Here is a 91618-nt window from a genome sequence, read left to right on the forward strand (position 1 = left end):
CGTCGACGCCAGCGAGCCCTCGGCAAGCTCACCCCCGTCGAGTACGAGCTCGCCTTCACCGCCCAGAACGCCGCGCTTGCGGCATGATCACCACTAACCCCGTGTCAACGGATCCGGCAGCAGTCCCTGCCCGAGCACAAGTCAACTCCCGGCGCAAGGAGACCCGCAAGTGTCTCGTGCGCTCAGCAGGTCGTCCGTCCGTCCGGCCGTGTCGCACCACGCTGGCGTCCCGTCCCCGCCTCGAGCCCGCTCCCTCTGGCGTCGCGTCGCCGTAGCGACGACTCCGCGCGTTGCGCGACCTCTCAGATCACGTCGTTCGACCTACCTCCGAGATCGCCTCCGCTGGCCACACCCCGCCGGCGACCGATCCCCCCACTGCCCGCTCTGCTCCACCGGCCGCTCCGCTCCACCGGCCGCTCCCTTCCATCGGCCGCTCCCCTCCACGGGCCGTCCCGCCACAGACAGCACTCGAGGAGCACGGCACCACGTCACCGGCGCCGTCCCGACGGTGGCGCCGTCAATCCTCGGGATCAGTGCCGTCCCGCGCGTGCTGGCCCCACGCGACCACATCCATGCGGACCAATTGCCCACATCTGTTCACGCGGAGCCGGTGCTCTCCGGCCCGCCACTCTTGACATCCGTTGTGACCATGTCGGCGACATCGCCGAGCTCTCTGTCAGCCGTTCGCGTTCACCCGCTCGGGCTGCCTGTCGTGGTCGGACCGCTGGGTACCGCCATGGACGATCGCGTCGCAGCTCTGTTCGATGCCATCCTCATCGTTCGCACTGACCGTGGCGGTCTCGGTCCGTGCACGGCAGGTCACTGCGGATCGCTGTGCTCCCGTAGGAGTGTCGCCTTCGTCAGCACCGCAGCTCGCCACGGAAGTCCAGCGCCGGGCTGTCGACTGAATCGCCCCGGGTTCCATGGAGGCTCTCAACCGACGGAGGATGAGGGTCATGGCTGCACCGAGGAAGTACCCAGACGAGTTGCGTGAGCGCGCCGTCCGGCTCGTGTTGGACGCGAAGAGGGATCCTGTGAGTCGTCCCGCGGCGTGCCGGCGGATCGGTGAGCAGCTCGGGATCAACCCCGAGACGCTGCGCGGATGGGTCAACCAGGCCGAGACCGACGCGGGCGAGCGTCCCGGGACCACGACGAGCGACGCGCAGAGGCTGGCGGAACTGGAGCGTGAGAACCGGGAGCTTCGGCGTGCGAACGCGATCTTGCGCAGCGCGTCGGCTTTCTTCGCGGCGGAGCTCGACCGCCCGTCGCCCAGGTAGTGGCGTTCATCGACGCCCACCGTGCCGAGTTCGGGGTCGAGCCGATCTGTCGCCAGCTGCAGATCGCCCCGAGCACGTACTACGCCACCAAGGCCCGCTCGCCCTCGGCTCGTGCCGTCAGCGACGCGCAGCTGACCGAGGTGATCCGGGTCGAGCACGCCGCAAACTACGGCGTCTACGGCGCCCGGAAGATGTGGCGGCACCTGCACCGGCTCGGGCACCCGGTCGGACGCTGCACCGTCGAACGCCTGATGCGTGCGGCTGACCTGCGCGGCGTGGTTCGCGGGCGCACCAAGCGCACCACGATCCCTGGCAAGGACGGCATCCGCGCCGGGGACCTGGTGAACCGGGCGTTCCGCGCGGACGCGCCGAACCAGCTGTGGGTCGCGGACTTCACCTACGTGCGCACCTGGTCCGGGTTCGCCTACGTCGCGTTCGTCATCGACGTGTTCTCCCGGATGATCGTGGGCTGGAAGGCTGACACGAACATGCGCGCCGACTTGGTCACCGACACCCTCGAGATGGCCGCGTGGACCCGCGGGCGGACAGGCGTCACGGATCTGACCGGACTGATCCACCACAGCGACGCCGGGTCTCAGTACGTCTCGCTGGCGCTGACCGAGCGCCTCGCGGCCTTGGGGATGCGTGCGTCGATCGGGACCGTCGCCGACGCCTATGACAACGCCCTCGCGGAGTCCACGATCGGGCTGTTCAACACCGAACTCATCCGTCTCCGCGGTCCCTGGCGCACGCTGGACGACGTCGAGATCGCGACCCTGGAGTGGGTCGACTGGTTCAACAACCGACGCCTGCACACCGAGCTCGGCGACATCCCACCGGCCGAGCACGAGGCCACCTACTACCGTCAGATCACAACGTCGACGAAGCTGGAAACCAGAGAACCGAGCCTCCACTGAACCCGGGGCGGTTCAGACCGAGGAATGAACCACGCCCACGCCCCTTCAAGAGACGATGATGCTCGATCACGTTTCACGTGAAACAGCCCCGGCGTTTCACGTGAAACGGCATCGGCACAGACGCTCCCCGCCCTGCGCCGTAACAGCGGGCGCAACGCCGGACCGTCACGGACCGCATGCCGCGGATCCTGTGGTGGACACGATCCTGCGACGGACACCCTCGACCTCCGCCATGAGCGGCGCCGCGACCTCGGTGATGTCCAGTTCTGCGACGCCGGCAACCGCGCACGCCGTTCCATACCTGGGGCCCGCGACCAATGAACCGACTCGTTCCCGCCAGGGGAATCGGCTGCGGTGGCCGCTTCAGTTCTGTGTCAATGCGCTGAGGGCGACCGGGGCGCGTCGACGACTCATGTCAGAGCGGCGACTTCGCGCTCGTGGCGCCGACAGAATCTGTCGCCACCATGCCTTGCTCGCCGCTTCCCAATTCTCCCCGCAGGCCGGTCCCTGCGATGCCCAGCGCGCGCCGCCCCCGCGCCCGGACGTCCAGGGCCCAGTCGCACGTCTCAGTACGTCGCGCTTTCGTCGTCCGCCAGCGTCCGCGCTTCACGCTCGCGCGCACGCGTGGTTGGCTCCGACGGACACCTTGTGCCCGTCGCCCGCCCTGTCGAGCGCGTTCGCGGTGAACACAGCTCTGACGCCCGGATTCACGCGCACTGATCTGCACGCCCACCCCCGCGGCGACCCCCACCGCCGCGCTCACGCCCACGGCCGCGCTCGTGCCACGGCCCACGCCCACGCCCACGCCCACGCCCACGCCCACGCCCACGGCGAATCGTCACCACTCCGATCTATCCGCCATTCGCGCAAACTTCGTCTCCTGGCGGCATGCAGGGGGCGCCGCTGGCGGGACGGCGGCGTCGGTGGCCCTTGTCTGAACGGCGGCTGCGTCGCCACGGCGTGGCCGAGCGCGAGGACGGACTCGCGGCAAGCACACCTCGACAGCTGGGAATCGCGGCTGACGCGTCGCGCTGCGGCACGGATGCGCCGCGGAACGTCGCCATCGCGCATCAAGGGACCGACGACGACAGAAGGGCTCGGACGCCTTGGCCGTCCGAGCCCTCCTGCAAGTTCAGCCCGCGATGGGCGACCCCGGTACGCCGATCGTCACGCGCGCAGCAGCCCGGGATCGTCCGGCGCCATGAGGTCGAGGATCCGATTCAGGTCTTCCACCGACGCGAACTCGACGGTCAGACGGCCCTTGTTCTTGCCGAGATCCACCTTCACACGCGTCTCGAAGCGGTCCGACAGGCGAGTCGCGAGGCCGTCGAGTGCCTCGGACCGTTGACCCGCGCGGGGCGTCCGTGCCTGGCGCCGTTCCTCGTCGAGCCCGCCCATCGCGACGATCTCTTCTGTCGCTCGCACGGACAGCCCTTCGGCGACGATGCGCTGCGCGAGCCGCTCGATCTCCGCCCCGTCCGTCAGACCCAGCAGCGCTCGCGCGTGGCCGGCCGAGAGCACACCAGCCGCGACCCGCCGCTGGACGAGCGGCGGAAGGCGCAGCAAGCGCAGAGTATTCGAGATTTGGGGCCGGCTGCGCGAGATGCGTTCCGCCAGCTCCTCGTGCGTGCAACCGAAGTCGTCCAACAGCTGCCGATACGCTGCCGCCTCTTCGAGCGGGTTCAGCGCGCTCCGGTGCAAGTTCTCCAGCAGCGCGTCGCGCAGGAGGTCCCCGTCGTCCGTCTCGCGGATGATCGCGGGAATCGCTGCCAGCCCCGCCGCCTGCGTCGCGCGCCAGCGCCGCTCCCCCATGATGAGCTCGTACGATGCGTCGTCACCGCTGACGGGCCGGACGACCACGGGCTGCAGGACGCCGATCTCACGAATGGAGCCGACCAGCTCGTCCAGCTCTCCCTCGTCGAACACGGACCGCGGCTGGCGCGGGTTCGGACGGATCGCGGTGACCGGGATCTCGGCGAATCGCGCACCAGGAACCGGGACCAGGTCGTCCGCGGCCCCTCCTGCCCAGTCATCGACGCCGGATGCGCCCGACGCGGACATGTCGCGCTGTCCCGCACCCTTTCCCTGCTCGGAAGTGGCTGTTTCACGTGAAACACCCTCGTCATCAGGCTGCCGAGTCTCCGCCGCTGCGGGCACCGCGACAGCCGTCGACGACTCCTCCGATGCTCCGCCCTGGACATCCGCGGGCGCGGTCGAGGAGATCGACTCGAGCGTCGCGATGTCAGCCTCGGACAGTGCAGCGATCGCGTCGACATCCGCCGGCCCGCTGCCCGCCTCGAGCGTGACGACCGCCGTGCCGACGGGCATGATCTCGCCCGACGCCGTGCCCGACTCGGTTGCCGGCGACGTCTCGGTCGGCGCGTCCGTGTCCGTCCTCGGCGCGCTCGGGAAGAAGACGTCGACCGGCCGGGTGCCCTCCGAGCTCGTCGGAATCAAGGCACCCAGGCCACGCCCGAGGCCACGCCTCTTCTCGCTCATCGCTGTTCCTCCAGGTGGACGACCGATCCTCCGATGGATCCGGCCAACTCGTGATCCCTATGCGTGGCCGAATCCTCGCGGGCCGCTTCGGGCTCGTCGTCCGGCTGCTCGGGTGGCGACAGTACGGCGACGGGCGCCGTGCCGTAGGCACCCTGCTCGGTGAGCTCCCGTGCCGCTTCCAGGTACGCCAGCGCTCCGGTGGACCCACCGTCGTACGTCATGACCGTCTGGCCGTGGCTCGGCGCCTCGGAGATTCGCACCGAACGCGGAACGGTCGTGCGCAGCGTCTGCTCGGGAAAGTGCTCACGCACCTCAGCGGCGACCTGCTGCGCGAGATTGGTGCGGCCGTCGTACATCGTCAGCAGGATCGTCGAGACGTGCAGGCCGGGGTTGAGGTGAGCACGGATGAGCTCGATCGTCTTGAGGAGCTGGCTGAGACCCTCGAGCGCGTAGTACTCGCACTGGATCGGGATGAGCACCTCACGCCCGACCACGAAGGCATTGATCGTCAGCAGCCCCAGGCTCGGAGGGCAGTCGACGAGGACATAGTCGATCGGGGGTTGACCCTCCCGTACGCGCTCGTCGAGGTAGTCGTCGAGGGCGCGGCGCAGTCGCGTTTCACGTGAAACCATCGAGACGAGCTCGATCTCCGCACCTGACAGGTCGATCGTGGCCGGGACACACCAGAGGGTCGGGATCTCCGGGCACTGCTGGACGGCGCTGCTCAGAGGGTCGCCCTCGACCAGCACGTCGTACACCGACGGAGTGCCCGCGCGGTGCTCCACCCCGAGGGCGGTCGACGCGTTCCCCTGCGGGTCGTTGTCGATGACGAGCACGTTGAGGCCGGAGAGCGCGAGACCGGCGGCGAGGTTGACCGTCGTGGTGGTCTTGCCCACGCCACCCTTCTGGTTCGCGACCGTGATGATGCGCGTGGACTGCGGCCGGGAGAACCGGCGTCCCTGGAGGTCGATGCGGCGACGTGCGTCGATGGCGAGCTGCGCGGCGAGGGGCGTGGACTCGTCCGTCTCGGGAAGGCTCGCCATCAGCGCCGCCCGACGGTCGTCGTCAGTGTGGGAGCCGCTGGGACTCACCGTCATCCCTTCCCAGCGCGTGGCTTCCCCGCCACCCTCATGGGTACTTTCCGTCACGCGCTTCTCCCTCTCCGACTCCGCGACTCCACGAGTCATGCCACGATGCCCCGCTCGCTCGGGTACGGATACCGCGCGAGTCCGCGGCGTCCGCGATCAGCGTGCTCCAGTCTGCCGTACGATCCGCACGACCGTGGTGCTCTCCACACCGGGAACCGTCGATGCGTCGATAACTTCCGGCTGCGAACCCTTGAGGCGGCGGAGCACCTTGCGAGCCGGGTCGATCTCCTTGGACACGTTCCTGCCCTTGAGGACGATCATCTCCCCGCCCGGGCGCAGCAGCGGGAGCGAGATGCGCGCGAGCTTGTCCAGAGCCGCGACGGCACGCGATGTCACGATGTCGCACTCGAAGGCGTCGTGGTACTCCTCGGCGCGCCCACGCTTGATCTCCACGTTGGTCAGGCCCAGATCGGCCACGATCTCGGCGAGCCAGGCGCACCGTCGCTCCATCGGCTCGATCAGGTAGACCGTCGCCCGCGGCCGCATCGCCGCGACGACGACACCGGGCAGACCCGCACCCGAGCCGACATCGGCGATCAGACCGGACTCGGGCAGGAACGGGACCACCGCTGCCGAGTTGAGGATGTGCCGGTCCCAGATGCGGTCGAGCTCCCTGGGACCGATGAGGCCCCGGACCTCACCCTCGTCGCGCAGCCGGGCAGCGAAGCTCTCCACTGCTGGATACGCCTCACCGAAATAGGTACGCACGGCTTGTCGATCGAGCGACTCGCTGGTCGAGGCCGTGCTCTCGGTTCCCGAACTCATCGTGGGTCCTTCCTCAGGTCGAAGCCCGCCTATCGTGTCACGGCGCGAGAGCGCCCCACGTCACGCGCGCTGCTCGGGGTGAACACGCCGGACATGCGCGCGACCCGAGGCAGTCGGATCACCGATCGAGTGTTTCCGGCACGCATGACGACGCCCCGCGCCCCAGGTGACGTTTCACGTGGAACGCGGGGCGCAGGATCGTCGACCCCGTGACGCTGGATCAGTTGTCCGGGTGGATCACCACGTAGCGGTGCGGTTCGACGCCCTCCGAGTCGCTCCTCATGCCGGCCGCCGCGACGACGTCGTGCACGACCTTGCGCTCGAACGCGTTGAGCGGTTCGAGAGACACCGTCGCGCCCTCGGAACGAGCGCGGGCGATCGACTCCTCCGCCAGCGTGGTGAGCTCACGACGACGTCGAGCGCGAAAACCTGCGACGTCGAGCATGAGCCGGCTCCGCTCGCCCGTGCGTGCCTGCACGGCAAGACGCGTCAGCTCCTGCAGAGCCTCCAGGACCTCGCCGTCCTCCCCGACGAGCGCGTCGAGAGAGCTCTGCTCGTCAGCGACGATCTCGACCGCAGCACGGTCGTGCTCCACGTCGATGTCGATGTCGCCGTCGAGGTCGGCGATGTCGAGCAGCTCCTCGAGGTAGTCGGCGGCGATCTCGCCTTCCTCCTCGAGACGACCGGTGGACGTCCCGACGGACTCGGTCTCGTCAGGCAGGGGGATCTCGGTGGACGGCATTCATGTGCTCCTCACGGCGACGGGACGCGCAGACGCGACGGCTACGGCTTCTTCTTCGGCTTCTTCGACGTGCCGGAGGGCGGCGCGTCGGTCGGCTCGTCCTCCACCGGTGCGTCCTCGACGGGCTTGCTCTGCCGGTTCACCGCAGCACCCGGGGCGCTCCCCTCCTGGGGGCGCTGGCCGCGCTGGCGGTCCTTGCGCTTGGGCTGCTGACGCTGCCCCCGAGGCTGCTCGATCACCGGCGTCGTGGGCTCGTCGACGATCCCCTTGGCCGCCTTCTTCCGCGCCTGACGCTCCTTGAGCTGTCGTTCCGCCTCGGAGCCGGGGGCCGGCATGCGTCGGATGGTGTAGAACTGCTGGCCCATCGACCACAGGTTCGTCGTCGTCCAGTAGACCAGGACGCCGACGGGGAAGTTCACGCCGGACACCGCGAAGATGAACGGGAACAGGTACAGCATCATCTTCTGCGTCTGCGCCATCGGGCCCTCGAGCGCGGCCTTGGGCATGTTCTTCATCGTGAGCTGGCGCTGCGTGAAGAACGTCGTGGCGCTCATCGCGATGATGAGGACGGCGATGACGATCCGCGACTGGAGGTCGTCGGTGCGCAGGAAGATGTCCGAGAGCTGAGCGCCGAAGACGGTCGAGCTCTCGATGTCGCTCGCGACGGAGGCGTCGATCGGGCCGATCGGATCGCTGTCCCCCTGGGAGATCGGGACCAGTCCGTTCAGCACCCGGAACAGCGCGAAGAAGATCGGCGACTGGAGCAGGATCGGCAGGCACGACGCGAACGGGTTCGTCCCGTGCTTGCGGTAGAGGTCCATCGTCTCGCGGCTCATGGCCTCGCGGGACGCGGGATCGGTCTTCCCCTTGTACTTCTTCTGGATCGCCTGCATCTCCGGCTGCAGCAGCTGCATCCCGCGCGAAGCCTTGATCTGCTTGAAGAAGAGCGGGATGAGCAGGATGCGGATGATGATGACGAGGCCGACGATCGACAGGACCCATGCCGTCCCCGGACCGTCGGAGAACCCCAGCAACGTGAGGCCCTGGTGGCACAGATACATGATCCACGCCACGACCCACTCGATGGGGTAGAGGAACGCGAAGAAGTCCATCGGTGACTGCTCCCTAACCTTCTGCCAAAGCTCGCGATTCGCCCGTGACCGGGCTCAGGACTGGTGCGTGTGGGCGTCTCGTGCCGGCGGGACGTCGTCGACGCCGCCGAGGCTCCAGGGGTTGCACCGGAGCAGTCTCCAGAGCGCGAGGCCGGTCCCCCGCAGCGCACCGTGCCGCTGCACGGCCGTCAGGGCGTAGTGGGAGCAGGACGGGTAGTACTTGCACGTGGGCCCGGTCATCGGGGAGATGACCGCCTGGTAGGCGCGCAGCATGCCGATCAGCGTCAGCGCCGGGAGCCGGCGGATGACGTCAAGCGCCCGACGGGCGTGCCCGCCGACCACGTGAGGTGGCACGTCGGGGTGCGCGAGCGTGCGCGTCGACGACGGCGGTCGGTCGCGGACCGTCGTGCCGGCGGGAGAGTGCGTGCTCATGTGGAGCCGTCCCGACGCTGGTTCCACCGCACGACGGCGCGCTCCAGTCCGCGCTCGAGGTCGCGGCTCAGCTCGTCGTACGTCGCGTCGGCCGAGGCCGGGAGTGCGCGGACCACGACTCGCCCGTTGGCGGGGAGACTGCTCAGCCGGGGCGCGGTCGCCGCACGCAGCCGGCGCTTCACGAGGTTCCTGTGCACAGCGTTACCCACAGCCTTGGATACGACAAAGCCGACCTGTGGCACCCCGTCCCGCTGAGCATCGTCCTCAGCGAGATGGACCACCACGGTCGACCTGCCGGCGCGCGCGCCCCGGCGCACCGCCCGCTCGAAATCCACGGAACGGCGCAGTCGGTGCGCCGCGGGAAGCACGTGCGATCAGGCAGAGAGCTCGGTGCGGCCCTTGCGGCGGCGGGCAGCCAGGATGGCGCGGCCGGCGCGGGTGCGCATGCGCAGCCGGAAGCCGTGGGTCTTCGCACGGCGCCGGGTGTTCGGCTGGAAGGTCCGCTTGCTCACGAGGTACTCCAAGAACGTCGGGGAGGAACACCGTCTGTGTCCTCGACGATGCAGTGACAGGCTCCGGTGGACCCTGCCGGTGGTTCGGTACTGCTGCACAGGCGGTCTCCCGCCCGGCCGCCCGGGCATCGGCTCCACGGCGACCGTGGTGTCCGGCGCTCGTCTCGCACGCTGGTGCTCGCACGAGGACATCGTGGCGATGTCCCCCGTGTGGGCGCGCCAAGAGCGCCTGGAACGGCTGTCTGACGTTACGCTGCCCGGTCCTGCTCGGTCAAACCCGGCCCGGGCGCTCCTCGTGCCGGCGCGGCTCACCGCGCGACGGGTGGTGCGGATCACCTCTTCGTCCTTGACCGCAGGCCGAGTTCGCGCTAGCTGCGCACAGGCTGTGGACAACTATGTGGACGAGTCGATCCGTGGCACGATCGTGCGAGCACCGTCTCATCCCGAGACATCACGTCGAACCGTGCCGCACGCCGCGCCGACCTGCGCGCCGACCTGAGCGACCCACGGGGCGACGCACGCCCGCGACCCCGTGAGGACCCCACCCGTGCCGAACCCGGACGAGAACATCGGCGACGTCTGGGCACAGACGCTGAGCATCCTCGAGGCGAGCCCGGACATCACCCCGCGGCAGATCGCGTTCATCCGCCTCGCCAAGCCGCTCGCCATCCTCGACGACACGGTGTTCATCGCGGTCCCCCACGAGCAGACCCGCACGTACCTCGAGACGCGCGTCCGTGACGAGCTCGTCACCGCCATGTCCTCCTGCCTCGGCCGTGACGTGCGCTTCGGCATCACGGTCGACCCGGAGCTCAGCTCCGAGCCCGTCTCGGCGCCCGCCTCGCGACCCGCCGTCGAACGGCCCTACGTCGACCCGGACGACGACCTCCCGGACCTGCCGCCACCGCCACCGCCCCGGCCGCAGGCGGAGCCGAGCCGGCTGAACCCCAAGTACGTCTTCGAGACGTTCGTCATCGGATCGTCCAACCGGTTCGCCCACGCCGCGGCCGTCGCGGTCGCCGAGGCTCCGGCGAAGGCGTACAACCCGCTGTTCATCTACGGCGACTCCGGGCTCGGCAAGACGCACCTGCTGCACGCGATCGGCCACTACGCGCACAACCTCTACCCGAACGTGCGCGTGCGCTACGTGAACTCCGAGGAGTTCACGAACGACTTCATCAATTCCATCGGCGAGGGCAAGGCCGGTGCGTTCCAGCGCCGGTACCGCGACGTCGACGTGCTCCTCATCGACGACATCCAGTTCCTGCAGGGCAAGGAGCAGACGATGGAGGAGTTCTTCCACACGTTCAACGCCCTGCACAACGCGAACAAGCAGGTCGTCATCACGTCCGACCTGCCGCCGAAGCAGCTCAACGGCTTCGAGGACCGGCTGCGCTCCCGCTTCGAGTGGGGGCTCATCACGGACGTGCAGCCGCCGGACCTCGAGACCCGTATCGCCATCCTCCGCAAGAAGGCCAGCAGCGAACGGCTCAACGCGCCGGACGACGTGCTGTCGTACATCGGGTCGCGGATCTCGACCAACATCCGCGAGCTCGAGGGTGCGCTGATCCGCGTCACGGCGTTCGCCAACCTCAACCGCCAGCAGGTCGACCTGCCCCTCGCGGAGATCGTCCTCAAGGACCTCATCACCGACGAGGACTCGGCGGAGATCACGCCGGCGGCGATCATCGCGCAGACCGCCGCCTACTTCGGGCTCACCATCGAGGACCTCTGCGGCGGATCTCGCTCCCGCGTGCTCGTCACCGCGCGGCAGATCGCCATGTACCTGTGCCGCGAGCTCACGGACCTCTCGCTCCCGAAGATCGGCCAGCAGTTCGGCGGCCGGGACCACACGACGGTCATGCACGCGAACCGCAAGATCACCGAGCAGATGGCCGAGCGCCGCTCGACGTACAACCAGGTCACGGAGCTCACGAGCCGCATCAAGCAGCAGCACCGCGGCTGACGATCTCACCTCCCCGCAGGATGGCCGGCCCGGCACGCGTGCGTGCCGGGCTTCGTCGTGCGCCCGTCGAGCACCACGTCGTGCGCCCCGTCGCGCGCCTCCTGCTCCGGGCCGCACGTGCTCCGGCCGTGCCCGGCACGCGGCCGTTCACATCCTGTGCGCCGAGTTGTCCACAGCATCCACAGGGTCGTTGTGGGCAACCCGAACCGCAGCATGACGCCCCCGCGCGGCACCGCCACCGGCGACCGAACGCCTGCGAGCGAGGCGACACTCGTACTTGTCCACCACCCGTGTGTGGACGCTGACGCCATGGGACAACGGTGAGGTGACCGCATGTACACACCTGTGCACGTTGCTGTGGATAACTGTGGACGACGGGCGTTCTCGTGTGGACACGAGCCCTGCCGTCGGTGGACACCGTGTGGGGACGAGAGGGCTGCCCACAGGGCGTGCGACTTTCCCACATGCTCCCCACCACGCCGTCCACATCGAAAAACGAGCCCTGACCTGCGCCGACGTCCGATATCCCCGGAGTGCACAACACCGATGACGATGACGAAGGAGTTCTCTAGAGGGGAAATCCACACGCCTTCATCAGGCTCCGGCCGACCGAGCGGCATCCTGCCCTCAGGACGCGTGCCGGCCACGGGGACAGCCGGTTCCTCCGGACCTCCTCCTCGCGTAGGGTGCATGCACGACAGGACGCGCAGCGTGGCCGCTGCCTCGACCTCCGGAGTGCGTGCCCGGCTCGCACCCGTGCACTCCCCGCTCGCGCGGGTCGCGGCGCGGGTGAGACGGCACGACACGGGCAGGCACGAGCGGGCACGGACGTCCCGGACATGTGAAGATCGAGTCCGATCCTGGACGATGGGACGAGAGGGTGTGGGATGAAGTTCCGGGTTGAGCGTGATGTCCTGGCCGACGCGGTGACCTGGACGGCGCGGACCCTGCCGACGCGGCCCCCGGCCCCCGTCCTCGCCGGCGTCCGGCTCGAGGCGGACGCGTCGGGGACGATCGGTCTGTCGAGCTTCGACTACGAGGTCTCCGCGCGGTCCGAGATCCCTGCCGAGGTGAGCGACCCGGGCACGGTCCTCGTCTCCGGCCGCCTCCTGGCCGAGATCTCCCGAGCGCTGCCCGCGAAGCCGGTCGACGTCGCGCTCGAGGGGAACAAGGTCATCGTCACGTGCGGCGCGAGCCGGTTCACGCTGCTCACGATGCCGGTCGAGGAGTACCCCGCACTGCCGTCCATGCCGGAGCTCACGGGCACCGTGTCCGGCGACGAGCTCACGCACGCGGTCGCCCAGGTGACCGTCGCCGCGAGCCGGGACGACACCCTCCCCCTCCTGACGGGCGTGCGCGTCGAGATCGAGGGCGAGCGCATCACGCTCCTCGCGACCGACCGGTACCGCCTCGCCCTGCGCGAGCTCACCTGGACGCCCGTCACGCCCAGCTACTCCGCCGTCGCGCTCGTGCGCGCGCGCACGCTCAACGACGTGGCGAAGTCCCTGGGCGGCTCGGGCCTCGTCAACGTGGGCCTCAGCACCGGCTCCGGCGTCGACCTCATCGGGTTCGAGGCGGGCGGCCGCCACACCACGTCCCAGCTCGTCGACGGCGACTACCCCGCCGTCCGCCGGCTCTTCCCGGACGAGACGCCGATCCACGCCGTCGTACCCACCGCCGCGCTCATCGACGCCGCCAAGCGCGTCTCGCTCGTGGCGGAGCGCAACACGCCGATCCGGCTGTCGTTCAGCGACGGGCAGGTCGTCCTCGACGCCGGCCAGGGCGACGACGCGCAGGCGTCCGAGGCCCTCGAGGCGGTCCTGGTCGGCGAGGAGATCTCGGTCGCCTTCAACCCCCAGTTCCTCCTCGACGGGCTCGGGGCCCTCGGCACCGACTTCGTCCGGCTGAGCTTCACGCACCCGAACAAGCCCGTCGAGTTCACGGGTCAGGAGTCCCTGGACGGCGAGGACTCGTCCACCTACCGCTACCTGCTCGTCCCGATCCGCTTCGCCGGCTGACCGGGTCACCGGCGCCGGCGCACCCGCGAGGACCGCACCGCCGTCGGACCGCCCCTGGCACCGTCCCGGACACCACGGCACCGCACTCTCGCACCCGGAGGACGTCTCATGGTCACCCGCATCGGACTCGTCGGTCTCGGCAAGATGGGCAACAACATGCGCGAGCGCATCCGCGCCGCGGGCATCGAGGTCACGGGGTACGACCCGCGTCCCGAGGTGTCGGACGTCGCGTCCCTCGCCGACCTCGTCGCCGCGCTGCCCGAGGACGAGCCGCGGATCGTGTGGGTGATGGTCCCCGCGGGCGAGCCGACCCGCGGCGTCGTCACCGAGCTCGGCGGGCTCCTCGGCGAGGGCGACGTCGTCATCGAGGGCGGCAACTCCCACTACCAGGAGGACCAGGCGCGCGCCACCGAGCTCGCGGAGAAGGGCGTCGGCTACCTCGACTGCGGTGTCTCGGGCGGCGTGTGGGGGCTGGACAACGGGTACGGGCTCATGGTCGGCGGCGCGAGGGAGCTCGTCGAGGCCGCCATGCCGGTCTTCGACGCGCTGCGGCCCGAGGGCCCGCGCGAGGAGGCTTCGTGCACGCGGGCGAGGTCGGCGCGGGGCACTTCGCCAAGATGGTCCACAACGGCATCGAGTACGGGCTCATGCAGGCCTACGCCGAGGGGTACGAGCTGCTCGCCGCGAAGGACGTCGTCACGGACGTGCACGGCACCATGAAGGCGTGGACGCGCGGCACCGTCGTGCGCTCGTGGCTGCTCGACCTCTTCGTGCGCGCGCTCGAGGAGGACCCGCGCCTCGCGCAGATCGACGACTGGGTCGACGACTCGGGCGAGGGCCGGTGGACCGTCGACGAGGCGATCGACAACGCCGTCCCGCTGCCGGTCATCTCCGCGGCGCTCTTCGCCCGCTTCGCCTCCCGTCAGGAGCAGTCCCCGGCGATGAAGGCGGTCGCGGCGCTGCGCCAGCAGTTCGGTGGCCACGCGGTCAAGGCAGCCGGCCCGACGTCGCCCGGCGCCGGTCCGCTCGAGCCGCCCGCCTGACCGCCGACCCACCCACGGACCTGTCCCCGACGCACCACCGGGCACCCATGTACGTCTCCCACCTGTCCCTCGTCGACTTCCGCTCGTACGAGACGGTCGACGTCGAGCTCGTGCCGGGCGTCAACGCGCTCGTGGGCCCGAACGGGCAGGGCAAGACGAACCTCGTCGAGGCCGTCGGATACGTCGCGACGCTCTCGAGCCACCGGGTCGCGGGCGACGTCGCGCTGGTCCGGGCCGGCGCGCCCCGCGCCGTCGTGCGCACGCGCGTCGTCCGCGGGGACCGGGCCAGCACAGTGGAGCTCGAGCTCAACCCCGGCAAGGCGAACCGGGCACGCATCAACCGCTCCCCCGCGTCGAGGCCGCGCGACGTCCTCGGGATCGTGCGCACCGTCCTGTTCGCCCCCGAGGACCTCGCCCTCGTCAAGGGTGACCCCGACGGACGCAGGCGCTTCCTCGACCAGCTCGCCGTCCTCCTCGTGCCCCGGGTCGCCGCGCTCGTCGCGGACTACGACCGGGTGCTCAAGCAGCGTGGTGCGCTGCTCAAGTCGGCCTCCGCGCTGCGCGGCCGGGGCCGTGGGCGCGCACGCAGCGCCGCCCCGCCTCCTGCGGCCGACGACGCCCCGGGCGCCGGGGAGGACGGCGGCACGGAGGCCGCGCTCGCCACGCTGGACGTGTGGGACGCGCGCCTGGCCGCCCTCGGCGCCGAGATCACCGCGCTGCGTCTCCAGCTCGTCGCGGCCCTCACCCCCTACGTGGCGCACGCCTACGAGCAGGTCAGCTCGGGCCAGGGCGACGCCCGCGTCGCGTACCGGTCGTCCGTCGACGAGGCGCTCGGCGAGGACGCCGCGGCCGAGGAGGCCAGCGGTGACGAGGCCTCGGACGGTCCGGCGGCGCCCGGCATCCCGGACGTGGCGACGCTCGAGAAGCGCATGCTCGGCGCGCTGCGGGCTGTCCGTGCGAAGGAGGTCGAGCGCGCCGTCACCCTCGTCGGGCCCCACCGGGACGACCTGGTGCTCACGCTCGGCGGGCTGCCCGCGAAGGGCTACGCGAGCCACGGGGAGTCGTGGTCCTTCGCGCTCGCGCTGCGCCTCGCGTCGTACCGGCTCCTCAAGGACGGGGCCCCCGCGGGCCTCGAGTCGCTGCTGTGGGCGGACCAGTGGGGCCGGACGGCGAGCCGATCCTCGTGCTCGACGACGTCTTCGCCGAGCTCGACGCGCGCCGCCGCGACCGTCTCGCGGAGCTCGTCGCGGACGCCGGCCAGGTCATCATCACCGCTGCCGTGGCCGAGGACGTCCCGGCACTGCTCGACGGCGCCCGGTTCGCGGTGCAGGGCGGGTCGTGACCCGTGCCGACTGACGACGGGGACGTCGACCCGACGACGAGGACGCCGGCCGAGGACCGCGCCGCCCCGGGCGCGACGCGGGGCCGCACGAGGACGGGGCTCGCCGGGACGACGAGCCGCGCTCGACGGGGCTGCCCGTCGGGGACGTCGTCGAGCTGACCCCGCCCGCCGAGGTCGCGCGGCAGGCGCTGAACCGTGCGAAGGCGGCGGCGCGCGCCAAGGGACTGCGTCCCGGCCAGGAGCCCCGCCGGCGTGTGCTGGCGGACCCGCCGGCGTCCGGGGCGCGCCCGGGAGGCCGGGACCCGCAGCTGCTGGGGGACGTGCTCGCCCACCTGCTGCGTGAACGGGACTGGGTGGCCGACGTCTCGGTCGGCGGCGTCGTCGGCCGCTGGCGCGAGGTCGTCGGCGACCAGGTCGCGGACCACTGCGAGCCCGAGACGTTCGAGGACAAGGTCCTCGTCGTGCGCGCCGACTCGACCGCGTGGGCCACGCAGGTGCAGCTGCTCGCGCCCCGGCTCCTGGAGCGGCTCGCGCAGGAGGTCGGCGAGGGCGTCGTCGAGACCGTGACGGTGCTCGGTCCTGCCGGGCCCAGCTTCCGCCGCGGCAAGCGGGCGGTGCGTGGCCGTGGGCCGCGCGACACCTGGGGCTGAGGCCGGGACGCACCGCGCGCACGGCTGACCGGGACCGGCGCGAGGACGAGGGGCCCGTCACGGACGTCCGTGACGGGCCCCTCTGTCCCGGGTGTCGGCGTCGACGTCCCGGGGACGTCGTCAGGCCTGGACGCGTCGGCGCAGCCAGAGGACGAGCGCGCCGCCGCCCACGAGCAGGACGGCGAACGCCGCCGCACCGGCGACGGTCGCACCGGTCGAGGCGAGCTGCGAGCCCTCGTCGTCGCTCACCAGCGTGACGTCCTCCGCGGCGATCGGCTCGACCGGCGGGTTGGCGCACTCGCTCGACGCCGGCGGGTAGTCCACGACGGTCGAGTACGACGGGTTCACCTCGAACCGCACCTGCACGCCCTCACGCGTCCACGCGTAGTTCCCCTCGGTCTGCGTGTAGGAGCCGTCCTCGTTGCGCACGTAGCCCGGCCACTGCTTCGGCTCGCTCGCCGACGCGCCGGGCCACAGCACGCGACCGCCGAGCGGCTGGTCCGTCACCACGTGGTCCTCGCCGCCGCGCGGGTGGAGGAACGTGATCGTCAGCGGGGTGTCGCCGTCGGCCTCGACGCCCTCGGGCAGGGTGACCTCGTAGCCCAGGTACGGGACGTCGGCCTCGCACACGGCCGCGATCTCGCCGGGCACCAGCGCGCAGTCCTCGGCGGCGGGCAGGACCGCCTCGGCCGGGAGGACGGCGCGGCTGCCGTCCTCCTCGACGACGTAGCCGTCCGGCACGTCGGCGAGCGTGACGCCGTCCGCGGCCTCGGCGACGACGCCCTCCTCGGTCGCGGTGTAGCGGATCAGCGTGGTGTCCTCGGGCAGCACGACGTCCTGGATCCCGGCGCCGCAGACCGCCGCGGCGGCGGGCGCCACCGGCGCGGCCTCGACCACCGGCGCGGGCGGCGCGGCGATCGGGCGCCCGGGCGCGAACCCGGGCCCGCAGGTGCCCGCGGGGAGCAGCTCCGAGAGGTCCTGGTGGTCCCAGGCGACGAGGCTGCCGGCGGGGAAGTCGCCGGTGTGGTTGCCGTCCGCCGAGTACTCGATGTCGGTCGGGAGGTCGTACTCGCGGGAGGGGAGCCGGATGAGGTCCTGCTGCACGCCCCACGCGGTGCACAGGGCCTCGTCCGTCACGTCCTCGCCGACGACGTCGCGGACGGCGTCGAGATCGAGCGGCTCGACCGTCCAGGTCAGCGCCCACGGGTCCGCCGGGACCGCGGTGTCGTGGCCCGTGACGAGCTCCTGCGGGCCGGAGTTCTCCCAGGCGGCGGCCTTCTCGGCGTCGAGCTTCGGGTAGACGTACACGCCCACCTGCCCGAGGTCCTCGCCGCTCGGGCACGCGGTGGTGGTGCCCTCGTCGCTCCAGTCCCACCGGGGGTCGTCCGCCGCCTCGACCTCGACCTCCCACTCGTGGTCGGTCGTCGGGTCGAGGTCCACGGACGTCCGGAAGTCGCGGCCGAACCGCTCCTTCTCCACGACCTCGCCGTCGACCGTGACGGTGACCTCGTTGGCCCTGCCCCGCTCCGCGTAGGCCCAGAGCGCGACGTCCACCGAGGAGCAGTCGGCGTCGACGACGGGGGTGTGCGCGGAAGCCGGCGCGGCGGTCGCGACCAGTGCGGCGCCCAGTGCGAGCGCTGTGGTCGCGGCGCCCGCGAGAAGTCTCTTCACGGGGGAGGTGTCCCTTCGAGGCATGGGCCGGCCGCTGCCCCCTGACAGCCGGCTGAAAAGTGATTGACCGGGCCATCCAACCATCATCGTCGCGAAATTCCGATACCCGGCCAAGGTATATCCGGAGCGCCGAAAGCGGACTTATATCGCATCAGCACGCCGTGGACAACCCTGTGGACAACGGTGTGGAGAAGTCCGCGCAACTCCTCGGCGCGCGGACGACCGGCCGTCCTCAGGGACGCGCAGATCCGCGGTTCCGGGCTCTCGGCAGGTAGACTGGGACGGTCATTCCGGGTCGTGCCACCGCCCTTCCCGCAGCTCTCGCGCCCCGCGCGACCGGCCACCGGCCGGCCACGCTCCTCGGGTTCCCGGGAGACCTGCGTCCTCGACGGTGCAGGCCCGGAACCTATGAGCCGTCGACGACCGTCCTGCGCGGGAGGAACGGCCGGATCCGGGGCGGAACCCGGCCGGATCCGGGCCCGCGCCTGCAGCGGCAGCCGTCGGGTGCACGACGACGAGGAGCAGTCCTGCCCGTGGCAGACCACATCGACACCGCCCAGTCCCCCATCGCGGCCGCGGCCGACGGCACACCCCCTGCGGGCGGTGGCTACGACGCCAGCAACATCACCGTCCTCGAGGGGCTCGAGGCGGTCCGCAAGCGTCCGGGCATGTACATCGGATCGACGGGCGAGCGAGGGCTCCACCACCTTGTGTACGAGGTTGTGGACAACTCGGTGGACGAGGCGCTCGCCGGCCACGCCGACACCATCGACGTGACACTCCTCGCCGACGGCGGTGTACGAGTCGTCGACAACGGTCGCGGCATCCCCGTGGCGATGCACCCGACGGAGGGCAAGCCGACCGTCGAGGTCGTCATGACGATCCTCCACGCGGGCGGGAAGTTCGGCGGCGGCGGCTACGCCGTGTCCGGCGCCTCCACGGCGTGGGCATCTCCGTCGTCAACGCGCTGTCGACGCGCGTCGTCACCGAGGTGCGGCGTGACGGCTACGCGTGGCGGCAGGAGTTCGCCGACGGCGGCAAGCCCGTCGGCGGGCTCGAGCGGGGCGACGCGACGTCCGAGACGGGGACGTCGCAGACGTTCTGGGCCGACCCGGCGATCTTCGAGACGACCGACTTCGACTTCGAGACGCTCCGCGCGCGCTTCCAGCAGATGGCCTTCCTCAACAAGGGCCTGAGGATCACCCTGACGGACGAGCGCCCCGCCCACCTCGACACGGGCGACGAGGTCACGGGCGGGGACGGCGCCACCGCCGCCACGGCCGACGACGTCGCGGAGGTCCCCGACGGCACGGACGACGACGCGGCGGCGACCGCACCGAAGGCGCGCACCGTGACGTACAAGTACGACGGTGGTCTCGTCGACTACGTCAAGCACCTCAACTCGGCGAAGAAGGTCGAGCTGGTCCACCCGGACGTCATCGACTTCGAGTCGGAGGACACCGAGCGCAAGATCTCCGTCGAGATCGCGCTGCAGTGGACGAGCGCGTACTCCGAGTCGGTGCACACCTACGCCAACACCATCTCCACCACCGAGGGCGGCACGCACGAGGAGGGCTTCCGCGCGGCCATGACGTCCCTCGTCAACCGCTACGCCCGCGACAAGGGCATCCTCAAGGAGAAGGACGACAACCTCACGGGCGACGACATCCGCGAGGGCTCACCGCCGTCGTCTCCGTCAAGCTCGGCGAGCCGCAGTTCGAGGGCCAGACCAAGACGAAGCTCGGCAACACCGAGGCCAAGACCTTCGTCCAGCGCGTGGTCAACGAGCGCCTCGTCGACTGGTTCGACTCGCACCCCACGGAGGGCCGCGACGTCATCCGCAAGGCGATCCAGGCGTCGCAGGCCCGCATCGCCGCCCGCAAGGCCCGCGAGGCCACGCGGCGCAAGGGGCTGCTCGAGTCCGGCGGCATGCCCGGCAAGCTCAAGGACTGCCAGTCCAACCGTCCCGACGAGTGCGAGATCTTCATCGTCGAGGGCGACTCGGCGGGCGGTTCCGCGGTGCGCGGGCGCAACCCGCACACCCAGGCGATCCTGCCGCTGCGCGGCAAGATCCTCAACGTCGAGCGCGCACGCCTCGACCGCGCCCTGTCGAACGCCGAGGTCCAGGCGATCATCACCGCGTTCGGCACCGGCATCGGCGAGGACTTCGAGCTCGCCAAGCTCCGGTACCACAAGATCGTGCTCATGGCCGACGCGACGTCGACGGCCAGCACATCTCGACGCTCCTGCTCACGCTCCTGTTCCGCTACATGCGGCCGCTCATCGAGAACGGGCACGTGTACCTCGCGCAGCCGCCGCTCTACCGCCTCAAGTGGTCCAACGCGCCGCACGACTACGTCTACTCCGACCGGGAGCGCGACGCCTTCCTCGCGGCGGGCCAGGCGGCGGGCAAGCGGATCCCCAAGGACAACGGCATCCAGCGCTACAAGGGCCTCGGCGAGATGGACTACTCCGAGCTCTGGGACACGACGATGGACCCCGAGCACCGCACGCTCAACCAGGTGACGCTCGACGACGCCGCCGCCGCGGACGAGATCTTCTCCGTCCTCATGGGCGAGGACGTCGAGTCGCGCCGCAGCTTCATCCAGCGCAACGCCAAGGACGTGCGGTTCCTTGACATCTGACCCGCGCGCCCTCCGGCGCGCCCCGGGCGTCGGTGGTGGGACGCCGGGACGGGGCGCTCCGGGGCGGCCGTGCCGGGTCTACCATCCGCGCCGCTCGTCCCTCGCGGCGCTCCCGCCAGACCCGCCACGACCCGGCACGGCCGCCCCTCCGACCCCGTCCTGGCGCGGCTGCGCCCGACCTGACGGCGCGGCCAGCCCGAGCACCGACGGCGCACCGAACGCGGTGGCGACCACGAGCAGCGAGCACGAGACGAACGAACGAGGTAGACCGTGACCGACGAGCAGAACCCCGAGACGGAGCCCGACGTGCCGGGCGACGGCGCGAGCGACGAGATCGTGCACGCCGACGGGACGGCCGTCGCGGTGCACCACGGGCGCATCGAGCAGGTCGACCTGCAGCTGGAGATGCAGCGGTCGTACCTCGACTACGCGATGAGCGTCATCGTCGGTCGTGCGCTGCCCGACGTGCGCGACGGCCTCAAGCCCGTGCACCGCCGCGTGCTGTACGCGATGTACGACGGCGGGTACCGGCCGGACCGCGCGTACTCCAAGTGCTCGCGCGTCGTCGGCGACGTCATGGGCAAGTTCCACCCGCACGGCGACAGCGCGATCTACGACGCGCTCGTGCGCCTCGTGCAGGACTGGTCGATGCGCTACCCGCTCGTCGCGGGGCAGGGCAACTTCGGCTCCCCGGGCGACGACCCGGCCGCGGCACCGCGGTACACCGAGTGCCGGATGGCCCCGCTGGCCATGGAGATGGTCCGGGACATCGACAAGGACACGGTCGACTTCCAGGACAACTACGACGGCCGGACGCAGGAGCCCGCCGTGCTGCCGGCGCGGTTCCCGAACCTGCTGGTCAACGGCTCGGCGGGCATCGCCGTCGGCATGGCGACGAACATCCCGCCGCACAACCTGCGCGAGGTCGCCTCGGGCGTGCAGTGGCACCTCGAGCACCCGGACGCGTCGCGCGAGGAGCTGCTCGCGGCGCTCCTGCAGCGCGTCAAGGGCCCCGACTTCCCGACGGGCGCGACGATCCTCGGCCACAAGGGGATCGAGGAGGCGTACCGGACGGGACGCGGGTCGATCACGATGCGCGCCGTCGTCAACGTCGAGGAGATCCAGGGCCGGATCTGCCTCGTCGTCACCGAGCTGCCCTACCAGGTCAACCCCGACCGCCTCGCGGCGAAGATCGCCGACCTGGTCAAGGAAGGGCGCATCCAGGGCATCGCCGACATCCGCGACGAGACGTCGGGCCGCACGGGCCAGCGCCTCGTCGTCGTGCTCAAGCGCGACGCGGTCGCGAAGGTCGTGCTGAACAACCTGTACAAGCACACCCCGCTGCAGGACTCCTTCGGCGCCAACATGCTGGCGCTCGTGGACGGCGTGCCGCGCACGCTGTCCCTCGACGCGTTCGTCCGGCACTGGACGACGCACCAGCTCGACGTGATCCAGCGCCGCACGCGCTACCTGCTGTCCGAGGCCGAGCGCAGCATCCACATCCTGCGCGGGTACCTCAAGGCGCTCGACGCGCTGGACGAGGTCATCGCGCTGATCCGTCGCTCGCCCGACGTGGAGGTCGCCCGCTCCGGCCTCATGGAGCTCCTCGGGGTGGACGAGGTCCAGGCGACCGCGATCCTCAACCTGCAGCTGCGTCGCCTGGCCGCCCTGGAGCGGCAGCGGATCATCGACGAGCACGACGAGCTCGAGCGCCGGATCGTCGACTACCGCGACATCCTCGCGAAGCCGGAGCGCCAGCGCCGGATCGTCGGCGACGAGCTGCGCGAGGTCGTGGACCGCTACGGGGACGAGCGCCGGACGACGATCCTGCCGTTCGACGGCGAGGTCTCCGTCGAGGACCTCATCGCCGAGGAGGAGATGGTCGTCACCATCACGCGCGGCGGGTACGCCAAGCGCACGCGCAGCGACAGCTACCGGGCCCAGAAGCGCGGCGGCAAGGGCGTGCGCGGGGCGCAGCTGCGCGAGGACGACATCGTCGACCACTTCTTCGTCACGACGACGCACCACTGGCTGCTGTTCTTCACCAACCTCGGGCGCGTGTACCGCGCGAAGGCGTACGAGCTGCCCGAGGGCGGCCGGGACGCCAAGGGTCAGCACGTGGCGAACCTGCTGGCGTTCCAGCCGGGCGAGAAGATCGCGCAGGTGCTCGACCTGCGCGACTACGACGCCGCGGACTACCTGGTGCTCGCCACGCGCCGCGGGCTCGTGAAGAAGACGCGCCTGACGGAGTACGACTCCCCCCGCTCGGGCGGCCTCATCGCGATCAACCTGCGCGAGGACGAGCACGGCATCCCGGACGAGCTGGTCTCGGCGCGCCTCGTCGACGGTGACGACGACCTCATCCTCGTCTCGCGCAAGGGGCAGTCGATCCGGTTCCAGGCGAACGACGAGTCGATCCGTCCGCTGGGCCGCGCGACGTCGGGCGTGACGGGCATGAAGTTCCGGGAGGACGACGAGCTGCTCGCGGCCGACGTCGTCCGCCCCGGTGCCGACCTGTTCGTCGTCACCGAGGGAGGGTTCGCGAAGCGCACGCGCGTGGACGAGTACCGCGTCCAGGGACGTGGTGGCCTCGGCATCAAGGTCGCGAACCTCGTGGAGGCGCGTGGAGATCTCGTGGGGGCTCTGGTGACGGAGGCCGACGACGAGGTTCTCGTCATCATGGAGCGGGGCAAGATCGTCCGGTCCGCCGTCGGCGAGGTGAACCTCACGGGTCGCAACACCCAGGGGGTGACGTTCGCGAAGCCGGACAAGGGGGACCGCATCATCGCGGTCGCCCGGAACGTCGAACGTCGTCTCGCTGAGGATCGGGATACCGTGGGCGACGAGAGCACGCCGAGCACTGCCCCGGACTCCGACCAGAGCGCCACGGCCGAGGAGGCCGGTGGGACCGAGACGACCCCCGGAACCACCGAGGAAACCAGATGAGCAGCGAGAAGAACGCACCGCCGAGCGTGACGCCGGAGTCCGCCGTGCCGCGCCCCGACACGAGCACGCGGACGGCGTCCCGCCCCGCGCGCGACGGGTCGGCCGGCGGGTCGGGCAACGGGCGCAGCCAGGGTGCGGCGACCGCTCCCCCGCCGCCCCCGCCGCCGCCCGTGGTCGAGCAGGACCAGGCGTTGTCCGCCGGGGCGGACGCCTCGACGTCGGACCCGGACGACCGCATGGAGACGGCGTCGGGCGAGAGCCGTGTGTCGGTGGCCCGGGCCGGTGCGGTCAAGGCCGCCGCGGCCGCGCTCGCCGCGGCGCGCTCGGCGGCGAAGAAGGTCTCGGCGTCCGCGCCGCAGGAGCGCGCGGAGCACGACCTCGACCACCGGACGGAGACGGGAATGGCCACGACGGCGGAGACCGAGGCCGGGCCCGCGCCCGACACCTCCTCGATGCACTACTCGGCGGCCGGTGTGACCGGTACGGCGAGCGCGCTGACCGGCTCGACGCCGGCGGTGTCGACGGCCACGGGGGCGACCCCGGTCGTCCGTGGGGACGGGCCGCGACGCGTGCGGCTGTCGGTCTCGCGCATCGACCCGTGGTCGGCGATGAAGCTGGGCTTCCTCCTCGCGGTCGCGATCGGCATCATGACGGTCGTCGCCACGGCCGTGGTCTGGTACGTGCTCGACGGGATGATGGTCTTCGACAAGGTCCAGGACTTCGTCACGCAGATCGCCGGCGAGGAGAGCGACGTCGACATCAAGCAGTTCGTCGAGTTCGGGCGCGTCGTGTCGCTCGCGACGCTGCTCGGTGTCGTGAACGTCGTGATCATCACCGCGCTGTCGACGATCATGGCGTTCCTGTACAACATCGTCGCCGCCCTCGTGGGCGGTGTGCACCTCACGCTGACCGACGACTGACGCACGGTGGCCGTCCGCGCCGTCGGGCAGTGGCGGGACCCGCTCCGGTTTGGGCGAGCGGGCCCGCGTGGGGTAACCTCAAGCGCTGCCTGCGTGCGGCACGACTCCCTCCGCGGCCCTCGTGGCCAGGCAGGGAACGGCTACGCAGAGCGCGGACGGGCCTATAGCTCAGACGGTTAGAGCGCTTCCCTGATAAGGAAGAGGTCAGAGGTTCAAGTCCTCTTAGGCCCACTGTCGAACCCACCGAGGGGGAACGTGATGAAGAAGCTCGTGGTCCTGATCCTCGCCGCCGGCGCCGGATACCTCGTGTGGCGCAAGTACTCCGAGGACTCGGCCGAGCGCGACCTGTGGGCCGAGGTCACCGACACCTTCGAGTGAGCCGCACGGCTCGCACCTCCGGCTCCCGGCCGGAGCTCCAGGGGCCATGGCGCAATTGGTAGCGCACCTGCTTTGCAAGCAGGGGGTTGGGGGTTCGAGTCCCCCTGGCTCCACGTCCTGGACCAGCACGACGCCCCGCACCGAACGGTGCGGGGCCGTCGTCGTCCGCCGGGCCGGCCGGACGCGCCGGCCGGCCCGGACCGTCACGCGCCGGGCTTGGTCTCGCCCGAGCCCTCGGTACCCGTCTCCGACGGCTCGCCGGCGGCACCCGACTCCTCGGCGCGCTTCGCCGCGTCGTCGGCGGACCCGCTGGTCGACGTCTCGGTGGCGTCCTGCGGCACGGCCGAGGCCTGCCCCGCGGCGTTCTTCGCGGAGCCGCCGCTGCGGGAGCGGGTGGTGGCCTTCTTCGCCGTGCCGCGGGCGTCGGACACGGCCTCGTTCACGCGGCCGGAGACGTCGTCGCGCACACCGGCGGCCCGCTCGGCGAGCTTGTCGGTGGCCTCGCGCCCGCGCGCGACGGCCGATCCGGCCGCCTCGCCGAGCTGCTCGGCGGCGTCCCCGACCGCGTGCCGCGCGTCGCCGACGACGTCGTCGAAGCGGGTCTGCTGCTGCTCCTGCTCCCACGGCTCGGCCCACGGGTCGGTCTGGGGCTGCGCGCGCCGGTACAGCACGTAGCCGACGCCCGCGGCGGTCACGCCGCCGACGACCCACCACACGGCCTTGCCGCCGCCGGAGGACTCCTTCTTCGCGGCCTTCTTCGCCGCCTTGTCCGCGGCCTCCGCGAGCTTCCGCGCGGCCTTGTCGGCAGCCTTGCCCGCCTTCTTCCCGGCGCGGCCCGAGCCCTTCTGCGCCTTCTTGGCGGCGGCCTTGGAGGCCTTCTTCGCCTGCTTGGACAGCTTGTGCGCCTTCTTGCCGCCCGCGGCCACCGTGCCCGCGGTGACGGCGGCCGTGGCACCCGCGGCGCCGACCGCGTGCTCGGACGCACGCTGGGCGGCCTCGTTGAAGCTCGCGACGATCTTCGGCAGCACCTCGTCGACGAGCTTGTCGTGGGCGGTGTCGATGGCGGGCCCGGCCTTGTCCGCGGCCTTCTCGACACGCGGGGCGGCGGCCTGGATGCTGTCCTGCCACGCCTTCTCGACGCGCGGCTGCAGCCACTCGAGGAACGCCTCCGCCTTGGGCGTGCCCCACTCCTTGGCGTGGACCGCGGCGTCCTTGGCCTGCCCGGCCAGGTGCCCGGCCGCGGTCTGTGCCGTCGCGACGGCGCCTGCCGCCTGGTCCTTCATCTTGTCGGTGTCCAGCGAGCCGATCGTGTCCTTGACCGTGCTGGTCCCTGAGCGAGAACGAGTCATGCGCGCTCCTCGGTTCGTCGTCCGACGCGGACGGTGGTGGAAGGTGACGTTCCGCCCACTCTGCCACCACCGCGCGCGGGCCGCGAGACGTCCGCGCCGTCGTCCCCGGACGGGCCGTGCGCGGTGATCGTGGGAGGATGGTGCGCATGTTCGCAACCCTCCACACGACCGCTGGTGACATCCGGATCGAGCTGCTGCCGAACCACGCCCGAAGACGGTGGCGAACTTCGTCGGCCTCGCGCAGGGCACCAAGGCGTGGTCCGACCCCCGCACGGGCGAGGAGCGCACCGACCCGTTCTACGACGGCCTGATCTTCCACCGCGTCATCAAGGACTTCATGATCCAGGGTGGCTGCCCGCTCGGCACCGGCACGGGCGGCCCCGGCTACACCTTCGACGACGAGATCCACCCCGAGCTGTCGTTCGACCAGCCCTACCTGCTCGCGATGGCGAACGCCGGCGTGCGGCGCAACCCGGTCACGGCGCGACCGAGGGCACGAACGGGTCGCAGTTCTTCGTCTCGACCGTCGCCACGCCCTGGCTCACCGGCAAGCACACGATCTTCGGGCGTGTCGCGGACAACGCGTCGAAGAAGGTCGTCGACGCCATCGAGGCGACCCCCACGCGCCCGGGCGACCGGCCGCAGGAGGACGTGGTCATCACCTCCGTCACGATCGAGGACTGACCATCTCCCAGCCGCCGGTCCCCCCAGGGCCACCTGGGCACCCCCCGTACGGGACGGCGGGTCCGCACGACGGGCCCGCCGTCCCGCCGGTGTGCCCGCGGCACCCCGACCGCGTGTCGTACGTGCGCTGCCAGCGGTGCGGACGACCGGTGTGCCCCGAGTGCCAACGGCCCGCGGCGGTCGGCGTGCAGTGCGTGGACTGCGTGCGGGACGCGGCGCGCACGGCCCCGACCGCGCGCACGGAGCTCGGCGCCCGGGTCCGGGGCGGTCCCCCGGTCGTCACGCTGACGATCATCGGCCTGTGCGTCGTGAGCTGGGTCCTGCAGCTCGTGACGGGCGGGGACTGGACGCGGCTCTTCGCGTTCGCCCCGGTCGTCGGCGACCAGGACCCCTACCGCTTCCTCACCGCGGCGTTCCTGCACGCCACGAGCCCTGTCCACATCCTGTTCAACATGTACGCGCTGTGGATCACCGGCCCGTTCCTCGAGCAGATGCTGGGCCGCTGGCGCTTCGCCGCGCTCTACCTGCTCTCCGCGCTCGGCGGGTCGGTCGGCTACCTCGTGCTCGCCGGCGGCCCGCTCTCGGACGCCTGGTACCAGCCCGTCGTCGGCGCCTCCGGGGCCGTCTTCGGGCTCTTCGGCGCCATCCTGCTCGTCCTGCGGCGGACCGGCCGCAACGCGATGCAGATCGTCGTCCTCATCGGGATCAACTTCGCGATCGGGTTCTTCTTCCCGGGCATCGCGTGGCAGGCGCACCTCGGCGGGCTGGTGGTCGGGGCGCTCCTCGGGCTGGCGTACGCGTACGCGCCGCGGGACCGCCGCACCCTCGTCTCGGTCGGCGCGACCGTGGTCGTCGGCGTCGGGCTGGTCGTGGTGTCCTGGCTCACGTACCAGGTCGCCTACCAGGGCGTGGGACTGGCGGCGGGTCTCCCCGGCTGAGCCCTGTTGGACGCCGGTCCACGACCGTCCCCAGGGTTGTCCACAGGTGTGGAACGAACTACACCGCTGCCATTCCGCCCTATGCGCGCACGGGAACGGTCAGTGTGCGCCGATCCGCCCGTGCGCCCCGGGTGCCTACTTCCAGCGGGTCGTGAGCGCGAACCCCGCGATGACGAACGCGAAGCCCACGGCGAGGTTCCAGGCGCCGAGCGCGGGGATGGGCAGCTGGGCCGAGCCGCTGAGGTAGAACAGCACGATCCAGGCGAGCCCGACGAGCATGAGCCCCAGCATCGCGGGGACGAGCCAGCGCGGGTTGCCCGCCTCGGCTTTCGGCTGGCGGGGCTCGCGGGCGGGCTTCGCCGGCTTCTTGCGGGACTTCGACTCGGGCACGAGGGTGGCTCCTGTCCTGGGGGTCCCCGACCGACGACGCGGTACCCGCGGGTGCGGGCGGCTGCCGTCGTCGAGCAGGGACCGTGCGTGGCTCGGGCGGACGTCGTCGACGACCGGTCAGGGGCCTGCGGAGATCTCTCGCTCCCGGCACCCGTCCCGTCCGTGGACGGCGTTCGTCGTCTAGCGTAGTGGTCGCGCACAATAGACCGTGTCACCCGGTCACCACGGCCCGGCCGTCCGGGCGTAGGAAGGGAGGGCGCGTGAGTACCGAGGCGACCCCGGCGGCGTCGCGCGGGCGACGCCTGCGCGCGTCCCTGTCGGTCGCGTTCGTGCTGGTCCTCGCGGGTCTGCTCTTCACCGCGAACGCGCGTCTGGCCCAGGGCGAGGAGAGCCGCGACCCCGAGAACCTCGCGCAGCTCGTCGACCGTGAGTCGCAGCGCAACGCCGAGCTCGCGAGCCAGGTGGACGCCCTGGACGACGAGATCGCGCGCCTGTCCGCCACCGCCCCGGCGGTCCCCGGGGTCGACGAGGACCTCGAGCGGCGCTCGGCGGTCGCCGCCGGGACCGTGGCCGTGACCGGGCCAGGCGTGTCCGTGATGCTCGACGACGCCCCCCAGGACGGCACCTACCCGGCGTCGATCCGGCCCGACGACCTGGTCGTGCACCAGCAGGACATCCAGGCCGTGGTCAACGCCCTGTGGGCCGGCGGCGCCGAGGCGATGACCCTCCAGGGCCAGCGCGTCACCGCGACGTCCGCGTTCCGCTGCGCCGGCAACATCCTCCTGCTCCACGGCCGCGTGTACTCCCCGCCCTACGTCATCGAGGCGGTCGGCGACCAGGACCGCCTCCAGGCCGCGCTGGACCGCTCGGAGCGGGTCGACGTCTACCAGCAGTACGTCGACGCGGTGAACCTCGGCTGGGCCGTCGAGGAGCACGACCGCCTCGAGATGCCGCGCTACGAGGGCTCGCTCGAGCTCGAGTACGCGCGCACCGCCACGGTGGCCTCGTGACCACCGCGCCGCCGGTCCCGGTGCGCCACCGCGCCGCGCGCGCCGGCGGACGCGGCGGCCCGGTCGCCACAGCTGTCGGCGTGGTCGGCGAGCTGCTCATCACGCTGGGGGTGCTGCTCGGGCTCTACGTGGTGTGGCAGCTGTGGTGGACCGACGTCATCGCCGAACGCGACCAGGCGCAGGTGCTCGAGCAGCTCGACGCGCCGGCCCCCGACCCGGCGGACGTCGCGGTCGAGGTCCGCCGAGACGCGCCCCCGGTCGTGGCGCCCCCCGCGGCACAGGAGGTCTTCGGCACGCTCCACGTGCCGCGCTGGGACGACGCCGTGATCCCGCTCGCCGAGGGCACGGACAAGCGTGCGGTCCTCGACCGGGCGATGGCGGGCCACTACCCCGAGACGGTCATGCCGGGCGACGTCGGCAACTTCTCCGTGGCCGGCCACCGCATGACCTACGGCGCGGTGTTCCACCGCGCGGAGGAGCTGCAGACGGGCGACCCGCTCGTCGTCGAGGCGGCCGGCACGTGGTACGTCTACCGGGTCACCGAGGCACGGGTCGTCCAGCCCGACGCGGTCGAGGCCGTCGCGCCCGTGCCGTGGCAGCCGGGCGTCGAGCCGACCGAGCGGTCCCTCACGCTCACCACGTGCCACCCCATCGGGCTCAACTCGCTCCGGGAGCGGTACATCGTCAACGCCGTGCTGGACTACTGGCTCCCCGTCGAGGAGGGCACGCCGCCCGACCTCGTGGGCCAGGCCGCACCGGAGCAGGGAGGCGCGTGATGTACGGAGCCCTGTGGCGGGCGCTGCCCGGGCCGGCGTGGGTCCGCGCGCTCATGCTCGTCGTGCTCGCGGCGGCCGTGGTGCTCGCGTGCTTCGAGTGGTTGTTCCCGGTCGTCGCGGAGCACATGCCGTTCAACGACCCCAACGTCCAGACGGGTACACGGGTGCCCTGTCCACCGTCCCTGCCGCCCACGGCGCAGCCGAGCTCCCGGAGGTGCTGGCATGACGCGCATCCTCGTCGTCGACAACTACGACTCCTTCGTCTACACGATCGTCGGGTACCTCGACCAGCTCGGGGCCGAGACCGTCGTCGTGCGCAACGACGCCGTCCCCGAGCCCGGCGCGGACGGCGTGTACCGCGACGCCGACGGCGTGGCGTTCGACGGCGTCCTCGTCTCCCCCGGGCCGGGTACCCCGCAGGAGGCCGGGCAGAGCGAGCACGTGATCCGCACGTGCGCGACGTCGAGCACCCCGCTGCTCGGGGTGTGCCTCGGCCACCAGGCGCTCGCCGAGGTGTTCGGCGCGACGGTGACGCACGCGCCGGAGCTCATGCACGGCAAGACGAGCCTCGTCGAGCACCACGGCGCCGGTGTCATGGCGGGTCTCGGCGCGCCGTTCACGGCGACGCGCTACCACTCGCTCGCTGTGGTGCGCGACACCGTGCCCGCCGAGCTCGTCGTCACCGCCGAGACCGCCGGGGGTGTCGTGATGGGTCTGCAGCACCGTGAGCTGCCGCTGCACGGGGTCCAGTTCCACCCCGAGTCCGTGCTCACCGAGGGCGGGCACCGGCTCCTCGCGAACTGGCTCGAGGCGTGCGGGCTCGAGGGCGCCGTCGAGCGCTCGGCGGGCATGGCGCCGCTCGTGCGGCAGTAGCACCCGCCACGGCGAGCCTGCGCGGCGCGGAATCTCACGTCCCTGGACGACGACGGCCGCTCACCCTTCCGGGTGAGCGGCGTCGTGCGTGGTGCAGTCGTGCGTGGTGCAGGGGGGCGGGACGTCAGCCGTCGTTCCCGCCTCCGTTGTCGCCGCCCGGACCGCCGCCGTTGTTGTTCCCGCCGCCATCGTCCTGGCCGTTGCCGTTGCTCGGTCCAGGACCGGTGGAGACGATGAGGGAGACGTTCGTCCCGACCTCGACCTCCGTGCCGCCGCCCGGGTCGGAGCCGATGACGGTGCCGGCGGGCCACTGGTCGGACGCCTGCGTCTGCCGCTGGCCCCGGTTCAGCTGGGCGCCGTTGAGCGCTTCCACGGCCTGGTCCTCGGTCATCCCCGCGAGGTTGGTCGGGACCCGCGTCGTCTCCGTCGCGGGCGGGATCGCGACCACGATTGTCACGTCGGAGCCCTGCTGGACACTGCCCGGGTTGGGACGCTGCGAGAGCACGGTGCCCTCGGCCTCGTCCGACTCGGTCTCCTCGATGACCGGGTTGAGCCCGAGGTCGCGGACGGTCTGCTCGGCCTCCTGACGGTTCATCGACGTGAGGTCGGGCAGCTCGACGCGGCCGCTCGAGATGAACAGCGTGACGGCGGAGCCGGCGGCCACGCTCTGGTTCGCGGCGGGCTCCGTGCGGGTCACGACGTCCTGCTCGACCGTCGCGGAGTCCTCGGGCGTGACGTTGCCGACCTCGAGACCGGCATCGGCCAGCGCCTGGCGGGCCTCGTCCTGCGTCAGGCCGGCGAGCTCGGGCACCTGCACGCTGTCCGGTCCGGTGGAGAACCACACGTCGACGGTCTCGCCGGGCTTGACCTCCTCGCCGCCGGCCGGGCTCTGGCGGACGAACTGGCCCTCGGGGACCGCGTCGCTCTGCTCGAGCAGCGGGTTGAACTCGAGGTCCACGCCCTCGAAGAGCGCGCGCGCCTCGTCCTCGGTCATGCCCTCCTGGACGGTCGGCACCTCGACGGTCTCGGGCTCCGCCGGAGGGCGGTTGAGCAGCAGGATCGTGGCGATCGCGGCGAGGGCGAGCACGCCGACCGCGATGAGCGTCCACATGAGGCCCTTGCGGCTCTTCTTCTCCTCCTCCGGGTCGCCGGGTCCCTCGCCGTTCGGCGGGACGGCGGGCGCCGCGGTGGTCGCCCAGGGCGACGGCGGTCCGGCGGGGCTCATGACCTGCGTCGCGGACTCGACCATCGTCGGCCGCATGTCCGCGGCCGCGACGCCTGCGCCGAGCCCGGCGGCCGCCGCGGCGACGCCGAGCGCCGGCGCGGTGATGGAGCCGCCGCGCACGGCGTTCTCGAGGTCGGAGCGGAACTCGGCGGCGCTCGAGTAGCGCTCGTCGCGGTCCTTCGCGAGGGCCTTGAGCGTGATGCGGTCGAGCACCTCGGGGACGTCCGGCGCGACCGCGCTCGGGGTCGCGGGCGCCTCACGCACGTGCTGGTACGCGACGGCGACGGGCGAGTCGCCGATGAACGGCGGCCGGCCGGTGAGGAGCTCGTACAGCAGGCAGCCGGTCGAGTACAGGTCGCTGCGGGCGTCGACGGTCTCCCCGCGCGCCTGCTCGGGCGAGAGGTACTGCGCGGTCCCGATGACGGCCTGGGTCTGCGTCATGGTCGCCGCGGAGTCCGCGACGGCGCGCGCGATGCCGAAGTCCATGACCTTGACCGCGCCCGTGGGCGTGATCATGACGTTCGCGGGCTTGATGTCGCGGTGCACGATGCCCGCGTGGTGGGAGTACTCGAGCGCCGCGAGCACGCCCGCGGTGATCTCGACGGCCTCGTCGATCGGCACGGCCTGCCCGTCGCGCAGGATGTCGCGGACGGTGTGGCCCTCGACGTACTCCATGACGATGAACGGGACGTGCACGGACGCGCCTGCGTGTCGGTGTGCACGTCCTCGCCCGTGTCGTAGACGGCGACGATGGCGGGGTGGTTCAGCGAGGCGGCCGCCTGGGCCTCACGACGGAAGCGGGCGAGGAACGACGGGTCGCGGGCGAGGTCGGAGCGCAGGATCTTGATCGCCACGGTGCGACCCAGGCGGGTGTCGTGCCCGATGTGCACCTCGGCCATGCCGCCGCGGCCGATGAGCTCACCGACCTCGTAGCGTCCGGCAAGCACTCGGGGAGCGTTGTCCACCACTCATTCGTCCTTCGGTGTCGTCGGAGCCGCGGGCGCGTCCGCACGCGGCACATCTGGCGCAATCATCCCACCCACGGGGGTCCCCACGGGCGGTCCAGGCAACGATGTCGTCACGATGTCACCCCGGTCACCCCACCACCGCGGTCGCGGTCGCGGCCCTCTCGGCCAGCACGGGGGCGAGCGACCCCGCGGAGTCGTCCGTACCGCCCCCGCCGGTGACGATGGTGGTGACGAGGACGACGAGCAGCAGCCCCAGCAGGGCGACGAGCGGCCACGTCATGCCGCGGGGGATCCCGCCGAGCCGCTGACCGGTGGTGGTCGACGTGCGGCGGGCGTTCGCGGAGCGCCCGGGCGTCTCCTGCGCCTGGCGCCGCATCTCGGCCCGCGTCGCCGGCGCCCTGGACGCTGTGCCCGACGACGCCCGCTCCCCCGCGCCCGGCCGGTCCTGGCGCGCGTGGTCCGCGGGATCACCGCCACGCGCGGAGGTCGTCGTGCGACCCGCCACGCGCTGGCCCGACGACGGTCGGTGCCCGCGCGTCGCACCGTGCATCTCGCGGCGCGGCGGGTAGGCGCGCGGCAGCGACCCGTCGCTCGACGCCGCGTCCTCCGCTCGCGCGGCGCCCGCGGCACCGGACGGGCGCTCCCACGGCAGGGCCGGTCCTGCGGACGGGCGTGGCGTCGCCGGGGTGGACCGTGCGGCGGTGCCGTCGCCACCACGGTCGCCGTCGTCGGCGTCGCGGACCGTCGTCGGGATGACGATCGGGGTGATGACCGGGGCGACGTCCTCGTACGGGCCGTGCTGCGGCGTCGCGGGAGCGGGCACGTCGTCGGACGGCGTCGCGTCGGGCTCTGCCTCGGCGCGCGCGCGACGGGCACGGCGCGTGGGCGCCGCGACGCGCGCCGACCAGGGGTCGGTCGCGAGCCGCCCGGCGATCTCGTCGAGCGCCTGGGCGAGGGCGGCGGCGTCCGCGGTCGGGCGGAGGGCTCCTTGGCGAGCATCGCCATGATGAGGTCGGCCAGCTCGGAGTCCACGGACGGCGGCAGGGGCGGCACGGGCTCGTTGACGTGCGCGACGGCGATGTCCACCGGTGTCGACCCGGTGAAGGGCCGGTTCCCGACGACGGACTCGTACGCGACGATGCCGAGCGCGTAGACGTCGGACGCGCCCGTCGCGGCCTGGCCGACGGCCTGCTCGGGCGACAGGTACTGCGCGGTGCCCATGACCATCCCGGTCGCCGTCATCGGCACCTGGTTGGCCGCGAGAGATACGCCGAAGTCGGTGATCTTCACGACGCCCGCGCGGTCGATGAGGATGTTGCCCGGCTTGACGTCGCGGTGCACCACCCCGGCGACGTGCGCCGCGTGCAGGGCGCGCGCCGTCTGGGACAGGATCGGCAGGAGCCGCAGCGGCGGGAGCACGGGCTCGCGCTCGAGCAGGTCGGCCATCGGCTCGCCGACGACGAGCTCCATGACGAGGTAGCCGGACCGCTCCTGCTCGCCGTAGTCGTACATCTGCGCGATGTTCGGGTGCGACAGCGCCGCGCTGTTGCGCGCCTCGGTGCGCAGGCGGTTGAGGAAGTCCTCGTTGCCCGCGTACTCCGAGCGCAGCACCTTGACCGCGACCTCGCGGCCCAGCGCGTCGTCGGCCGCGACCCACACCTCCCCCATCCCGCCGACGGCGATGCGCCGCACGAGGTGGTACCGGTTGCCGAGGCGCAGCCCTCGTGCGGGCTTCATCGGTCGATCACCGCCTCCATCACGGCGCGCGCGATGGGCGCGGCGACCGCGCCGCCGGTGGCCTCGCTGCCGCTGGAGCCGCCGTTCTCCACGATGACGGCGACGGCGACCTGCGGGTCGTCGGCCGGTGCGAAGCTCGTGAACCAGGCGTGCGGTGCCTTGGCGGGGTCGTTCTCCGCGGTGCCCGTCTTGCCCGCGACCTGGATGCCGGGCATCTGGGCCGCGGTCCCGGAGCCGTTCTGCACGACGCCGACCATCATCTGGGTGAGCTGCTCGGCGGTGGACGGCGACACGGCGGTGCTGAGGCGCTGCGGGTCGCGCTGCTGGACCACGTCGAGGTCGGGGTCGCGGATCGTGTCGACCGTGTACGGCTCCATGAGCACGCCGTCGTTCGCGATCGCCGCGGAGACCATCGCCATCTGCAGCGGCGTGACGCGCACGTCGCCCTGGCCGATCCCGGCGCGGGCGAGCCCGTCGGGCGTCGCCTCCTCCGAGGTCGGGAAGTGGCTCGCGGTGACGTCCATGGGGATGGCGAGCGAGTCGTCGTCGAAGCCGAAGGCCTCCGCCTGGTCGCGCATCGCGTCGGCACCGAGCGTCACGGCGAGGTCCGCGAACGCGGTGTTGCACGAGATGCGCAGCGCGTCGGCGAGCGTCATCTCGCCCGTCGGTGAGCAGCGGATGCCGCCGAAGTTGCTCATGGTCTCGGTGGACTGCGGGTACTGGTAGACGTCCGGTGCCGGCACGACGGACTCCGCCGTGTACTGCCCGCTCTCGATCGCGGCGGCCGCCGTGACGAGCTTGAACGTCGACCCCGGCGGGTACGTGTTCCCGCGGATCGCCCGGTTGCTCATCGGGTTGCCCTCGGCGTTCGTCAGCTCCTGGAACGCCGCGCTGGCCGCGGCCGTGTCGTGCGAGGCCAGCGCGTTCGGGTCGAAGCTCGGCTTGGACACGAGGGCGAGCACGCGCCCGGTGCCCGGCTCGAGCGCGACGACGGCGCCGCGCTGGTCGCCCAGCGCGTCCCACGCCGCCTGCTGCGCCGCCGGGTCGATCGTGAGCTCGACGGAGGCGCCCTGGGGCTGCTCGCCGGTGAACAGCGCGCTGAGGCGCTCCATCCACAGCGAGCTCGCCTCGCCGTTGAGGAACTCGTTCTCGGCGCGCTCGATCTCCGACGTCCCGTTGACCACGGAGAAGTAGCCCGTCACGGGGGCGTAGAGCGGGCCGTTGGCGTAGGCGCGCTGGAACCCGAACGGGTCGTCGACCGGGGACGACGACGCGACCGCCTCGCCGGCGACGACGATCGGCCCGCGGTAGTTGCCGTACTCGCGGTAGATCGTGCGCACGTTGCGCGGGTCGTTGTTGAGCTGGTCGGCCTGGAACACCTGGATGTAGGTGGTCGAGACCATGAGCGCGAGGAACATGACGAGCACGACGCTCGCAACACGGCGCAGGGGGACGTTCACCGGGCACCTCCCCACTGCTCGTCGTCGCGGGGGCGGCGCACGACCTCGGTGCGCGACTCGTCGGGCACGGGGTGCGGGTCGTCGGGACCCGGAGCACCGGGCGACCCGACCGCGGGCTGGACTCCCGTCGTCGCGCGCACGGGACCCGTGCCCGGGTGGGCGGTGCCGACCGTGGTGGGGGCGTCGTCGGGCGCCGCGCCGACGGGGATCGCGCCGGTGCCCCCGACGACCGGGACGGGGTCGCTGTCGGTGCGCGTGCGGACGCCGCCCGCGGCGACCTGGCCGCGGACGGGCAGCGACGAGGGCCGGCGCGCGTTATCGCTGATGCGCAGGAGCAGGCCGACGACGATCCAGTTCGCGAGCAGCGACGACCCGCCCTGCGCGACGAAGGGCATGGTCAGGCCGGTGAGCGGGATGATGCGGGTGATGCCGCCGACGACGACGAAGAGCTGCCACGCCATGACGAACGCGAGGCCGCCCGCGAGGAGCTTGCCGAAGCCGTCGCGCACGCCGACGGCGGTGCGCAGGCCGCGCTCCACGAGCACGAGGTAGCACAGCAGGATGCCGAGGAGACCGGTGAGCCCGAGCTCCTCGCCGAGCGAGGCGTAGATGAAGTCGGAGAACGCGTAGGGCACGAGGCGCGGGTAGCCCTCGCCCAGACCGGTGCCGAACAGGCCGCCGTTCGCCATGCCGTACAGGCCGCGCACGAGCTGGCCGGAGCCGCCCGGGTCGCGGTCGAAGATCTCCGGCGCGAACGGGGTGAGCCACACGTCGACGCGCGCCTGGACGTGGCCGAACGTCGTGGCGGCCAGCACGGCCCCCGCCGCGAACAGCAGGAGGCCGATGACGACCCAGCTCACGCGCTCCGTCGCGATGTACAGCATCGCGACGAACAGGCCGAAGAACAGCAGCGACGTGCCGAGGTCGCGCTCGAAGACGAGGATCGCGAGCGACACGAGCCAGACGATGATGATCGGCCCGAGGTCGCGCAGACGCGGCAGCTGCAGCCCGAGCACCTTCGGCCCGGCGAGCGCGAGCGTGTCGCGGTTGGTCACGAGGTAGCCCGCGAAGAACACGGCGAACGCGATCTTGGCGAACTCGGCGGGCTGCAGCGACAGCCCGCCGACGCTGACCCAGATCTGCGCGCCGTTGATCCGCGTGCCGAGCCCCGGCACGAGCGGCAGCGCGACGAGCACGATGCCGGTGATCATCGCCGTGTACGTGTAGCGGCGCAGGGTGCGGTGGTCACGCAGGAACCACACGACGAGGAACGCGCACACCATCCCGAGCGCCGTCCACTGGAGCTGTCGGGGCGCGAGGTCCTGTTCCCCGCCCGTGAGCTGCGACCCGAGGTCGAGCCGGAAGATCATCGCGAGGCCGATGCCGTTGAGCGCGACGGCGACGGGCAGGATCACCGGGTCCGCGAACGGCGCACGCAGGCGCAGCAGCACGTGGGCGGCGCCGGCGAGGACGATCATGCCGCCGGAGTAGAGGTAGAAGCGGCCGGGGAGCTCGCCGGTCATCTGCAGGCCGACGACCGCGTACGCCCCGATGCCGAGCGCGAGCGCGACGACGAGCAGGCCGAGCTCGACGCCGCGGCCGCGGCGCACGTCGGTGGTCTCCACCGTCGCCATCAGGCCCCCGTGTCGGTGGTCGTGACGGTGGGGGTGGGCTGCGGCGTGCCGTCCGAGGACCCGTCCGTCGTCCCGTCGGTCACGGTCTCGCCGGGCGTGCCCGTCCCCGTCGTCGCGTCCTCGCCCTGCTCCTGGGTCGCCTCGGCGACGAGCCGGTCGGCGCGGTCCCGCGCGTCGGCGAGGGACTGGGCGGGGATCGTCGTCTCGAGCCGGTCGACGACGTACCCGGGCAGGTCGTCGACGCGCGTACCGGTCAGCTCCACGGCGGTCGAGAGCGTGAGCGGGCCGGCGCTCTCGGGGATGCCCCGGAAGACGGCGACCTGCCCGTCGGCGACCCCGACGTAGTACTGCGTCTGCGTCCAGCGGTAGCCGGCCCAGCCCGCGACGCCGAGGCCCACGACGACCAGCGCGACCGCGACGACCGTGACCCACCGGCGGGGCGCACGGCCCGGCCGGACGTCGTCGTCACCGTCGCCACCGGAGCTGTCGCCGCCCGTGGCGTCGTGCGGGGCGTCGTCGTCCGTGGTGCTGTCGCCCGCCGTCGTCGCGCCGAGGGCGGCGGCGCGCGCCGCCGGGGAGTCCGACGCGGCGCTGGGCGCGTCGCGGTCGACGGCGGCCGAGCCCACGACCTGCGCGCGCGTGTCGGGTGCGCCGCCGTCGGGCAGCGCGTCGACGTCGACGACGTCCGCGACGACGACCGTGACGTTGTCCGTGCTGCCGGCGCGCAGGGCGAGCTGCAGCAGGCGTCGGCGCACTCGTCGACGTCGGGCGTGTCGAGCAACGTCTGCTCGAGGGTGTCCTGGGAGACGAAGCCCGACAGCCCGTCGGAGCACAGCAGCCACCGGTCACCCGGCTTGGCCTCGCGCACCGACATGTCCGGCGTGAGGTCGATGTCGAAGTCGCCGAGCACCCGCATGACGACGTTGCGCTGCGGGTGCGTCTCGGCCTCGTCCGCCGAGATGCGCCCCGTGTCGACGAGGTGCTGGACGAACGTGTGGTCGGTCGTGGCCTGGCTGAGCTCGCCGTCGCGCAGCAGGTACGCGCGCGAGTCGCCGAGGTGCGCCATCGCGAGCTTGTTGCCGGCGCGCAGGATCGCGGTCACGGTCGTGCCCATGCCGACGAGGTCGGGGTCGGAGACGCTGCGCTCGACGAGGTCCTGGCGGGCGTGGTCGATGGACTGCTCGAGCTCGGCGAGGGCGTCGTCCGGGCCGTGCGACTCGCCGTCGAGCGGGGCGAGCGCGGCGACGGCGATCGAGGACGCGACGTCGCCCCCCGCGTGGCCGCCCATGCCGTCGGCGACGACGAGCAGGTGCGGGCCGGCGTACCCGGAGTCCTGGTTGTTGGACCGCACGAGCCCGACGTCGGAGCGCGCGGCGTAGCGCAGGGCGATGTTCACGACCGGCTACCTCTGCAGCTCGACGACGGACTGGCCGATGCGCACGCGCGTGCCCGGGCCGAGCGGGGTGATCTGCGAGATGCGCTGGTCGTCGACGTACGTGCCGTTGGTCGACCCGAGGTCCTCGACGAACCAGCCCCCGTTCTGCGGGAAGATCCGCGCGTGCCGCGACGAGGAGTAGTCGTCGTCGAGCACGAGGGTGCAGCTCGGCGCGCGGCCGAGGAGGATCGACGACGTCGTCAGCGGGACGGTCGTGCCGCGCAGCGGCCCCGTGGTGACGGCGAGACGCCCGGCACCGGACGACGGCGGGCGGCTCTGCTCGGGTGGGGCCGCGCCGGAGGTGGCGGCGGGAGCCTTGCTGCTCTCGGACCGCTTGCCGCGCCGCGGCGTGATCTTCGTGCCGTACAGGTCGCGACGCAGGACCCCGATCGCGGAGAGCACGAACACCCAGAGCAGCACCAGGTAGCCCAGCCGCAGCAGGGTGAACGTGAGATCGGTCATCGCGGCCGGATCACCACTCCTCGTCGTCGGACGCGCCGGTCCAGAACATGATGCGGGTGCGGCCGATGGTCAGGGAGTTCCCGTCCAGGAGCGTCGCCGCGGGCACCTGGTGCCCCTCGACGAACAGGCCGTTGGTGGAGCCGAGGTCGGACGCGACGACGCCGTCCGGGGTCACGCGGATCTCCAGGTGCCGGCGCGAGACCCCCGGGTCGTCGACGACGATGTCGGCCTCCGAACCGCGGCCGATCACCGTGACCGGGCCCGTCAGCAGGTACCGCTGACCGTCGATGTCGACGAGCGGGTGGCGCGTGCTCGGTGACGCCGACGTCGCGGGCGCCACGTTGCCGCGCACGCTCGCGGAGCGGAGGTGGAAGCGGCCGGTGTCGAGGGAGTCGTCCTGCTCGAAGCTGACGCTCACCGGACCGACGAACGCGTAGTGCTGGGACGCGGCGTACTGCGTGACGTTCGAGGCCAGCTCGTCGGCGAGCGTCTCCGCACCCCACCCCTCGACCTGGGCGAAGTCGTCGGCCGACAGCTCGATCGTGAACTCGTTCGGGACGACCGTGCGCTCGCGGTCCACGACGGCGGCGCGGTCGTCCACCTCGCGTCGCAGCGCGCTCGCGAGCTCCACGGGCTTGACCTCGCTGCGCCCGACCCGGGCGAACGCGTTGTTGACGACGCGCTCGACACCCTTCTCGAAGCGGTCCAGGACTCCCATGCCACCTCCTCCCGGTGCGTGCTGGTCGTGCGCCGCGCTCCGCGGCACGACTGCCCACGCGGATCGACGACCCACGCCCCGGCAGACTACCTAGATCGTATCGACCGCGTCTGCGGCACCGGCCCGAAACGTCGCGAGAATCCGGGACGGATGTGGCGCTTTCGTGGCGGAGCGTGTGAACGTCGGGCACGCGCCCTGGCGGCGGTCGCTGGTTCCAGGAGGGGGCGCCGCGCGTGCTAGTCTTCTGCGGCACGCGCGAGTGGCGGAATAGGCAGACGCGCACGGTTCAGGTCCGTGTGCCCGAAAGGGCGTGGGGGTTCAACTCCCCCCTCGCGCACGTGAGACGACGTCCCGGTCAGGTGATCCTGGCCGGGACGTCGTGCTTCTGGTCCCACGTCGAGCCGGCGGTGCTCCGTGCCGACCAGTCGCCCGGACCGCGGCGCCGCCGTGCGCGGCGCTCAGGCGAGCAGCCGCACGCCCGCGCCGTCGACCGTGAGGCCCGCACGGAGACCGCCGGGGCGGTGCCGCGCGGCGTACGCCTTGAGGTCGCCGCGGAACACGACCTCGCCGGGGAGCTCGGTGAGCATCTGCGGTCGCACCTGCCAGCGCTCGACGCCGAGGTCGCACACGCCGGCGCCTGGAGCACGTGGTAGACGAACTCGGAGCAGAAGAACCGCGTGTCGTCCGGCGAGCCACGCCCGATGAGCACGTTCACCAGGCCCGACGCGTTGTAGGAGTAGGCGTGCGAGTCGAGCAGGAACTCGCTGATCCGCGTGCACACCGCCTCGTGCTGCTCCAGGGTCACGGGGATCTCCACCACCACGCCGGGCACCGTGTCCATGCCGCGGTAGAGGCCGTCGTCGAACCGCTCGCGCCGGAAGCACCCGACGAACGGGTTGCCCGCACGGCGCCGGCCGAAGCTGAACATCAGCTCGAGCCCCGGGTCGAGCGCCAGGGACGCGTGGGTGAACTCGTCGCGCGTCGCGAGGGCGATCGTCCGGGACAGCACGGTCCGGCTGCGCGACAGCACGACGTAGACGTTCACGACGCAGACCTTACGACGACCTGCGACGATTCGGTAAGCCTCGACGTGCGTGGAGTGCTTGACCGCGGTATAAGGGCGCGGCTCAGCCGACGAGCCGCGCTCCGGGCACGGTCAGGCGCACGACGTCGCCCTCCACCGCGGCGATCTCGTCCGCGGCCGCGTACCGGTTGCCGCTCAGGAAGCCGACGGCGTCGATCCGGAGGTATCCGGCGCGCTCGAGCCGCGCCCGCTCGGCCTCGGGGATCCCGTCGCCCGTCGTGACGGCGTCGCGGACGGCGCCGATGAGCTCGTCGACGGCGCCGCGGTCGTGCGGCTCGTCGTTGGCGGTGACCCCGCCGTCGCCCATGCGCACGTCCTCGACGGTGCCGACCTCCTCGCCGTCGGCGTCCACGACCTTCATCCCCGCGTGGACGGTGGCGATGGGACCCTGGTCGTCGTTCACCGGCACGGTCATCGTGTCTCCTCTCGACGTCGGACGCGTTCGCCCGGGTGGCGTCGTGCCCCACTCTCGCCGCCGCCGCGGCACACGCAACCGGCACGGGGACGTCGGGGACGGGGGCTTGCGCACGGGAAACCGGTTCCCTACGATCGGGAAACCGGTTACCCGTCGTGCTGGGACGCAAGGCAGCGGCCCAGCGTGGCGGGGGAGCTCCACGCCCGCGGGCGTACCCCGACCGTGCGTCGTCGCGGCACGCACCGCAAGCACTGCCCCGATTTCAACGACGAAGTGAGGCACGATGAGACGACCAGTCGCACGACGGCTCGTCGCGGCGGGGGCCGCGATCTCCCTGGCAGCTGCGATGGGCGTGACCGCCCTGACGGCCACGACGGCCCAGGCCGTGACCGGCAGCCCGACGGCTACGCCACCCAGAACGGCGGCACCACCGGCGGCGCCGGCGGCCAGACCGTGCGGGCCACGACGGGCACGCAGATCCACGCGGCCCTGTGCAACCGGGCCGGCGACGACACCCCGATCACCATCCAGGTCGAGGGCACCATCAACCACGGCAACACGAGCAAGGTCTCGGGCGACAGCTGCAACACCGCGGCCGGGGTCATCGAGATCAAGCAGGTCAGCAACGTGACGATCGTCGGCGTCGGCAGCGGCGCGACGTTCGACCAGCTCGGCATCCACATCCGCGAGGCCGAGAACATCATCATCCAGAACGTCACCGTCCGGAACGTCAAGAAGTCCGGCTCCCCCACGTCCAACGGCGGCGACGCCATCGGCATGGAGAGCGACGTCCGCAACGTCTGGGTCGACCACGTGACGCTCGAGGCGTCCGGCGGCGAGTCCGCGGGCTACGACGGCCTGTTCGACATGAAGGCCGGCGTCCAGTACGTGACCCTCTCCTACAGCGTGCTGCGCAACTCCGGCCGCGGTGGCCTCATCGGGTCGAGCGAGAGCGATCGGTCGAACGGGTTCGTGACGTTCCACCACAACCTGTACGAGAACATCGACTCGCGCGCGCCCCTGCTCCGCGGAGGCATCGCGCACATCTACAACAACCACTACGTGAGCCTCAACGAGTCGGGCATCAACTCGCGCGCCGGCGCCCGGGCGAAAGTGGAGAACAACTACTTCGAGGACTCCAAGGATGTGCTCGGCACGTTCTACACCGACCAGGCGGGCTACTGGCAGGTCGCCGGGAACGTCTTCGACAACGTGACGTGGTCGAGCCCGAGCGGCGACGACCGGCCCGCAGGCCCGAACCCGACGTCGACCACGTCGGTGAGCATCCCGTACGCCTACACGCTCGACGGCGCGAGCTGTGTGCCGGCGCTCGTGAACCAGACCGCGGGCGCGAACAAGGGTCTGCGCGTCTCGGACGGCTCGTGCACGCCCCAGAACCCCGACCCGGGGCCTGACCCGGAGCCCGAGCCCGACCCCGAGCCGGAGCCCGAGCCGGAGCCTGAGCCGGAGCCGAGCGGGACGAACCTGAGCCTCGCGGCGGGCAGCGACGGTTCGAGCAAGGCGAGCGGGACGAGCTACGGGGACGTGCGCGACGGGGACACGAGCACGTACTGGTCGCCGGCCGGCTCCACGGGCCGGATCTCGGTCAAGTGGGGATCCGACACGACGGTGTCGCGGGTCGTCGTCCGGCAGGCCCCCGGCGGCGGCAGCATCGGGTCCTGGCGCGTGGTGGACAACGACACCGGCGCCGTGCTGCGCAGCGGCAGCGGGTCGCCCGGCACGGTGACCTTCCCCGCGACGTCGCTGCGGAAGATCAACCTCGAGATCACGAGCGCGTCGGGCACGCCGCGCATCGCCGAGCTCGAGACCTACGCCGGCTGACGCCGCACCACGCCGCGACCCCCGACCGCACCCCGCGGCCGGGGGTCGCGGCGCGTGCCCGCGCCGTGCGGCACTCCACCGCGCCGTGACGGCGCGACGTCCTGGTGCGTGGCCCTCGCGGACCTATGCCTCGCAGTGCTAGGGTTCAAGCCCTAGATCATCGAGGTATAGCGGGAGCGCCCGTGCGCATCGACAAGGACCTGGTGGCCGCCTCGGCCACGCCGCTCGTGCTCGGCATCCTCAGCGAGGGCGAGTCGTACGGGTACGCGATCCTCAAGCGCGTCGACGAGCTCTCGGACGGCCGGATGCAGTGGACCGACGGCATGCTCTACCCGCTCCTGCACCGGCTCGAGCGCCTCGGCCACGTGCAGTCGTCCTGGGGCGTGTCCGACGTCGGCCGCCGCCGCAAGCACTACGCGATCACCGCGGCCGGCCGCGAGGCGCTCGCGGAGCGGCAGGCGCAGTGGCACGTCGTCGCCGACGCGCTCGCTCAGGTGTGGCGCGAGGCGCAGCAGCGACCGGCGACGCCGCGGCTCGCGGAGGGGTGGGCCTGATGGCGACGCCGGCTCCCGCGCCCGGGCCGCACGCGGAGAAGCACGCCGAGCTGGAGGCGCAGATCGACCAGTGGCGCGGCTACGTGCGGCGCCGGGAGGCGATCTCGGCGGCGGACGTCGACGAGATGGAGGACCACCTGCGTGAGCGGGTCGAGGACCTGCGGGCGACGGGCCTCGACGACGAGGAGGCGTTCCTCGTCGCGGTGAAGCGCATGGGCGACCTGGACGCGGTGTCGCGAGAGTTCGCGCGCGAGCACTCGGACCGGCTGTGGAAGCAGCTCGTGCTCGTGCGGGAGGCGCCGGAGGACGGGTCGCGGTCGTGGCGCGAGCTCGCCGTCGTGCTGGCCCTCGCCGTGGGCGCGGGGGTCGCGGTCAAGGTCGCGGCAGAGCTCGTGCCGGACGAGGAGGTGCTGCTGCGCAACGTCGCGCTCCTGGTGCTCCCGTTCCTCGCGGGCTACTTCGCGTGGAAGCGGCGGCTCACGTGGCCGGTGGGCGTCGCGCTGCTCCTCCCGTTCGTCGCCCTCGCGGTCGTGCTCAACGCGTACCCGTTCGCGCCGCCCGGCTCGACGGAGCTGCTCGCGGCGGTCCACGCGCCCGTCGTGCTGTGGGCGCTGGTCGGCGTCGCGTACGTCGCCGGGCGCTGGCGCTCGGACGCGGGGCGAATGGACTTCGCCCGCTTCACCGGCGAGCTCGCGGTGTACGTCACGCTCCTCGCCCTCGGCGGCGGCGTGCTCCTCGGCCTGACGGCCGGGGTGTTCTCCCTCGTCGACGTCGATCTCGAGCCCTGGCTCGAGGACTGGATCCTGCCGTTCTGCGTGCCCGGCGCGCTCGTCGTCGCGGCGTGGCTCGTCGAGGCGAAGCAGAACGTCGTCGAGAACATCGCCCCGGTGCTCACCAAGGTGTTCACGCCGCTCACCGTCGTCATGCTCGTCGCGCTGTTCGCCGTGCTCGTGACCGCGGGCGATCTCGCCGCCGTCGACCGCGAGCTGCTCATCCTCATGGACGCGATCCTCGTGCTCGTCCTGTGCCTGCTGCTCTACTCCGTGTCGGCGCGCGACCCGCTCGCCCCGCCCACGCCGTTCGACGGCCTCCAGCTCGTCCTCGTCGTCGCGGCGCTCGCGGTGGACGCGGTCGCGCTGACCGCGATGGTCACCCGCATCGCCGAGTTCGGCGTCAGCCCGAACAAGGTCGCCGCGCTCGGGCTCAACCTCCTGCTGCTCGTGCACCTCGTCGGCTCGGCGGTGCTCGCGGCGCGGTTCCTGCGCCACCGTCCGCTCGACGCGCTCGTGCGGTGGCAGACGAGGTTCTTGCCGGTCTACGCGGTGTGGGCCGCCGTCGTCGTCGTGGTGTTCCCGCCGCTCTTCGGCTTCGTCTGAGCCATCACCGGCCCGGTCTGAGCCGACCGTCGGCCCGCCGAACCCCGGGTTGTGTGCCGTTCGTCGCCCGGAACGGCGCACAACCCGGGGTTCGGCGCGTGGGGTGGTGCGCAACCCGGGGTTCGGCAGGTCGGGCGACGCGCAACCCGGGGGTTCGGCGGGCGCCGGGGTGTTCCCGCTCGGAGCGGCGTGCGGAAAGCGACGACAACGCTGTCTTTTACCGTCCAGGGCGCGCAACCAGTCGACAGACGTCGAACTTTCGTATTGGCATCGTCGGAAGTGCCGGGTATGGTCGGGCGGGTGACGCGGGGCACACCTCCCGCCCGTCGCACGAGGGCCTCGTCGTCGAGGTTCTCAGCCCATCCGGGGTCCACGACCAGCGTGACGCCGAACGGCCGGCGACGGCCACGACGCGTCCCCGCCAGTGCGGACCTCGTCTCCGAGATGCGTCAAGGAGGACGTTGTGCACGAATCTTCCACGGGTCGGCGATGGCTGACCCGAAGCGTCGCCGCGGCGGTGTCCGCCGCGGTACTGGTACCACTCTCGATCAGCGGGGCCAGCGCCCACCCTGGTCACGGCGAGGACGCCGAGCCCACGCCCGCGGCCCAGGAGGCCACGGACTGGAACAACTACGAGAAGGTTCTCCTCAGCAAGAACACGGGTGAGCCGATCGACCTCGCGGTCCTTCCCGACACGCGAGTCCTGCACACCGCGCGCGACGGCGTCGTGCGCCTGACCGACACCGCCACCGGGCAGACCACCCAGGTCGCGCAGCTCGACGTCTACGCGAACTCCGAGGACGGGCTCCAGGGCATCACGCTCGACCCGAACTTCGAGGAGAACAACTGGGTGTACATGGTGTACGCCCCCCGCGTCATGGAGGGCACGTCGCCCACCGGGGTCGAGTACCCCGAGACGACGCCGTCGGGCAGCGCCCCGAACTCCCTCCCGGACGGCGAGGACGAGAGCTACTGGGACCAGTGGCTCGGCTACAACCAGCTCTCGCGGTTCACCTGGGACCCCGAGACCAGCACGATCGACCTGGCCAGCGAGCGCGAGATCATCAAGGTCGACGCGCAGCGCGGCCAGTGCTGCCACGTGGGCGCCGACATGGCGTGGGACGCCGACGGCAACCTCTTCCTCTCCACGGGTGACAACCACCCGGGCGGCACGCCGGGCGCGAACGGCTACGCGCCGATCAAAAACGCGCCGAACATGAACCCGGGCTTCGCGCCCGTCGCGGCGCCGGCAACACCAACGATCTCCGCGGCAAGATCCTGCGGATCAACCCGATCGAGGATCTCGCGGCCGACACCGAGGTCGGTCCGGGCAGCACCTACACGATCCCCGAGGGCAACCTCTTCGACGGCGCCGAGAACCCCGACCTCGTGCGCGAAGAGATCTACGTGATGGGCGTGCGCAACCCCTTCCGGATCGACTACGACCTCGAGTCCGCCTCCCTGTCGTGGGGCGACTACGGGCCGGACGCCGGCTCCGCGCACGCCCGACCGCGGCCCCATGGGCTACGTCGAGTGGCAGCTCACCACCGAGCCGATGAACGGCGGCTGGCCGTACTGCCACGGCCCCAACGCCGCGTACAACGAGTGGGACTACGCGACCGGGACGCCCGGCGAGCAGTTCTTCGACTGCGACGCGGTCCGGAGAACAACTCGACCTGGAACACCGGCCTCGACCAGGTCCCGCCGGTCACGGCGCCGCAGGTCTACTACGGCGACAACCCGGGCGACCAGCCCGAGGTGCTCGACCCGCTGGTCGAGCTCGGCGGCGGCGGCCAGGCGCCCATGGGCGGCCCGACCTACCGCTTCGACGAGAGCCTCGAGTCGGACGTCAAGTTCCCGGAGTACTGGGACGGGCACCCCTTCATGGCCGAGTTCTCGCAGGACTACGTGGTCGCGTTCACCATGGACGAGCTGTCGTCCGACGGTGAGGTCACGGCCGTCGAGGACTTCCTGCCGAACAGCCACCTCGAGACGGTGAACCAGCCGATCTGGGACAACGTCATGGACATGGAGTTCGGTCCGGACGGCGCCCTCTACGTGCTCGAGTACGGCGACGGCTTCTTCCGCCAGAACCCGGACGCGGGCCTGTACAAGGTCACCTACGGGTCGGACGACACGACGCCGCGGGCGGCCATCTCGGCCGACCCGATCTCGGGCAGCACCGCGCCGCTCGAGGTGACGTTCGACGCGTCCGCGACCACCGACGCGGAGACCCCCAACGCCGAGCTCACGTTCGACTGGGACTTCGACGGCGACGGTGAGTACGACGCCCAGGGCGAGACGGTGACGCACACGTTCACCGACCTGGGCCAGTACAACGTGCAGCTGCGCGTCACCGACGCGGGCGGCAACTTCGGCCTCGCGATCCAGCGGATCACGGTCGGCAACACCGCGCCCGAGATCACGCTGAGCCAGCCGGACGGCGCCATCTTCAACTGGGGCGACGCCGTGCCGTACACCGTCACGGTGAACGACGCCGAGGACGGCGACCAGCCGACCTGCCGCAACATCCAGTACACGTTCGGTCTCGGGCACAACACGCACGCCCACCCCGAGGTGACCGGTCGTGCGGCGGACACGGAGGCCGGCTGCGGCTTCACGATCCAGACGAGCCCCGACGCCGTCGAGCACGGTGAGGGCGAGAAGATCTTCGGCACCCTCGTCGTCCGGTACACCGACCAGGCGCAGGGCGACGTGCCCGCCATCACCGGCGAGGCCACGCACATCCTCAAGCCCGAGGTGCAGCAGGCCGAGTGGTACGACGCGGCCGAGGGCGTCGAGGTCGTCGACGACGAGGCCGCCGGTGCCGGCGGCTACGTGACGTCGCTCGACGAGGGCGACTCCTTCTCCTACTCCCCGATCGCCCTGCACCACGCCCCCACGGGCGAGGCGATCAACGAGATCACCCTCCGCGGCAGCGGTGAGGGCACGGTCTCCCTGGGCTGGACGGCCGAGGGTTCCGACACGTCCGAGGCGCTCGCCGAGTTCGAGTTCACCGGCGAGGGCTGGCAGGACGTCACGCAGGCGCTGAGCAGCGTGCCGGAGGGCTCGGGCTCGATCACGGTGACGAGCACGGGCGGCGTCGACGTCGACCAGCTCTCCTTCGCCGTCGGCGAGGGCCCGGTGGAGCCGGTCACGGTCCCGGTCGACCAGGTGTCGATCGGCATGTTCTCGCTGATCCCGTGGGTCAACGAGGTCGGCCTGGAGGCCGTGCTCGAGCGCCTGAGCGAGATCGGGTTCGAGAACATCGAGCCGTTCGGCTCGAACTTCAACGGCTACACGGCCGAGGAGTTCCGCGCGCTGGCCGACTCGTACGGCCTGAGCGTGAAGTCGTCGCACTACAACGTGAACGAGGACACGTTCGACGAGACGCTGGACTACGTCACGACGCTGGGCCAGGAGTACGTCGGCTCGGGCGGCTTCCCCGCCCCGGGCATCGGTACGTACGAGAACACCCTCGCCACGGCCGAGGCGATGAACCGCCTCGGTGAGCGCACCGTCGAGGCCGGCCTGGAGAAGTTCTTCGGGCACAACCACGACGGCGAGTTCCGCACCATGTACGAGCACGAGGGCGAGACCCTCTCGGCGTGGGAGATCCTCGTCCGCGAGACGAACCCGGAGTACGTGACGTTCCAGGTGGACGTCGCGTGGGCCGCGCACGCGGGCGTCGACGTGGTCGAGCTCCTCGAGGAGTACGGCGACCGCATCGAGCTGCTGCACATCAAGGACGCCGTCAACCTCACGCCGGCGGTCGTCCGACCTTCACCAACCTCGGTGAGGGCGACGTGCCGCTGCAGGACATCCTGGCCGCCGCGAAGGAGGCCGGCGTCGAGCTCTACGTCATGGAGTACGACGTCGCCCCGGAGGGCGAGGAGTTCGCCACGACCGGCTTCGAGTACCTCACCGGTCTCCCGGCCGGCGAGCCCCAGGAGCCCGTGACGATCCCGACGGAGCAGGTGTCGGTGCAGATGTTCTCCCTGATCCCGTGGGTCAACGAGGTCGGCCTCCCGGCCGTGCTCGAGCGCCTGGGCGAGATCGGCTTCGAGAACATCGAGCCGTACGGCGGGAACTTCTCCGGCTACACCGCGGAGGAGTTCAAGGCGCTGGCCGACTCGTACGGCCTGAGCGTGAAGTCGTCGCACTACAACGTGAACGAGGACACGTTCGACGAGACGCTCGACTACGTCGGGACGCTGGGCCAGGAGTACGTCGGCTCCGGCGGCTGGCCGCAGCCGGGCATCGGCACGTACGAGGACACCCTCGCCACGGCCGAGGCGATGAACCGTCTCGGTGAGCGTGCGGTGGACGCCGGGTTCGAGAAGTTCTTCGGCCACAACCACGACCGCGAGTTCACCACCACGTACGAGCACGAGGGCGAGACCCTCACGGCCTGGGAGATCCTGGTCCGCGAGACGAACCCCGAGTACGTGACGTTCCAGCTCGACGTCGCGTGGGCCGCTCACGCGGGTGCGACGTGGTCGAGCTGATCGAGGAGTACGGCGACCGGATCGAGCTGCTGCACGTGAAGGACGCCGTCAACCTCAACGCCGGCGGACGCCCGACGTTCACCAACCTCGGTGAGGGCGACGTGCCGCTGCAGGACATCTTGGCCGCGGGCCAGGAGGCCGGTGTCGAGCTCTACGTCATGGAGTACGACCGTGCTCCCGACGGCGAGGACTTCGTCACCACCGGGTTCGAGTACCTCACCGGCCAGGAGGCCGGCGAGAACGAGCGGACGGTCGCCGTCACGACCCAGGTGCGCTGCCTCGCGGGCAACGCCTACCTCGCGGTCCGTGCGCTCAACGACGAGGACGTCCCGCTCACCATCACGCTCGACACGCCGTACGGCAGCAAGACCGTCGAGAACGTGGCGCCGGGCAAGAACGCCTACCAGGCGTTCCCCGTCCGGTCGAGCGAGGTCGAGGCCGGGACGAGCTCCGTGACCGCGACGGACGCCGAGGGGGGGACCGCCACCGTCGAGACCGAGTACGCAGCCTCCAGCTGCGGCTGATCAACCCCTGACGGCGGGTGAGGCGGGGTCCGACTCCGCCTCACCGCCCGGGACGACGTGCCCGCCGCGGTCTTCGTGACCGCGGCGGGCACGTCGCTGTCCGGGGCAACGTCGCGCCGCGGTACGACCACCCGCACCGCCGGGCCTGCGTGTCGCGGGTGGGCGGCCTAGCGTGACCGCATGGAGCGGATCACCGAGCTGGGACCGGGCGAGATCTTCGTCTTCGGGTCGAACGCCTCCGGCGCGCACGGCGCCGGTGCCGCACGGACCGCGCACGAGCGGTTCGGCGCCGTGTGGGGCGAGGGCCACGGGCTCCACGGGCGGTCGTACGCGATCGACACCATGTCGGGGTTCGACGCGCTGCGCGACGAGGCCGCGACGTTCCGCGCGTTCGCGGGCGAGCACCCGGAGCTCACCTTCCTGCTGACACCGGTCGGCTGCGGGATCGCCGGGTACACCGCGCGCGAGGTCGCGCCCCTGTTCGCCGACTCTCCGCCGAACGTGCGGCTGCCGGACGAGTTCGCGGCCGTCGTCGGGCCGGACGAGGGCTGACGCGTGCCGGCGGGGAGGCCGGGGGAGTCGCGGCCCGTCAGGCGCGGCGCGGGCGGCCCTCCGGCACGACGAGCGGGGTGCCGGTCACCGGGTCGTCGATGATCCGGCACGGAAGCCCGAACACGTCCTCGACGAGCTCGGCCGTCACGACGTCCGACGGCGCACCCTCGGCGACCACCGCCCCGTCCTTCATCGCGATGAGGTGCGTCGCGTAGCGGCACGCGTGGTTGAGGTCGTGCAGCACCGCGACGAGCGTGTGGCCGCGCTCGTGGTTGAGGTCGGCGCACAGGTCGAGGAGCTCGACCTGGTGGGCGATGTCGAGGTACGTCGTCGGCTCGTCGAGCAGCAGGATCGGGGTCTCCTGCGCGAGCACCATCGCGACCCACACCCGCTGGCGCTGGCCGCCGGACAGCTCGTCGACGAGACGGCCGGAGAGCTCGGTGACGCCCGTCGCCGCCATGGCCTCGACGACGGCCGCCTCGTCCTCGCGCGACCACTGCCGCAGGAGCGTCTGGTGCGGGTACCGGCCGCGCGCGACGAGGTCGACGACCGTGATGCCCTCCGGCGCGATCGACGACTGCGGGAGCAGGCCCAGGCGGCGCGCGACCTGCTTGGCGGGGATCGCCGAGATCGAGCGCCCGTCGAGCACGACCCGGCCCTCGGCCGGGCGCAGGAGCCGTGACAGTGCGCGCAGGAGCGTCGACTTGCCGCACGCGTTGGGTCCGACGATCACCGTGAACGAGCCGTCGGGGATCGCGACGTCGAGGCCGCGGGAGATGACCCGCTCGTCGTAGCCGAGCGTCACCCCGGCGGCGTACAGGCGGTCCGCACCCTCCTGTACAGCGGCGCGCTCGTGCGCGGCGGCCGTCTCGGCGCGTCCCGGCGTCGCTGCGGTTCCGGCGGTCCCGGCGGTCCCGGCGGAGCGGTCGGTCGTGGTCACGCGTGTCCTCCCGGGACGGTTCGGGGGCTCGGTCATCGGCGCGCCTCGCGCACGAGCAGCCAGACGAGGTAGGCACCGCCGAGCACCACGGTCACGACGCCCACCGGCAGCTGGGTCGGGGCGAGCAGGCGCTGGGCGACGAGGTCGCTCGCGGACAGGAGCAGCGCGCCCATCGCCGCGGCGGGCAGGACCTGCACGCCCGGGCCGCGCGTCAGGCGGCGCGCGAGCTGCGGCGCGGCCAGAGCGACGAACGAGATCGGCCCCGCGGCGGCGGTCACGACGGCGATGAGCGCGACACCGACGCGACCAGCGCGAGGCGCGTGCGCTCGCCGTGCACCCCGAGGGCGGTCGCGGCGTCGTCGCCCATCTCCAGCAGGCGCATGCGCGGCACGAGCGGCACGAGCGCGACCAGCAGCAGGACGACGAGGACGGACGCCGGTGCCGCCTGCTCCCACGTCGTGCCGTTGAGCGAGCCGGCGCCCCACAGGGTCGCGGCCATCGCCGTCTCGAGGTCGGCCGTGATGACGAGCCACGCGTTGACCGACGCGAGCATCGCGGACACGGCGATGCCGACGACGACGAACCGGAAGCCCTGGACCCCGCGCCGGTACGCGAGGACGTACACGAGCACGGCGGACCCGATGCCGCCGACCAGCGCCCCGGCGGCGACGCCCCCGTACCCGCCGCCGAGCACCATGAGCACGACGAGCGCGCCCGTGTAGGCGCCGGTGTTGAAGCCGATGACGTCGGGGCTGCCGAGCGGGTTGCGCGTGATCGACTGGAACACCGCCCCGCTCGCGCCGAGCGCCGCGCCGAGGACGAGCGCGAGGAGGGCGCGGGGCAGGCGCCACTCGACGACGATCATGCGGACGGGCCCCTCGGACGCACCCGTGAGGGCCCCGAGCACCTGCCCGACGCTCAGCGGGTAGTCGCCGGTGGTGAGCGCGACGACCCCGACGGCGAGCGAGACGAGGAGCAGGACCGCGCACACGACACCGGCGCGCACGTCGAGGCGCCCGCTGGCCCGTCCTCCGGGGCTGCGCACGACGCGCACCGCGCGGCCGACGTGGGGCGGCAGGCCGGACCGACGGCTCCGGGAGCCCGCCGCCCGGGTGCGGGGCGCGCTCACAGGCCGCTCGCCCGGGTGCGGCGCACGAGCGCGACGAGCACGGGCGCCCCGACGAACGCGGTGACGATGCCGACCGGCACCTCGCCGGGCCACGCGACCACGCGCCCGAGCACGTCCGCGACGAGCACGAGCACCGCCCCGAGCACCGCCGAGTACGGCACGATCCAGCGCTGCAGCGGCCCGACCGCCCAGCGCGCGACGTGGGGCACCATCAGCCCGACGAACGCGACCGGCCCGGCGGCCGCCGTCGCCGCCCCGCACAGCAGCGTCACGCCGACGCCGACGAGCAGGCGCGTGCCGCCCACGTGCGCGCCGAGCGAGCGCGCCAGGTCGTCGCCGAGCGCGACGGCGTCGAGGGGACGGGCCACGGCGAGCGCGAGGACGAGGCCGATGAGGACGAACGGCGCGACGTCGGCCACGGTCGCCGGGGTGGCGCCCGCGATGGAGCCGGAGCCCCACGCGCCCGAGGTCCCGCCCCACGCGCGCAGGCGGTCGAACGACGCCGGGTCGAGCAGCGTGACGGCGAGCGTGAGCCCGCTGAGGAACGCACCGAGCGCGATCCCGGCGAGCGTGAGCCGCACGGGCGTGGGACCGCCCCGCCCGGCGGACCCCACGAGGTACACGGCGACCGTCGCGACGACCGCGCCGCCGAACGCGAACCACACGAACGCGCCGACGTCGGCTACTCCGACGAGGGCGACGCCGAGCACCACACCGAGGCCCGCGCCGGCGTTGACGCCGAGGATGCCGGGGTCGGCGAGCGGGTTGCGGGTCATGCCCTGGATGAGCGCACCGGCGACGCCGAGCGCCGACCCGACGAGCAGCCCGAGGACGGTGCGCGGCACGCGCAGGTCGAGCACGACGACGTGGTCCGCTCTGCCGTCGTACGCCGTGAGCGCGTCGACGACCGTGCCGAGCGGGACGGGCCGCGAGCCGACGGCCAGGCTGAGCACCACGGACGCGGCGAGCACCAGCACGCACACGCCCAGCCCGAGCGCGCGCCCGCCGAGCGAGCCGACGAGGCCGGGGCGCCGGTCCTCGCGCGTCGCGCGCGGCGAGTCCTCGGGACCGCCGGCGACCGCCGGGGCGGCGGCGTCCGTCGTGGAGGCGTGCGGGGCCATCTCGTGCTCTTCGCGGTCGGGGTGGGCGGGCAGGTTACCCTCACCTTAGTTCACGCGTCCCGGGCCCGTGCGCCGCGCCCGCGACGCGTGTGCGAGAGTGGCGACATGACCTCCCACGTCCCCGTCGCCGCGGACCACGTCGTCACCGTCGACGACGACGGCCGCCGCACCGGCACGTTCGAGCGCTCCACCGTGCACACCACCGAGACGCCGCTGCACCTCGCCTTCTCGTGCTACGTGCTCGACGACGACGGCCGCCTGCTCCTCACGCGGCGCGCGCTCGCCAAGCGCACCTGGCCCGGGGTGTGGACGAACTCGTTCTGCGGGCACACCCGCTGGACGGAGACGTCCGAGGAGTCGGTCGTCCGGCACGCGGAGCACGAGCTCGGCATGGAGGTGCGCGACCTCGAGGTCGCCGTCCCGGGGTTCCGGTACCGCGCGGTCGACGCGTCGGGCGTCGTCGAGAACGAGATCTGCCCCGTGTACGTGGCGCGCGCGGCGACGGGCGTGACGCCCCACCCCGACGAGGTCATGGAGCTCGCGTGGGCCCACCCGGCCGACGTCGTGCGGGCCGCCGACGCGACGCCGTGGGCGTTCAGCCCGTGGATGGTCCTGCAGATCGCGGCGCTGCGCGCGGCGGCCGGCGGCGACGACGGCCCGACGGCGCAGCTCCTCGCCGCGTTCGCCGACCGTCCGCGCGGCTGAGGCGCCCGCGACGCGCGGGGAGGCCGTCCTCCCGGCGAGCGGCCAGGTCCGCGGGCGAGAATCGGGGGCATGCACGCCGCGGTCCCCCTCGCCCTGCCCGCTCCGAGCGCCCCGTTCGAGACGCACGTCGTGTGGGCGCGGTCGGTGCCGCTGACGGTGCCGGACCGCGGGGCGGTGGACGGCCGCGTGACCGGCCGCGTGGTGGAGGACGCCGTGCCCTGGGACTACCCGGCGCTCGCGCGCGAGCTCGTCGCGGGCGAGCGCGGACCGGTGCTCGACCTCGGCACCGGCAGCGGCGGCCTGCTGGCGTCGTTCGCGCCCCTGCCCGCCGGCTCGGCCGCCACCGAGGCGTGGCCGCCGCACCTGCCGTGGCCCGGCGCCGGCTCACGCCCCTGGGCGTCGACGTCCGCGCGACCGGGCGCGGCGACGAGGTGCTCCCGTTCCTCGACGCCCAGTTCGACGTGGTGCTGGCCCGGCACGAGGAGTTCGACCCGGACGAGGTGCGCCGCGTCCTGCGCCCGGGCGGCGTCTTCCTCACCGAGCAGGTCGACAGCCGCGACGGCGTGCGGGCGTGCGCGGCGCTCGGCGCGGAGCTGCCGTGGGACCCCGACTCGGTGACGCTGGACGGCGCGGTCGACGTGCTGGGCGGGGCGGGGTTCGTCGTCGACGTCGCCCGCGAGCACGAGGGCCTGCGCCGGTACCGCGACCTCGGCTCGCTGCTGGGTTCCCTGCGCACGACGGCGTCCCCGGTCCCGGAGCTCGCGCCGCTCACGCCGGAGGCCGTCGCGCGGTTCGAGGCGCCGCTGCGCGCCCTGCACCTGCACTTCGCGGCGGGCCACGAGTTCGTCGACGAGGCGCCGCGCTTCCTCGTCGTCGCGCGCGCGCCGTACTGCGCCCGCCCCGGCCCGGCGTGCAGCCCGGCCTGACGTGCGCCCCGCCCGACGCGCATCCTGGCCGGGCGTGCGGCCCGCGCCGAAAAGCGTCCCGGGCCGGGATGCGGGCACGGAGAAGCCCGCGGGCCGGAGGAGCGATCCTCCTGTCGTGCTGGACGAGGGCACGACTCCCGCGGGCCCCGGTGGTCGCGTGGTACTCGCTCGCCGTCGGCCGCCTCCCGCGCGGGAGGCGCCGCCCGGTTCACGGGCTCACCGCGTCCGGTCCGTCAGAGACGTATCGGTCGCGCGACGACTAGCGCGCGACCACCTCACGGGTCCGAAGAGAGTTCACTTCTCGGATCACCTCCTTTCTCGTGTACGACGACCGTACGTCCGCCCCCGCTGGGCGACCAACGGATTTCGCGCAGGGAGGAGACGGCAGCGAGACCGGCGCCGCGGCGTCGCGTCACGCGCGCAGGTGCGCCCACTGGTCGGGGTAGTCGTCGAGCCACTGGGCGAACGACCGCGCGGGGCGCTCCGTGAACCGCTCGACGACGTCGCTCACGTGCTCGAGCGCGCCGGCGGCGATCGCCAGGTACGACGACACCCAACCGTCGATCGCGAAGCGCGCCGCGCCGGAGGACGTGCGCGAGGCGTACGCCTCGTCGACCGTCTCCGGGCGGTAGACGATCTCGCGCCCCGTCGCCCGCGAGAGGGTCTGCGCGACCTCGTGGAGCGTGAGCGCCTCGGGTCCCGTGACGTCGTACGTCGCGCCGTCGTGCCGGCGCGGCCGCTCGTCCAGCAGGACGGCGGTCGCGACGTCGGCGATGTCGTCGTGCGAGACCGACGCGACGCGGCCCTCGCCCGCCGGGCCGCGCAGCACGCCGTCGTCGCCGACCAGGAGCGCGAGGCCGCGGTGGTAGAGGTTGTCGCGCAGGAAGGTCCACCGCAGCCCCGTGCCCCGCACGTACTGCTCGGTGTGCCAGTGGTCGCGCGCGAAGGTGAACACGGCGTCGGGCGCGGCGCCGACGAACGAGAGGTACACGACGCGCTGCACGCCGGCCGCGACGGCCGCGTCGACGGCCGCGCGGTGGTCGCCGACGCGGTCGGCCGACTCGTGCGCGGAGACGAGGAAGACGGTGTCGCAGCCGGAGAAGGCCTCGACCATGGCCGGCGTGTCGGTGTACCCGCCGACGACGGCGACCTCCGCCTCGGGCAGAGGGTCGCCGTCGAGCCGCGGCGCGCGTTCCGCGTCCCGCACGACGAGGCGCTGCGGCGCGCCCTCCGCGGCGAGCCGGAACGCGAGCATCGACCCGAGGAGGCCGCTCGCACCCGTGACCGCGACCCGACCGGCACCCGCCCTGATCGTCATGCCCTCACGGTAGGTGCGGCGTCGCGCCGGTGCGCGACGAGCGGCGCGGCCGACCGGTGCTACTCGTCCGCGGGCTCGTTCTTGCGCCGGATGACGAGCAGGGGGTCCGGCGTCCCGACCACGGCGTGGTCCTTGCCGTCGTAGTCGAACCGGCTGAGGAAGAACCGCATCGCGTTGATGCGCGCCCGCTTCTTGTCGTTGGACCGGATGATCGTCCACGGCGCGTACCGCTTGTCGGTGCGCCGGAACATCTCCTCCTTGGCGGCCGTGTAGTCCTCCCAGCGGTCGAGGGAGGCCAGGTCCATGGGGGAGAGCTTCCAGCGCCGCACGGGGTCGAGCTGGCGGATCGCGAACCGTGTGCGCTGCTCGGTGCGGGACACGGAGAACCACAGCTTGGTCACGTGGATGCCCGAGTCGACGAGCATCCGCTCGAACGCCGGCGCCTGCGCCATGAACGTCCGGTACTCCTCGTCCGACGCGAACCCCATGACGCGCTCCACGCCGGCGCGGTTGTACCAGGAGCGGTCGAACAGGACGATTTCGCCCGCCGTCGGCAGGTGCTGGACGTACCGCTGGAAGTACCACTGCCCGCGCTCGCGGTCGCTCGGCTTGGACAGCGCGACCACGCGCGCGGTGCGCGGGTTGAGGTGCTCCGTGAACCGCTTGATCGTGCCGCCCTTGCCCGCCGCGTCACGACCCTCGAAGAGGATGATCGCCCGGCGGTCGTTGTCCTCCAGCCAGTACTGGAACTTCAGCAGCTCCACCTGGAGCCGGTACTTCTCGACCTCGTACTCGTCCCGGTCCATGAGCTCGTCGTACGGGTACCCCTCCTGCCACGTGTAGACAGGGTTGCCCTCGGGGTCGATGAGGTCCGGGTCGGGGGTGTGCCCGTCCCGCACGGTGTAGCCGCTGTCGCGGAGGAACTCGATGTACTCCCGCAGGTCGCTCGGCGGGTTCACGACGGTCATGCCGGTCTCCTCGGTGCTCGGTGCTCGGCGGGTGCGAGCAGACGGGCCGCCACGACGCCCGCCCGGGTCCAACCTGGGCCACGTGCCGCGCCGGCGCCACCGGACGGCGGGGCGGTCCGGGGGCCGGGCACAATGGCCCGATGAGCGATCCCTACCGCGTCATGACCGTGTGCACCGGGAACATCTGCCGGTCCCCGATGGCCCAGGTCGTCCTGCGCGACCGGTTCGAGGCCGCCGGGCTCGGCGGGCAGGTGGTCGTGGACTCGACCGGCGTGAGCGACGAGGAGCACGGCCACGGCATCGACCCGCGGGCGCGCGCGGCCCTCGAGGAGCGCGGGTACGCCGTCGACGACCTGCACCGCGCCCGCAGGGTCGGGCGGGACGACGTCGCCCGGCGCGACCTCGTGCTCGCCATGACGGCGCAGCACGCCCGGGCGCTGCGCCGCCTCGTCGACGGCCGTCCGGACGCGGCGGGCGTGGACGTGGGGGAGCGCATCCGGATGTACCGCTCGTTCGACCCGGACGCCCCGCGCGTCGGCCCCGGTGAGCCGGAGAGCGCGCTCGACATCGCCGACCCCTGGTACGGCGGCCCGCGGGACTTCGAGGTCAGCCTCGACGAGATCGAGGCGGCCGCGACGCGATCGTCGACCACGTGCGCGCCGAGCTCGAGGTCCGCGCCGCGGGCTGAGGCCGGGGGAGACCGGCGGCCGGAGGAGGCTCGACGGCGAGGGCCGGCGTGGGTGCGCGCGTGCGGGTCAGCGACCGGCGCGCCGCGCGCGCCAGCGGACCACCTCGGCGTCGACGTCGCGCGTCGCGTCACCACCGGCGGCCCGCCGAGGAGCTGACGCCGGGCGTCGACCACGCGCGCGTTGAAGTCCTCGAGGATCTCGCGCACGGCCTGCTCGTCCAGCTCCTGGTCGAGCCGGTCGTCGAGCTCGCGGTCCTCGCGCTTGAGGAGCATCGCGGGAGGACCGAGGCCCGTGAGCTGCTCGCGCTCGATGACGTTCCGCAGCCACCAGTCGGGGTCGTGGCGGCCGGTCAGGCCGGGGATCGGCTTGCCCGCGAGCGGGAGGTCGTCGAACTCGCCGCGCCGGATCGCCTGGTCGATCACCGTGTCGACGTAGCGTGCGCGGTCCTCGGGCGCGACGCGCGGGGGCGTGCGGACGGTCTCGGCGCCCTCGGCCGCCTCGGTCTCGTCGACGTCCCCGGCGTCCCGGACGTCCCCGACGTCCTGGGCGGGCGCGGCCCCCCCGGTCTTCTCCGCCGCCTCCCTCGCGACCTCGCGGTCCACCCGGTACTGCGCGGCGCGGCGGACCGGGTCGTCGTCGGGCACCTGGCGTCGCCTGCCGAACATCGTCCCTCCTGTCCCATCCGCGGTGCGGCGCGTCCGTCATCGACCAGCCTAGGCAGGCGACCGACGGCGTGGCGCGCTGGTCGCGCCCTCCCTGCTGCGTCACCATCGGAGCATGACGGCCCCCCGGGTGGTCATCAGGAGGCACCGGAGACGGTGGTGGTGGGCCGCCGTCCCCGTGGTCGTGGCGCTCGCCGCCGTCGCCCTCGTCCTCGCCGCGCGTGCCGAGCACCGCGTCTGGACCGGAGCCGTCGGCCGCTACGAGGCGCAGGTCGCGGGAGAGGCCGTGCGCGCCGAGCAGGCGCGCGCCCGGGCGCAGGAGGCCCGCGTCGCACCGCTGGCCGCGCTCGCGGCCGCCTCGACGAGGGGCGGCCCGTGCTCGCGGGCAGCGAGGGGCAGGTGGGCGACCCCGCCGTGCGCGAGACGCTGCGGTCCGTGGTGGACGACGGCGAACGCCTAGGCGTCGCCGAGCCCGAGTGGGCCACCACCGAGCGGACCGTGGACGGGCTCACGCGACCCAACCCTTTCTTTGCCGGTTCGCGCCCCGAGCGGTCCTTCACGATCGTCACCGGGTCGACGCCCGCACCGGACGAGCTCGGCGCGGCGGCGGAGGCCGTCACGCAGGCCACCGCCGCGGTCGCCGCGGCGCAGCGGCAGTGGGCCCACGACCGCCTGGCCGCGGCGGTGGAGGACGGCCGGCCCGTCCTCGTCGAGTCGGCCGGGCTCGTCGCGGACGAGGGCACGCGGGAGGCGCTCGGCGCGGCGCTCGCGGACGCCGCGCGGTGCTGGACGCGGGGGCGGACGGCGTCGTCGTGCCCGACGCGGTCGCGCTGCGCGACGCGGTCGTCGCCGCGACGGAGGCCGTCTGGGCCGACCGCCTCGCACGGTCCCTCGCGGAGAGCCGCGCGCAGGGACGGGCGGCGGGCGTCGACTGCGCCGTGGAGAGGTGCGTCGCGCTGACGTTCGACGACGGTCCCGACGCCGAGACCGGGCGCCTGCTGGAGGTCCTCGCCGAGAAGCACGCGACGGCGACGTTCTTCGTGGTCGGGCGCAACGTCGCGGCGCGCCCCCAGGTGGCACGCGCCGTCGTCGAGGGCGGCCACCTCGTCGCCAACCACACGTGGGACCACCCGCGCCTCACGACGCTCGACGACGCCGCGGTGCGCGACCAGCTCGAGCGGACCCAGAGCGCGGTCCGCGACGCGACGGGGACGGCGCCGACGTTCCTGCGCCCGCCCTACGGCGACGTCGACGACCGCGTGCGGTCGCTCGCGACGCGCGCCGGCCTGCGCGTCGAGCTGTGGGACCTCGACACGCAGGACTGGAGGACGCGCGACGCCGAGGAGACCCGACGCCGCGTCGCCGCGCAGGTCCGCCCGGGCAGCGTCGTGCTCCTGCACGACATCCACGGGTCGACCGTCGACGCGGTCGCCGGGATCGTCGACGACCTGCGGCGCGAGGGGTACCGCCTCGTCACCGTCGACCTGCTCGCGCCCTGAGCGAGGGCGAACCGACAGCCCCGAAGGCCGTGGCTCGGCGCTCACCCCGGTGTCGTGGAGGGCAGGGCTTGACTCACCGGCCACTGCAGTGCCATGGTTGCCAAAACGTTCAGCCTGAACGTTTTGGCAGTGCGTTGCATGGATACCTCAAAGGAGACGGCGATGATGCCAACCAACGACAAGCGGCGAAGGACTTCCCGTATCGCGCTCCCGGCGGCGGGCGTCGTGCTCGCCCTCGGCCTCAGCGGATGCGGCGCCGGCGGGACCACGAACACCTCCGACGAGACGCTCACCGTGCTCGTCGAAGGCGGTGGCCGAGCCGTCCTCACGCCCATCGCCGAGGCCTTCGAGACCGAGACCGGCACGTCCGTCACCTTCGTGGAGCTCCCCTACGACTCCCTCTACGACCGCCTCAACACGGAGCTCTCCTCGGGCGACGTGAGCTTCGACGTTGCCGCGCTCGACGCCATCTGGCTCAGCGCCTTCGGCCCGGGGATGGTGCCCCTCGACGACATGTTCACCGATGCCGTCAGGGACGACCTCTTCCCCTCCCTCGTCGAGGAGGCCCAGGTGGACGGCAACTTCGTCGGCATGCCGGCCTGGACGAACGCCGAGATCCTCTACTACCGCACCGACCTGTTCTCGGACCCGGCGCAGCAGGCAGCGTTCCGGGACGAGTACGGCCGCGAGCTCGCGCCCCCCACCACCTGGGAGGAGTACCTCGAGGTCGCCACCTTCTTCACCCAGGACACCGACGGTGACGGCACCGTCGACCTGCACGGTGCCGACGTCAAGGGCGCCGTCGAGACGGAGTGGCTCTCCCTCGTGCTGCAGGCGGGCGCTGACAGCATGGTGCTCGACGACGAGGGCAACGTCGTCGTCGACGACGCCGACCACAAGGCCGCGCTCGACGCCTACATCGCCCCCGTCGGGGAGGGCATCGCCCCGGCCGGCGCCTCGCAGGTCGACTGGGCCACGGCGCAGAACCTCTTCAACCAGGGCCAGCTGGCCATGACACGGTTCTGGGCGCACGCGTACACGCAGATTCCCGAGGACTCCCCCGTGCACGGCAACGTCGGGGTGACCACGATGCCCGCCGGTCCGGGCGGAGCGGCGGCGGTCCCCGGTGCCTGGTACCTCTCCGTGCCCCAGGCGACGTCGAACCAGGAGGCCGCAGAGGAGTTCGTCCAGTTCGCGTTCGAGAACAACGAGCTCGGCCTGGAGAGCGACCTCGGCCTCGCCGCCACGGTCCCCGCCCTCGAGGCCGGTGAGGCCGCCGGCCGCGAGAACCTCGGCGCGCTCATGACGACCCTCAACGAGCCCGGGACGGCTCCGCGCCCGGACACCGACCGTTGGCAGGAGATCGTCGACTCCGTCCTGATCCCGATGCTCCAGGAGGCGACGACGGGGGATGTCGACACCCAGGCGCTGCTCGACCGGGCGGCGGAGCAGATCGAGGCCATCGTCGACTGACGGCTCGCCCGCTGGAGGTGCGGACGCACGACCGCGCCTCCAGCGGGGCCCCGGCCCTCGACGGCAACCATGGAAAGGCCCGCTGTGCGACTGACAGATCGCCGCTATGCTCTGGCGCTCGTTGCGCCCGCTGCCCTCTTTCTCCTCGTCTTCGTCGCCTGGCCGCTCGTACGGCTGGTCTACGACAGCTTCTTCGACATCTCGCCGATCGCCGGTGGTGCCCGGGACTTCATCGGCTTCGAGAACTACGCGCAGATCTTCTCGAGCCCGACCTTCGTCGGTGCGACGTGGCGGACCGCGGCCTACACGGCGATCGTCGTCACCTTCGAGTTCGTGCTGGGCTTCGCGGTCGCTGCTCTTCAGTGCGCTCGGCAAGCGATCGTCGCTCTTTCGCACCTTCTTCCTCTACCCGCTGATGATCGCGCCGGTGGTCGCCGGTCTGCTCTGGCGGTTCCTGCTGATCGACAACATCGGGATCGTCAACCAGGTCCTGTTCCGGGTCGGGCTGCTCGACTCGCCGGGAGACATCGGCTGGCTGTCCGACCCCGACATCGTGCTCTGGTCCGTGGCGATCCCGGACATCTGGTTGACGACGTCGTTCATGACCCTCATCCTCTTCGCCGGTCTGCAGAACGTCCCCGGGGACGTCCTCGAGGCGGCCCGCCTCGACGGCGCCCGGTTCCCGACGCTGCTAGTGCGGATCATCGTGCCGCTGCTCCGGCCGGTCATCGCCGTCGCCCTGATCGTGCGCGGGATCGACGCCGCCAAGGCCTTCGACATCATCCTGATCCAGACCGGGGGTGGTCCCCAGAACGCCTCCCAGACCCTTTCCCTGCTCATCCACCAGACGATGGTCCGCTACGGAGACCCCGGGCAGGCGTCCGCGATGGGCACGGTGTACCTGCTCGCGATGATGCTCGTCGCCGGCCTGGCCGTCTGGTTCATCTGGCGACCTGGAGCCGAGTCATGAATGGCCTGACCGCACGCCGCCCTGCCACCAAGGTCCTGCTGTGGGCCCTGCTGGTCGTCACCGTGGTGCTCTACGCGTTCCCGTTCCTCTACCTGCTGCTCACCAGCTTCAAGAACCCGTTCGAGACCTTGGCCGTCCCGCCGCAGATCCTGCCGTCGGAGTGGACGTTCGCCAACTACGTCTCGGCCCTGGAGCGCTCCGGCGTCGTCGCCTCGTTCATCAACAGCACCACGACGGCGGTCATCTCCACGGCGCTGTCGCTCGTGCTCGCCATCCCGGCTGCCTATGCCATCACCCGCTTCCGCACCCGCAGCGGGCAGCTCCTGTCGATGACGGCGCTCATCACCCGCATGGTGCCGCCGGTGGCCGTCGGTGTTCCGCTGACCTCGATGATCGCAGCGTTGAGCCTGACGGACACCCCGACGGGCCTGGCGATCGCGCACACGACCATCTCGCTGCCCCTGTCGATCCTCCTCATGGCCAGCTTCTTCGAGGCCGTGCCCGCCGAGATCGAGGAGGCGGCGAAGGTGGACGGCTGCAGCCGGCTGCGGGCGCTGTGGTCGGTGGTCATGCCCGTCGTCTCCGGCGGGGTCGCGGTCACGGCGATCTTCGCGTTCCTCGCCTCGTGGAACGAGTTCCTCTTCGCCACGCTCCTCACGTCGGTGCGGGCACAGACGACGCCGATCATGATCGCGAACTTCCAGACCCAGTTCGGCCTCGACTGGGGGCCGATGACGGCTCTGGCGACCCTCTACTCGGTCCCCGTCATCATCCTCACGATCTTCCTGCAGCGACGGATCGTCGCCGGCCTGACCCTGGGTGCCGTCAAGGGCTGAGCAACAGGCAGCCCGCGAACCCCGCGCCGCCACCGAGCGTCCGGGCCGGACCGCGGCACACCAAGGCAATCACGGCACGAAGAAGGGAAGCACCATCGTGAGCGACAACTCCTACGACGTCACGAAGTGGTCCGCCGGCGATCCTCGCGAGGACATCGGCGAGGTGATCAACAGCATCATCGCCGACATCAAGAGCAGGCAGACGGACATCGACGTCCGCGACGGCGGGAAGCCCGGTGCGGTGATCTACATCCCGCCCGGGGACTTCCGCCTCCGGACCCAGGTGGTGATCGACGTCAGCTACCTGAGGATCGAGGGGTCCGGACACGGCTTCACCTCTTCGAGCATTCGTTTCAACGTGCCCGAGGACGAGTGGTCCGACCTGCACGAGCTGTGGCCTGGCGGGAGTCGCGTCCTCGTCGACCTCCCGAACGTGGACGGCGCTGACGAGTCCGCGGGTGCCGCCTTCCGCGTCGATCGGGACGGGAGCCCTCGGATCAGCTCCGTGGAGTTCTCCAGCTTCTGCATCGACGGGCTGCACTTCGAGCCGGACGGGTCCGGGATGCACCCGGAGAACACGTACAAGAACGGGAGGACGGGGATCTACGTCGGGAGTGCCAACGACTCGTTCCGCATCTCCGGCATGGGATTCGTCTATCTCGAGCACGCCCTCACGATCTGTCACGCCGACGCGTTGTCCGTCCACGACAACTTCATCGCCGAGTGCGGCAGCTGCATCGAGCTCCGCGGCTGGGGACAGGCCTCGAAGGTCACCGACAATCTCATCGGGGCGGGCCCGGACGGGTACTCCATCTTCGCGGAGAACCACGGTGGGCTCCTCGTCACCGCGAACAACGTGTTCCCGCGCGGCACCAGCAGCGTCGAGCTCGAGGGTGTCACGCGCTCCAGCATCACCAACAACCGGTTGCACTCGTTCTACCCCGGGATGGTGGTGCTCAGGGGAGCCTGCTCGGAGAACCTCGTGGCCTCGAACCACTTCTTGCGCGACCACGAACCGTGGGCGCCGTTCCTCGGCGTGGACAACGGGCAGGACGACTCGTACGGCCTCCTCCGCATCAGCGGGAACGGCAACTCCGTCATCGGCAACCACTTCTCCGAGGCGATCGACGCCCGCAGCGTCAGACCGTCGGGCACACCCCCTGTCGTCGTGCGCCTCGTCGCGGGGAGCGGCAACTACGTCGCCACCAACCACGTGGTGGCCACGGACGTGCGCGCGAAGACCGGGGAGTCCGCCTATGCCGCGCAGGTGGACGCCCTCCTGACGACGGCGTCCTCAGGCCGGCTCCCCGTCACCAGCGTCCAGGTCGACGCCGCATCGGCCGGCAACACGGTCCTCGACTCGGGGGACGAGACCCAGGTTGTGATCGACAAGGCCGCCAACGCCTTCAGGCCCACACCGACGGTCGGCGTCTAGATTGCGCATGCAGTCCAGCGCGGACGCCTCGCACCGGCCCGGCGAGGCCGCCGCCGAGCGTGACCGCGAGGGCCGCGGCCGCATCCATCGCGTGGAGACGAGGAAATGAAGCAACGACGAGTGACGATCAAGCAGGTCGCGGCTGAGGCCGGTGTCTCCATCACGACCGTCTCCCACGTCCTCAACGACGTCCCGGGCGTACGCGCGAACCCTCTGACACGACAGCGGGTCCAGGACACGGCCGCGCGCCTGGGGTACGTGCCCAACCGGCTCGCGCAGTCGCTGCGGACCCAGCGGTCCAACACCATCGGCCTGGTCGGGGACGAGATCGCGACCACCCCGTTCGCCGGGAAGCTCATCCTGGGTGCGCAGGACGTGGCCCTGTCGCGTGAAGCCGTGGTCTTCGTCGTGTCCACCGGGTATGAGCGCGACGTGGAGAACCGGGAGATCGACGAGCTGCTGCGCCGTCAGGTGGACGGGATCCTCTACGCCTCGATGTTCCACCGGAAGGTCGAGCTGCCCCCGCAGCTCGCCGCCGTCCCCACGGTGTTCGTGAACGCCGAGTGCACCACCCCGGGCGTCTCGTGGGTCGTGCCCGACGAGGTGGCCGGCGGGAGAGACGTCGCGACGTGCTCCTCTCGGCAGGCCACCGGCGCCTCGGCTTCATCAACAACGTCGACGACATCCCGGCGTCCGTGGGCCGTCTCGAGGGGTTCAGGGCGCGGGTGGCGGAGAGCGGTGTCGCCGCCGCCGACGTGACGGTCGTCGCCGCGGAGTCCGACCCCGCGGGTGGGTACGCGGCCGCCAAGGAGCTCCTCGCCGGCGAGCGACGGCCTACGGCGGTGTTCTGCTTCAACGACCGCATCGCCATGGGCGCGTACCGGGCCGCCGCCGAGCTGGGGCTGCGCATCCCCGAGGACGTCTCGATCGTCGGTTTCGACAACCAGGAGTACGTCGCAGACGGCCTCTTCCCCGGGTTGACCACCGTCGAGCTCCCGCACTTCGACATGGGTGTCTGGGCAGCCGAACAGCTCTTCCACCACATCGACGGGGCGAGCGGCGACGCCGCGTCCGCGCGGCTGCGCGGGCCCGTGGTCCGCCGCGATTCCGTCGCCCCACCTCCCACAGCACCGCGCACCACCGCACTGCGCTGACCGAAAGGCCTCACACCGATGTCGAACTCCCTGTCCGACGCTTGGACCTGGGACATGTGGTTCGCCGACGACGGCGACCGCTACCACGCCTTCTACCTCAAGGCCTCCCGCGCCCTCGAGAACCCTGACCGGCGCCACTTCTACGTCACGGTCGGCCATGCCGTCTCGGAGGACCTCCGTACCTGGCGCGAGGTCGCCGACGCGCTGATCGCGTCGGACGAGCCCGCCTTCGACGACTTCACCACGTGGACGGGATCCATCGTCAAGGACGCCGACGGCCTGTGGCGGATGTTCTACACCGGACGTCCCGCGCCGAGAAGGCGATCGTCCAGCGTGTCGGCCTCGCCACGTCGCCGGACCTCTACACCTGGACGAAGGCGGGCGCGCAGGCCGTGTGCGAGGCCGACGCACAGTGGTACGAGAAGTTCGACGGATCGAGCTGGCCCGACGAGGCGTGGCGCGATCCGTGGGTCTTCGCCGACGGCGGCGAGTGGCACATGCTCGTCACCGCGCGGTCCAAGGACGGCGCCCCGGACGACCGCGGGGTGATCGGTCACGCGACCTCGTCCGACCTCGAGACGTGGACCGTGCGGCCTCCGCTCTCGCAGCCGGGAGCCGGCTTCGGACATCTCGAGGTGCCGCAGGTCGCCGAGATCGACGGCCGCCATGTGCTCCTCTTCTCCTCCTTGCACGGCGAGCTCACGCAGGCCAGGCGCGACGCGGGCGAGCTCGGTGGTGTGTGGTCCGTGCCGATCGACTCGCCGACCGGGCCCTACGACATCACCCGGTCGACCCGGCTGACCGACGAGTCGCTGTATGCCGGCCGGCTGCTGCAGGACCGCGACGGTGCCTGGTGGCTCTTCGCGTTCCACCATGTCGACGGCGACGGGGCGTTCGTCGGTTCGCTGTCCGACCCGTTCCCGGTCGGTTGGGACGCGGACGGCCGCCTGCGGGTGACCGACGGTCGCTTCGACCACCTCGCGTGACGGAGGCACAGCGCTCGTGACAACGTTCCTCGTGGTCGGCGAGGCGCTCGTCGACATCGTCGAGACGGCGGACGGCACGCGCTCCCGGCACCCGGGCGGCAGTCCGTCCAACGTCGCGCTGACCGCGGCTCGGCTCGGCGACCGCGCGGAGCTGCTCACCTGGATCGGCGACGACGAGCTCGGCCGCTCGGTCCACGCGCACCTGGCCGGGTCGGACGTGATCGTGCTGCCCCAGTCGACCGGGGCGGACCGCACTCCGACGGCGCTCGCCCGTCTCGACGCCGCCGGCGGCGCGACGTACGAGTTCGATCTCGACTGGCAGCTCGCGCCGGTGGCGGTGGGCGCGGACGTGACGGTCGTGCACACCGGGTCGATCGCCGCCGTCGCTCCGACGGACCCGCCTGGCGCCCTGCCCGCCCTGCTCGTCGCGGCGCGCGAGACCGCCACCATCACGTACGACCCGAACGTCCGGCCGACGATCATGGGCTCGCCGACGGCGGTACGCGACGACGTCGAGCGCCTGGTCGCGGTGGCCGACGTGGTGAAGGTCTCCGACGAGGACCTCGCCTGGCTGTATCCGGACCGCGAGCCCGTCGAGGTCCTCGGGTCCTGGGTCGCCGAGCACGGGCTCGCGCTGGGGGTCATGACGCGGGGAGGGCAGGGTTCCCTCGCCGCGCTGCCGGACGGCACGAGGGTGGAGGTCCGCGCTCCGGCGGTCACCGTGGCCGACACGGTGGGTGCCGGGGACTCCTTCATGGGCGCGTTGCTGCACGCCCTCGACGAGCGCGGGCTCACCGGCGCTTCCGGCCGGGAACGGCTCTCCCGTCTGACCTCGGAGGACGCCGCCGCGATCCTGGCGTTCGCCGCGCGTGTCGCGGCGATCACCGTGAGTCGTGCAGGTGCCGATCCGCCGCGTCGCGCCGACCTCGTCCCTGAACCGGGCGAAGCGCACGCCTGACCGGCCTCGCTCGCCGTGGTGCCGTGCGCCCGTGGGACGAGGGCCCAGATCGGCTGCGGCGGCATGATGGGTCCATGAGCCGTCGACTCAAGGTCTCCCGCCGGTCGCAGGTGCCGCCGTTCGCCGTCATGGAGGTGCTGGCCGAGGCGAACCGCCTGCGCGACGCGGGCGCGTCGGTGCTCAACCTGTGCGCGGGCGAGCCGTCGACGGGGGCGTCGGACGTCGTGCGGCGCCGCGCGATCGCGCTGCTGGAGAGCGGCGACCTCGGCTACACCGAGGCGCTCGGCGTGCCCGCGCTGCGGCGCGCGATCGCCGCCCACTACGGCCGCTGGTACGACGTCGAGGTGGACCCGGCCCGCGTCGCGGTGACGACCGGGTCGAGCGGCGGGTTCCTGCTCGCGTTCCTCGCGGCGTTCGACGTCGGCGACCGCGTCGCGCTGGCCCGGCCCGGCTACCCGGCGTACAAGAACATCCTCGCCGCCCTGGGCTGCGAGGTCGTCGAGCTCGACTGCGGCCCGGCCACGCGCTACCAGCCGACGGTGTCCCAGCTCATGGGGGCGTACTACGAGGGCGGCCTCGACGGGCTGGTCCTCGCGAGCCCGGCCAACCCCACCGGCACGATGATCCTGCCCGACGAGCTCGACGCCGTCGCGCACTGGTGCGCCGACCACGACGTCCGGCTCGTGAGCGACGAGATCTACCACGGCATCGTCTACGGGGACGCGGAGCGCACCCTGCCCACGGCGGTGCGGCACACGGGTGATGGCGCGGTCGTCGTCAGCTCGTTCTCCAAGTACTGGGCGATGACGGGCTGGCGCCTCGGGTGGCTCGTGCTGCCGGACGAGCTCGTCGCGCCCGTCGGCGCGCTCGCCGGCAACGTCGCCCTCTCGCCGCCCGCGCTCGCGCAGCACGCCGGCGTCGCCGCGTTCACCGCCGAGGGGTACGCGGCCGCGGAGGAGAACGTCGGCCGCTACGCCGCGTCCCGCGAGCTCGTGCTGTCCCGCCTCGACGACCTCGGCTGGTCGCGCGTCGCGCCCGCCGACGGCGCGTTCTACGTCTACGCCGACGTCTCCGCCGACGGCATGGACTCCGTGACGTGGTGCGAGCGGCTGCTCGCCGAGGCGGGCGTCGCGCTCACGCCCGGGACGGACTTCGACGGCGTCGCGGGGCGCGACTGGGTGCGGCTGTCCTTCGCGGCGGCCCCGACGACGGTCGCCGAGGCCGTCGAGCGGATCGTCGCGTGGCGTGCCACGCTGCGCCGGTGATCGACAGCACGGACAGCACGGACAGCACGGACAGCACGGACAGCACGGACAGCAACTCTACGGCGGCGCTCCCGCCCCGGACGCCCGGGACGCTGCGCCTCGCGACGTACAACGTGCGCCACGGCGAGTCCCTGGACGGCCTCGTCGACGTCGAGCGGTTCGCGCGCGCCGTCGCGCACCTGGACGCGGACGTGCTCGCGCTCCAGGAGGTCGAGCGGGACACCCCGCGCTCGCACCGGGCGGACCTCGTCGCGGTCGCGGCCGCGGCGATGCGCGCCGACGACTGGCACCTCGCGCCGACGCTGCGCGGGGTCCTCGGCGCGTACCGCGGCGCGGCGCGGCCCGGTCGGGGCGCGCCGCGCGCCCCCGGGGTGCCCACGTACGGCGTCGGCCTCGTCAGCCGCTACCCGGTGGAGCACTGGTCGCGGCACGAGCTCGCGCGCATGCCCTGGCGCTCGCGCGTCCGCCGGGGTCGTCCCGGCTCGCGCCGGCCCCTGCGCGTCGTGCCGGACGAGCCGCGCGCCGCCCTCGCCGCGCGGGTCGCGACGCCGTGGGGGCCGCTCACCGTCGTCGGCACGCACACGACGTCGCGGCCCGAGTTCACGGCCGACCAGTACCGCGAGCTCGTCGACGCGTGCGCGGTCCTGCCGCGCCCGCTCGTGCTGCTCGGGGACCTCAACCTCCGCGCGCCCGAGCCGGCCGGGCTCAGCGGGTTTGCGCCCCTCGCCGACGCGCTCACGCACCCCGTCGACGCCCCGGTGCGGCAGATCGACCACGTGCTCGCCGACCCGGGGCCCGGCGTGCGGGTGGTCCCGGTGGGCCCGGCGGTCGCCGTCGACACGGGGCTGTCCGACCACCGTGCGCTCGTCGTCGACGTCAGGGTCCTGCCGTCGTAGCACGCGCCGGGGCGTGGCGGCCGGTCACTTGACCGCGCCGCCGAGCGCGCCGGCTGCGATGAAGCGCTGGGCGAAGACGAGCAGCACGATCGCCGGGATCGACGACATGACGGCCGTCGCCATGACCGGACCCCAGCTCTGCACGTTGCCCTCGAGGTAGTCGTAGATGCCGAGGGTGATCGGCTTGACGGTCTCGTCCGTCGTGAGGGTGAGGGCGAAGATGAAGTCGCTCCACGCGAACAGGAAGCTGAAGAGCCCGGCGGTGATGATCGAGTTCCGGCTCACCGGGACGATGATCGACCAGAACGCGCGGAAGTGGCCCGCGCCGTCGACGCGCGCGGCCTCCGCGAGCGAGGGCGGGATCGACCGCATGAAGGCGCTCATGATGAGGATCGCGAACGGGATGGCGTGGGTCGCGTCCGCGAGCACCAGGCCGGGGATCGAGTTGAGCAGCCCGACGTCGTTGAACAGCGTGTAGAGGGAGTTGGCGATGACGATGCCGGGGATCATCTGCGCGATCAGCAGGCCGAACGCGAAGATCGCGATGCCGCGCAGGCGGAACCGGGCGAGCGCGTACGCGGCCGGGGTCGCGATCGCGAGCGAGACGAGGACGGTGCCCGCCGCGACGACGATGCTCGTGAGCAGGTTGTCGGTCTGCTGGGACAGCGCCCGCTCGTAGCCGTCGAACGTCGGGTTCGTCGGGAAGAACGAGCTGCTGGCCGCGGTCCCGCCACCCTGGAAGGACGTGTTGACCATCCAGTAGACGGGGAACAGCATGAACGCGAGGAGCAGGACGCCCAGGACGGTGTACGGCAGCTGGCGTGCCGGAGTCGACTTCTTCATGTGCTGACCTCACTCATCCACGGCGCGGCGGTTCACCCGCAGGTACACGACGGCGAACACGAGGGACACGACGATGAGGATGTTGCTCACCGCGGCCCCCGTGCCGAACGAGAACTCCTGGAACGACCGGCGGTAGGAGTCGGTGGCGAGCGTCTGCGTCGCGTTCGCCGGCCCACCGCCGGTCAGTCCGAGGATGATGTCCAGCACCTTCAGGGTGTAGATCACGCCGAGCACGAGCACGACGTTGACGACGGCCCGCAGGTTGGGCCACGTGATGTGCCAGAAGGCCTTCCAGCCCGTGGCGCCGTCGAGGGCGCCCGCCTCGTAGAGCTCCTCCGGGATCTCCTGGAGGCCGCTGTACAGCAGCGTCGTGTTGAACGGGATGCCGAGCCACACGTTGACCAGGACCACCGCGACCAGCGCGACGTCGGGGCTCGTCAGCCACGGGACCGGCTCCGAGGCGAGGTGCAGGTCCCGCAGGATCCCGTTGAGCACGCCGCTGTCCTGGTCGAGGATCCACTTCCACACCGACGTCCCGGCGATGACGGGCAGCAGCCAGGGCAGGAGCAGGAGCGAGCGCAGCACGTTGCTCAGCGGGAAGCGGCGCTTGAAGAACAGCGCGAAGAGCAGCCCGATGACGAACTGGCCCGCGATCGAGCCGACCGTGAACAGCGCCGTGTTGACGACCGTCGTGCGGAAGATCCCGCTGCCGACGACCTCGGCGTAGTTCGCCAAGCCCACCCACGGAGCCTCGCCCGTGTAGAACGTGCGGGTCGTGTACTCCTGGAACCCCATCATCAGGTTCTTGACGACGGGGTACCCGAAGAAGATCACCACGTAGGCGATGGCTGGCACGAGGAACAGCCACTGCGCCGCCTTCTCGCGGCGACGTGCGCTGCGCCGTGCCGGTCGCGGCGCCGGCGTGGGCGCGGTGACGCCCGCGGGCGCTGTGCTGCGGCCGTGGAGCTCATCTCGGTCCGGTCCTCTCGTGGGTGGGCTGCCGGGGTGGCGTCAGCCGGCCGACGCCTGCTCCAGCGCCTCCTGGGGCGTGGCGCTGCCGGTCAGGGCGAGCTGGACCGCGGTGTAGATCTGCGTGGCGGCCTCGGGCCAGTCCTCGCCGAGCAGGGCGGTCCGGGCGCGGGCGCTCTGGACGGTCTCGACGAACGAGGCGACGAGCGGGTTGTCGGCGGCGGCCTGCTCCGCCATCGCGCTGTCGGACGGCACCGCGCCACGGCCCGTGGCCATGGTCAGCTGGTTCTCGTCCGCGGTGACGCACGCGACGAAGTCGCCCGCGGCGGCCATCGTCGCCGGGTCGTCCGTGTTCGGGACGGTGAACGTCTCCCCGCCGAGCGGCGCGACGAGCTCGTCGCCGGCGCTCGGGACGGGCAACGGCACGGAGTCGAAGTTCAGGCCCTCGGCCGCCTGGAGGCTCGGCATGTTCCACGGGCCGTTGATCATCATCGCGGCGTTGCCCGCGATGAACTGGTCGTTCACGTCGTTCTGGGACCAGTTCACGACGCTCGTCGAGGCGGAGCCGTCCTGCACGAGCCCGTTGACGAAGTCGAGCGCGCCCACCGCCTCGGGCGACGTGAGGTCGTCCTCCGTGGCGCCGTTGCTCCACAGGAACGGCAGGAACTGCCAGGTGCCCTCGAAGCTGTTCGCGGCGCTGAACGCGATGCCGTAGCGGTCGCCCTCGGTCAGGGCGGCGGCGGCGGTGCGCAGCTCCTCCCACGTGGTCGGGGGCTCGATGCCGGCCTCGGCGAGCGCGTCGCGTCGTAGAACAGGCCGATCGAGTTGACGATGGGGGCGATGCCGTAGAGCTCGCCCTCGTAGGTCCCGGCGTCGACGACGCCGTCGGGGAAGCCCTCGCCGGTGATCCCGTAGTCGGACAGCGGGCTGAGCGCGCCGGACGCGGCGATCTGCTGGACGTCCGGGTTGTCGAGCATGAGGACGTCGGGCAGCGTCCGGGACGACGCCTGCTGGAGGACGGTCGCGATGAGGCCCGAGCCGGCGACGTGGTTGGACTCCACCTCGATCCCCAGCTCCGCGGCGCACTCGTCGTAGATCTCGTCGTAGATGGGTGCGCTCGTCTCCGACATGGTGTCGGTGATCTGCAGCGTGATGTCGTCGCTGCGCCGGCGGCGGTGTCTCCCCCGCCGCCGCACGCGGAGAGGGCGAGCACGGAGACGGCGGCCGCCGGCACCCCGAGGCGGGTGGTCAGAGTTCCTCGCACGATCGAGCTCCTTCGCTTCCAGCTGCGTTGCTGTCGTTCGGTCAGACGGTTCCGTCGCGTCGGGCGCGAAGCCTCCGGCGGCCGTCGACGGGAGCGTAAACACGCCTCCGAGACGCTGTCAAAGCGGTTTACCAACCGACGTCGATGTGTGATCATCGGTCCCGGAACGGTCCAGGTGCGAGGAGGCAGTCATGGCGACGATGCGCGATGTCGCGCGGCGAGCAGGGGTTTCGCTGGCGACGGTGTCGTTCGTCGTGAACGACACGAAGCCGGTCTCGCCACCGACCCGCGCTCGCGTGGAGGCGGCGATGGCGGAGCTCGGGTTCCGGCGCAACGTCCTGGCGCGAGCGCTCGCCAGCCAGCGCACGCACATCGTCGCGCTCGTGTTCCCGGCGCTCGAGCACCGCCTCGGCGGCACGGCGCTGAGCGTCGTCACGAGCGCGGCGGTCGCGGCGAGCGAGCGCGGTTTCAACCTCGTGCTCTGGCCCGTCGGGGACGAGAGCCAGCTCGAGGACTACGTCTCGGGCGGGCTCGTGGACGCGGTGCTGCTCATGGAGGTGACCGCGCAGGACCCGCGCGTACCGCTCCTCGAACGGCTGTCCGTGCCCTTCGGTCTGATCGGCCGCACGAGCGAGCCCGGCGACCTGCCTTACGTCGACATGGACTTCGAGGGCACCGTCGCGGCCGGTCTCGACCACCTCACGGAGCTCGGGCACGACCGCGTGGCGCTGCTGCTCGGCGAGCTCGGGCCGTCCCTCGCGGGCTACGGCCCGATCGCCCGCACGGAGGCGGCCTACCTCGAGCAGGTGCGCGAGCGCGGCCTCGACCCGGTCGTGCTGCGCGCGCCGCAGGACCCGCGGTCGGGTCGCCTCGCCGCGGGCCGGCTCGTCGACGAGCACCCCGACGTCACGGCGGTGCTCGCGCTGAACGAGGACGCGCTCCACGGCTTCGTCAACGGGCTCGTGGCGCGCGGCCGTGCGGTGCCCGACGACGTCTCCGTGCTCGGCATGGCCACCTCGCCCGACGCGATCTCGACCGCCGACCCGGCCGTCAGCGCGCTCGTCGCGCCGGGCCCCGAGCTGGGCCGCCGGAGCGTCGGGTCGATGGTCGACCGTCTCGAGGACCCCGCGGCGCCCGTGGTCCAGGAGCTCGTCGCCTGCACGCTCCAGCTCGCCGGCTCCACGGCCCCGCCCCGGACGGTCGCCGCGCCCGTCCGCACCACCGCCCCCTGAGCTCGAAAGGTACTGCTGCACGATGAAGTTCACCGACGGTTTCTGGCACGCCCGCCCGGGGGTCGGCATCCACTACGCCCGCGAGGTCGACCGCATCTGGGCGGACGACGGCCGGCTCGGCGTCATCGCTCCGACCAAGGTCGTGGAGAAGCGCGGTGACGTGCTCAACCTTCCCGTCCTCACCGCCTCGCTCTCCTCGCCGATGGAGAACGTGGTCCGCGTCCGCCTCACCCACCACAAGGGCAAGCCGGTGCCCCGGCGGTTCGAGCTGTTCGAGGCGTCGGGCGACGTCGCGAAGATCGAGCTCGAGGACGGCCGCGCCACGCTGACCTCGGGCGACCTCAGCGCGCACCTCGAGGTGGGGAAGGGGTGGGAGCTCCGGTTCGAGGCGGACGGTCGTCAGCTGACCCGCAGCGGCGGCAAGTCGGCCGCGTGGGCGGACGTCGCGGCCGGCGCGCGGTCGACCACGGCCCGATCCAGCTCGAGCGCGAGGGGCGCACGAGCTACATGTTCGACCAGCTCGACCTCGGCGTCGGCGAGCTCGTCTACGGGCTCGGCGAGCGGTTCGGGCCGGTGGTCAAGAACGGCCAGACCGTCGACATCTGGAACTACGACGGCGGCACGTCGAGCGAGCAGGCGTACAAGAACGTGCCGTTCTACCTGACCAACCGCGGCTACGGGGTGTTCGTCGACGACCCGGGCCACGTCTCGTTCGAGGTGGGGTCCGAGGCCGTCGAGCGGGTCCAGTTCTCCGTCGAGGGGAGTCGCTCGACTACTACGTCATCTACGGGCCCGACCCGAAGACGATCCTCGAGCGCTACACCGCGCTGACGGGCCGTCCCGCCCGGATCCCCGCGTGGACGTACGGGCTGTGGCTGAGCACGAGCTTCACCACGGACTACGACGAGCAGACCGTCAACCGGTTCATCGACGGGATGGCGGAGCGCGACATCCCGCTCAGCCTCTTCCACTTCGACTGCTTCTGGATGCGCGAGTTCAATTGGTGCGACTTCGTCTGGGACGAGCGGGTGTTCCCCGACCCGGACGGCATGCTCGCGCGCCTGCACGACCGCGGCCTGCGGGTGTGCGTGTGGATCAACCCGTACATCGCGCAGCAGTCGCCGCTGTTCGACGAGGGGATGGCCCGCGGCTACCTCGTGCGCAACCGGGACGGCAGCGTGTGGCAGTGGGACCGGTGGCAGGCGGGGATGGCCCTGGTCGACTTCACGAACCCGGACGCGACCGCCTGGTACAAGGACGCGCTCCGGCGCCTCGTGCGCCAGGGCGTCGACTGCTTCAAGACGGACTTCGGCGAGCGGATCCCCGTGGACGTGGTCTACGCGGACGGGTCCGACCCCGAGCGCATGCACAACTACTACACGCACCTGTACAACCAGGCGGTGCACGAGGTCCTCGCCGAGGAGCGCGGCGAGGGCGACGCGGTGCTGTTCGCCCGCTCGGCGAGCGCGGGCGGTCAGCAGTTCCCCGTCCACTGGGGCGGCGACTCGACGGCCTCGTTCGCCTCGATGGCCGAGACGCTCCGCGGCGGGCTGTCCCTGGCGTACTCCGGCTTCGGCTACTGGAGCCACGACATCGGCGGGTTCGAGCTCACGCCCGACGCGGCGGTGTTCAAGCGCTGGACGCCCTCGGCCTGATGTCGAGCCACAGCCGCCTGCACGGCAGCGGCTCGTACCGCGTGCCGTGGATGTTCGACGAGGACGAGACCGACCCGCAGAGCGCCGTGGCGGTGACGCGGACGTTCGCCCGGTTCAAGAACCGTCTCGCGCCGTACCTCGTCGCCGCCGGGGACGAGGCGCACCGCACGGGCACGCCGATCATGCGACCGATGCTGCTCGAGTTCCCCGACGACCCGTCGGTGCCGCACCTCGACCGCCAGTACATGCTCGGCGCCGACCTCCTCGTCGCGCCGGTGTTCACGGCGGAGGGCGACGTCGAGCTCTACCTGCCCGAGGGCACCTGGGCGGGCCTGCGGACCGGGGAGCGGGTCGACGGCGGCCGGTGGGTGCGCGAGCGCCACGGCTTCGACTCGCTGCCCCTGTACGTGCGCCCCGGCGGCGTCGTGCCCCTGAGCGCCCACGAGGACCGGGCCGACGCCGACCACCTGGACGGGCTCACGCTCGTCGTGAACCCCGGGGCGCCCGGCTGGTCGCGGACCGTCCGGGTGCGTGGGCTCGACGGAGCTCCCGTCGCCTTCTCGGTGCGCCGGGACGACGACGGCCTCGTCGTCGAGAGCGCGCTCGCGGACGGCTGGTCGGTGCAGGTCGCCGGCGGGACGAGCGCGGGCGCGGTCGACGGCACCGCGCGCGTCGCGCTCTGACCGTGGACGACGCCAGCGTGACGCGTGTCAGCGTCGCCCCGGCCGTGCCGGACTGGGCCGCCGGCGAGATCGCCGGCTGCGGTGCCGAGGTCGTGCCGCCGGGGCCTGCGACCGAGGGTCTCGTGTGGCTCGGCTTCCACGACCCGGCGGGTCTGCGGGAGGCGCTCGCGCGCGCCCCGCGGACCCGCTGGGTGCAGCTCCCGTCCGCGGGGGTCGACGACTACGCGGAGGCCGGCGTCCTGGACCCGGCGATCACGTGGACATCCGCCAAGGGTGCCTACGCGCGCCCGGTCGCCGAGCACGCGCTCGCGCTCACGCTCGCCCTGCTCCGCCGGCTGCACGAGCGGGCGCGCGCGACGAGCTGGGGCGAGCAGGCGGGCACGAGCCTGCACGGCCTCACGGTCGTGGTGGTCGGCGCGGGCGGGGTGGCGCGCGAGCTCGTGCGCCTCCTGCAGCCCTTCGGCACGCGGACGGTGGTCGTGCGGCGGCGCGCGGAGCCGGTCGAGGGGGCCGACCGCACGGTCACGTCCGCGAGCCTGCACGCCGAGCTCGCGTCGGCCGACGTCGTGGTGGTCGCCGCGGCGCTGACGAGCAGCACCCGCGCGCTCGTCGGCGCGGCCGAGCTGGGGGCGATGCGGCCGGAGGCGGTGCTCGTCAACGTCGCCCGAGGCCCGGTCGTGGACACGGAGGCGCTCGGGGCGGCTCTCGCGGACGGGCGCCTGGCGGGTGCCGCGCTGGACGTCACCGACCCCGAGCCGCTCCCGGACGGGCACCCCCTGTGGGACGAGCCGCGGGCGCTGATCACGCCGCACACGGCGGACACCGCGGAGATGGTGGCGCCCCTGCTCCGGGCGCGCGTCGCGACGAACGTGCGCCGCTTCGTCTCCGGCGAGCCGTTGGAGGGCGTCGTCGACGCCGCGGCGGGGTACTGAGGCGGGGTACTGAGGGGACTGGGCGGGGTACTGAGGGTACTGAGGGTTACTGAGGGTACTGAAGGTACTGAAGGTACTGACGCGGCCGACGCCGGTCGCCGTCGCTACGCTGGTGGGCACCGACGCGAAGGAGCGTTCCGATGGTCCCGGAGATCAACTACTGGGCGGTGCTCGCCGCGACGGCGTCGAGCATGCTCGTCGGCGCGGTCTGGTACACGCCGAAGGTGTTCGGCACGTACTGGATGCGTGTCGCGAAGGTGGACCCGTCCGGCGAGGGGCGCGACGCGTCGGGCCTCTCGTGGTGACGGTGCTCGTCAGCTTCGTCACCGCGTGGGTGCTGGCCGGCGCGACGTTCCTGTCGTGGTCGTTCTACGGCGGGGGCTACCTGCTGAACGCGCTCGGCACCGCCGTCGTGCTGTGGGCCGGGTTCACCGCGGCCCGGTTCGTCACGCACGACGCGTTCGAGGGCCGACCTGCCGGGCTCACCGTGCTGAACATCGCGCACGAGTTGGTGACCCTCGCGGTCATGGGCCTGCTCGTGGGGCTGCTCCCGCCCGCCGGCGTCTGAGGGACCGTCTGAGGGACCGGTCTGAGGGACGGAGCGGCGGGCGGCCGGCGACCTGCGGTCGGGCGACGGCCGGTCAGGCGACGAGCTCGACGTCCCCGACGGCCGGCTCGGTGACCTCGGCCACCTCGGCGAGGCGGCGACGGCGCGCCTTGACGAGCAGCGCGACGGCCTGGACGCCGATGACGATCCACACCAGGTTCGCGAACACCGACGGCCACACCCCGTTCGTCGCCGCGACGAGACCCATGAGGCCGGCCGCGGTGAGGTTGGTGAGCTGGAAGTGGGCCGAGGACGGGGTCCAGCGGCCACGGCTCACCATGGCGTAGGCGACGACGCCGGCGGCGGCGCCGACCCAACCGAGGATCATGACGAAGGTGTCGAGGGTGACGAGCACAGCGAACTCCGGGTGCAACGAAGGGGTGGGTGGAGAGGGTTCCGCGACGCTGCGGTGGCTGTGCGCTCCGGGCACGTAGCTGGTGGCGCGGGGTGGGACGTAGGTCTGGCGCCGACCCCACGGTCGGAGGAGTGCCGATCGGCGCCACGACCAGTGTGAGGCTTCTCGGGGTTCAGCACAATCGAACGTCTCTTGAGTGGCCGTTTAGTATGGCTACATGGCGACGGACCCACGCAGGCTTGCCTTCCTCCTTGCCGTGCACCGGGGCGGAGGTGTGCTCGCGGCCGCGGATCTCCTTGCGGTGACCCCGTCCGCGGTCTCCCAGCAGATCCAACGGCTGGAGGCCGAGGAGGGCGTGACGGTGCTCGACCGCGGTCCGCGCGGCGTGACGCTCACCCCGGCGGGCCGCGTGCTCGCCGACGTGGCCGAACGCATCGAGACCGAGCTCGTCGAGGCGCGCAAGGAGCTCGCCGCGCTGAGCGACGAGGTGACGGGCCGGGTGAGCGTCGGCGCGTTCCAGTCGGCCATCCGCGCCGTCGTCGCACCGGTCGCCCTGCGCATCGCCGAGGAGTCGCCCGGCGTCGAGCTGAGCGTCCAGGAGCGCGAGCCCGCCGAGGCGCTGCGGCTGCTGCGCGCGGGCGAGCTCGACGTGGTGCTGCTCGAGCGCGACTTCGAGGTCGCGGAGACCCCTGCCCCGCGCGGCACCCACGAGGTCGTGCTCCTGGAAGAGCCCTGGCGCCTCGTCGTCCCCGCCGCGATGCCGACCCCCGCGCGCCTCGACGACGTGCGCGACGCCGTCTGGCTCGCTGCCCAGCCGCACACCGCGGCCGCGCGCGCCCTGAGCAGGCTGTCGCACGCCCTCGGCGGGTCGCTGCGCACCCAGCACCTGTACTACGACTCCGACGTCGCGCTGTCGCTCGTCGCCGCGGGTCTCGGCGTCGCGATGCTCCCCGCGCTGGCCGTCGAGGGCGGCGCCGCCGACGAGGTGCCCGAGGGCGTCACGGTCGTCGGCCTGCCGGGCCTCGGCTCGCGCCGGCTCGTGGCCCGCCACCGTGCGACCCGGCACGAGCCGCGACCGGTCGTCGGCGCCGTGCTCGACGCGATGGTCGAGGCCGCCGCGGAGATCACCTTCGCCTGAGGGGGTCGTACGCTGCCCGGGTGGACGTAGCGGTGATCGGCGCGACGGGCGACGTCGGGCGTCAGGTGTGCACGCAGCTCGTCGAGCGGCAGGTGCTGCCGCCGACGTCGCGCCTCCAGCTCGTCGGCCGCGCCGGCGGGGCGTCCGCCCGTGCGGTGCACGGCCTGCGCGCCGACCTCGTCGACGCCTACGACGAGCACGCGCCCCTGCTCGACGTCGCGCACTCCCCGCAGGACGTCGCAGCGGACGTCGTCGTGGTCGCGGCGGGTCTCACCGCGCCCGCGCGCGCCGGCACCGACCCCGACCGCCGGCTGCTCGCGGAGACGAACCGCGCCGTCCTCGCCGAGCACGCCGACGCGATCGCCCGCCACGGGTCCGGGCACGAGGTCGTGATCGTCGTGACGAACCCGGTCGAGCTCGGGGTCGCGGTGATGGCCGAGCGCCTGGGCCGGCACCGGGTGATCGGCATGGGCGCGTGGCTCGACACGCTGCGCTTCCGGCGTGAGGTCGCGCTCGAGCTCGGCGTGCGGCGCCACCGCGTGGGGGGTTTCGTCGCCGGGCAGCACGGGGAGGACGCCGTGCCCCTGTGGTCGACGGTCCGCGTCAGCGGGCTCGACCTGGACGAGCGGCGGCGCGCCGTCGACGCCGTGCGCCGCGGGCGGACCCTCGACGTGCTGCCGGCCGAGATCGCCGCCGCGAAGCGCGAGCTCGCGTCCGTCGCCGTCGAGGACATCGGCGCGGCGTTCGACCTCATCGACGCCTGGCCCGCCGACCTGAGGACGGTCGCGCGCCCGTGGATGACGCACCAGTCCGGCGCGAAGACGCCGGCGGGGACGGCGAGCGCGACCGTCGACCTCGTCGACACCCTGCTCGACGGGCGCGAGATCGTCGTCGCCGGTCAGGTCGCGCTCGACGGCGAGGTCCTCCTCGCGGACGGCCGGGGCGGTGCGGCCGCGCCGTTCCGCGGCGTGCTCGGGGTCCCGCTCGTGCTCGGGCCCGAGGGCTGGACGCGCGTGCTCCTCGACGCGCTGCCCGACGACGAGGCGCGCCGCCTCGCGGGGGCCGCGGACGGCGTCGCGCAGATGCTCGCCGCCACCGGGAGCCCCAGCGGGGCGACGACGAGCGCCCCGGCCGGCACGACGGCCGACGCGTCGGCCGGCCCCGCGCCGGCGGGGACCGCCGCCGGGGCGCGCGGCGAGCGCACGTGGGTCGCGACCGTCCACGGGCTCGACCAGCCCGGCACGCTCACCGCGCTCACCGGCGTGTTCTCCACGCGCGGCGTCAGCTTCGACTCCCTCGCGACCACGCCCGCCGACGACGGCGGCCGGGTCGGGCGCATCGACGTGACCTTCCGCGCGACCGAGCGTCGGACCCGGGCGCTCGAGCGCGCGGTGGGCCGGCTCGCGACGGTGCGCTCCGTCGTCGTGCGCGCCGCCTGACGCGCGCCCGGGGGGCTGAGCCGGGCTGCGCCCCGCACCGGGTCGCGCGGTTCTCACAGCACGCGCCCGCCGGGTGAGCGCAGACCGTAACGCGACGGCGCGCACGGGGACACGACGGGGAAACGGCCGCCGCCTAGCGTCGTCGACGCCGCACCGCGGCAAGGCCACCGACGACCTCTCCCCCCGGAGCCGCGCCCATGTCCTACGTCAAGCCCGCCGAGCTCGTCCCGACCCTCGTCGACGCCGGCGCCAGCAAGGTCCTGCTCTCCACCCGCGACACGCTCGTCCGGTCCACCATGGGCGGGGCGATCCTCGCGATCGCCGCCGCGTTCGCCGTCACGGTCACCGTGACGACCGGGCACGCGGTCCTCGGCGCCGTCCTGTTCCCCGTCGGCTTCATCATGCTGTACCTGCTGGGGTACGACCTGCTGACCGGCATGTTCGTGCTCGGCCCGCTCGCGTGGCTCGACAAGCGCCCGGGCGTCACGCTGCGCGCCGTGCTGCGCAACTGGGGCCTCGTCTTCGTCGGCAACTTCCTCGGCGCGTTCGCGGTCGCCGTGATGATGGCGATCGTCGTGACGTACGGGTTCGACACCCCGCCGAACGAGGTCGGTCAGGCCATCGGCCACATCGGCGAGGGCCGCACGGTCGGGTACGCCGAGCACGGGGCGTCGGGCATGCTCACGCTGTTCGTCCGCGGGATGCTGTGCAACTGGATGGTGTCGATGGGCGTCGTCGGCGCCATGATCGCCAAGGACGTGCCCGGCAAGGCGATCGCCATGTGGATGCCGATCATGCTGTTCTTCTTCATGAGCTTCGAGCACTCGATCGTCAACATGTTCCTGTTCCCCTCGGGCCTGCTGCTCGGCGGGGAGTTCACGGTCATGGACTACCTCGTGTGGAACGAGATCCCCACCGTGCTCGGCAACCTCGTGGGCGGGCTCGTGCTCACCGGCCTCCCCCTCTACCTGACGCACGGCCGGCCGAAGGCGCGCCGGGCGGCGGCGGACCTCCCGGGTCCCGGGGCCGGCGACGCGGCGCCCACGTCCGCGACCTCGTCGAAGGAGCTCGTGGGCGAGCCCGTCTGACGGCGGGCCTGTCTGCGGGCGCGCCGGCGCGCGTCGCTCGCGAGCCGACGACCTCCGGCTCAGCCGCGGGGGGCGGTGGCGCGCGCCGCTCGCGAGCCGACGACGGCGCCGGCCACGGTGAGCCCGAGCGCGATCAGCGCCGCCGCGCCGGCGACGACCGCCGACAGGGAGTCCCCGGGGACGAGGAGCAGCACGGGTCCCGCGGCCGCCAGCACCCAGCCGGCGCCCTCGCTCAGCGGGCGGGCCCTGCGGTGCGCCGCGCGCCACGCCTCGTCGCTCGCGAGGGTGGCGGCCGTGCGGATCCCGGCGACCTGGTTGCGCCCGAGCCGGCCGTCCGCCGCCGCGCGGGCGCACCACACGAGCACGAGGCCGGCCGCGAGGAGCACCGGCAGCAGGACCAGGTCGGCGAGCACGGCCCCACCCTGCCACGCCCGATAGGATGGCGGCACAACTTCACGCTTCACCGGTGGTCCCGTGCCCGCGCGGGACGAAGGGCCACCGTGCCGCCCGAACCACGACGGGAGAGCTCGCCCCGGTCCTCGACCGGGGCGGCGCCGAAGGAGCAAGTCCTCCCCGGGAATCTCTCAGGCCCACGTACCGTCGCGGCGAGGCAACTCTGGAAAGCGGTCGTGCCGGTCTCGCCCCCGCGGCTGCCGGTGCGGCCCACCGACGGTGCAAGCCGGCGCGCCCCGGCCCTCGTGAGGGCATGGCGGACCGGCAAAACTCTCAGGTCGACGCGTGCGTCCGATGACAGAGCGGGGAGGGACCAGCCCTCGTCCCCCGCCACCGGAGGTCCCCGTGACCCAGCAGCCCTTCGACCCGATCGCGCCGCACGCCGCCGCGTCCGGCGCGTTCGCCCCCCGCCACGTCGGGCCCCGCGGTCGCGAGATCCGGGCCATGCTCGACCAGCTCGGCCTCGACTCGCTCGACGCGCTCGTCGACGCCGCGGTCCCGGCCTCCATCCGCACCGACCGGCCGCTCGACCTCCCGGCCGCGCGGACGGAGACCGAGGTGCTCGACGACCTGCGCGCGCTCGCGGCGAAGAACGTCGTCAAGACGCAGATGATCGGCCTCGGCTACTACGGCACCGTCACGCCCCCGGTCATCCGCCGCAACGTCCTCGAGTCCCCGGCCTGGTACACCGCCTACACGCCGTACCAGCCGGAGATCTCGCAGGGTCGCCTCGAGGCCCTGCTCACCTTCCAGCAGGTGGTCGAGGACCTGACGGGTCTCGACGTCGCGAACGCGTCGCTCCTCGACGAGGCCACCGCCGTCGCGGAGGCGGTGGCGCTGATGTGGCGGGCGTCGCGCGCGAAGACCGGGTACGTGGTGGTCGACGCCGACCTGTTCCCCCAGACGCTCGCCGTCACCCTGGGCCGCGCGCGGGCCGTGGGCCTGCCGGTGGTCGTGGCGGACCTCTCCGGCGGCCTCGCGGCCGGGCTGGCCGCCGCGCGTGCGGCCGGCGAGTACCCGCAGGACGTGGCCGACGACGCGACGCTCGTCGGCGTGGTCGTGCAGCAGTGCGGGGCGTCGGGCCGGGTCGTCGACTGGGCGCCCGTCGTCGCGGAGGCGAAGGAGGCGGGCGCGCTCGTCACCGTCGCGGCCGACCTGCTCGCGCTGACCCTGCTCGCCTCGCCCGCCGAGCTCGGTGCCGACGTCTCCGTCGGCTCCGCGCAGCGCTTCGGCGTCCCCCTGTTCTACGGCGGCCCGCACGCGGCGTTCATGGCGGTCCGCAAGGGTCTCGAGCGCTCGCTGCCGGGTCGCCTGGTCGGCGTCTCCGTCGACGCGGACGGCGACACCGCCTACCGCCTCGCGCTCCAGACGCGCGAGCAGCACATCCGCCGCGAGAAGGCGACGAGCAACATCTGCACGGCGCAGGCGCTCCTCGCCATCGTGGCGTCGATGTACGCGGTCTACCACGGCCCCGACGGCCTCCGGGCGATCGCCGAGCGCACCCACGGCCGCGCCACGACGCTCGCGGCGGCGCTCCGCGCCGGCGGCGTCACCGTCGAGCACGACGTCTTCTTCGACACGGTCCGCACCGTCGTCCCCGGCCGCGCGAAGGCCGTCGTCGAGGCCGCCGCCACGGCAGGCATCAACCTGTACAACCCCGACGCGGACCACGTACAGATCGCCTGCGACGAGACCACCACCCCCGCGACCCTCACCGCGGTCCTGGAGGCCTTCGGCCTCGCGACCCCGGACCTCACGACCGCGGCGAGCGGTGAGCCGACCGCCAAGGCGGGGGCGGCGGCGTCGGATGCGAAGGGCGTAGAAGCCGCGCGGGTGGACGGACAGCCGGCGGAGGAAGGTGACGGCGCGGCCAGCCCGAGCACCGAGGCCGCCTCCCCCGCCGGACCCGACCACGGGCTCCCCGCCTGGGCGACCCGCACGACGCCGTACCTCCAGCACCCCGTCTTCCACCTGCACCGCTCCGAGACCGCCATGCTCCGCTACCTGCGTCGCCTGTCGGACAAGGACCTCGCGCTGGACCGGACGATGATCCCGCTGGCTCGTGCACGATGAAGCTCAACGCGACGGCGGAGATGGAGGCGATCTCCTGGCCGGGGTTCGCGGACCTGCACCCGTTCGTGCCGGCGGACCAGGCGCAGGGGTACGCGGAGCTGATCGACGGCCTGGAGTCCGCGCTGGCGGAGATCACGGGTTACGCGGGGGTCTCGGTGCAGCCGAACGGCCGGTCGCAGGGCGAGCTCGCGGGGCTGGCTGGCGATCCGCGGGTACCACGTGTCGCGCGGCGACGCGGACCGCGACGTGATGCCGTGACTCCGGCGCCGGCGCCGACGGGCACGGACGAAGCGCCGCTGCGAGCTCCTTGACTACTCGCGGTCCGCGGACCGACCGACCCCCGCGTCGGCAAGGCCCGCCAGCGCCTCGCGATCAGCCCTGTATGACCCCGGGCAGCCTGGCACCCCGCGCCCCCGTCCGGCTCGCCGGCGGCAGCTCGGCGAGCAGGCTCGACCCCGCCCCGCCGGACCGACCCACGCGTCCCGCCGGCACCCGCACCCACTCCGCGTCCACGCCCGTCCTACACCTCCGCACCGCTCCGAGACCGCCCATGTCGCTACCTGCGACTCGCTGCTCGGACAAGGCCTCGCGCTGGACCGGACGATGATCCCGCTGGCTCGTGCACGATGAAGCTCAACGCGACGGCGGAGATGGAGGCGATCTCCTGGCCGGGGTTCGCGGACCTGCACCCGTTCGTGCCGGCGGACCAGGCGCAGGGGTACGCGGAGCTGATCGACGGCCTGGAGTCCGCGCTGGCGGAGATCACGGGTTACGCGGGGGTCTCGGTGCAGCCGAACGCCGGGTCGCAGGGCGAGCTCGCGGGGCTGCTGGCGATCCGCGGGTACCACGTGTCGCGCGGCGACGCGGACCGCGACGTGTGCCTGATCCCGGCGTCGGCGCACGGGACGAACGCCGCGTCGGCGGTCCTGGCCGGGCTGAAGGTCGAGGTCGTCGCGACGGCGCCGGACGGCGAGGTGCTGCTCGACGACCTCCGGGCGAAGCTCGAGAACCACGGCCCGCGCGTGGCGGCGATCATGATCACGTACCCGTCGACGCACGGCGTGTACGAGGAGCACGTGCGCGAGGTGTGCGACCTCGTCCACGACGCGGGCGGGCAGGTGTACATCGACGGCGCGAACCTCAACGCGCTCGTCGGCCTGGCACGGCCGGGGGAGTTCGGGGGCGACGTCTCGCACCTGAACCTGCACAAGACGTTCTGCATCCCGCACGGCGGGGGCGGACCGGGGGTCGGACCGGTCGCGGTGGCCGAGCACCTCGTGCCGTTCCTGCCCGGCGACCCGCTGGTCGCGTCGCCGTCCGCCACGCCCGTGTCGGGGACGCGCTTCGGTTCCGCCGGCATCCTGCCGATCTCGTACGCCTACGTGGCGCTCATGGGCCCGGACGGGCTGACGGAGGCGACGAAGGTCGCGGTCCTGGCGGCCAACTACGTCGCGTCGCGGCTGCACCACCACTTCCCCGTCCTGTACACCGGGCCGAACGGTCTGGTCGCGCACGAGAGCATCCTCGACCTGCGCCGGATCACGGCGGAGACGGGCGTCACGGCGGAGGACGTCGCGAAGCGCCTCATGGACTACGGGTTCCACGCCCCGACGCTGTCGTTCCCGGTCGCCGGCACCCTCATGGTCGAGCCGACGGAGAGCGAGGACCTCGCCGAGCTGGACCGGTTCGTCGACGCGCTCGTGGCGATCCGCGGCGAGATCGACGCCGTGGCGTCCGGCCGCTGGTCGGTCGAGGAGTCGCCGCTGCGCGGCGCGCCGCACACCGCCGCCGCCCTCACCGCCGACACGTGGGGCAGGCCGTACTCGCGGGAGCTCGCGGCGTACCCCGTGGCGAGCCTGCGCGGCGCGAAGTACTGGCCGCCGGTGCGGCGCGTCGACGGGGCGCGGGGCGACCGGAACCTGGTGTGCTCGTGCCCGCCGATCGAGTCGTACGCGTCCGCTCCGCAGACGGCGCCGCTGTCCTGAGCCGCCGACCTGCCGGCCCCCACCGAGAGGACCTCGCATGACGACCGACCCCCGCGCCGCGGACGCCGCGCACGACCGGCTGAGCCCGCTCCACGACGAGCACGTGGCGCTCGGCGCGCACCTGACGAGCTTCGGCGGCTGGCAGATGCCGCTGCGGTACACGTCGGACCTCGCTGAGCACCGCGCCGTGCGCGAGGCCGCCGGGCTGTTCGACCTCTCCCACATGGGAGAGGTCGAGGTCACGGGACCGGGCGCGGCGGCCGCGCTCGACCACGCGCTCGTCGGGCACCTGTCCGCCGTGACGCCCGGCAGGGCGCGGTACACGATGCTCTGCGCCGAGGACGGGTCGGTCCTCGACGACCTCGTCGTGTACCGGCTCGACGTCGAGCGGTTCCTCGTCGTCGCGAACGCCGGCAACGCCGACCTCGTGGCGCGCGAGCTGATCGCGCGCGCGGACGGCTTCGAGGCCGTCGTCACCGACCGGGGGAGCGCGACGGCGCTGATCGCCGTGCAGGGGCCGCGCGCCGAGGAGATCGTCGCGGGGCTCGTGGAGGCCGGGGAGGACGCGGCGCCCACCGAGAGCGGTGTACAGGTCGTGCGCGACATGAAGTACTACGCCGCCGCACCGGTGACGCTGACCGCGGGGGACGGCGCGGTCGAGGCGCTCGTGGCACGCACCGGCTACACGGGAGAGGACGGCTTCGAGCTGTTCGTCCCCGCCCCCCGCGCCGCGGCGCTGTGGCGGACCGTCCTCGACGCCGGGCGGCCGCTCGGCCTCGTGCCGGCGGGCCTCTCCGCGCGCGACTCCTTGCGCCTCGAGGCCGGGATGCCGCTCTACGGCCACGAGCTCGACACCACCACGACGCCCTTCGAGGCGGGGCTCGGGCGGGTCGTGAAGCTCGACAAGGCCGCCGCCGACGGCTCGCCCCTGTCGTTCGTCGGCCGGGACGCCCTGGCCGCACGCCGGGCGTCCCCGCCGGCGCGCGTCCTCGTCGGGCTCCGGGGCCTCGGCCGGCGCCCGGCCCGAGCCGGCTACGCCGTCGTCGCGCCGGGCGGTGGGGGAGAGGCGCCGCAGGTCGGCACCGTGACGTCCGGCGCGCCGTCGCCCTCGCTCGGCCACCCGATCGCCATGGCGTACGTGACGCCGGAGCTCTCCGCCGAGGGCACCGAGCTCGCCGTCGACGTGCGGGGGCGCGCCGAGCCCGTGGTGGTCGTGCCGCTCCCGTTCTACCGTCGTCCTCAGCGTCCCTGACCACCGCCCGCGCGGCGCCCGCCCTGACAAGGAGCACCCTCCATGACCGACGCCCAGTTCCCGTCCCACCTGCAGTACACCGCCGAGCACGAGTGGGTCGACGGGTCCGACCCGGCCGTCGTCGGCATCACCGCGACCGCCGCCGAGGCGCTCGGGGACATCGTGTACCTCGAGCTGCCCGAGGTCGGCGCCGAGGTGGCCGCCGGCAGCGTGATCGGCGAGGTGGAGTCCACCAAGTCGGTGTCCGAGCTCTTCTCGCCGGTGACGGGCACCGTCGTCGAGGTGAACCAGGCGGCCGTCGACGACCCCGCCGTCGTGAACTCGGACCCGTACAGCGACGGCTGGCTCTTCAAGGTCGACGTCGCCTCGACGGGCGACCTGCTCTCCGCCGAGCAGTACGCCGCGCTCGTCGCGGAGTGACGACGCAGGCGGTGGTGGCCCGGGCGCGCGGCGCCGGCCACCACCGCCCCGCGCGCTCGAATGTGACGTAGATCACACACCTTTCCTCCGTCATCCGTGGCTCCCAGCGCGTCGCCCGTGCCCACCGCGGGGCGCCCCGCGCGCCCGGCCCACCGCGCTGACCTGGCCGAACGCGGCATGACGCCCCGGGACGCGCGTCGTCCGCGCGCGCCGCGAAGGACGTGACGCGAAGTCGCGTCATGAATCTCACCCGCACACATCTCTTCCAGTAGCACCAACCGGATCCCGCCACGAGGGGATGACGTGACCGGAGAGCACCAGGAGGAGAACATGAGCACCATCGAACTGGTCCGCCCCGCGGCGGTCCCCTTTCCGAAGGCGCCGACGGCACCGACGCCGCTGGCCCCGCTGACCCGCCGCGAGCGCGTCGTCCTGTCGAACCTGTCCGAGGACGTGACCCTCGAGCAGATCGCCAGCAAGCTCTTCGTCACCCGCAACACCGTCAAGTCGCAGGTGCGGAGCCTCTACCGCAAGCTCGGGGTCTCGACCCGCGCCGAGGCGGTCGCCTGGGCACGCGCCGCCGGCCTGCGCTGACACCCGGCGCCCGCCCTGGGCGCGTCGTCGGTGCCGCTCGCCGACGTGCGAGACTCCGCGTATGACACTGCGCAGACTCGTCGTGGCAGCGGCCATCGTGGACGACCTCGCGTCGCCCACGCTGCTGCTCGCTGCGCGTCGGACGCGCCCGCTGCACCTGTCCGGGCGCTGGGAGTTCCCGGGCGGAAAGGTCGACCCGGGTGAGACGCCCGAGGAGGCGCTGCACCGCGAGCTGCGCGAGGAGCTCGGCGTCCGCGTCGAGCTGGGGGAGGAGATCGTCGGGCCCGAGCACGGCACCTGGGTGATCACCGACCGGCACGTCATGCGCCTGTGGTTCGCGCGGATCGTCGAGGGCGACCCGCAGCCGCTGGTCGAGCACGACGAGCTCGCGTGGCTCGGGCCGGGGGAGTGGCTGGACGTCCCGTGGCTCGACGCCGACGTGCCGATCGTCGAGGAGCTCACGCGCCAGGTGGCGCCGGAGGCCGTCTGACGCACCGGTGCGCCGGGGCACGTGCGGCCCGCGTGCGCGCGCTGCCGCGCCGCGGCACCCTGTGACCCATGGCAGCGACCTTCCCCGTCATCGCCCAGGTCGTCCTGGACACGACCGACGCCCGGGCGCTCGCGGAGTTCTACCGTGCGCTCCTCGGGCTCGAGTACCGGCCAGGGGACGAGCCGCCCACCGCGGGCGGGCCGGACGAGAACGGTCACGACTGGCTCGTGCTGCGCGGCGGGACGGGCGGTGTCCAGCTCGCGTTCCAGCAGGTGGAGCGGCTCCCGGCCTCGACGTGGCCGGACGCCGACGTCCCGCAGCAGCTGCACCTCGACTGCACCGTGCCCGACGTCGGCGAGCTCGACCGCCAGCACGCACGCGCCCTGGAGCTCGGCGCGACCCTGCTGCTCGACCGCTCCGACGACCCGGACGAGCCCCTGCGGGTCTACGCCGACCCGTCGGGCCACCCGTTCTGCCTCTTCGTCGGCTGACCAGCCCGACTCGTGCCGTCGAGCACGCGGACGATCGCCGTCGAGCACGACCTTGGTGTCGTCATCGCGCCGAGAACGACATCAAGGTCGTGCTCGGCGCGGGGGTCAGGCGGTCTTCTCCCGCGGGGTGCGGGTGCGGGAGGCGGCGGTGGCGCCGGTGCTGCGCGGGACCAGGGTCGGGTTGACGTTGTCGAGCACGACCTCGCGGGTGATCACGACCTTCTCCAC

At 72.6% G+C, this 91618-nt stretch carries 75 protein-coding genes, 3 tRNA genes, 13 pseudogenes, 1 riboswitch and 1 other annotated feature; of the genes and pseudogenes, 57 read left to right on the forward strand and 34 right to left on the reverse strand.

The features are described 5' to 3' along the window. The first annotated feature begins 956 nt into the window (after nt 1-956). A protein-coding gene (locus BJF88_RS02790) for an IS3 family transposase (RefSeq protein WP_255371700.1) occupies nt 957-2194 on the forward strand; the annotation gives its coding sequence in 2 pieces (ribosomal slippage) (nt 957-1236 and nt 1236-2194; 1239 coding nt in all). Continuing rightward, nucleotides 1235-1348, forward strand: a sequence feature (AL1L pseudoknot). (Overlaps the previous gene by 114 nt.) Before the next feature lie 1167 nt (nt 2195-3361). Here the strand turns inward: BJF88_RS02790 and BJF88_RS02795 are convergent. The 8 genes from BJF88_RS02795 to rpmH all read right to left on the reverse strand — a co-directional run bounded on the left by BJF88_RS02795 (nt 3362) and on the right by rpmH (nt 9404). After that, complete coding sequence (locus BJF88_RS02795; RefSeq protein ID WP_075827679.1) at nt 3362-4693, reverse strand: ParB/RepB/Spo0J family partition protein; 1332 nt, start codon at nt 4691-4693, stop codon at nt 3362-3364. Next, the gene (locus tag BJF88_RS02800; RefSeq protein ID WP_139315883.1) at nt 4690-5736 is read right to left on the reverse strand and encodes a ParA family protein; all 1047 of its coding nucleotides are present in this window, start codon (nt 5734-5736) and stop codon (nt 4690-4692) included. Before BJF88_RS02800 ends, BJF88_RS02795 begins: the two co-directional genes overlap by 4 nt. Before the next feature lie 201 nt (nt 5737-5937). Beyond that, nucleotides 5938-6606 (reverse strand): 16S rRNA (guanine(527)-N(7))-methyltransferase RsmG, encoded by a 669-nt coding sequence (gene rsmG, locus BJF88_RS02805; RefSeq protein WP_075827680.1) that lies wholly within the window; start codon nt 6604-6606, stop codon nt 5938-5940. A gap of 220 nt (nt 6607-6826) precedes the next feature. Continuing rightward, nucleotides 6827-7348 carry a R3H domain-containing nucleic acid-binding protein gene (locus BJF88_RS02810; RefSeq protein ID WP_075827681.1) on the reverse strand — a complete coding sequence of 174 codons (522 nt, stop codon included), beginning with the start codon at nt 7346-7348 and terminating at the stop codon, nt 6827-6829. 41 nt (nt 7349-7389) lie between these two features. Further along, on the reverse strand, nt 7390-8460 hold the full coding sequence (yidC, locus tag BJF88_RS02815; RefSeq protein ID WP_075827682.1) for a membrane protein insertase YidC: 1071 nt from the start codon (nt 8458-8460) through the stop codon (nt 7390-7392). A gap of 54 nt (nt 8461-8514) precedes the next feature. Next, entirely contained in the window at nt 8515-8733 is a 219-nt protein-coding gene (gene yidD / locus BJF88_RS21035; RefSeq protein ID WP_253181908.1) for a membrane protein insertion efficiency factor YidD, read from the reverse strand. Between the two features lie 155 nt (nt 8734-8888). Next, nucleotides 8889-9260 (reverse strand): ribonuclease P protein component, encoded by a 372-nt coding sequence (gene rnpA, locus BJF88_RS02825; RefSeq protein WP_075827683.1) that lies wholly within the window; start codon nt 9258-9260, stop codon nt 8889-8891. A gap of 6 nt (nt 9261-9266) precedes the next feature. Continuing rightward, nucleotides 9267-9404, reverse strand: a complete 138-nt coding sequence (gene rpmH, locus BJF88_RS02830; RefSeq protein WP_012880118.1) for a 50S ribosomal protein L34 — start codon at nt 9402-9404, stop codon at nt 9267-9269. A 547-nt stretch (nt 9405-9951) separates the two neighbouring features. Between rpmH and dnaA the strand changes: the two genes are divergently transcribed. The 5 genes and pseudogenes from dnaA (at nt 9952) to BJF88_RS21040 (ending at nt 16423) form a co-directional block, all read left to right on the forward strand. Continuing rightward, a complete protein-coding gene (gene dnaA / locus BJF88_RS02835) occupies nt 9952-11370 on the forward strand; it encodes a chromosomal replication initiator protein DnaA (protein WP_075827685.1) in 1419 nt (472 codons plus the stop codon). A gap of 887 nt (nt 11371-12257) precedes the next feature. Beyond that, nucleotides 12258-13388, forward strand: a complete 1131-nt coding sequence (gene dnaN, locus BJF88_RS02840) for a DNA polymerase III subunit beta (RefSeq protein WP_075827686.1) — start codon at nt 12258-12260, stop codon at nt 13386-13388. 108 nt (nt 13389-13496) lie between these two features. Beyond that, nucleotides 13497-14431: pseudogene (gene gnd, locus BJF88_RS02845) on the forward strand (phosphogluconate dehydrogenase (NAD(+)-dependent, decarboxylating)). Nucleotides 14432-14478: 47 nt separating this feature from the next. Next, nucleotides 14479-15773: pseudogene (gene recF, locus BJF88_RS02850) on the forward strand (DNA replication/repair protein RecF). A gap of 320 nt (nt 15774-16093) precedes the next feature. Then, on the forward strand, nt 16094-16423 hold the full coding sequence (locus BJF88_RS21040; protein WP_255371709.1) for a DUF721 domain-containing protein: 330 nt from the start codon (nt 16094-16096) through the stop codon (nt 16421-16423). Between the two features lie 120 nt (nt 16424-16543). Here BJF88_RS21040 and BJF88_RS19425 read toward each other — a convergent pair whose 3' ends face one another. Then, on the reverse strand, nt 16544-18094 hold the full coding sequence (locus BJF88_RS19425) for a hypothetical protein (protein WP_075827688.1): 1551 nt from the start codon (nt 18092-18094) through the stop codon (nt 16544-16546). A gap of 668 nt (nt 18095-18762) precedes the next feature. On the opposite strand from BJF88_RS19425, the pseudogene BJF88_RS02865 reads away from it, so the two are divergent. The 6 genes and pseudogenes from BJF88_RS02865 (at nt 18763) to BJF88_RS02885 (ending at nt 25096) form a co-directional block, all read left to right on the forward strand. Further along, nucleotides 18763-20739 (forward strand): annotated as a pseudogene (locus BJF88_RS02865) (DNA topoisomerase subunit B). Between the two features lie 306 nt (nt 20740-21045). Next, nucleotides 21046-23685 (forward strand): DNA gyrase subunit A, encoded by a 2640-nt coding sequence (gene gyrA, locus BJF88_RS02870; RefSeq protein WP_075827727.1) that lies wholly within the window; start codon nt 21046-21048, stop codon nt 23683-23685. Continuing rightward, a complete protein-coding gene (locus tag BJF88_RS18830) occupies nt 23682-24605 on the forward strand; it encodes a DUF3566 domain-containing protein (RefSeq protein WP_139315886.1) in 924 nt (307 codons plus the stop codon). Before gyrA ends, BJF88_RS18830 begins: the two co-directional genes overlap by 4 nt. 157 nt (nt 24606-24762) lie before the next feature. Further along, a tRNA-Ile gene (locus BJF88_RS02880) sits at nt 24763-24836 on the forward strand. 27 nt (nt 24837-24863) lie between these two features. Then, a complete protein-coding gene (locus tag BJF88_RS20175) occupies nt 24864-24983 on the forward strand; it encodes a DLW-39 family protein (RefSeq protein WP_222843916.1) in 120 nt (39 codons plus the stop codon). 40 nt (nt 24984-25023) lie between these two features. Next, nucleotides 25024-25096: transfer RNA gene (locus tag BJF88_RS02885), tRNA-Ala, on the forward strand. Nucleotides 25097-25186: 90 nt separating this feature from the next. Here BJF88_RS02885 and BJF88_RS02890 read toward each other — a convergent pair. Next, the gene (locus BJF88_RS02890) at nt 25187-26332 is read right to left on the reverse strand and encodes a hypothetical protein (RefSeq protein ID WP_075827689.1); all 1146 of its coding nucleotides are present in this window, start codon (nt 26330-26332) and stop codon (nt 25187-25189) included. A 146-nt stretch (nt 26333-26478) separates the two neighbouring features. On the opposite strand from BJF88_RS02890, the pseudogene BJF88_RS02895 reads away from it, so the two are divergent. Beyond that, nucleotides 26479-27016, forward strand: a pseudogene (locus BJF88_RS02895) (peptidylprolyl isomerase). 194 nt (nt 27017-27210) lie between these two features. Next, a complete protein-coding gene (locus BJF88_RS02900) occupies nt 27211-27954 on the forward strand; it encodes a rhomboid family intramembrane serine protease (RefSeq protein ID WP_369824453.1) in 744 nt (247 codons plus the stop codon). A gap of 135 nt (nt 27955-28089) precedes the next feature. On the opposite strand, the gene BJF88_RS02905 is transcribed toward BJF88_RS02900, so the two are convergent. Further along, a complete protein-coding gene (locus BJF88_RS02905; RefSeq protein ID WP_075827691.1) occupies nt 28090-28344 on the reverse strand; it encodes a cell division protein CrgA in 255 nt (84 codons plus the stop codon). A 260-nt stretch (nt 28345-28604) separates the two neighbouring features. On the opposite strand from BJF88_RS02905, the gene BJF88_RS02910 reads away from it, so the two are divergent. The 3 genes from BJF88_RS02910 to BJF88_RS02920 all read left to right on the forward strand — a co-directional run bounded on the left by BJF88_RS02910 (nt 28605) and on the right by BJF88_RS02920 (nt 31003). Then, entirely contained in the window at nt 28605-29354 is a 750-nt protein-coding gene (locus BJF88_RS02910) for a DUF881 domain-containing protein (protein ID WP_075827692.1), read from the forward strand. Continuing rightward, a complete protein-coding gene (locus tag BJF88_RS02915; protein ID WP_083648819.1) occupies nt 29351-30130 on the forward strand; it encodes a class E sortase in 780 nt (259 codons plus the stop codon). Before BJF88_RS02910 ends, BJF88_RS02915 begins: the two co-directional genes overlap by 4 nt. Before the next feature lie 222 nt (nt 30131-30352). Next, nucleotides 30353-31003 carry an aminodeoxychorismate/anthranilate synthase component II gene (locus BJF88_RS02920; protein WP_075827693.1) on the forward strand — a complete coding sequence of 217 codons (651 nt, stop codon included), beginning with the start codon at nt 30353-30355 and terminating at the stop codon, nt 31001-31003. A 124-nt stretch (nt 31004-31127) separates the two neighbouring features. Here the strand turns inward: BJF88_RS02920 and pknB are convergent, their stop codons facing one another. From pknB to BJF88_RS02955, 10 genes and pseudogenes are all read right to left on the reverse strand, one after another. Beyond that, nucleotides 31128-32924, reverse strand: coding sequence for a Stk1 family PASTA domain-containing Ser/Thr kinase (gene pknB / locus BJF88_RS02925; protein ID WP_369824454.1), 1797 nt, complete (start codon nt 32922-32924; stop codon nt 31128-31130). A gap of 86 nt (nt 32925-33010) precedes the next feature. After that, nucleotides 33011-33127: pseudogene (locus tag BJF88_RS22945) on the reverse strand (hypothetical protein); the annotation flags it as partial. Nucleotides 33128-33323: 196 nt separating this feature from the next. Next, nucleotides 33324-33476, reverse strand: a complete 153-nt coding sequence (locus tag BJF88_RS19430) for a hypothetical protein (protein ID WP_158068873.1) — start codon at nt 33474-33476, stop codon at nt 33324-33326. After that, on the reverse strand, nt 33473-34933 hold the full coding sequence (locus BJF88_RS18835; RefSeq protein WP_139315887.1) for a serine/threonine-protein kinase: 1461 nt from the start codon (nt 34931-34933) through the stop codon (nt 33473-33475). The genes BJF88_RS19430 and BJF88_RS18835 overlap by 4 nt, the downstream gene beginning before the upstream one ends. Then, nucleotides 34930-36393 carry a penicillin-binding protein 2 gene (locus tag BJF88_RS02935; RefSeq protein WP_075827694.1) on the reverse strand — a complete coding sequence of 488 codons (1464 nt, stop codon included), beginning with the start codon at nt 36391-36393 and terminating at the stop codon, nt 34930-34932. The genes BJF88_RS18835 and BJF88_RS02935 overlap by 4 nt, the downstream gene beginning before the upstream one ends. After that, nucleotides 36390-38027: an FtsW/RodA/SpoVE family cell cycle protein gene (locus tag BJF88_RS02940; RefSeq protein ID WP_075827695.1), complete on the reverse strand. Its 1638-nt coding sequence runs from the start codon at nt 38025-38027 to the stop codon at nt 36390-36392. Before BJF88_RS02940 ends, BJF88_RS02935 begins: the two co-directional genes overlap by 4 nt. Then, nucleotides 38027-38290, reverse strand: a complete 264-nt coding sequence (locus BJF88_RS22950) for a hypothetical protein (protein WP_369824455.1) — start codon at nt 38288-38290, stop codon at nt 38027-38029. Before BJF88_RS22950 ends, BJF88_RS02940 begins: the two co-directional genes overlap by 1 nt. Further along, the gene (locus tag BJF88_RS02945) at nt 38281-39423 is read right to left on the reverse strand and encodes a PP2C family serine/threonine-protein phosphatase (protein ID WP_369824456.1); all 1143 of its coding nucleotides are present in this window, start codon (nt 39421-39423) and stop codon (nt 38281-38283) included. Before BJF88_RS02945 ends, BJF88_RS22950 begins: the two co-directional genes overlap by 10 nt. A 6-nt stretch (nt 39424-39429) precedes the next feature. Next, nucleotides 39430-39924 (reverse strand): FHA domain-containing protein, encoded by a 495-nt coding sequence (locus tag BJF88_RS02950; RefSeq protein WP_075827696.1) that lies wholly within the window; start codon nt 39922-39924, stop codon nt 39430-39432. Nucleotides 39925-39934: 10 nt separating this feature from the next. After that, nucleotides 39935-40642 (reverse strand): DUF3662 and FHA domain-containing protein, encoded by a 708-nt coding sequence (locus BJF88_RS02955; RefSeq protein ID WP_075827697.1) that lies wholly within the window; start codon nt 40640-40642, stop codon nt 39935-39937. A 253-nt stretch (nt 40643-40895) separates the two neighbouring features. Between BJF88_RS02955 and BJF88_RS02960 the strand changes: the two genes are divergently transcribed. Then, nucleotides 40896-40979, forward strand: a tRNA-Leu gene (locus BJF88_RS02960). 18 nt (nt 40980-40997) lie between these two features. Here the strand turns inward: BJF88_RS02960 and BJF88_RS02965 are convergent. Together BJF88_RS02965 and BJF88_RS02970 are read right to left on the reverse strand one after the other, a co-directional pair. Then, nucleotides 40998-41687 (reverse strand): hypothetical protein, encoded by a 690-nt coding sequence (locus BJF88_RS02965; RefSeq protein ID WP_075827698.1) that lies wholly within the window; start codon nt 41685-41687, stop codon nt 40998-41000. Nucleotides 41688-41769: 82 nt separating this feature from the next. Continuing rightward, nucleotides 41770-42141: a hypothetical protein gene (locus BJF88_RS02970; RefSeq protein ID WP_075827699.1), complete on the reverse strand. Its 372-nt coding sequence runs from the start codon at nt 42139-42141 to the stop codon at nt 41770-41772. Between the two features lie 453 nt (nt 42142-42594). On the opposite strand from BJF88_RS02970, the gene BJF88_RS02975 reads away from it, so the two are divergent. The 7 genes from BJF88_RS02975 (at nt 42595) to BJF88_RS03005 (ending at nt 51497) form a co-directional block, all read left to right on the forward strand. Next, complete coding sequence (locus BJF88_RS02975) at nt 42595-43983, forward strand: polysaccharide lyase family 1 protein (RefSeq protein WP_255371701.1); 1389 nt, start codon at nt 42595-42597, stop codon at nt 43981-43983. Between the two features lie 182 nt (nt 43984-44165). After that, entirely contained in the window at nt 44166-44537 is a 372-nt protein-coding gene (locus tag BJF88_RS02980; protein WP_075827700.1) for a PadR family transcriptional regulator, read from the forward strand. Next, complete coding sequence (locus BJF88_RS02985; protein ID WP_075827730.1) at nt 44537-45913, forward strand: permease prefix domain 1-containing protein; 1377 nt, start codon at nt 44537-44539, stop codon at nt 45911-45913. The genes BJF88_RS02980 and BJF88_RS02985 overlap by 1 nt, the downstream gene beginning before the upstream one ends. 517 nt (nt 45914-46430) lie before the next feature. Next, a complete protein-coding gene (locus BJF88_RS02990) occupies nt 46431-47324 on the forward strand; it encodes a sorbosone dehydrogenase family protein (RefSeq protein WP_075827701.1) in 894 nt (297 codons plus the stop codon). A gap of 194 nt (nt 47325-47518) precedes the next feature. Further along, a complete protein-coding gene (locus BJF88_RS02995) occupies nt 47519-49873 on the forward strand; it encodes a PKD domain-containing protein (protein ID WP_139315888.1) in 2355 nt (784 codons plus the stop codon). 535 nt (nt 49874-50408) lie between these two features. After that, a complete protein-coding gene (locus tag BJF88_RS03000) occupies nt 50409-50945 on the forward strand; it encodes a sugar phosphate isomerase/epimerase (RefSeq protein ID WP_139315889.1) in 537 nt (178 codons plus the stop codon). 180 nt (nt 50946-51125) lie between these two features. Further along, complete coding sequence (locus BJF88_RS03005) at nt 51126-51497, forward strand: hypothetical protein (RefSeq protein WP_075827704.1); 372 nt, start codon at nt 51126-51128, stop codon at nt 51495-51497. Between the two features lie 37 nt (nt 51498-51534). On the opposite strand, the gene BJF88_RS03010 is transcribed toward BJF88_RS03005, so the two are convergent. The 3 genes and pseudogenes from BJF88_RS03010 to BJF88_RS03020 all read right to left on the reverse strand — a co-directional run bounded on the left by BJF88_RS03010 (nt 51535) and on the right by BJF88_RS03020 (nt 54687). Then, the gene (locus tag BJF88_RS03010) at nt 51535-52437 is read right to left on the reverse strand and encodes an ABC transporter ATP-binding protein (protein WP_369824457.1); all 903 of its coding nucleotides are present in this window, start codon (nt 52435-52437) and stop codon (nt 51535-51537) included. A 32-nt stretch (nt 52438-52469) separates the two neighbouring features. Further along, nucleotides 52470-53515, reverse strand: a pseudogene (fepG, locus tag BJF88_RS03015) (iron-enterobactin ABC transporter permease). Between the two features lie 47 nt (nt 53516-53562). Beyond that, nucleotides 53563-54687, reverse strand: coding sequence for an iron ABC transporter permease (locus tag BJF88_RS03020; protein WP_075827705.1), 1125 nt, complete (start codon nt 54685-54687; stop codon nt 53563-53565). Between the two features lie 105 nt (nt 54688-54792). Here BJF88_RS03020 and idi point away from each other — a divergent pair, with 105 nt between their 5' ends. After that, entirely contained in the window at nt 54793-55392 is a 600-nt protein-coding gene (idi, locus tag BJF88_RS03025) for an isopentenyl-diphosphate Delta-isomerase (protein WP_075827706.1), read from the forward strand. 350 nt (nt 55393-55742) lie between these two features. After that, nucleotides 55743-56318 (forward strand): class I SAM-dependent methyltransferase, encoded by a 576-nt coding sequence (locus tag BJF88_RS03030; RefSeq protein ID WP_139315890.1) that lies wholly within the window; start codon nt 55743-55745, stop codon nt 56316-56318. Between the two features lie 412 nt (nt 56319-56730). Here BJF88_RS03030 and BJF88_RS03035 read toward each other — a convergent pair whose 3' ends face one another. Continuing rightward, nucleotides 56731-57636: an NAD(P)H-binding protein gene (locus BJF88_RS03035; protein WP_075827708.1), complete on the reverse strand. Its 906-nt coding sequence runs from the start codon at nt 57634-57636 to the stop codon at nt 56731-56733. Between the two features lie 59 nt (nt 57637-57695). Continuing rightward, entirely contained in the window at nt 57696-58604 is a 909-nt protein-coding gene (ppk2, locus tag BJF88_RS03040) for a polyphosphate kinase 2 (RefSeq protein ID WP_075827709.1), read from the reverse strand. A gap of 197 nt (nt 58605-58801) precedes the next feature. Between ppk2 and BJF88_RS03045 the strand changes: the two genes are divergently transcribed. Then, nucleotides 58802-59449 (forward strand): hypothetical protein, encoded by a 648-nt coding sequence (locus BJF88_RS03045; protein WP_369824461.1) that lies wholly within the window; start codon nt 58802-58804, stop codon nt 59447-59449. 131 nt (nt 59450-59580) lie between these two features. Here the strand turns inward: BJF88_RS03045 and BJF88_RS22955 are convergent. Continuing rightward, a pseudogene (locus tag BJF88_RS22955) lies at nt 59581-59958 on the reverse strand (DnaJ family domain-containing protein); the annotation flags it as partial. 112 nt (nt 59959-60070) lie between these two features. Between BJF88_RS22955 and BJF88_RS03055 the strand changes: the two are divergent. The 13 genes and pseudogenes from BJF88_RS03055 (at nt 60071) to BJF88_RS03105 (ending at nt 71427) form a co-directional block, all read left to right on the forward strand. Continuing rightward, nucleotides 60071-60415, forward strand: a complete 345-nt coding sequence (locus BJF88_RS03055) for a hypothetical protein (RefSeq protein ID WP_139315891.1) — start codon at nt 60071-60073, stop codon at nt 60413-60415. A 322-nt stretch (nt 60416-60737) separates the two neighbouring features. After that, nucleotides 60738-61454, forward strand: coding sequence for a polysaccharide deacetylase family protein (locus BJF88_RS03060; RefSeq protein WP_075827711.1), 717 nt, complete (start codon nt 60738-60740; stop codon nt 61452-61454). Nucleotides 61455-61616: 162 nt separating this feature from the next. Then, the gene (locus BJF88_RS03065) at nt 61617-62927 is read left to right on the forward strand and encodes an ABC transporter substrate-binding protein (RefSeq protein WP_255371702.1); all 1311 of its coding nucleotides are present in this window, start codon (nt 61617-61619) and stop codon (nt 62925-62927) included. An 84-nt stretch (nt 62928-63011) separates the two neighbouring features. After that, nucleotides 63012-63897: pseudogene (locus BJF88_RS22960) on the forward strand (carbohydrate ABC transporter permease). After that, the gene (locus BJF88_RS03075) at nt 63894-64733 is read left to right on the forward strand and encodes a carbohydrate ABC transporter permease (RefSeq protein WP_075827712.1); all 840 of its coding nucleotides are present in this window, start codon (nt 63894-63896) and stop codon (nt 64731-64733) included. Before BJF88_RS22960 ends, BJF88_RS03075 begins: the two are co-directional and overlap by 4 nt. Nucleotides 64734-64827: 94 nt before the next feature. Further along, a complete protein-coding gene (locus BJF88_RS03080; protein WP_075827733.1) occupies nt 64828-66168 on the forward strand; it encodes a NosD domain-containing protein in 1341 nt (446 codons plus the stop codon). A 120-nt stretch (nt 66169-66288) separates the two neighbouring features. Further along, nucleotides 66289-66927: a LacI family DNA-binding transcriptional regulator gene (locus BJF88_RS21050; RefSeq protein ID WP_255371704.1), complete on the forward strand. Its 639-nt coding sequence runs from the start codon at nt 66289-66291 to the stop codon at nt 66925-66927. Further along, nucleotides 66852-67322 (forward strand): substrate-binding domain-containing protein, encoded by a 471-nt coding sequence (locus BJF88_RS21055; protein WP_255371711.1) that lies wholly within the window; start codon nt 66852-66854, stop codon nt 67320-67322. Before BJF88_RS21050 ends, BJF88_RS21055 begins: the two co-directional genes overlap by 76 nt. A gap of 54 nt (nt 67323-67376) precedes the next feature. Next, nucleotides 67377-67574: pseudogene (locus BJF88_RS21060) on the forward strand (glycosyl hydrolase family 32); the annotation flags it as partial. Between the two features lie 29 nt (nt 67575-67603). Continuing rightward, nucleotides 67604-68308 (forward strand): hypothetical protein, encoded by a 705-nt coding sequence (locus BJF88_RS03090; RefSeq protein WP_255371705.1) that lies wholly within the window; start codon nt 67604-67606, stop codon nt 68306-68308. Nucleotides 68309-68324: 16 nt separating this feature from the next. Then, complete coding sequence (locus tag BJF88_RS03095) at nt 68325-69266, forward strand: PfkB family carbohydrate kinase (protein WP_075827713.1); 942 nt, start codon at nt 68325-68327, stop codon at nt 69264-69266. A 74-nt stretch (nt 69267-69340) separates the two neighbouring features. After that, the gene (locus tag BJF88_RS03100) at nt 69341-70531 is read left to right on the forward strand and encodes a pyridoxal phosphate-dependent aminotransferase (protein WP_075827714.1); all 1191 of its coding nucleotides are present in this window, start codon (nt 69341-69343) and stop codon (nt 70529-70531) included. After that, nucleotides 70528-71427 (forward strand): endonuclease/exonuclease/phosphatase family protein, encoded by a 900-nt coding sequence (locus tag BJF88_RS03105; RefSeq protein ID WP_255371706.1) that lies wholly within the window; start codon nt 70528-70530, stop codon nt 71425-71427. Before BJF88_RS03100 ends, BJF88_RS03105 begins: the two co-directional genes overlap by 4 nt. Nucleotides 71428-71451: 24 nt before the next feature. Here BJF88_RS03105 and BJF88_RS03110 read toward each other — a convergent pair whose 3' ends face one another. The 3 genes and pseudogenes from BJF88_RS03110 to BJF88_RS21065 all read right to left on the reverse strand — a co-directional run bounded on the left by BJF88_RS03110 (nt 71452) and on the right by BJF88_RS21065 (nt 74369). After that, nucleotides 71452-72270 carry a carbohydrate ABC transporter permease gene (locus BJF88_RS03110; protein WP_075827715.1) on the reverse strand — a complete coding sequence of 273 codons (819 nt, stop codon included), beginning with the start codon at nt 72268-72270 and terminating at the stop codon, nt 71452-71454. A gap of 9 nt (nt 72271-72279) precedes the next feature. Beyond that, a complete protein-coding gene (locus tag BJF88_RS03115; RefSeq protein ID WP_369824458.1) occupies nt 72280-73125 on the reverse strand; it encodes a carbohydrate ABC transporter permease in 846 nt (281 codons plus the stop codon). A gap of 156 nt (nt 73126-73281) precedes the next feature. Further along, nucleotides 73282-74369, reverse strand: a pseudogene (locus BJF88_RS21065) (extracellular solute-binding protein). Nucleotides 74370-74703: 334 nt separating this feature from the next. Between BJF88_RS21065 and BJF88_RS03125 the strand changes: the two are divergent. The 6 genes and pseudogenes from BJF88_RS03125 (at nt 74704) to BJF88_RS03140 (ending at nt 79573) form a co-directional block, all read left to right on the forward strand. Then, nucleotides 74704-75735 (forward strand): LacI family DNA-binding transcriptional regulator, encoded by a 1032-nt coding sequence (locus tag BJF88_RS03125; protein WP_075827735.1) that lies wholly within the window; start codon nt 74704-74706, stop codon nt 75733-75735. A gap of 507 nt (nt 75736-76242) precedes the next feature. Further along, complete coding sequence (locus BJF88_RS22965) at nt 76243-76566, forward strand: hypothetical protein (protein ID WP_369824459.1); 324 nt, start codon at nt 76243-76245, stop codon at nt 76564-76566. Next, the gene (locus BJF88_RS22970; RefSeq protein ID WP_369824462.1) at nt 76542-77390 is read left to right on the forward strand and encodes a TIM-barrel domain-containing protein; all 849 of its coding nucleotides are present in this window, start codon (nt 76542-76544) and stop codon (nt 77388-77390) included. Before BJF88_RS22965 ends, BJF88_RS22970 begins: the two co-directional genes overlap by 25 nt. Then, nucleotides 77390-78073, forward strand: coding sequence for a hypothetical protein (locus BJF88_RS22975; RefSeq protein WP_369824460.1), 684 nt, complete (start codon nt 77390-77392; stop codon nt 78071-78073). The genes BJF88_RS22970 and BJF88_RS22975 overlap by 1 nt, the downstream gene beginning before the upstream one ends. Nucleotides 78074-78090: 17 nt before the next feature. After that, nucleotides 78091-79005 (forward strand): NAD(P)-dependent oxidoreductase, encoded by a 915-nt coding sequence (locus tag BJF88_RS03135; protein WP_075827736.1) that lies wholly within the window; start codon nt 78091-78093, stop codon nt 79003-79005. 140 nt (nt 79006-79145) lie between these two features. After that, nucleotides 79146-79573, forward strand: a pseudogene (locus BJF88_RS03140) (DUF1761 domain-containing protein). A 73-nt stretch (nt 79574-79646) separates the two neighbouring features. Here the strand turns inward: BJF88_RS03140 and BJF88_RS03145 are convergent. Beyond that, nucleotides 79647-79967 carry a hypothetical protein gene (locus BJF88_RS03145; RefSeq protein WP_255371707.1) on the reverse strand — a complete coding sequence of 107 codons (321 nt, stop codon included), beginning with the start codon at nt 79965-79967 and terminating at the stop codon, nt 79647-79649. A 217-nt stretch (nt 79968-80184) separates the two neighbouring features. Between BJF88_RS03145 and BJF88_RS03150 the strand changes: the two genes are divergently transcribed. From BJF88_RS03150 to BJF88_RS03160, 3 genes are all read left to right on the forward strand, one after another. Next, on the forward strand, nt 80185-81105 hold the full coding sequence (locus BJF88_RS03150; RefSeq protein WP_075827717.1) for a LysR family transcriptional regulator: 921 nt from the start codon (nt 80185-80187) through the stop codon (nt 81103-81105). Between the two features lie 32 nt (nt 81106-81137). After that, the gene (locus BJF88_RS03155; protein ID WP_255371708.1) at nt 81138-82544 is read left to right on the forward strand and encodes an ACT domain-containing protein; all 1407 of its coding nucleotides are present in this window, start codon (nt 81138-81140) and stop codon (nt 82542-82544) included. A 197-nt stretch (nt 82545-82741) separates the two neighbouring features. Continuing rightward, a complete protein-coding gene (locus tag BJF88_RS03160; RefSeq protein ID WP_075827719.1) occupies nt 82742-83632 on the forward strand; it encodes a formate/nitrite transporter family protein in 891 nt (296 codons plus the stop codon). 59 nt (nt 83633-83691) lie between these two features. On the opposite strand, the gene BJF88_RS03165 is transcribed toward BJF88_RS03160, so the two are convergent. Then, entirely contained in the window at nt 83692-84045 is a 354-nt protein-coding gene (locus tag BJF88_RS03165; protein WP_075827720.1) for an SdpI family protein, read from the reverse strand. Between the two features lie 95 nt (nt 84046-84140). Next, a riboswitch (glycine riboswitch) is annotated at nt 84141-84242 on the forward strand. Nucleotides 84243-84379: 137 nt separating this feature from the next. Here BJF88_RS03165 and BJF88_RS03170 point away from each other — a divergent pair. From BJF88_RS03170 to BJF88_RS03205, 7 genes and pseudogenes are all read left to right on the forward strand, one after another. Continuing rightward, nucleotides 84380-86407: pseudogene (locus BJF88_RS03170) on the forward strand (glycine dehydrogenase (aminomethyl-transferring)); the annotation flags it as partial. Nucleotides 86408-86689: 282 nt separating this feature from the next. Further along, nucleotides 86690-88143: pseudogene (locus BJF88_RS03180) on the forward strand (glycine dehydrogenase); the annotation flags it as partial. Nucleotides 88144-88180: 37 nt separating this feature from the next. Continuing rightward, on the forward strand, nt 88181-89395 hold the full coding sequence (gcvT, locus tag BJF88_RS03185) for a glycine cleavage system aminomethyltransferase GcvT (RefSeq protein WP_075827722.1): 1215 nt from the start codon (nt 88181-88183) through the stop codon (nt 89393-89395). Between the two features lie 42 nt (nt 89396-89437). Next, nucleotides 89438-89815: a glycine cleavage system protein GcvH gene (gene gcvH, locus BJF88_RS03190; protein WP_075827723.1), complete on the forward strand. Its 378-nt coding sequence runs from the start codon at nt 89438-89440 to the stop codon at nt 89813-89815. Between the two features lie 330 nt (nt 89816-90145). Next, a complete protein-coding gene (locus BJF88_RS03195) occupies nt 90146-90409 on the forward strand; it encodes a helix-turn-helix transcriptional regulator (protein ID WP_083648829.1) in 264 nt (87 codons plus the stop codon). A gap of 61 nt (nt 90410-90470) precedes the next feature. After that, nucleotides 90471-90899 (forward strand): (deoxy)nucleoside triphosphate pyrophosphohydrolase, encoded by a 429-nt coding sequence (locus BJF88_RS03200; protein WP_075827724.1) that lies wholly within the window; start codon nt 90471-90473, stop codon nt 90897-90899. A 68-nt stretch (nt 90900-90967) separates the two neighbouring features. Next, nucleotides 90968-91390, forward strand: coding sequence for a VOC family protein (locus tag BJF88_RS03205; RefSeq protein ID WP_075827725.1), 423 nt, complete (start codon nt 90968-90970; stop codon nt 91388-91390). The last annotated feature ends 228 nt before the right edge of the window (nt 91391-91618 follow it).

This window comes from Cellulosimicrobium sp. CUA-896, from assembly GCF_001942335.1.
GTDB lineage: Bacteria > Actinomycetota > Actinomycetes > Actinomycetales > Cellulomonadaceae > Cellulosimicrobium.

Bases quoted from the DNA above. Each gene is read 5' to 3' on its own strand.
- BJF88_RS03045 (WP_369824461.1), top strand. From the start codon at position 58,802: ATGGCCCAGGTCGTCCTGCGCGACCGGTTCGAGGCCGCCGGGCTCGGC.
- BJF88_RS22975 (WP_369824460.1), top strand. From the start codon at position 77,390: ATGTCGAGCCACAGCCGCCTGCACGGCAGCGGCTCGTACCGCGTGCCG.
- BJF88_RS02955 (WP_075827697.1), bottom strand. From the start codon at position 40,642: ATGGGAGTCCTGGACCGCTTCGAGAAGGGTGTCGAGCGCGTCGTCAAC.
- BJF88_RS03205 (WP_075827725.1), top strand. From the start codon at position 90,968: ATGGCAGCGACCTTCCCCGTCATCGCCCAGGTCGTCCTGGACACGACC.
- yidD (WP_253181908.1), bottom strand. From the start codon at position 8,733: ATGCTGCGCGCCTACCAGGCGGTCATCTCCCCGATGACCGGGCCCACG.
- BJF88_RS03125 (WP_075827735.1), top strand. From the start codon at position 74,704: ATGCGCGATGTCGCGCGGCGAGCAGGGGTTTCGCTGGCGACGGTGTCG.
- BJF88_RS03200 (WP_075827724.1), top strand. From the start codon at position 90,471: ATGACACTGCGCAGACTCGTCGTGGCAGCGGCCATCGTGGACGACCTC.
- BJF88_RS02985 (WP_075827730.1), top strand. From the start codon at position 44,537: ATGGCGACGCCGGCTCCCGCGCCCGGGCCGCACGCGGAGAAGCACGCC.
- BJF88_RS03055 (WP_139315891.1), top strand. From the start codon at position 60,071: ATGACGGCCCCCCGGGTGGTCATCAGGAGGCACCGGAGACGGTGGTGG.
- BJF88_RS02920 (WP_075827693.1), top strand. From the start codon at position 30,353: ATGACGCGCATCCTCGTCGTCGACAACTACGACTCCTTCGTCTACACG.
- BJF88_RS02950 (WP_075827696.1), bottom strand. From the start codon at position 39,924: ATGACCGATCTCACGTTCACCCTGCTGCGGCTGGGCTACCTGGTGCTG.
- ppk2 (WP_075827709.1), bottom strand. From the start codon at position 58,604: ATGACCGTCGTGAACCCGCCGAGCGACCTGCGGGAGTACATCGAGTTC.
- BJF88_RS03035 (WP_075827708.1), bottom strand. From the start codon at position 57,636: ATGACGATCAGGGCGGGTGCCGGTCGGGTCGCGGTCACGGGTGCGAGC.
- BJF88_RS03065 (WP_255371702.1), top strand. From the start codon at position 61,617: ATGATGCCAACCAACGACAAGCGGCGAAGGACTTCCCGTATCGCGCTC.
- BJF88_RS03195 (WP_083648829.1), top strand. From the start codon at position 90,146: ATGAGCACCATCGAACTGGTCCGCCCCGCGGCGGTCCCCTTTCCGAAG.
- yidC (WP_075827682.1), bottom strand. From the start codon at position 8,460: ATGGACTTCTTCGCGTTCCTCTACCCCATCGAGTGGGTCGTGGCGTGG.
- BJF88_RS03160 (WP_075827719.1), top strand. From the start codon at position 82,742: ATGTCCTACGTCAAGCCCGCCGAGCTCGTCCCGACCCTCGTCGACGCC.
- BJF88_RS03110 (WP_075827715.1), bottom strand. From the start codon at position 72,270: ATGAAGAAGTCGACTCCGGCACGCCAGCTGCCGTACACCGTCCTGGGC.
- BJF88_RS18830 (WP_139315886.1), top strand. From the start codon at position 23,682: ATGAGCAGCGAGAAGAACGCACCGCCGAGCGTGACGCCGGAGTCCGCC.
- BJF88_RS19430 (WP_158068873.1), bottom strand. From the start codon at position 33,476: ATGACGTGGCCGCTCGTCGCCCTGCTGGGGCTGCTGCTCGTCGTCCTC.
- BJF88_RS02970 (WP_075827699.1), bottom strand. From the start codon at position 42,141: ATGACCGTGCCGGTGAACGACGACCAGGGTCCCATCGCCACCGTCCAC.
- BJF88_RS22965 (WP_369824459.1), top strand. From the start codon at position 76,243: ATGTTCGACCAGCTCGACCTCGGCGTCGGCGAGCTCGTCTACGGGCTC.
- BJF88_RS03150 (WP_075827717.1), top strand. From the start codon at position 80,185: ATGGCGACGGACCCACGCAGGCTTGCCTTCCTCCTTGCCGTGCACCGG.
- dnaN (WP_075827686.1), top strand. From the start codon at position 12,258: ATGAAGTTCCGGGTTGAGCGTGATGTCCTGGCCGACGCGGTGACCTGG.
- BJF88_RS02890 (WP_075827689.1), bottom strand. From the start codon at position 26,332: ATGACTCGTTCTCGCTCAGGGACCAGCACGGTCAAGGACACGATCGGC.
- rsmG (WP_075827680.1), bottom strand. From the start codon at position 6,606: ATGAGTTCGGGAACCGAGAGCACGGCCTCGACCAGCGAGTCGCTCGAT.
- idi (WP_075827706.1), top strand. From the start codon at position 54,793: ATGACCTCCCACGTCCCCGTCGCCGCGGACCACGTCGTCACCGTCGAC.
- BJF88_RS02810 (WP_075827681.1), bottom strand. From the start codon at position 7,348: ATGCCGTCCACCGAGATCCCCCTGCCTGACGAGACCGAGTCCGTCGGG.
- BJF88_RS03100 (WP_075827714.1), top strand. From the start codon at position 69,341: ATGAGCCGTCGACTCAAGGTCTCCCGCCGGTCGCAGGTGCCGCCGTTC.
- BJF88_RS20175 (WP_222843916.1), top strand. From the start codon at position 24,864: ATGAAGAAGCTCGTGGTCCTGATCCTCGCCGCCGGCGCCGGATACCTC.
- BJF88_RS03020 (WP_075827705.1), bottom strand. From the start codon at position 54,687: ATGGCCCCGCACGCCTCCACGACGGACGCCGCCGCCCCGGCGGTCGCC.
- BJF88_RS02800 (WP_139315883.1), bottom strand. From the start codon at position 5,736: ATGGCGAGCCTTCCCGAGACGGACGAGTCCACGCCCCTCGCCGCGCAG.
- gcvT (WP_075827722.1), top strand. From the start codon at position 88,181: ATGACGACCGACCCCCGCGCCGCGGACGCCGCGCACGACCGGCTGAGC.
- BJF88_RS18835 (WP_139315887.1), bottom strand. From the start codon at position 34,933: ATGAAGCCCGCACGAGGGCTGCGCCTCGGCAACCGGTACCACCTCGTG.
- BJF88_RS02795 (WP_075827679.1), bottom strand. From the start codon at position 4,693: ATGAGCGAGAAGAGGCGTGGCCTCGGGCGTGGCCTGGGTGCCTTGATT.
- BJF88_RS03005 (WP_075827704.1), top strand. From the start codon at position 51,126: ATGGAGCGGATCACCGAGCTGGGACCGGGCGAGATCTTCGTCTTCGGG.
- BJF88_RS03075 (WP_075827712.1), top strand. From the start codon at position 63,894: ATGAATGGCCTGACCGCACGCCGCCCTGCCACCAAGGTCCTGCTGTGG.
- BJF88_RS02940 (WP_075827695.1), bottom strand. From the start codon at position 38,027: ATGGCGACGGTGGAGACCACCGACGTGCGCCGCGGCCGCGGCGTCGAG.
- gcvH (WP_075827723.1), top strand. From the start codon at position 89,438: ATGACCGACGCCCAGTTCCCGTCCCACCTGCAGTACACCGCCGAGCAC.